We start from the raw sequence: 112,486 nt of genomic DNA on the forward strand, positions 1-112,486 counted from the left end.
TTGTTGTGTGAAGTGATTCACATCTGCCGTGTCGATGGAGGCGCATTATAGGGAGTTCTCGCGCCGCCGCAACCGCTAAATGACAGAAAAATGACTGACTGCTGCATTCCACAGCAAAACCCCGCCTTATACCCATTTACACACAGACTTATCCACAATCGGGCCTGCCCGCGCTGCGCGATCCTACATTTAGCGAGACAAAATCGACTATACTGGCGAAAAATACTCCCCGGCAGGTCACCCCATGACAACACAACCTCTCACCCGAGACTGGCGTATCCCCACAGCAGGAATAATGCTGCTGGTACTCCTCTTCGCAGGATTCACCCTGCATGCCCACTGGAATGCCTTTATCCAGTGGTGTCTGGCAACGCAGATTACCCTGCATCGCTATCTGGTGATGTACCTGCTTCAACTGAACAATCACCAGTACAGCGGTGGATTATGGCTAATAACGGGTGCTTTCCTTTATGGCGTACTCCACGCCATAGGTCCGGGCCATGGCAAATTCATTGTCACCACCTATCTCAGCACCAATAAAGAGAGCGAACTCGCCGCACGCGTTGTCCCCTTTCTTGGTAGCCTGATGCAGGGCGCAAGCGCCGTTCTCTTTGTCTTTATCCTGGCCGTGGGTTTTAACCTCGCCTCGGGGGATATCAGTACCAGCCGCTGGTATGTTGAGAAGATAAGCGCGGTGCTGATTGGCGCATTCGGCGCGTTTGTCATTTACCAGGCACTGAAAAGCCTGCGCCCGCGCAGAATGACCATTCGGGCCATCAGACCTCACCAGCACGATGAAAACTGCGGTTGCGGGCACCACGGCGTGGGCGCGGACCTGACAAAAGGTGACTGGAAAACGCGCCTGGGCGTGATTCTGGCAATCGGCGCGCGGCCATGCAGCGGCGCAATAATGATCCTGATGTTCTCGAACGCACTGGGGATTGTGACGTGGGGGATCGCCGCGGTAATGACGATGTCGCTGGGAACAGCGCTTTCTATTATGGGGTTATCGCTGGCAGTACGTTACGCCCGTGAACGTACGGTGGCCTGGTTCGGCGGCAGCTCCTCGTTGAGCTGGCTGGTTCCGGCGGTCAAAATTGCCGGCGGGGTCATTCTGATCCTGTTTGCCACCGTCCTGTTCCTGACGGTGATCCCCATCAGCGCCAACGGCGACTACATCGCTGCAGGATGCTAAAAAAAACCCGCCAGCGGCGGGTTTTTTTATTACTCGTTAATCCGTGGATGTTGATCCACCAGTCGGGTACGTTTTTTCTGAAGCTCTTCAATCTCTGCGTCAATGTCTTCAATCTTCTGCTCTACGTTATCGTAGTGCTCACGCAGGATATCCTTCGCTTCCGCAATATCCGAAGCGGCAGGCGTCGCCCCTTTCAGCGGACGGTTAGCCGTCTCCTTCATGGTGATACCGGTAATCAGACCAATCACCGCAATGACCATCAGATAATAAGCCGGCATCATCAGGTTCTGGGTGCTTTCCACCAGCGAGGCGGCAAGCGTCGGGGTCAGGCCCGCAATCAGAACCGAGATATTAAACGCGGCGGCCAGCGCGCTGTAGCGAATATGCGTCGGGAACATCGCCGGTAGCGTCGACGCCATAACCCCGATAAAGCAGTTAAGGATCACCGCCAGCATCAGCAGCCCGGCAAAAATCAGACCCAGCACGTTACTGTTAATCAGAATAAACGCGGGGATCGCCAGCGCAAACAGCGCAACGCTACCCAGAATAATAAAGGGCTTACGGCCAAAGCGGTCGCTCATTAACCCCATAATCGGCTGCACGAACAGCATACCGACCATGATGGCGATAATAATCAGCACGCCGTGGTCTTCAGAGTAATGCAGGTTATGCGACAGGTAGCTCGGCATATAGGTGAGCAACATGTAATAGGTCACGTTGGTCGAAATCACCAGACCGATACAGGTCAACAGGCTACGCCAGTGCTTAGTCGCAATCTCTTTAAACGACACTTTCGGGCCGTCCTGCAGTCCTTCACGGTCGCCCTGCTCCAGCTTCTCAACGTGCTGCTGGAACGCCGGTGTCTCTTCTAATGCATGACGCAGGTAAAGACCAATGATGCCCAGCGGCAATGCTATAAAGAACGGAATACGCCAGCCCCAGTCGAGGAAGTTCTCCTCACCGACAACTGTGGAGATCAGAACGACCACGCCTGCGCCCATGACAAACCCGGCAATCGAGCCAAAGTCCAGCCAGCTTCCCATAAAGCCACGCTTACGGTCCGGGGAATATTCCGCGACGAAGATCGACGCGCCGGTATATTCACCGCCCACCGAGAAGCCTTGCGCCATTTTACAGAGCAGCAGCAGGATCGGAGCCCAAATACCAATAGAGGCGTAAGACGGAATTAGGCCGATACAGAATGTACTTATCGACATAATCACAATAGTAATAGCAAGGATTTTCTGGCGACCGTATTTGTCACCTAGCATCCCGAAGAACAGGCCGCCCAGCGGGCGAATCAGGAAGGGAACAGAGAACGTACCCAGTGCTGCAATCATCTGCAGGCTGGGATCGGCACCGGGGAAGAATACTTTACCTAACGCGTAGGCCACAAAGCCGTAGACACCAAAATCAAACCACTCCATCGCATTACCGAGCGAGGCAGCGGTGATCGCTTTACGCAATTTCGCGTCATCAATGATAGTGACATCGCGAAGCGTGATGGGTTTTACCTTTTTCCTTCTAAGCATAGCTTTCCTCGTAGACTCAGCCCTGTCCGTTCCACAGTCTTTATGGCGATCTGTGAACCTGAGATCCGCTCCATGCGAATCTCCTAATTCAAGCGTAGCAGGTTTACTTACATTGACGTTTCATGTCGATACAACCGAACCTGTTGACGCCTGCATGGGCAGTTAATGACCTCTTTACCCTACCAGCGTTTATATTTGTGATCAACTTCACATATATATTTATCCCTCGTCAGCTTTCGTCAATTCATGCCAACGGCGTCCTTTTTTCACGCTTCGGGTTTAACCCTCCTCGCCGTTTTTGCACACCGGCAACAAGAAATAAACCACATTTCTTCACATCAACTTTACATAAAGTTTAATTATCAAAAAGTGCGTCTGATGTTTACATTAAATATGTGACAAAGATAACTAAAACACTGTTTTATTTTCATTGAATCATCATTCCAATGATCGCATGATAAATCCGAACTTAGCGCTCCCGGCGCGTTCTGCTGAACGTGTTCAGAAAGACCTTAATTAATTTTATTGCATGGATAACGCATTAACCGATTCCTGAGTCGATTAATCAATTGAATTTATTGCACTATTTTTTAAATTTTCCGCCAACCACGCGGGACGAGATGTGAGGGTTAAACATGAAGATTAAAGCCACGATAGAACGCATTCCCGGTGGGATGATGCTGGTTCCGCTGGTACTTGGTGCAATCTTAAATACGCTGGCGCCGGATACCGGGGCATATTTTGGCGGATTCACAAAAGGAATGATAACCGGCACGGTGCCAATTCTTGCGGTATGGTTTTTTTGTATTGGTGCATCAATAAACTTACGCGCGACGGGCACCGTATTACGCAAGTCCGGTACGCTGGTCCTCACTAAAATTGCCGTCGCCTGGATAGTGGCAATGGTCTGCGCGCTGTTTATTCCCGAAAACGGTATTCAGACCGGATTCTTTGCAGGGTTATCCGTTCTGGCCATCGTCTCCGCAATGGATATGACCAATGGTGGTTTATATGCCAGCCTGATGAACCAGTACGGCACAAAAGAAGAATCCGGGGCATTCGTATTGATGTCGCTGGAATCCGGTCCGCTGATGACAATGCTGATCCTCGGTTCTGCCGGTCTGGCGTCATTCGAACCGCATCATTTTGTCGGCGCGATCCTGCCGTTCCTGATCGGTTTTGCGTTAGGCAACCTCGACCACGATCTGCGTGATTTCTTCAGTAAAGCCACGCCGGTGCTGATTCCGTTCTTCGGTTTCGCGCTGGGTAACACTATTAACCTGAATGTGATCCTCGATACTGGCCTGCTGGGCATCGTCCTGGGTGTGGCGGTCATCGTCATCACCGGTATTCCGCTGATCATCGCCGACCGCGTGATAGGGGGAGGAAACGGCACGGCAGGGGTTGCCGCCTCTTCAGCTGCGGGTGCCGCGGTAGCAAACCCGATGATCATCGCCCAGATTAACCCTGCGTTCGAACCGGTTGCCGCCTCCGCCACCGCCCTGGTTGCCGCCAGCGTGATTGTCACCGCGATTCTGGTACCTATCATTACCGCGCTGTACGCCAAACGCTTCGGGAATGTTGCACCAGAACAACCGAAGCCTGAGCCTGTCGAAATGCATCATTAACACCATCGAGCCATCCCCTCACCCTGTGGGTGAGGGGAAAACGTTAACTGAAAATCTCTTCAACCATCCCGTCCGCCAGCCGTCTGGCAGAGCACAGCCTCGGCATACCCAGCGCCACCGTTTGCCAGTTTTGCGTCACAGACCAGCTCACCGGATGACTGTCCGCCTGACACCAGTCGCCCAACCAGCCGAGCATGTCTTTATGATCCATCAGCCCGGGAGCCGCGGGCGTCGTTAGCCATTGATGATAAAAATGGCGGGTCGCGGGAGAAGCATTAATTTCCTGCGCAAGGTAGCTGGCCGCCATGCTGCGCAGATCATCCTTAAGCATTACGGCGACGTCTTCATTTGCCAGGCGACAGGCATCGCCAAACGCCCCCCAGCGCAACTCCTCCAGGGCAATATAGCACCGCCCGGCAAGCGACCAGCCGTCATAATGCCCGGCGCGCCAGCGGGTAAAAATCTGTTCGCTGTGCTCCCCTGCCTGCACGGTAAGCCCGCGCTGGGTAAGCGCCTTCTCTTTATAAGTGGCACGTTGCTGAAAATGCGAAGAGAGTTCGCTGTACTGCTGAAGAAGGCCGGGAGACTGCGAAGCGCGCGGGCCTGCCTGCTGGCGCAGGGTCTGCAGTTTTTCCGTCATCCGGGTCAGCGCCAGATGGCCCGGGTCGAGCATACCGGCTAATTTTTCCGCCAGCCCCAGTCGCAACGCTGCATTTTCGTTGAGCATTCCCGCCATCGCCCACGGCCGCAGCCGGGTATGCGTCATTATCTCCTGCGTCAAACGCTCACGAAACTGCACCTGCTGCGGCCCGAGGTGGGCATGACGCGTCGCGTCCACCCCCTGAACAAGATCGACCATAAATTTTGGATGAATACACTCCAGCGTCCGCCCGGGACCGTCCAGTAGCTGTGTTGTCATGGTTGCTCTGCCGCGAATAAGGTTTGAATATCATCGCGTAACAGTCGGGTATCTTCCTGAATCCACGTCGCAGTCGTAATACTTTGTTTCAACAGCTGGCTGAGCGCCCGGGTGGCGTGCTCATTTTGCTGACGAACTGCGAGGCTATCACGCAAGCTTTCTTGTAACCCGGTCAGGCATAGCGAAAATTCTGCAAAGAACGTTGCCATACCCGCCCTGACAGAGACATCGACCTGCGCCGACAAAGCTTTACGGATTTGTTCACAAAACTGGTCAATATGCTGCTTAAACTTGTCATGGAGCTGACCAACGTCAATAACATACCGCGTTCGCGTCACCACATAATCTTCCCAGCCCCAGCCCGGATTGTTCAGCCAGCGGGATACCGTATCGCGCACACCCCCCGTCACCGACGGCTGACCGGCCGGGCGGTTATCCAGCACGATAGCGTCGTTGAACAGCCCCCGCGTGTTGAAGTTAAGCTGGTTTGCCTGAAACGCCGGGAAGCTGATCCTCGCCCGGAACCCGGCATGGCTCAGCTGTTCCTTAATGCGCGTCTCAATGGGACGCATCGCCTCATTCAGCGAGCGCGCCAGCGTAGATTCCAGCTGATCGAAGCGGAGCGCCAGCTCCCGGCTGATTTTATTCTGTGCATCCAGCATGATCAGCTCGCAGGAAGAGCGGATCTTGCTCAGCACCACCTGCGCCTGCCCTTCATCTTCCAGCACCAGCTGGAGCAGCGCGTCCGGCTCACTATGGCGCGGGCTATGTGGATCAACCCCCGCGACATTCAATAGCGCCTGGCGGCTAAAGACATCGCCAATCGCCTGTCGAAGCGAGCGATTTTGCTGAGCCATAAACGCATCGGTGGCAGTAAGGGTCTGCTCAACCTCATGCGCCACTTCATCGCTGACCACGTTCTGGCGCGTCTGCAACATCGCCATATCGTCTTCAAGCCGGGCGATATTCAGTTCCAGTTCGCCAAAGGCCACCGTCAGCCCCTGATAGCGGAAATCAAGATACTCCCGGGCGTTTTGCGCATAGTTCAGCAACTTATGCGATGCTGAGCGCAGGGCAAACAGCGACGCATTGGCATAGGCGGCGTAAATGAGCTTACGGATCGGCTGCTCAAACAACGAGTCTTCCCACAGCAGATCGGCGGCATGACGGATATGGTCGATATCATCTAAATCAGCCGTGCGCCAGCGGCGCCCTAGCGCCGCTTCGGCAAAATCCTGCACCCAACGCTGGGCCTGATGATTAGGCAACCGCCCGTGAGTGGTCAGCTCATAGCGCGCGCGGTTTGCCAGATACGCCCACATGGATGAGACCGGGTAAATCTGCCCTGGAGAGATATTTCCCTTCATCAGCGTGCCGGAGATCATCGCCCGCACCTGCTCTTCGTCATCGCTGTTGCGATCTTTCTGATCGAATTTATTCACCAGGGCGTACAGCGGCACCGATTTCCCTGCGGCGGAAATCGCCTGGCGCACCTCGTGGTCGGAAATCGACTTAAGCTGGGTATAATCCATTACTGCCAGCACCGCCGAGGCGCGCGCCAGCTGTTCGGCGAGCATTTTTTGCAAATGCGGCTGCCCGGCCTCGTTTGGCCCCGGCGTGTCGAGCAGCGTCAGCTGGCCCAGATGCGCGTCCAGACCCGCCAGGTGAACAAACTCCACCTCGATCACCGGGATGTGCTCAATGGCCGCATATTCAGAGAACGGAAAATCCACGCCCAGCGCCAGCGAGAGGCGAACCAGGTCGTTCAGGCTTTTCAGGCAGTGGAATATCGGCTCGGCCCCCAGGTGATGCTTTTCAAACGCCTCACCTTTTTCGATCCGCTCCAGCAGGGTGTTCATGTCTTTATCAACTTCCAGCCGCTGCGCCAGCTTGCCGCGATCGTAATCGCAGAGCTTTTGCTGCAACTGCTGGATCAACGCATCAATAGGCGAGACATGAGAGAAGTGCAGGATCGGCTCCTTCTGCCCTGGCGTATGGCGGATGAGCGTAGGCAACGCGGTCATGGGCCGGTTACGGTTCGGCAGCACTTCCGTTCCGACAATCGCATTAATGGTGGTGGACTTACCGGCCTTCATGGTCCCGACAATGGCCAATACCATTTCAAGACGGGTTATTTTGCGTAATTCATTATTCAGCATGGCCTGCTGCGCGTCGACGCCGCGCGTGCTGAAATGCAAAGGCAAAACATTATTCTTTTCACCGCTCATGGCGGATGTTGTGCTGTTCAACATCGCCATCGGCATTGATTTCAACGTATCGAGATTCTGCAGGGAAAGCTGTAACAAGCGTTCAGCTTCCTGGCTTAATTCAAAAATAGTCTGTGTGTGCATGATAAAAGCCTTCCCCTAACGCAAATTTATTACTTTTATTAAGCTACGTTGTTTTAATTATTGTTTTACGGCTTATATGATCACGTATGGAAAACACGTTCGCTAAATATAACTATTTGATGGCAATCAAAAATTAATTACTTTCCGTGCCAGATATGTAAAGCATCACCCTTGACCAGAAAGCCAAAAGATTAAAAGCTAAGCCTGTTTTCAGGAAACTTCAGGATATATCATCATTATTTACCCACCTAAAATGAGGGGTATCCTCTCATCGTCACGGAATGCGTAACCTGAGCGTTCGCGGGAAAATAACAGCGTGTTGCTTAACCTTATCCGAAATGGCAGGGCGTAGCAATTTGATGCAATAAAATATTCGATATATTTAGCGCAATTGCTTTCCGGCGAGGTCGTGCCATCAGAATGGCTAAAACGACTGACAGGAAATGTCATTCCTGGCGCGTATTTCACCCGTTTTTATTTCTGAATGTCACCGACAACAGTGTGGATTTGCGCTATACTTGCCGCCTTTTTCGGCACTCTGCCGTCATTTAGCTGGCATTTTCCAGCGTGTTAACCACTTTTTGAGGATACCAACATGTCACTTCCACACTGCCCAAAATGCAACTCTGAATACACCTATGAAGATAGCGGAATGTTTATCTGCCCGGAATGCGCTCACGAATGGAATGACGCAGAGCCTTCGCAGGATAACGATGCGCTGGTAGTGAAAGATGCTAACGGTAACCTGCTGGCAGACGGCGACAGCGTAACCGTAGTGAAAGACCTGAAGGTAAAAGGCAGCTCCTCCATGCTGAAAATCGGCACTAAAGTGAAGAATATCCGTCTGGTGGAAGGCGACCATAATATTGATTGCAAAATCGACGGCTTTGGCCCGATGAAGCTGAAATCCGAGTTCGTGAAAAAGAACTGATTTCCCTGCCCGGTGGCGCTTCGCTTACCGGGCTGTCTGGCACTACACTTAATGGGCTTTTCTTACCTGAGGTAATGATTATGCCATTAAGTCCCTACATCTCATTCTCCGGCAATTGTGCAGAAGCGTCCGCCTTCTATCAGCACGCGCTCGGTGCAGACATTCTCTATTCAATGACCTACGGCGACATGCCGAAAGACGACAGCAGCGAAGAAGGCTGCCCCTCCGGCATGCAGTTCCCTGATACGGCCATCGCCCACTCCAACGTTCGCATCGCGGGCAGCGATATCATGATGAGCGACGGCCTGCCGCCCGGTAGCAGCGCGCAATACGCCGGTTTCACGCTGGTACTGGACACGCAGGACGTGGCAGAAGGTAAACGCTGGTTCGATAACCTGGCCGAAGGCGGCAACGTTGACATGGCCTGGCAGGAGACCTTCTGGGCGCACGGGTTCGGGAAAGTCACCGACAAATACGGCGTGCCGTGGATGATTAACGTGGTTAAACAGCAACAAACGTCGTAGGCGGGATAAGCGCAGCGTAGCCGGCAACAACGCCCGGTGACGTTGCGCTGACCGGTCCTGCATGGACTGTCATCGCTTTCACCTCAACTCTTCAACTTCCCGCAACCGGAACTTAACCCAAATGTCATATTGATGCGCCAGCATGAGGCCACATTTTCAATGAGGCCCCGCACATGCAAACCGTCATCCGCGTCGAGAAACTCAGCAAGACCTTTCATCACAACAAGGCTCTGCACGCCGTTGATCTGACCGTCCAGCAGGGCGAAATGGTGGCGCTGCTGGGGCCATCCGGTTCAGGAAAATCCACCCTGCTGCGCCATTTAAGCGGCCTCATTACCTGCGATAAAACGCCGGAAAGCCACGTCGAGTTGCTGGGTAACACCGTCCAGCGCGCCGGCCGTCTTGCGAGCGATATCCGTAAAAGCCGCGCCCAGACGGGCTATATCTTCCAGCAGTTCAACCTGGTGAACCGCCTGACGGTGCTGGAGAACGTGCTCATCGGCGCGCTCGGCAGCACCCCGTTCTGGCGCACCTGCCTGCGCTGGTTCTCTCCCCAACAGAAGCAAGAGGCGCTGCAGGCGCTGACCCGCGTCGGCATGGCCCATTTCGCCCACCAGCGCGTGTCTAGCCTGTCCGGTGGACAACAGCAGCGCGTCGCGATTGCCCGCGCCCTGATGCAGAAAGCGAAAATCATTCTGGCCGATGAACCCATCGCCTCGCTGGATCCGGAATCGGCGCGCATCGTGATGGAGACCCTGCGCGACATCAACCAGAACGACGGCATCACCGTGGTGGTCACGCTGCACCAGGTGGACTACGCCCTGCGCTACTGCGAACGCATCGTCGCCCTGCGTCAGGGACATGTGTTCTTTGATGGCGCAAGCCATCAGTTTGATAACGACCGTTTTGACCATCTCTACCGCAGCATAAACCGCGTCGAAGAGAGCGCGCAGGCTGCTTAATTCACCCGATCCGAGGAAAGTACATGAGCTACAAAGCCGTTGCCGCGCTGGCATTTACCAGCATGTTCAGCATCAGCACCCTGTTAAGCCCGGCGTACGCCCAGGAGCAGGAAAAAGCGCTGAACTTTGGCATTATTTCGACGGAGTCACAGCAAAACCTGAAGCCTCAGTGGGAACCGTTCCTGAAAGATATGGAAACTAAACTGGGGATCAAAGTGAACGCCTTCTTCGCCCCGGATTACGCGGGCATCATCCAGGGGATGCGCTTTAACAAAGTGGACATCGCCTGGTACGGCAACCTCTCCGCAATGGAAGCGGTAGACCGCGCCAACGGCCAGGTGTTTGCGCAGACCGTGGCGGCAGATGGCTCCCCGGGCTACTGGAGCGTGCTGATTGTTAACAAAGACAGCCCGATCAATAACCTCAACGATCTGCTCGCCAAACGCAAGGATCTGACCTTTGGCAACGGCGACCCGAACTCCACCTCCGGGTTCCTGGTGCCGGGCTATTACGTCTTCGCCAAAAACAACGCCTCCGCCAGCGACTTCAAGCGCACCGTCAACGCCAGCCACGAAACCAACGCCCTGGCCGTCGCGAACAAGCAGGTGGACGTTGCAACCAACAACACCGAAAACCTCGACAAGCTGAAGACCTCCGCGCCGGACAAGCTGAAAGAACTGAAGGTGATCTGGAAATCACCGCTGATCCCGGGCGACCCGATCGTGTGGCGTAAAAACCTCTCCGAAAGCACCAAGGACAAGGTGTACGACTTCTTTATGACCTACGGCAAAACGCCGGAAGAAAAAGCCGTTCTGGAGAAGCTGGGCTGGGCGCCGTTCCGCGCCTCAAGTGACCTGCAGCTGGTCCCGATTCGCCAGCTGGCGCTGTTCAAACAGATGCAGGGCGTGAAGGACAACAAGGGGCTGAAGGAAGAGGAGAAGACCAGCAAAGTGTCTGAAATTCAGGCGCAGCTGGACGATCTCGACCGCCTGACCGCCGCGCTCGGCGCGATGACCAGCGTGAATAAAGCGGTGCAGTAACTCTTTTCTCCCTCTCCCTGTGGGAGAGGGCCGGGGTGAGGGCATCAGCGCGCACATTTCCCCCTCACCCTTACCCTCTCCCTCAAGGGAGAGGGGACTAAACCCAAAGGAGTCACCATGCAAACCATCACACTCCCACCGCCAAAGCGCAGCTGGTTCTCGCTGATCAGCTGGGCCATTCTGCTGGCGGTGCTCGTTATCTCCTGGAAGGGCGCGGAAATGGACCCGCTGCTGCTGGTCAAAGACGCGGGCAACATGGCGACCTTCGCCGCCGATTTCTTCCCGCCGGACTTCAGCCAGTGGCAGGATTACCTTGGCGAAATGGCCATTACCCTGCAAATCGCCGTCTGGGGCACCGCCCTCGCCGTCATCCTCTCCATCCCGTTTGGCCTGATGAGCGCCGAAAACATCGTGCCATGGTGGGTTTATCAGCCGATGCGCCGCCTGATGGACGCCTGCCGCGCCATCAATGAAATGGTCTTCGCCATGTTGTTTGTGGTCGCCGTCGGTCTCGGCCCGTTTGCGGGCGTAATGGCGCTGTTTATACACACCACCGGCGTGCTCTCCAAGCTGCTCTCCGAAGCGGTGGAAGCCATTGAACCTGGCCCGGTCGAGGGCATACGCGCCACCGGGGCCAACAAAATTGAAGAGATCCTCTACGGCGTACTGCCGCAGGTCATGCCGCTGCTGATCTCCTATTCGCTCTACCGCTTTGAATCTAACGTTCGCTCGGCAACCGTCGTCGGCATGGTCGGCGCGGGCGGGATTGGCGTCACCCTGTGGGAAGCGATTCGCGGCTTCCAGTTCCAGCAAACCTGCGCCCTGATGGTGCTCATCATCATCACCGTCAGCCTGCTGGATTTCCTCTCTCAACGTTTGCGTAAGCACTTCATCTGAGAAGCGAGGCTTTGTTATCTATGCACTTATCCAGACATCCGACCAGTTACCCCACCCGCTGGCAGGAGATCGCGGCGAAGCTCGAAGTGGAGTTGCGCACGCACTACCGCTGCGGGGACTATCTGCCCGCCGAGCAGCAGCTTGCTGACCGCTACGAGGTCAACCGCCACACCCTGCGCCGGGCTATCGATCAGCTGGTCGAGCGCGGCTGGGTGCAGCGCCGTCAGGGCGTCGGCGTACTGGTGCTGATGCGCCCGTTCGACTACCCGCTGAATGCGCAGGCGCGCTTTAGCCAGAACCTGCTCGATCAGGGCAGCCACCCGACCAGCGAAAAGCTGCTGTCGGTGTTGCGCCCGGCCTCCAGCCACGTGGCGGACGCGCTGGGCATTGCCGAAGGTGAAAACGTCGTACACCTGCGCACCCTGCGCCGGGTCAACGGCGTGGCGGTGTGCCAGATCGACCACTACTTTGCCGACCTCAGCCTCTGGCCGGTGCTGCAACACTTCGCCAGCGGTTCGCTGCATGAATTTCTGCAGGATGCCACGGGCATCGCGCTCAAACGCACCCAGACGCGCATCAGCGCTCGCCGCGCGCAGGCAAAAGAGAGCAAGGTGCTGGAGATCCCCAACATGGCCCCGCTGCTCTGCGTGCGCACCCTCAACCACCGTGACGGCGAAATCAACGCAACGGAGTACTCCGTCAGCCTGACCCGCGCCGACATGATTGAATTCACCATGGAGCACTGAATGCACTTCGATACCGCCACCCGTCAGCGCTGGATGCGCGTCCTGGCCCACAGCCAGCCCGCTGCGCTGCAGGCGCGCATGAACGCGCTCAATCTGGCCCCCGATTACGAGACCCTCCGCGCCCCGGAAATTGGCCTGGTACAAATCCAGGCGCGCATGGGCGGCACGGGCGATCGCTTTTTTGCCGGCGATGCCACCCTCACCCGCGCCGTTATTCGTCTGAACAGCGGCACGCTGGGTTACGGCTACGTTCTCGGACGCGATAAACAGCACGCCGAACGCTGCGCGGTAATCGACGCGCTGCTGCAGGAACACCCGCATTTCCAGTCGCTTATGGAAACCCTGATTGCCCCGCTGGAAGCCGACCGCGCCGCGCGCCTTGCCGCCCGTCAGGCCGAGGTCAACACCAGCCGGGTCGACTTCTTTACGCTCGTTCGCGGAGATAACGCATGACGCTTCAACCCGCTTTTACCCTGGCCGTCCAGGATGCCCAACAAAGTTTTCGTCGCCTGCTGAAAGCCATGAGCGAGCCGGGCGTCATCGTCTCGCTGCATCAGCTTTCGCAGGGCTGGCTGCCGCTGAACCTCGCCACCACCAGCGTGCTGCTGACGCTGGCCGACAACGACACGCCGGTGTGGCTTTCCGGCGCGATGGCGAACGATATTGCCTGTCAGAACCTGCGTTTTCACACCAGCGCCCCGCTGGTTGATCAGCCCCAGCAGGCGGTGTTTGCCGTGGCCGACGAGCAGATCAGCCACGAGCAACTCAACGCCCTGAGCGAAGGCAGCGCCGTGGCCCCGGAAACCAGCGCCACGCTGATCCTGCAGGTCGCCAGCCTAAGCGGTGGCCGCATGCTGCGCCTGACCGGCGCGGGCATTGCCGATGAACGCATGGTCGCCCCGCAGCTGCCGGAGTGCATCATCCATGAGCTGACCGAGCGTCCGCATCCGTTCCCGCTCGGCATCGACCTGATCCTCACCTGCGGCGAACGCCTGCTGGCGATCCCGCGGACCACCCACGTGGAGGTGTGCTGATGTACGTAGCCGTTAAAGGGGGCGAGAAGGCGATTGCCGCCGCCCATGCGCTGCAGGCGCACCGGCGTCGGGGCGATGCCCAGCTTCCCGAGCTGAGCGTTGCCCAGGTTGAGCAGCAGTTAAACCTGGCCGTCGACCGCGTAATGACCGAAGGCGGCGTTGCCGACCGCGAGCTGGCGGCGCTGGCGCTGAAGCAGGCCAGCGGCGATAACGTCGAAGCGATTTTCCTGCTGCGTGCGTACCGCACCACGCTGGCAAAGCTGGCGGTGAGCGAGCCGTTGAACACCGCCGACATGCGCCTGGAGCGCCGTATCTCGGCCGTCTACAAGGACATTCCCGGTGGTCAGCTGCTTGGCCCGACCTACGATTACACCCACCGCCTGCTGGATTTCACCCTGCTGGCAAACGGCGACGCGCCGTCGCTTGCCACCTCCGATGCCGCGCAGGAAGCCTCTCCGCACGTCTTTAGCCTGCTGGCGAAGCAGGGCCTGGCAAAAGCGGAAGAAGATTCTGGCACGGTGCCTGACGACATTACCCGCACGCCGTCGGTCTATCCGTGCTCACGCTCGTCGCGCCTGCAGCAACTGATGCGCGGCGACGAGGGGTATCTTCTGGCGCTGGCCTACTCCACCCAGCGCGGCTACGGGCGCAACCACCCGTTTGCGGCGGAGATCCGCAGCGGCTATATCGACGTCAATATCGTGCCGGAAGAGCTCGGTTTTGCAGTAAACGTCGGCGAACTGCTGGTCACCGAATGCGAAATGGTTAACGGCTTTGTCGCGCCGGAGAACGATGACCCGCACTTTACCCGCGGATACGGACTGGTGTTCGGCCTGGGCGAGCGCAAGGCGATGGCGATGGCGCTGGTTGACCGTGCGCTCCAGGCGCCGGACTACGGCGAGCACGTCGCAGGCCCGGCGCAGGACGAAGAGTTCGTGCTGGCCCACGCCGACAACGTCGAGGCCGCAGGTTTTGTGTCGCACCTCAAGCTGCCCCACTACGTCGATTTCCAGGCCGAACTGGAACTGCTGAAACGCCTGCAACGGGAGCGCAAACATGGCTAACTTAAGCGGCTACAACTTTGCCTATCTGGACGAGCAAACCAAACGCATGATCCGCCGCGCCATCCTGAAAGCCGTCGCCATTCCGGGCTATCAGGTGCCGTTCGGCGGACGCGAAATGCCGATGCCCTACGGCTGGGGCACCGGCGGCATTCAGCTCACCGCCAGCGTCATCGGCGAAGCGGACGTGCTGAAGGTTATCGACCAGGGCGCGGACGACACCACCAACGCGGTGTCAATTCGCAACTTCTTCAAACGCGTCACGGGCGTGAACACCACCGAAAAAACCGAAGACGCGACGCTGATCCAGACCCGTCACCGCATCCCTGAAACGCCGCTCGCGGAAGATCAGATTTTGATTTTCCAGGTGCCCATCCCGGAGCCGCTGCGCTTTATCGAGCCGCGCGAAACCGAGACCCGCACCATGCATGCTCTGGAAGAGTACGGCGTGATGCAGGTGAAGCTGTACGAGGATATCGCCCGCTTCGGCCATATCGCCACCACTTACGCCTACCCGGTAAAGGTAAACGGGCGCTACGTGATGGACCCGTCCCCGATCCCGAAATTCGATAACCCGAAGATGGACATGATGCCCGCCCTCCAGCTGTTTGGTGCCGGGCGCGAAAAACGCATTTATGCCGTTCCGCCCTATACCCGCGTGGAGAGTCTCGATTTTGACGACCATCCGTTTACGGTGCAGGCCTGGGACGAGCCGTGCGCCATCTGCGGCTCAACGCACAGCTATCTGGACGAAGTGGTGCTGGATGATACGGGCAAACGGATGTTTGTCTGCTCCGACACCGACTACTGCCGCCAACAGAGCGAGGCCAACAGCCAATGAAACCGCTGCTTTCGGTTAACAACCTGACCCACCTTTACGCGCCGGGCAAAGGCTTTAGCGACGTGTCGTTCGAGCTGTGGCCAGGGGAAGTACTGGGGATCGTCGGCGAGTCCGGCTCCGGCAAAACCACCCTGCTGAAATCGATCTCCGCGCGTCTGACGCCACAAAACGGCGACATTCTCTATGAGGGGGCGTCGCTGTACGGCATGAGCGAGGCCGAGCGCCGCCGCCTGCTGCGCACCGAGTGGGGCGTAGTGCATCAGCACCCGATGGACGGCCTGCGCCGTCAGGTTTCGGCGGGGGGCAATATCGGCGAACGGCTGATGGCGACCGGCGCGCGCCACTACGGCAACATCCGCGCCACGGCGCAGCACTGGCTGGAGGAGGTTGAGATCCCCGCCTCGCGCATCGACGACCTGCCAACCACCTTTTCCGGCGGTATGCAGCAGCGCTTACAGATTGCCCGCAATCTGGTGACCCATCCGAAGCTGGTGTTTATGGATGAGCCAACGGGCGGCCTCGACGTCTCCGTGCAGGCGCGACTGCTCGACCTGCTGCGCGGTCTGGTGGTGGAGCTGAACCTGGCGGTGGTGATTGTCACCCACGATTTGGGCGTTGCGCGCCTGCTGGCCGACCGTCTGCTGGTGATGAAGCAGGGTCAGGTGGTGGAAAGTGGGTTAACCGACCGCGTGCTCGACGATCCGCATCATCCGTACACCCAGCTGCTGGTGTCGTCGGTGTTGCAGAACTGAGGCCGCTGTCGCCGGGTGGCGCTGCGCTTACCCGGCCTACGAACAGCCAAACAACACCACACCTGTAGGCCGGGTAAGGCGAAGCCGCCACCCGGCAAATGACCACCGCACCAGTATTACCTGTAGGCCGGGTAAGCAAAGCGCCACCCGGCAAAAATCCCGCGAGGCCAACATGATCCACGTTGAAAATGTCAGTAAAACCTTTGTGCTCCACCAGCAAAACGGCGTGCGCCTGCCGGTCCTGCAAAACGCCTCGCTTGAGGTCACCCGCGGCGAATGCGTGGTGCTGCACGGTCACTCCGGCAGCGGCAAATCCACCCTGCTGCGCTCCCTGTACGCTAACTACCTGCCGGACGAAGGCCATATTCGCATCCGTCATCACGACGAGTGGGTCGATCTGGTGCAAGCCCCGGCGCGCAAGGTTCTCGAAGTGCGTCGCTCGACGATCGGCTGGGTCAGCCAGTTCCTGCGGGTGATCCCCCGCGTCTCGGCCCTGGACGTGGTCATGCAGCCCCTGCTCGACCTCGGCATGCCGCGCGAGACCTGCGCCGCCAAAGCTGCCGACCTGCTGACGCGCCTGAACGTGCCGGAACGCCTGTGGCACCTCGCCCCGTCGACCTTTTCCGGCGGCGAGCAGCAGCGCGTTAACATCGCGCGCGGCTTTATCATCGACTACCCGATTCTCCTTCTCGACGAACCCACCGCTTCGCTGGACGAAAAAAACAGCGCGGCCGTGGTGGCGTTGATCGAACAGGCCAAAGCGCGCGGCGCGGCGATCGTCGGGATCTTCCACGACGAAGCCGTGCGCGCCCGCGTGGCGGACAGACTGCACCCGATGGGGACCCCTGCATGATTATCAATAACGTAAAGCTGGTGCTGGAAAATGAGGTGGTTGACGGCTCAATCGAGATCCAGGACGGCGTCATCCGCGCGTTCGCTGAAACCCAGAGCCGTGCGCCCGAGGCGATGGACGGCGACGGCGGCTGGCTGCTGCCGGGGCTGATCGAACTGCATACCGATAACCTGGACAAATTCTTCACCCCACGTCCGAAGGTCGACTGGCCCGCCCATTCAGCGATGAGCAGCCACGACGCGCTGATGGTCGCCAGCGGCATCACCACCGTGCTGGACGCGGTAGCCATCGGCGACGTGCGCGACGGCGGCGACCGCCTTGAGAATCTGGAGAAGATGATTAACGCCGTGGAAGAGACGCAGAAACGCGGCCTGAACCGCGCCGAGCATCGCCTGCATCTGCGCTGCGAACTGCCGCACCACACCACCCTGCCGCTGTTTGAAAAGCTGGTGGAGCGCGAGCCGGTTTCACTGGTCTCCCTGATGGATCACTCGCCTGGCCAGCGCCAGTTCGCCAACATTGAAAAATATCGCGAGTACTACCAGGGCAAATACTCCCTGAACAACGAGGAGATGGCCCGTTATGAAGAGGAGCAGCTGGCGCTGGCCGCGCAGTGGTCGCAGCCCAACCGCCTCGCCATTGCCGCGATGTGCCGGGCGCGCAGCATCGCCCTCGCGAGCCACGATGACGCCACGCACGATCATGTCTTCGAATCCCACCAGCTTGGCAGCGTTATCGCCGAATTTCCTACCACGTTCGAAGCAGCAGACGCCTCACGCAGGCACGGCATGAACGTGCTGATGGGCGCACCCAACATCGTGCGCGGCGGTTCCCACTCCGGCAACGTGGCGGCAAGCAAGCTCGCCTCGCTCGGCCTGCTGGATATTCTCTCCTCTGACTATTACCCGGCAAGCCTGCTGGACGCTGCCTTCCGCGTGGCGGATGACGATGACAACCGTTTCACCCTGCCACAGGCGATCCGTCTGGTGACCAAAAACCCGGCATCGGCGCTGAATCTTCACGATCGCGGCGAGATTGCCGAAGGCAAACGGGCAGACCTGGTGCTGGCACACCGCAAGGGCGAGCACGTTCATATCGACCACGTCTGGCGTCAGGGAAAACGGGTGTTCTGATGGGAAAATTGATCTGGTTGATGGGGCCATCCGGCTCCGGTAAGGACAGCCTGCTGTCGGCCCTGCGCGAGCGCGAGCATGCGCAGCTGCTGGTCGCGCATCGCTATATTACCCGCCCGGCCCATGCCGGGAGTGAGAACCACATTGCGCTAAGCGAGCAGGAGTTTTTCACCCGCGCCGGGCAAAACCTGCTGGCGCTGAGCTGGCACGCCAACGGCCTGTACTACGGCGTCGGTATTGAGATCGACCTGTGGCTGCATGTCGGTTTCGACGTGCTGGTTAACGGCTCGCGCGCCCATCTGCCGCAGGCGCGCGCCCGCTATGCGGCGGCGCTGCTGCCGGTCTGCCTGGAGGTGTCGCCCGAGGTGTTGCGCCATCGCCTGCACGCCCGGGGCCGCGAATCGGCCCGCGAAATCGATCAGCGGCTCGAACGGGCGGCGCGTTATACCCCGTCGGCGTGTCATATCCTCAATAACGATGGAAGTTTGCTACAGTCAGTCGAGACCTTTTTATCACTTATCCGCCAGAAGGAGAATCAGCATGCCTGACTGCCCGCTTCGCCCCGCCACCCCCGACGACGCGCAAATCGTCTATTCCCTGATCTGCGAGCTTAAGCAGGCAGAATTCGACCATCAGGCGTTTCACGCAGGCTATCTTGCCAACCTGCAGGACCACAATATGCGCTACCAGCTTGCCGAACTGGACGGGCAGGTTATCGGCATGATCGGCCTGCATATGCAGTTTCACCTGCATCACGCCAGATGGATCGGCGAGATCCAGGAGCTGGTGGTGATGCCGCAGGCGCGTGGGTTAAAAGTGGGCAGCCAACTGCTGGCGTGGGCGGAGGAGGTCGCGCGCCAGGCAGGTGCCGAGCTGACGGAGCTGTCCACCAGCGTGAAGCGCGTGGATGCGCACCGCTTTTATCTTCGCGAAGGCTACACGCAAAGCCATTTCAGGTTCACCAAACCGCTGTAAAGGTACGTTATGAGTCTGACGATTACGTTAACGGGCACGGGCGGCGCTCAGCTGGTGCCGGTATTTGGCTGCGACTGCCCGGCCTGCCGCCGGGCGCGGTTGCAGGAAAATCATCGCCGTCGTCCCTGCAGCGCGGCGGTCAAATTCAATGACGCGGTGACCCTGCTGGATGCGGGCATTCCACACCTGATGGACGACTGGCCGGCTGGCAGCTTCCAGCAGTTTTTACTGACGCATTACCATATGGATCATGTTCAGGGATTGTTTCCCCTGCGCTGGGGCGTGGGCGCGACAATCCCGGTGTACGGTCCGCCTGACGAGGCGGGCTGCGATGATCTGTTCAAACACCCCGGCATTCTCGATTTCAGCCATAGGGTCGAGCCCTTTGTCGTCTTCGAACTTCAGGGTATGCGTGTCACGCCGCTGCCGCTTAACCACTCAAAGCTGACCTTTGGCTACCTGCTGGAAAGCGCTCACAGCCGCGTGGCCTGGCTGTCCGACACCGCCGGTCTGCCGGAGAAAACGGTCAAGTTCCTGCTCAACAACCGGCCACAGGCGATGATCATCGACTGTAGTCATGAACCACGCGCCGAAACGCCGCGCAACCATTGCGATCTCAACACGGTCATCGCCCTGAACAAGGTGATTAGATGCCCGCAGGTGATCCTGACGCATATCAGCCATCAGTTTGACGTCTGGATGATGGATAACCCGCTACCGGAAGGGTTTGAAGCGGGCTATGACGGGATGGTGCTGGCGCTGGACTAGCCGGTTTTCTCCCTCTCCCTGTGGGAGAGGGCCGGGGTGAGGGCATCAGGCCGCACGGTATCACCTATCGTAATCATCCTCTAACCGCCGCTCATCTTCCTCTAACTGCCGTCGATCGTCGTCGAGCTGGCGCTGACGTTCATCCAGGCGACGGCGTCTGTCCTCAAGCTGCCTGCGGCGATCGTCATACTGGCGGCTGTCCGTACGGCGACGATCGTCATACCGATCATCATCATCGCTACGGCTGCTGCCGGGGTTATAGGCGTCGTTAATCGCCTGCTGGATGTTGCCAATGGCATCATCAATCACATCAGCATGAACCTGGCCGGTCAGCGTCAGCAGGCCAAATAACAGAGCGGTAGAGTAACGTTTCATAAAGCCAGTCTCGCAGCGGTTGAGCTGGCTTTACGGTAATGAACGTCCCGGGAGCGAGGTAGCGGAGAAATCTCAAATTATCCTCGCCTGCTTTGTCACATCCACGGCCCGTTCGACACGTCAATTTTGACGATTGGCCGCTTTTCGTCAGGGTTCTGACGACACATCGCCCGTAGCGTCAGGCAATACCCACATCAAAAACATGGCATAGAAGCTGCATAGTCACTGCGAAAGAATTGACTAACGGGAGCAGACTGATGAAAAAAGTCGTCACGGTGTGTCCTTATTGTGCCTCAGGTTGCAAGATCCACCTGGTGGTCGATAACGGCAAAATCGTCCGGGCGGAGGCAGCACAGGGGAAAACCAACCAGGGGACGCTGTGCCTGAAAGGCTACTATGGCTGGGATTTTATTAACGATACCCAGATCCTTACCCCGCGCCTGAAAACCCCCATGATCCGCCGCGAGCGCGGTGGCAGGCTGGAATCCGTCTCCTGGGACGAGGCGCTGGACTACGTCGCCACGCGCCTGAGCGCCATCAAAGCCAAGTACGGTCCGGATGCCATTCAGACCACCGGCTCGTCGCGCGGGACAGGGAATGAAACCAACTATGTGATGCAAAAATTCGCACGCGCCGTTATTGGTACCAATAACGTCGACTGCTGCGCGCGCGTTTGACACGGCCCATCGGTTGCAGGTCTGCACCAGTCGGTCGGTAACGGCGCAATGAGTAATGCGATTAACGAAATAGATAACACCGATCTGGTGTTTATCTTTGGCTATAACCCGGCGGATTCTCACCCTATCGTCGCCAATCACGTGATTAACGCGAAGCGCAACGGGGCAAAAATCATCGTCTGCGATCCGCGTAAAATCGAAACTGCACGCATCGCGGATATGCACATCGCGCTGAAAAACGGCTCGAATATCGCGCTGCTGAATGCGATGGGGCACGTCATCATTGAGGAAAATCTCTACGACCAGGCGTTTGTCGCCAGCCGTACAGAGGGCTTTGAAGAGTACCGGAAAATTGTCGAAGGCTATACGCCAGAGTCGGTTGAAGCGATAACCGGCGTCAGCGCGCAGGAAATTCGCCAGGCCGCGCGGATGTACGCGGGGGCAAAAACCGCAGCTATCCTGTGGGGCATGGGCGTTACCCAGTTCTATCAGGGCGTGGAAACCGTGCGTTCGCTGACCAGCCTCGCGATGCTGACCGGCAACCTCGGCAAAGCGCACGTCGGCGTAAACCCGGTGCGTGGGCAGAACAACGTGCAGGGCGCGTGTGATATGGGAGCGCTGCCGGATACCTATCCGGGCTATCAGTACGTGAAAGACCCGGAAAACCGCGCGAAGTTTGCGAAGGCCTGGGGCGTGAAGAGCCTGCCTGAGCACACCGGCTATCGCATCAGCGAGCTGCCGCACCGCGCGGCGCACGGCGAAGTGCGCGCGGCCTATATTATGGGCGAAGATCCGCTCCAGACCGACGCCGAGCTGTCCGCAGTGCGCAAAGGGTTTGAGGATCTTGAGCTGGTGATTGTGCAGGACATCTTTATGACCAAAACGGCGGCCGCGGCGGATGTGATTTTACCGTCGACCTCCTGGGGCGAGCATGAAGGTGTCTACACCGCAGCGGATCGCGGCTTCCAGCGCTTCTTCAAAGCGGTAGAGCCAAAGTGGGACCTGAAAACGGACTGGCAGATCATCAGCGAAATTGCCACCCGCATGGGTTATCCAATGCACTACAACAACACGCAGGAGATCTGGGACGAGCTGCGAAATCTGTGTCCGGACTTCACCGGTGCCACCTATGAAAAAATGGGTGAGCTGGGGTATATCCAGTGGCCGTGCCGCGATGAGTCAGACGCCGATCAGGGCACGTCGTATCTCTTTGAAGAGAAGTTCGACACCCCGAACGGGCTGGCGCAGTTCTTCACCTGCGACTGGGTCGCGCCTGTCGATAAACTCACCGACGAGTATCCGATGGTGCTCTCCACGGTGCGTGAGGTGGGCCACTACTCCTGCCGTTCAATGACCGGCAACTGTGCTGCGCTCGCCGCGCTGGCAGATGAGCCCGGCTATGCGCAGATCAACACTGCCGACGCCGAGCGTCTGGGCATTGAAGATGAAGCGCTGGTGTGGGTAAGCTCGCGTAAGGGGCGGATTATTACTCGTGCGCAGGTCAGCGACAGGCCGAACAAAGGGGCGGTCTATATGACCTACCAGTGGTGGATCGGCGCCTGTAACGAGCTGGTGACGGAGAACCTCAGCCCGATAACCAAAACACCGGAGTATAAATACTGCGCCGTACGCGTAGATCCCATTGCCGATCAGCACGCCGCTGAACGCTATGTGATTGACGAATATACGAAGCTGAAAGCCCGGCTGCGCGAAAGCGCGATGGGGTGAAGCCGTTAATTAAACGGTGAATAAAGGGGATGATATATTCATCCCCTTTTTATATTTAAATATACTCATTATATTTAAATATATTTATCCCGGAAGGCGTCTCGCAAAATAATGTAATTTGCGCCAAAAAGAATTACATCTTTGCATTTTAATTCATAGGGATAAGATAGGCGGCGGGTGCTTAAGACTTTCTGTCTTGAGCATTGTTGAGGGACAGAAAGTGGAGAGCCCCGGGAAATTTGCATTTACCCGAGGCTACCCTCCCCAACTACCAACAAGTTGAGGGTAGCCTCTTATTCTTTTTTTGACAAGGAGTAAAAGGCATGACGCCATTAAAAGCTGCGTTAGGCATTGTTTCAATTATTTGCCTGACTATAGTGATATTCGCCTTTATTAATCGCGGCAAGTTATGCGAACTCACAATAAAGAGTGAACATCAGGAGGTGGCGGCGAAATTAGCCTGTATTTCAGGCTAACCTCATCGGGCGGAACAGCCGTTCCGCCCGGCTTGTAGGATGCTGAGGTCTTAATGCACCCGTTTTTTTCTTTTGTGACCGCGATTATACTGCGCGCTATGTACCTTACTGATAAGAATCCATGAAACCCATTTTACTGTTGTTGCTTGTATTTACCTCGCTTGCCCATGCCGATGAGATTGGCAGTCAGTACAGGCAGCAGGCCGACGCGGGCGACGCGCGCGCCCAGTATTATCTGGCCGACACCTGGTTCAGTTCCGGCGACAGCAAACAGGCGGCGCTGTGGGCTGAAAAAGCGGCAAAAGGTGGCGACGTCGACGCCATGGGGCTGCTGTCACAGATCCATTTTTCCCAGGGGGACTACGCTCAGGCCAAAGCCCTGGCGCAGCAGGCCACCATCGCGGGCAGTAAACGCGGTGCGATTATGCTGGCGCGTCTGCTGGTGAACACCCAGGCGGGTAAACCCGATTATCCGCAGGCGATTCAGCTTCTGGAGGGTGCTACCGGAGATATAGAAAGCGATTCGGCCGTTGATGCGCAAATGCTGCTGGGGCTGATTTATGCCAACGGCGTTGAGGTGGCGCAGGATGACGTAAAAGCGGCCTCCTGGTTTAAGCGCAGCTCCTCGCTGTCGCGGACGGGTTACGCTGAGTACTGGGCGGGAATGCTGTTCCAGCAGGGCGAAAAAGGCTTTATCACGCCAAACAAACAGAAGGCGCTGTACTGGTTAAACCTGAGCTGTACTGAAGGGTTTGATACGGGATGCGAGGAGTTTGATGCATTGAGCGGGGAGTAAGTGCCGGGGGGCGGCTTCGCCTTACCCGGCCAACAAATCCGTAGGCCCGGTAGCGCAGCGCCACCGGGCTTAGGATGTTACTGATCTGCCGTCTTATCAAATCGACCCAGCACATCGCGTTCATACGCCAGCGCTTTCTTACGGTCAAACTTGTGTTCCCACTTGGCGATCACCAGCACCGCCAGCGCATTACCCACCACGTTCAGCGCGGTACGCGCCATGTCGAGGATACGGTCGACGCCGGCAATAAACGCCAGGCCTTCCAGCGGAATACCGACGCTGCCCAGCGTCGCCAGCAGCACCACAAACGACACGCCCGGCACACCGGCGATACCTTTTGAGGTGACCATTAAGGTCAGCACCAGCACGATTTCCTGCCACAGGGAGAGGTCAATCCCGTACAGCTGCGCGATAAAGATTGCCGCAATACTTTGATAGAGCGTTGAGCCGTCGAGGTTAAAGGAGTAACCGGTCGGCACCACAAAGCTGGTAATAGACGCCGGGGCACCGTAGGCCTCCATCTTCTCAATAATACGCGGCAGCACGCTTTCAGAGCTGGCCGTAGAGTACGCCAGAATCAGCTCGTCTTTCAGGATACGGATCAGGATCCAGATGCTCAGCCCGCACAGGCGCGCCACGAGGCCCAGCACCACCAGCGCGAAGAACAGGATCGCGAAGTGCACCAGAATCACCAGCTTCGCCAGCGGCCACAGTGAGGCGAAGCCGAAGTTCGCCACGGTCACGGCGATCAGCGCAAATACCCCGACCGGCGCATAGCGCATCACCATGTGGGTCACTTTGAACATGGTTTCAGAGATAGAGCGGAAGACGGTCACCAGCGGTTCACGATGGGTCGCAGGCAGGGAAGAAAGCCCCAGACCAAACAATACCGAGAAGAAGATAATCGGCAACATCTCGCCCTTCGCCATAGACGCCACGATGTTGGTTGGCACCAGCGACAGAATAGTGCCCATCAGCCCATGGGCATGGCTCTGCACATCAGCGGTTGTACTTTGGTATTTCGAAATATCCACCGTCGCCAGTTGCGACATATCAATCCCGGAGCCGGGCTGAAACACGTTCGCCAGGGTGATACCCAGAATAATGGCGACCGTCGTGATCACTTCGAAATAGATGATGGTTTTAGCGCCGATACGACCCAGCTGCTTCGCATCACCCACGCCTGCAATACCGACCACCAGCGTCGAGATCACAATCGGGACGACAATCATCTTGATCAGATGAATAAATATATCGCCTGCCGGAGAGAGCAGGTTCGCAATCAGCCACTCGCGGCTGTCGCTATGATAATGGAGGTAACTGCCCAGTAAGATGCCCAGCACAAGGGCCAGCAGGATCTGCCAGGCCAGGCTGACTTTCAAATTTTTCATAAAAACAGACTTCCTCAATGAAATCTCCACTCCATCAGAACTGCATGAAAATGGGGACATACTGAAAGGGTATGAATTGTGTTGCGTTGGTTTATGGGATTTTTTAACGCGCCGTATGAGTATCATTTGCACGGCATGCTGCGCAAGCCTTAAAGAACGAGGCTTTTCACTACAAAAAGAGTCTGTGACGCGAATTTGTAATAATTCTTATAAATAACCTTTTGTTATAAAAACGCTTTTTTCCAACTAAATGTGAATAATCTTTCGCGTAAATTATTTCCCTTCAAAGTGTCATTCGCTCATTTTTCAACCGGGTCAGACAATGCGTGATCTGCCGCCCAAATCCTAAACAAAGCTTGTAAAGCCCCTACTCTTAACGTTTTTGCGACATATTATTAACATCTTACAAGGAGAAAAAAAGCCATGAGCCAAGTACACAAACACGACATTCCCGCAAACATTGCGGACCGTTGCCTGATAAGCCCCGAGCAGTACCACGAGAAGTATCAGCAATCCATCACCAGCCCGGATGCGTTCTGGGGTGAGCAGGGTCATATTCTTGACTGGATCACGCCCTATCAGAAGGTGAAAAACACCTCCTTCGCGCCGGATAACGTCTCCATTAAATGGTATGAAGACGGCACGCTAAACCTGGCGGCAAACTGCCTGGATCGCCACCTTGCCGAGCGCGGCAATGAAACGGCCATCATCTGGGAAGGCGACGACGCTTCTCAGAGTAAACACATTACCTATAAAGAACTGCACCGCGACGTGTGCCGCTTTGCCAACGTGCTGCTGGATCAGGGCATCAAAAAAGGCGACGTTGTGGCGATTTATATGCCTATGGTCCCGGAAGCGGCCGTGGCGATGCTGGCCTGCGCGCGTATCGGCGCGATCCACTCCGTTATCTTCGGCGGCTTTTCGCCTGAAGCGGTGGCCGGGCGCATCATCGACTCCAGCTCTAAGCTTGTGATCACCGCCGATGAAGGCGTACGCGCCGGGCGCGGCATTCCGCTGAAGAAAAACGTCGATGAGGCGCTGAAAAACCCGAACGTAAAAACCATCAGCAACGTTATCGTATTTAAACGTACCGGCGGCAACATCGACTGGCACGAAGGACGCGACCTGTGGTGGAGCGACCTGATGGCGAACGCCAGCGACCAGCATCAGCCAGAAGAGATGAACGCCGAAGATCCGCTGTTTATCCTTTATACCTCCGGGTCGACCGGCAAGCCGAAGGGCGTGCTGCACACCACCGGGGGCTATCTGGTTTACGCGGCAACCACCTTCAAATATGTGTTCGATTACCATCCGGGCGACATTTACTGGTGTACCGCCGACGTAGGCTGGGTCACCGGCCACAGCTACCTGCTGTACGGCCCACTGGCCTGCGGGGCCACCACCCTGATGTTCGAGGGCGTGCCAAACTGGCCGACCCCGGCGCGCATGTGCCAGGTGGTCGACAAACATCAGGTTAACATTCTCTATACCGCCCCTACGGCGATCCGCGCCCTGATGGCGGAAGGGGATAAGGCGATTGAAGGCACCGACCGCTCTTCGCTGCGCATTCTGGGTTCTGTGGGCGAGCCGATTAACCCGGAAGCCTGGGAGTGGTACTGGAAGAAGATCGGCAACGAGAAATGCCCGGTGATGGATACCTGGTGGCAGACCGAAACCGGCGGCTTCATGATCACTCCGCTGCCGGGAGCCACGCCGCTGAAAGCGGGGTCGGCAACGCGTCCGTTCTTCGGCGTGCAGCCGGCGCTGGTGGATAACGAAGGTAACCCGCTTGAGGGCGCCACCGAGGGCAACCTGGTGATCACCGATTCCTGGCCTGGCCAGGCCCGCACCCTGTTTGGCGATCATGAGCGCTTCGAGCAGACCTACTTCTCCACCTTTAAAAACATGTATTTCAGCGGCGACGGCGCACGGCGTGACGAAGACGGTTACTACTGGATCACCGGGCGCGTGGATGACGTGCTGAACGTCTCCGGCCACCGTCTGGGCACGGCGGAAATAGAATCCGCGCTGGTATCCCATCCGAAAATTGCTGAAGCCGCAGTTGTCGGGATCCCGCACAACATTAAGGGCCAGGCGATTTATGCCTACGTCACGCTGAACCACGGCGAAGAACCGTCGCCAGAGCTGTATGCCGAGGTGCGCAACTGGGTGCGTAAAGAGATTGGCCCGCTTGCCACGCCGGATGTTCTGCACTGGACCGACTCGCTGCCGAAAACCCGCTCCGGCAAGATCATGCGCCGTATTCTGCGCAAAATCGCGGCGGGCGATACCAGCAACCTCGGCGATACCTCAACGCTTGCCGATCCTGGCGTGGTGGACAAACTGCTCGAAGAGAAGCAGGCCATCGCAATGCCTTCGTAGCCCCTCACCCTACCCCTCTCCCCATAGGGGAGAGGGAATAAAAACAACCCTCCCCAAAGGATTTCGCGTTGCAGGAAGGCGGCAAGCGAGAACATCCCCAGGAGCATAGTTCACTATGTGACTGGGGTGGTCGAGTGCGGCCAACGCACCTGCGGCGCGAAAGACGAAGGGGGACCTTTGGAGACTCTGTGATGAATAACGATATTTGTCAGCAGATAGAGAACAGTGCGCACTACAGGGAGCTCGTCGAAAAACGGCAACGGTTTGCCTTCTTACTTTCCATCATCATGCTGATTATCTACGTCGGCTTTATCTTACTGATCGCCTTTGCCCCGCACTGGCTCGGCACGCCGCTGCACGCGGGCACCAGCGTCACGCGCGGCATTCCGATTGGTATCGGCGTGATTGTCATTTCGTTTGTCCTGACCGGCGTGTACGTCTGGCGCGCGAACGGGGAATTCGATCGTCTTAACAAGGCCGTTCTGCGCGAGGTAAAAGCATCATGAAGCGAGTCCTGACAGCGCTTGCCGCCACACTTCCCTTTGCAGCCCAGGCTGCGGATGCCCTGACCGGCGACGTGCAGCGCCAGCCGACCAACTGGCAGGCGATCATCATGTTCCTGATTTTCGTGCTACTGACCCTGTACATCACCTACTGGGCGTCGAAGCGCGTGCGCTCGCGTAACGATTACTACACCGCGGGCGGCAACATTACCGGTTTTCAGAACGGGCTGGCGATTGCGGGTGACTTTATGTCTGCCGCGTCGTTCCTTGGCATTTCTGCCCTGGTTTACACCTCCGGCTATGACGGCCTGATTTACTCCCTCGGCTTCCTCGTCGGCTGGCCGATCATTCTGTTCCTGATTGCCGAGCGTTTGCGTAACCTCGGGCGCTACACCTTCGCCGACGTGGCATCCTATCGCCTGAAACAGGGGCCAATTCGCACCCTCTCCGCCTGCGGCTCGCTGGTGGTCGTGGCGCTGTACCTGATTGCGCAGATGGTTGGCGCAGGCAAACTGATTGAACTGCTGTTCGGCCTGAACTACCACGTTGCGGTGGTGCTGGTCGGCGTGCTGATGGTGATGTACGTCCTGTTTGGCGGCATGCTCGCCACGACATGGGTGCAGATCATCAAAGCGGTGCTGCTGCTGTTCGGCGCGAGCTTTATGGCCTTTATGGTGATGAAGCACGTCGGTTTCAGCTTCAATAACCTGTTCACCGAAGCGATGGCGGTGCACCCGAAAGGGGAAGCGATCATGAGCCCGGGCGGCCTGGTGAAAGACCCTATCTCTGCCCTTTCGCTCGGCCTCGGGTTGATGTTCGGTACGGCGGGCCTGCCGCACATCCTGATGCGCTTCTTCACGGTGGCAGACGCGCGTGAAGCGCGTAAGAGCGTCTTCTACGCCACCGGGTTTATGGGCTACTTCTATATCCTGACCTTTATCATCGGCTTTGGCGCCATCATGCTGGTGGGGGCGAATCCGGCGTTCAAGGACGCGGCGGGCGCGCTGATTGGCGGTAACAACATGGCGGCAGTGCATCTGGCCGACGCGGTGGGCGGTAACCTGTTCCTCGGCTTTATCTCCGCCGTGGCCTTTGCCACCATCCTGGCGGTGGTCGCCGGGCTGACGCTGGCCGGGGCATCGGCGGTTTCGCACGATCTCTATGCCAACGTGATCCGCAAAGGGGCAAGCGAACGCGACGAGCTGAAAGTGTCCAAAATCACCGTGCTGGTACTGGGCGTGGTGGCGATCCTGCTGGGGATTTTGTTCGAGAAACAGAACATCGCCTTTATGGTGGGGCTGGCCTTCTCAATTGCGGCAAGCTGTAACTTCCCAATCATTCTGCTCTCCATGTACTGGTCGAAGCTGACCACCCGTGGGGCAATGATTGGCGGCTGGCTGGGGCTGCTGACGGCGGTGATTTTGATGATCCTCGGCCCGACGATTTGGGTGCAGATCCTTGGTCACGAAAGCGCCATCTTCCCGTATGAATATCCGGCGCTGTTCTCTATCGCCGTGGCGTTTATCGGTATCTGGTTCTTCTCGGCGACGGACAACTCACCGGAGGGCAACCTGGAACGCGAGAAATTCCGCGCCCAGTTTATCCGCTCACAAACCGGCCTGGGTGTAGAACAGGGCCGCGCGCACTAAGCCTCCCTCCCCGGCCGCAGGGCCGGGGAGTTAAAACATCACCCACGCCACAAGCGGCGCGATCAGCACCATCACCACGCCCGAAAGCATCATCACCAGGCTTGCCACAACGCCCTCCTGCTGACCCAGCTCATACGACCGCGCCGTGCCCGCACCGTGCGACGCCGCACCAAACCCTGCCCCTTTGGCCATCCCTTCCCGGATGGAAAGACGCAAAAACAGCATATCGCCAACCGCCATGCCAAACACGCCCGTGACGACCACAAACAGCGCCACCAGATCCGGCTGGCCGCCGAGCGGTTTCGCCGCCGCCAGCGCAAACGGCGTGGTGACCGAGCGCACGGCCAGGCTGCGCTGGATCTCATCGGAGAGGGTAAACAGCCGCGCCAGCCAGACGGAGCTGCACACTGCCACCACCGTGGCGGTCATCACCCCCGCGCTCAGCGACATCCAGTGGCGTTTGATGATCGCGAGGTTGTCGTACACCGGCACCGCAAAGGCGATGGTCGCCGGGCCGAGCAGCCACAGCAGCCAGTGGGATTCGCCGATGTAGTTCTGCCAGGAGATATGCCCGAACACCAGCATCAGCACCAGCAGGATCGGCGTGAACACCAGCGGCATCAGCGGCAGCGCGTGAAAACGACGATACAGCCGCTTGTTGGCAAAATAGATAACCAGGGTAGCCACCAGGCACAAAACGCTGATCTGAAAATTAGTCATGCTTCTGCCTGCTGATTTCAAAGCGGTACACTTTATCCACCACCCACGCGGTAGCACCCAGCACCATCAGCGTGCTCAGGGCGATGACCGCAAAAATACGCCAGCCGTCGACCATCAGCAGCTGCGCGTAGTTCACCACCGCCACCACTGCCGGCACAAAGAACAGCAGCATTTCCGCCAGCAGCCAGCGCGCTCCGGCGCGCACCCAGCTCAGGGGAAGTATGCGGCAGAGAATGAGCGTCAGCATCAGCACCATCCCTACCAGATTGGCGGGCAGCGGCAGATGCAGCCAGCCGACAAGATATTCAGCAAAAACAAAGAGTCCGGCATAAAGCAGTACCTGAACCGGTACCTGGAGTCGTTGTACAACGGCAGGCGTAACACGGCTTAACGCCACGGCCATGGGTGATTTCCTCAAAAATGAGACGGAGCGCCAGTATAGTGAGCGCACGCCCCGGGCAGAAATGAATTAAAATCATCGAAGGTATAGTTCCGAGGAATAATCATGGACATAAGAACGCTGCGCTATTTTGTCGAAGTGGTTCGCCAGCAAAGTTTTACCCGCGCAGCGGAGAAGTTATTTGTCACCCAGCCCACCATCAGCAAGATGCTAAAAAACCTTGAAGATGAACTGAACTGTACCCTGCTTATCCGCGACGGGCGCAAGCTTCTGCTGACCGACACCGGGCGCGTGGTGTTTGAGCGCGGGCTGGCGATCCTCGCGGAGTTCCGCCAGCTGGAAGCGGAGCTGGGAGATATCAATCACCTGACGAAGGGGCTGCTGCGCCTGGGCATTCCGCCGATGGTCGGCATGATGATGGCCGGGCCCATCAGCCTGTTTCGCCAACGCTACCCCGGCGTGGAGCTTAAAATTTCCGAGTTTGGCGGCCTGACGGTGCAGCAGGCCGTGACCAACGGCGAACTGGACGTGGCGATGACGGCGCTGCCGGTTGAGGAGGAGAGCGGTCTGGCGACGCTGCCCCTGTTCAGCCATCCGCTGTGCGTGCTGGTGCCGCGTTCCGGTGAATGGCTGCACATCGACTCGGTGAAACCCGAGCAGCTCGGCGAGCATCCGCTTTTGATCTACAACGAAGATTTCGCGCTCAGCCGCCAACTGATGGCGCTGTTTCAGCAGCATAACGTCAAGCCGCGCATCGCGGTGCGCAGCGGCCAGTGGGACTTTCTGGCAGCGATGGTGCAGGCGGGCGTGGGGATTGCGATCCTGCCACAGCCCATTTGCGAACGGCTGGATAAAAACACCCTGCGCTGGATCCCGCTGGAGAGCGAGCTGCACTGGCAGCTGGGCATGATTTGGCGCGAAGGGGTCTATTTGTCGCACAGCGCGCAGGCGTGGCTGAAATGCTGCGAGGGGTTTTGGATGCCGCCTGAATAGCCGGGTGGCGGCTTCGCCTTACCCGGCCTACAGGACTTGTAGGCCCGGTAAGCGCAGCGCCACCGGGCAAAACGCTACTGATTCTCTATCAACAGCGCTTCCAGCAGGTCCAGATCGTGCAGCAGCTTTTGCAGCGTCTCGTTGCTGATCTGGCGCGTGGCGCGCAGGTGATACAGCTCGGCGCGCTCGGAGCGCAGCGCCGCCAGGCGGAACCGGCGCTCCAGGTTCTCTTCCTGCAGCGAGCTTTCCACGTCGTTACGTCCGTCCGCACGGCGGCGCAAATTACCGATCACGCGGGAACTCACCTCGGTCAGCAGCTGGTTATCAATGTTCTCTTCGCTGTCTGCGGCAAGGCGCTCCTCCATCTTCTGGATCGCCACAATCGCCACTTCGGCGGTGGCCGCCCGGGCAATCCGCTCCTCTTTGTGCTGCTGGCCAGAGTCACCGACATCAATATGCTGGAGCAGCATCGGCAGCATGATCACCCCGACAAACAGCGAGAACAGGATCACGCCCGCCGCCAGGAAGACCAGCTCGTAACGCGCCGGGAAGACGTCGCCCGTGGGCAGCAGCAGCGGAATGGAGAGCACACCGGCGAGGGTAATCGCCCCGCGCACGCCCGCAAAGGAGGCGATCAGCAGCTCGCGGGTGGACCATGAACCGAACTCCATCGGCTTTTTCTTCAGGAAGCGCATGCTGAAGTTCTTCATCGTCCACAGCCAGCCGAAACGCACCAGCATCAGCGCCAGATAGATCAGCACGATATCGGTGAACAGCATCCAGGTTTCGACGTTAGGGTCAGCTTCTGCCGCCACCAGCGACGACTCCAGAATGCCCGGCAGCTGCAGGCCCAACAGCAGAAACACCATGCCGTTAAAGACAAATTCCAGCATCGCCCAGGTGCTGTTGGCGCGCAGACGCATCGCCAGCGGCGCGCGGCGCATCACGCCGGAGCGGGTGATGGTCATCCCCGCCGCAACCGCCGCCAGAATGCCCGACACGCCAATGTGTTCGGCAATCAGGTAAGAGGCAAACGGCAGCAGGAACAGCAGCACGATCTGGGTGGCCGGCTCATCGCCGCCCCAGCGGCTGAGGAAGCGCAGCGAACGACCATACAGCCAGCTCACCACGAAGCCCGCCAGAATACCGCCGATCGCCACCTTAAAGAATTCCATGGTCGCGCCGCCCACGGTGAAGACCATCGTCCCCATCGCGACCGCCACGGCAAACTTCAGAGCGACCAGGCCAGAGGCGTCGTTCATCAGCGCCTCGCCTTGCAAAATGCCCATGATTTTCTTCGGAATACGGCCTTCGCCGACAATGCCGGACAGCGCCACGGCATCGGTTGGTGAGAGCACGGCCGCCAGCGCAAAGGCCGGAATAAGCGGAATGCCCGGCACGGTCCAGTAGATCAGGTAGCCAATCCCGACCACGGTGACCACCACCAGCGCCAGCGCCAGGCCGAAGATCTCTCGCCCATGCTCAAGGAATTCGCGGGTCGGCGTTTTCCAGCCATCGGCGAACAGCAGCGGCGGAATAAACAGCACGAGGAACAGCTCGGGGTCGAACTCGACGTGCAGGCCAAACGTCGGCCACGCCAGCAGCGCGCCGATAGCAATTTGCATAAGTGGAAGCGGTAGCTGGAAGGGCAGTACGCGTGTGACCACCCCCGATAACGAAACCACCAGGATCATGATGAGTATTGTGAAGAAGATTTCCATGCGTTCCCTGTTTGCTGTGTTGCTTATGTACTTCAAAAGGCGTCGTGCCTTTCAGTCTATCCTCTCCAGAGTAACGCAAAAGGCAACGAGATGAGTTCTGAAAATAAAAACGGGCGGCCTGAGCCACCCGTTTTCGCAGGAAAAGACAAATCAGATGGCCCAGCCGCCCGCGTAGAACGCCACCAGCGCGATGGCGATCACCACGGTGCCGATGTTCAGCTTGCGCCACTCGCCGGAAACCAGGCGACCAATGACCAGCGACGCGAAGCCGATCATGATGCCGGTCACGATGTTGCAGGTCAGCACGATGAACACCGCGGTAATAAGGCCTGACATGGCATCCACGAAATCGGCAAAGTCGATTTTCGCCACGTTGCTCAGCATCAGCAGACCGACGTACATCAGCGCCGGTGCGGTTGCGTAAGCAGGCACCAGGTAGGAGAGCGGAGAGAGGAACAGGATCAGCAGGAACAGCACGCCCACGGTGATCGCCGTCAGGCCGGTTTTACCGCCTGCCGCCGTGCCCGCTGCGGACTCAATGTACACCGCTGCCGGGGCCGCCCCTACCAGGCCGGAGAAGACGCTGCTCAAAGAGTCAGTCGTCAGCGCTTTGCCGCCATCAATAATCTGGCCGTCTTTATCCAGCAGGTTCGCCTGACCGGCGACCGCGCGGATGGTCCCGGTGGCATCAAACACCGCCGTCATCACCAGCGCCAGCACGCTTGGCAGGATCACCGGGTTCAGTGCGCCCACGATATCCAGGCTGCCAATCAGGGAGTTGCCGTTGTCATCGCTCAGCGACGGCATGGCAAAAATGCCGGAGAAGTGCACGGTCGGGTCGAAGATCAGGCCAACAATGGACACACCGATAATGGTCAGCAGAATGCCGCCAGGCACTTTCAGTTTTTCCAGACCAATAATCACCGCCAGCCCCACCAGGGACATGATCACCGGGAAGCTGGCGAAGTTGCCCAGCGCAACCGGCAGGCCGTCCAGCGGGTTCTTGATCACCAGGCCAACGCCGTTTGCGGCAATCAGCAGCAGGAACAGGCCGATACCGATACCGGTGCCGTGCGCCACGCCCTGCGGCAGGTTGCGCAAAATCCAGCTACGAATACCGGTTGCGGAGATAATGGTAAACAGCACGCCCATCAGGAACACGGCGCCGAGGGCGACCGGTACGCTAATGTGTTGACCCAGCACCAGGCTGAACGCGGTAAAGGCGGTCAGCGAGATGGCGCAGCCGATAGCCAGCGGCAGGTTCGCCCACAGGCCCATGACGATAGAACCAACGCCCGCCACGAGGCAGGTGGCAACAAAGACAGCCGCAGGCGGGAAGCCCGCCTTGCCCAGCATGCCCGGCACAACGATGACGGAGTAAACCATCGCCAGAAACGTGGTCAGACCGGCAACGACTTCCTGACGCACGGTGCTGCCGCGCGCAGAAATTTTAAACATGGCGTCAAGCGAACCGCCGGTACGCGCAGATGGCGTAGACATAGAAAACATCCCCTGAGAATTTTTTTAGATCGCCTGCAAACGTGGTGGAGACTCCACTGCCAGCTAAACGTCAAATCCTTGTGCTACGTTTGCGACGAAAGGGGCGTCACAAAAAAAGCAAACGTTTAGCTCCGCGCTTACAAAACGGGTGGTCAATTTAAGGCAAACGATTATCTAGCCTAATCCCCGCCCTTTTCAACTGAACTTTCTCGTTTTGGACTAATTTTCGCGTATGTCGCCGAAGAAATAAGCAGAGGATGCGCAAACGTTACCGTGGATGCGCATTTTCGTAACAGTTACGCGTCACCGGGAAGGGTCAGCGGCCCGCCTTTTTCGAGGGTTCTCTGCCAGGCCGGGAGGTTCTCAACTTTTGCTTTCCATGCGCGGGTGTGCGGCAGGTTTTCAATGCCGCCTCGCGACAGCAGGGCGAAAATCGGGAAGCTCATCTGAATATCGGCCATGCTCAGCGTCTCCCCGGCAAACCAACTGTGTTGCGCAAGATGGGATTCGATAAAGCGCGCGTGGGTTTCCAGCTGGCGGTTGAGATAGGCTTTTTGTACCCCCTGCCCCAGCGCTTTACCCAGCGTTCGCAGGCCAAACGGTACCGGCGGTTTGCCGAGGCTGTTGAAAACCAGCTTCATCAGGAGCAGCGGCATCAGCGAGCCTTCGGCATAATGCAGCCAGAAGCGGTACTGCACCTTGTCGGCGGCATCCTGCGGCTTGAGCCGGGCATCGGCATCGTAGGTTTCCTGCAGGTATTCGAGGATCGCGCCGGATTCCGCCAGGATCAGGCCGTTATCTTCCAGCACCGGCGATTTCCCCAGCGGGTGCACTTTTTTGAGCGACTCGGGTGCCAGCATCGTCTTTTCACGCTGGTAGTGAACAATCTCATAGGGCAGAGAAAGTTCTTCAAGCGCCCAGATGACCCGATGTGAACGCGACTGGTTAAGATGGTGGACCTTTAGCATCGTCTTCTCCTGTGAATGATCACTTTTAACTATAGAAAATCGAACAACATCGCGAAAAAAATTCGGCTAAAAAGCGTTCAGCTGCGCTGGCGAAATAGCCGGGCCTGGGTAGAATTAAAGTGTCAGCACAAACCGGAACCTCACCCAACTTGCTCGACACGAGGGGTGCTGATGTCGGGGGAAACCCTCCTGTGAACCAGCGGGATAGAGAGAAAGACAAAGACCGGGAATAAACTAAAGCGCCCTCCTGTGGCGCTTTAGTTTTTTTATGCGTGCGGGAATTTGCCGGGTGGTGGTTGCGGGATTAAGGATTGCGGGCAAAACGCAGGCCGGGTAAGCGAAGCGCCACCCGGCGAACGCACGCATTCACTCCTCCTCCAGCAATCGCGCCCCTGTGCCCTGCTCGCCCAGCCTGTCGCCAGGGTTACGCAACGGGCAATCGCTGCGCGACAGACACCCGCAGCCAATGCACCCGTCCAGTTCATCGCGCAGGGCCACCAGGGTGTGGATGCGCCGGTCAAGCTCCTCCCGCCACTGGGATGACAGCTCCTTCCACTCTTTTGGGCTAAGGGAGTGGCCTTCCGGCAACACGCCAAAGGCATCGCCGATGGTCGCCAGGGGGATGCCGATGCGTTGCGCTATTTTGATAATCGCCACATAGCGCAGCACGTCGCGAGTGTAGCGCCGCTGGTTACCCGCATTGCGGATGCTTTTAATTAACCCTTTGCTTTCATAGAAGTGCAGCGCCGATACCGCCACGCCGCTTCGCTTAGCCACTTCTCCGGGGGTTAACAACGCTTTTATTCGCGGCAATCTCTTTTCCATAAAACCTCTTTACCTCAAGTTAACTTGAGGAATTATACTCCCCCGCAGAGAAAACGACGAATTAACCGAGATAGATGTATCTACAGAGGGGCAACCTTATGTCGCATCAGCAAATTATTCAGACACTTATTGAATGGATTGATGAACATATCGACCAACCGTTGAACATTGATGTGGTCGCCAAGAAGTCGGGCTATTCAAAATGGTACTTACAGAGAATGTTCCGCACCGTCATGCACCAGACGCTGGGTGAGTACATCCGCCAGCGCAGATTACTGCTGGCGGCGCAGGCGCTACGCTCTACGCAGCGGCCCATTTTTGATATCGCGATGGATCTGGGATACGTGTCGCAGCAGACCTTTTCCCGCGTCTTCCGCCGCGAATTTGACCGCACGCCGAGCGATTATCGCCACCAGCTGAACTAAGGCGTGTTAGCCCAGAGGTTGCTGCTGCCAGGAGATAAACTCCTGCGGCGGCATCGCTTTCGCGAAGTGCCATCCCTGACAGTACTGCACGCCGCGCTTTAACAGCCAGCTCACCTGCTCGGCCGTCTCCACCCCTTCCGCAATGGTTTTCAGACGCAGGCTCTGCGCCATTTCGATGATGTGCTCGGCAATCAGGTGGCTGGTGCTGTTGGTGGCTAAGGTATCGATAAAGGATTTATCAATTTTCAGAATATCGACGTTCAGGGAATAGAGGTTGTGCAGGTTGGAATAGCCGGTGCCGAAATCATCGATCGCCACCTCATAGCCCGCCTGGCGGAAGGCCTGGATCACCGGCGTGGTTTTCGGCACATCGATAAACCCGCGTTCTGTCACCTCGATTTTGATCTGCTGCGCGCGCACGGCGAAGTATCTGGCCTTGTCAGAGATCATGGCGATCAGCCGCGAGGAGTGGAAGTCCGATGCCGAAAGGTTAATCGAGATATACAGCTGCGGATGGTTGGCCAGGTAGTGTCCGAGATCGCTAAAGACCTCTTCCACGACGTAGTCCGTGATGCGTTCGATCATCCCCTCTTTTTCAGCCAGCGGGATAAACTCTGCCGGGCTCATCACCTGCCCGTTAAATCCCGGCCAGCGCAGCAGCGCCTCTGCACCGACGCACTGATTATTTTTAATATCGATAATCGGCTGGTAGTGCACGCAAAGCTGGCGTTTATTCAGCGCCCGATGGAGTAACCGCCCCGGAGAGTTGAATTCACGGTGGGTACGCGACCAGACCAGTAGAATAATCAGGCTGCAGATCATGCCCAGCGGCAGCGTCAGGGTTGCCTGGTGATAAAGCGTTTCATAAAAGCGGGCAGTGGATGTTGACACAATCGCCGCAATAGGTCGTTTTTCAGATTTGACGATCGTATAGAAGCGGTCATCTTTTTGAAATGCCGATTCCTTATCGCCAATCACCGAGTTTAATAATGAAATATCCGCTTTTGCGCTGACGGAAAATAATGCATTGGTGACCGTGTCATACATCCCCCACAACAATGAATGGTCAGACGACATCACTTCGCTGTAAAAAAGCGGATTGACCACCACCACATAATTTCCCCGCTGCATATACGTCATTTTATAGCCCGGAAAAAAGGGCGTATCGCGATAATAATAGATAGCGACGTCGGGTTTACGGATGAAATTGGCGGTGGGGATAGCGTAAGGCTGGTCTGGGGTTAATACGGTCGAACAGAGAAAATTTTGCCCCTCGGCATAAATTAAATCGGCGACGAACAGGCGGGCGCGAACAACATTCAACATATATTGACGATGCGCAGGGGTACACCGCTCTCCCTGATATTTTTCGGCATCGTCCCGGGTTAAATCCACCTGTTGAATCACCAGCTCGGTTTTATCCAGCGCCAGTTCGGCAAAGGTGCGCAGCTGGCTGGTGGTCTCCGACACGGCTCTGAGCTGGGCAAACCATAGCGCAAGCATCACCGGCAGCATAACTACCATGATGATCCCTACCACCCTGAGCATCTTGCGCCGCGCGCTACGATTCATTTCCCGCCCTATATCCCTGCATGTTGTACGCCTGTAGTACTGAAGGCCGGATGCTTTGACAAACAGGTGATTACGTTGCATGAATCATGCGAAGTTAGCAACTGACTTTTCGTATTAAAAATCTTAAAAATCGTTATGACGATAATATTTTCCCGTAAGCCAAACTGAAGGAATTCGTTCCGTTTCAATTAAGGAAAATAATTATCCACCAAAAGCGGGACGTTTAAGATAACACAGCCGGGGATCGTTGATTAAAACAACTGACGTCAGCATGAAAAAAGTACAGCCTGAACATAAATGTCGCGTTATTTGCGCACACGGCGTTAATGCGTTGCGTTATAAATAATCTGACGCCACCACAGTTTTTCCTCTTCCCGTACGTTTGGCATCATATAATGCTTTATCGGCTCGCGTGAGTAACGCCGATGAGTCGCGTTGTCCCAGACACACCTCGACCACGCCCGCGCTAAAGGAGAGCACCAGGCTTTTATTGCCCACCTGCAGAGGTTTGCTGCTAAGCATCGTCCGTAACCGGGCAGACAACAGCGTGGCCGCCTCCCCGTTGCCCCTTGCCAGCAGAAGCAAAAACTCTTCACCGCCCACGCGCCCCAGCAGCGAATCCGCCGGGCTGAGCGCGCGAATGCAGTCGCAGAAATGGCGCAGCGCCGCATCGCCCACTTGATGACCCCACTCATCGTTAATCTGCTTAAAGTAATCCAGGTCGAACATCAGCACGCAGAAATGGCTGCGGGGATCGTGACGGGAGTTCACCGCCAGCGCCATTTTCAGCTGGTGCAAAATGGCGGAACGGTTAAGGCAGCCGGTGAGATCGTCAGTGGTCGCCTTCACGGCCAGCCGCTGCTCGGCTTTTTTACGTTCGGTGATGTCGAGGCCAATATTGAGAATGGAGTTGTCCGGCAGCAGGATATTCGACCAGAGGATGGTGAGCGGCGTACCGTCCTTGCGTACCGGATGCCATTCATACATGTCTTTTAGCGGCGAGTGATGAACCGACTCTCTGACCCGCCGTCGCTCGTCCGGATCGGGATAAAACAACGTTAGCGGGTCCGCATGGGCCGCAATTTCTGCCCTGCTCCAGCCGAACACCTTTTCACACTCTGCGTTCCATAAGACGCAGCGGTTATGCCTGTCGAACGCGTTCATTAACACCGGGGCACGTTCAAACAGGGTTTTATATTGCGTGACGACCCGCTGCATTTCCTGCGCCGTTTTTTCACGGGCAAGCATCTCTTCAAAGTAGTCTTTTAATTTTTCGACCAGCAGCGCCACAATATTTTTCAGGATCGGCAAAGCAGACAGTTTTTCATCGAACGCCAGAAAGAAATACCCGCTGCACTGCCCGTGCCGGGTTGAGAGTTTGCAGAGCACTCCGCTCTGCAATTGCGCACAGCCTGGATGCTGCGGGGCAAAGTGCGCCCGACCAATGTTTTCTTTCCAGTAGATCACGCGCCAGGCGCGGTGATGGCGTTGCAGCAATGTGCTGGCAAGAAAATCCGCCACTTCAAAGGGGTGGCAGGTGACCTCACCCGCGCTCACCACCCGCTGCACCCCTTCCCCGTCAACGCTGACCCAGGCGAGCGTCGAGCCCAGCGCGCCGTTGATGGTTTTCAGCATCTCCGCCAGGGAACATTGTGCGTTAAGTTGAGGGATCAGTTTTGCCAGAGCGTGCAGCGCCTGCATGCTGTCATTAACAATCTTGTTTCTTTTTTCTTTCATCTTTTTTTCGCAGGTCATTAATGAAATAGCAACCACAGCAAATCAGATAAGAAAAAGAATAAACCGAATGGTCAAATAAGGGCTGAGTGTAAATGAAAAGGTACGAAATAATAAAAAAACCAAATAAATCATCAATCTGACGTATTTGCCGCTGGTACATTTATTTATCCACTCAAGCATAATCCATAGGTCAACTACTGTAAACGTTATACACCTTACGGGTTATTGCCGCACTTTGGCTATCCTGATGAATTTATTATAAAGAGAAGGAGAAATGGCCTGCTGCACCTGCGAAGATATATTTTCACTGGTTATAAATACCCGCTTTTTACCCACCCGAGGCTGGCGAATAAATCTACAAACGTGATATAGTTCACACATATTATGTAACGCAAGACACTGTTTCAGTGTAGTTCATCTGTTTTGAGGATGGGTTTTATGGCAACCATTACAACCAGCATGGTTCTCCTGCGCTGGCCTTTGTGCAGTGCGGTATTGATGTTTTTAGCCAGCACGCTGAATATTCAGTTTCGTAAATCTGACTACGCCGGTCTCGCGGTGATCAGCACCCTGCTGGGCGTCGGTGCGGCCTGCTGGTTCGCCACGGGGCTGCTTGGCATTACCCTGCTGGATATCGCCGCCATCTGGGAAAACGTCAAAGTGGTGATGGTAGAAGCCATGAGCCATACCCCACCCGACTGGCCGGTCGTCATTACCTGATCCGCGTTTCCCTTTGTCCCCATCACTGACGATGTTCAGACAAAGGGACCTCGCCTCAGAAGATCCCTTTCTGGCGGATCTTCTGCATTTTCTCTACCGGTGCGTCAACCTTGCTCACTTCAACGTTATCGCGTTCGGGCGCTGGCGCGCTGGCGGTCTTTGCCGCCATGCGTAGCTGCTGCAGTGCGAGTTTGTGCTGTTCCATCAGAGGCTTAAGCGCGGCGACCTCTTCACGAATTTTTTGCAGTTCCATCAGCTGTGCGGATGGCTCCTCCTGCTTTTCCGGCGCGGGCTGAAGCTCACCCAGCAACGCACTGAGCGTGAGATTTTCGCGCCCCAGCGACTCCGCCACATGGTGGCAGAGCGCCGGATCTAACAGAAACAGCTGCAAACCGGCCAGGTAGACGTCACGATGAAAACCACGAATAGCCATGTTGGCATCGTCAACGCTATCTGCCTGGTTTACCGACTGATGCCATTTTTGCAGCTGCTGCATCGCACGCCGATCCGCGTGCGACTGTTCCGGCGTCAGGTGAAGGGAGAGGTTAACGCGGCGGATCTGCCCCTTATGCATCCTCGCCCACCTCGGCTATTAACGGTTCATCGATAGTCTGCGCGCCCGCGTCCGAGTGATAGAGGCAAATTTCGCGCGACAGCGCGCTTTGCGGGTTGTCGATAGTGACCACGCGGTCGCCAAGCGTGGCGTACGCTTCCCGAATCGCGCCTTCAATCAGATGTGCACCGCCACCCACCAGGTAAACGCGGTTCGGGTTTTTGGCAAATTTCTTCGCCTCATACGCCACCTGATCGCCCAGTTCCTGAATCTTGATGTCGATTTTTTCGAGGATCTCGTCGATACGCGATTCGTCGTTAATGACGCTTTTCACGAAGTCGAGGTCGTGACGGCGTTTGATCAGCTCATTCGCCACCAGGTAACTTGAGTCGCTGTCGGCGGCGGCGAGCAGCTTGCGCGTCGCGTCCGTGACCATCGCCACGCCAATTTCATTGTTACCGTAAATGGCGGAAACATCATCAAATTCCCCCACGACGATGCCCATATCCAGGGTGGTGCCACCGCAGTCCACCACCAGCGATTTTGTGAATTCGTTAACGCTGGAATTCAGCAGATGCGACAGCGCGGCTGGCAGGCTTTCCGGCATTACCTGAACGTCGACGATACGGAACAACTCGCCCTTGTTGAGCGTAATATCGCGCATCAGGTTCTGACGTTTCGCCTCAATGCGATCTTCATTGCGCTGGCAGTCGTCCGGGTTATAGAACTGGGTGATCGGCAGCGTCACAATCACTTCAACGTCACACGGGGTCACGCCGGTTTGCAGCAGCGCGTGGTGTACCGCCAGCAGGTTCAAATCGTCGTACTGATAGTCGATATGGGTGGTCGACAGCGCCTTGTCCGAGGTGGCGTCGTAGGTGTATTTGGTGGTGCCGATGGTGTAGTTATGCACCGCCTGGCCGCGCAGCAGCGCCGCGCTCTTCCAGTCTTTACGGAAGGAGTTGGGCGAGACCACGGTTTTCAGCGTGCCATTCTCAATCCAGCTGATTTTGACGTTGGTGGAGCCATCATCAATGGCAAATTTTTTACGCGTCTGGTTCATACAAGTCTCTCAGTCAATCTTTATACAGGAGGGCCATCCCTGGCGGCGCATACCTTGAGGGGGTATTCAGCGTCAGGCCGTTACAGGACGGCCTCTTCAGTTAATATCCGGCGGGCACCGAGGTAGTGGTCCTGCCAGAAGCTGTCGGAAAGCTGGCTCACGCGGATATTCAGACCGGTGCGCGGCGCTTCGATAAATTGTCCGTCGCCCAGGTAAACGCCGACGTGGTCGGCCCCCGGGCGCTGGCTAATGTTGAAAAAGACCAGGTCGCCGCGCCGCAGTTTCTCCTGTTTGATCGGGCGCAGCGTGCGGTCCTGGAACATCCCGTTGGCCGTGCGCGGCAAGGTGCGGCTCAGTACCGGGTTAAAGGCGTAGAACACCAGGCCGCTACAGTCGAACCCCTGCTCCGGCGTCTCGCCGCCCCAGACATAGGGTTTGCCAAGCTGCTGCTGCAACAGGTGAATCACCTGTTTAAGCGAGGCCTGCAGGCGCGGGCTGATTTTCTCGCCCGGCAGCGGTTCCCAGATCATGTCAGTGGACAGCTTTCCGGGCTGCCAGCGCTTGTGCATCGCCAGCAGCTCGCGGTTTTCTACGCGCTCAAGGCGACGCTTTTCGCTTTCACGCCGCTTCTGTTCCGGCGTGACAGGCACCACCGCCAGGCGCACGCGGCTCTTTTTCAGCAGCGCTTCGCGGTTGCGCATCCTGGCCTTGGCCGCCTTTTCCTTCTCGGTGGCCGCCATTTTTTCACTGCGTGGCGCAGCCTGAACGGAAGGGCTGCACGTCATCATCAGCGCGGCGGCGAGGGCCAGGCCGGCCGCTTTTTGAAGGGGGGTCAGAGTAAACATCGTAAAATCGTTAGTTCTGCTGCGTGAGTTTATCGACGATCGGCTTGATGACCTTTTCACCGTGCTGGCCAAAGAACTGGTACAGCGAGTCGCTGGCCGAGTGGGTCAGGACCATGATCTCAATACGCCTGTTCGACGAGCTGAGCGGATTCGCCGGATCGAGAAGCATCTGATCCGCCATACCGCTCACCTGCAGCACCTTGTCCTGATCCAGCCCGGCATGGGTCAGCACTTTGCGCGCCTGCATTGCGCGTTCGCCGGACAGGTTGTAGTTGTTATAAAGATCCTGGTCGCGAAAACGCGTGGCATCCGTATGCCCGGTAATGATGATCTTGTTGTCGATCTTGTTCAGCGCCGGGGCAAACTCGGTTAACAGGCGTTTGAAGAACGGCGTTAAGATCGCGCTGCTGCGCTGGAACATTTCGCGTTTTTGATCGTCGGTGATCAGAATGCGCAACCCTTGCGGCACAATCTCAATTTTGAGGTTTGACTGTGCATCATAGGCTGACGTGATTTTCATGATAATGCGGGCGAGATCTTCAATCTCGTTCTGCGAACGCGACTTCACGTCGTCGAGGCTGGCGCTTTTGGCCATCGCCGCTGGCGTCGGTGTCTCTTTCTGCGGGTGCTTATGATCGCCGCGATCGCGTTTTTCCGTCACCGCGATTTTGCCGCCCACGCCGTTAGGCTGGGTGATGGGCGACAGCGTCTGTCCGTCAAAAATGGATTCGCCGTTAAGCTGAGAAACGATCTCTTTACGCTCCTCCTCCGTTACCGACCCCATGATCCACAGCACCATAAACAGCGCCATCATGGCGAGGGTGAAATCGGCAAAGGCCACCTTCCACGCGCCGCCATGAAAAGTATCATGGCTTTTGCGCGAGGAGCGTTTGATGATCGTGGTATGTTCTTTACCGCGAGTGCCACGCATCAGGATTCACCCGTCATTTGGTTCACCCAGCTGTCCAGCGTCGCGAAGGTCGGTTTTGAATCCAGCGGCAGCATTTTGCGACCCGCATCCACCGCCAGCAGCGTGGGTTTACCGGCCACGTGGTTGACCAGCACGGTACGCACGCACTCGATAACCGCCATCTGCTTCTTGGTCCGCTGCTCCATGGCGTTCGCCACGGGATCCATCAGGCAGTAGCAGAAGAACACGCCGAGGAAGGTACCGACCAGCGCCGCCGCCACTTTGACGCCGATCACCGCAATCGAACCATCGATCGACTGCATGGTGATGATGATCCCCAGTACTGCCGCGCAGATCCCGAAGCCCGGCATCGCTTCCGCAGTACGCTGCAGCGAGCGGGACGGCTGCAGCAGGTTCTCTTCCATCGCCACCAGCTCCTGCTCCAGGATCCCTTCCAGCTCGTGTTCGTTAATTTTGCCCATCGCCATCAGGCGGAAGTTATCCGCAATAAAGGTGATGATGGCTTTGTTTTGCAAAATCAGCGGGTACTTCTGGAACAGCGGGCTGCTTTCTGGCACTTCGATGTGCTCATCCAGCACCTTCAGACCGCCGTCCTGCACCAGCTCCAGCAGTTCAAACAGCAGCATCAGAAGCTGACGCTGATACTCATCGGTGTATTCGTTTTTACGCATAATGCCGCGAAACTGGCGATACATTTCCGCCAGCACCGGCTTGGGGTTAGCCAGTACCATGGCGCCCAGACCGGCACCGAGAATGATGATGATCTCACCGGGCTGCCAGAACGAGGCCAGCCGCCCACCGGACATAAGAAAACCGCCGACGACGCAGGCGAAAATGATGAAAATACCGAGAAACTTTTGCATATACCTTTCACTTCTGGAAAAAACACTGGATCTTTTGAGCGATCTTTTTATTGAGCTGACAAACGCGCGCCTCGGTTAAGTCGAGCACTAACGCGATCTCCTTCAAACTCATCTCATGCTGGTAATAGAGCGAGAGAATTAACTGCTCGCGCTCATCAAGGCTTGCCAGCGCAGCCCTTAACGTCCCGCTGGTGACCATTTCGTCCTCCAGCGAACGGGTATTTAGCGTGCCGTTCAGGGCATCCCCGCCCAGTAACTCATCGAGACTTTCCAGCGTCTTGGCACAGTCCAGCAGCAAGTATTCGTGGTACTCCTCGGCGGTGATGGAAAGATGCGTACTCAGATCCTCAAAGCTCGGCGTTCGGCCCAGCCTGCGGGTCACTTCGCGGATCGCGTCGTTTAGCTTATGGCTCTTCTGTCGCAGCCGACGTGGACGCCAGTCCAGCTCGCGCAACTCATCCAGCACCGCTCCGCGAATACGCTGGGCGGCGTAGGCTCCAAACTGCTCGTCCGGGTGACCATAGCGGCGCAGAGCGGTCAGCAGCCCCATCAGGGCGATCTGTTCCATATCCTCTCTGTCCATGACGCTGCTGGTCTGCCAGGCGAGCTGTTTCACCACGCGATGTACCAGGGGCAACCAGGCGCTCACGTATTTCGCTTCATCCGCCGGGGTCAGCGAGTCGTCCGCAATAAAATCATTCATTTCCATCAACGGCCGTTACTTACTGGAAAACCATTTTGCTGATGATTACGTCCTTAAACGGCATCCGCGTATTCAGGCTCTTGAAGCGTTCTGAATAGGCGTTCATCAGCTTGTCGCGCAGCACTTCCACGCTCATCGCGCGCACGGCGTCGTAATCCATTGCCGACAGCAGATTGACGGTCGCCCCGCGAATGGCGGGTGAAAGCTCTTCGGCACGGCGGGTATCGGCCGCGCTTCCCGTGGTCAGCGCCAGCTCAAGCAGCAGGTAGCGCTCGGAATCGCCGCGGCTTTTTAAGGTGACGACCACGTTTTTGATTTCTACGAACTCCACCACGCTCTCGTCATCGGAAGAGGTAAAGAGGCTGGTGATGGCCGAGCGTTTATGCTCGTCCTGGCTCAGAAGGTGTGTACCCACAACGGTGAGTACAGCGGCGAACGTTGCGGCGATAAGGGCAATAACCAGCCCTAAAGAAAAAGTCTTCAATGTCATAATGGGTATGCTTAAACCGTAAGTAGTACTGAATCGTCGTGGTCAGCCGTCGTAAAGCCGTCGTCTGCGTCTATCACCGCGCCCGCCATCGGGTTTGCTTCCTGAGCGCTGCCCGACTGCTGCTGTCGCTGCTGATGCTGTCCCGACTGGGAAGAGACCTGCACGTTGACCTGAACAAAGTTTTGCTCGGTCAGGCTCTGGCGCAGCTCATTGCTGATCTGCTGGAGCGAGCGGTAGGTCTCGCCGTTGCTGGCGCTGATATGCACCTGCATGCGCCCGTTTTCGATCTGCAGGGAGATATCCACTTTGCCCATCTCCGGCGGATCCAGACGGATTGTGGCGTGCTGAACCTGGTTCCGGACCTGGATCTGCAGACGATCGTTAAGCGCGCTGTGCAGCTGCTGCGCCCACTTTGCTTCGTCGGCGTCCATCTTGATCGGCGGCAGGTTAACCGGCTGTTTGTCCGTCACGGTGGACGGGGTCTGCACGGCAGTCGGTTGCCCGGCCACGGGCAGCACCGTTGCCAGCGTTTTGGTGAATTCCGTCATCGCCGGTTTGGTCGCCGCATCCGTTGCAGGCTCGGGCGTGAGGGATAAGGTCATCGGCTGCGGCACGGCTTTCAGCGGTGTGGCAATGGGCGGATTGCCTACGGCGAAACTCTGCATCTTCAGCCTGTCGCCGGGCAGCGGTACGCTCTCCGGCGTCGCGTTAAGCGTTTTCGTCGGCATCCGGCTGGCCATCAGCAGCGCATCCAGCAGCTGCTGCGGCGAACCGATCAGGTTTTGCGCCAGCGTTTGTGCATCAGGGGTCTGCGTGTCCTGGTCGTCATCGCTGTCGTCTTTCGCTTTCACGTCGGCCAGAACCATGGCGTTGTCGCGCGGCTGCTCGCCGCCCAGCAGCGAATTAACGATATTCAGCAGCGCGTCGTTAAAGGCAGGTGTGGCCTGGCTGGCCGCATCCTGATTTTCGGGCGCAGCGGCAGCCCCGGCGTCGGCGGGCTGCACCGGCGCGACGTCGGTCGGGTCGGCGGCAACGGGAAGCTGCGTCAGCTGTGAAAGCATCAGGTTCATTGGCCCCTATCCTCAGCATCGGCAAACAGCGCATAGGCGGTCGCCCCTTCCCGATTACGGCGCGCGCTCGCCATCTTCTGCTCCAGGTCGTCGCTTTGCGCCTGGCAGAACTGACTGACGTTGGCGTGCGTTTGCTGAAGGTCAGCCAGCGCCTCGCGTTTTTCCGCACTCAGGGCCTGGCCTTTCAGCGAGGCCAGCAGCGCAGCGATCTGGGCGTCAACGTCCTGCATTGCCGGCCAGTCGTGCTGACTGGCCGCATGAGTCAGGGAACGCGCCAGATAACGCATGACCTGTACGTCATCCATTCTGCTGCGTCCCCATTCTTTCCCATCCGTCCTGCAGGTTAGCGAGGATCACCTCGACCTCTTCGATGTGGCTCACAGAAAGTTTGTGACTCGCATCGTAAAGCCGATACACGCAGTAGTCGTAAAGGTTGGCCAGGCTTAACGCCAGCTCGCCGCCCTTCTCAAAATCCAGCGAGCTGGTGAGGGCATTGAGAATATCGATGCACTTATTAATGCTCTGCACTTTGCGGTCGAAGCGGCGTGCGGCGATATGGCTTTTGGCCCGCACCAGTTCGTCCATCAGGCCGTTAAACAGCATCAACACCAGCTGATGCGGATTGGCGGCGGCGGCCTGAATAGCCAGATCGGATTGTTGATAATGGCCGAAGCCCTGCTGCTCGTTCCCGTACATAAAAGCGGTCATTCCTTACGCTAAACCAAACATACTCATGGTGTTGTTCATCTGTGACATCGCCTTCTGCAGCTGCGTGAACTGCTTCAGATAGCGGTTGTAAGAGCTTTCGTAGCGCGCGTTCATGGCGTCCGTTTTGGTGTCGATGTCGCTTTGCTGGCGATCAAGCACGTCCTGACGGCCTTTCAGCAACCCGTTGGTGGCGTTGAGGTAGCGGTCAAGCGACTTGTCCATTTTGCTCAGCATCCCCTCTTTGCCGTTGAACAGATCGTTGAGGGTCTGCGGGTCAGCCTTGATGGCGGCGTCCAGCTTTTTGCTGTCGATCTCCAGCTTGCCGTCTTTGTCCGCCGTAATACCGAAATCGGACATGCGTTTGCCGCCAAAGACCTGACGCATCACGTCATTCAGCTCGCGATCGAGGGAGGACATGGTGGCGTCACCGGCAAACGCGCCACGCGTTTCATCATCGCCGTTGCCGCTTTTTGTGAGCTTGGTGAGCGTGTCCTGCAGCGTGTTGTAAGCGTCAACAAAGGTCTGAAGCTGCTCTTTGGTGCCCGCATTGTCAGTATTCACAGAGACCGTCAGCGGTTTGCCCGTTTCTGTCAGGGAGGTGAGCTCAATCGTGACGCCGTCAATCAGCTTATCCAGGGTGTTGGAGCTGTTGGTGAAGGTCATATCACCCATTTTGATTTCAGAGTCAGACGCCGGAGAAATCACCTGGGCGTCCGCCATGTTGAAACCGCCCGTTCCGCCGACGGAGATGGTATTTTTCGCGCCGCTCTCATCGCTGCTCAGCATCAGCGTGACGCTGCCGTCGGTGCGGATCAGAGACGCCGTTACACCAGGGTTATCTTTATCGCCGTTAATCGCCTTCGTCAGATCGCTCAGGCTTTCCATGTCATCGAGATTGACGGAGATAGTTTTGCCGCCCAGCTCAATGTCCATGGTGCCGGTGGCATTTTTGATGCTCTCATCGGTCATGCCGTCAAAGCCGATCTGGTGGGCAGAGGCAAGTTGCGTCACCTCAATGTTGTAGGTGCCCTTCAGCGCGTTCGAGTTGGCCGTAATATTGGCAATCCCCTCGCGGTTCATGGTGACGCTGTTTTTCAACATACCCGCGCTGTCCCCGTTCAGCCCGGACATTGCGGTGCGAAAATCACCCAGCGCCGTTTTCAGGGCATCCAGGGCTTTTTTCTGGGAATTCATGGTGCTGGTTTTGGTCTTCAGCTGGTTTTGCAAAGACATGATGTCGTATGTCGCCAGCTGCTGAGCCAGAGTCTGGGGATCAATGCTGCTAAAATCTGCCATGTTTATGTTCTCCGTTCGCACCTGTTGCTAAACCATGCCTGCTTTATGCAACTGTCGTGCCAATTTTTATATTATTACTATTCAGTACGTTACGATTTAGAGGGAAGGCAACTTTCCCCGAATGGGAAATAACAGGAAGGGAAGTGCCGCAAACAAAAACACCGCCTTACAGCGGTGTTTATTGAAACGGTGTGGATGATTAGCCCAGCAGGGACATCACCATACCGGACATGCTGTTGGACTGTTTCAGCATGGACATACTGGTTTGCGCCAGCATCTGGTTACGCGTCATGCTGGACGCTTCAGACGCGAAATCAGCGTCGCGGATGTTACCCAGCGCCAGGTCGGTGTTGTCTTTCATATTCGCCAGGTTGGCCGCGGTGTGACCCAGACGGTTGATGTTCGCACCCAGTTTAGAACGCAGGGTACCCACGGAAGCGACGGCGCTTTCAATTTTGCCCATCATCGCCTGCGCGCCAGAAACGGTAGTAATGGTGTTACCGGAGCCGGTCAGACCCTGCATGCCGCCAGAACCCGTCACTGCTGTCAGCTCTTTGCTGATATCCACAGACAGGCTTTCATCTTTAGATGCACCGATCTGGAAGTTCATCGCGCTGGTAAATTTACCGCTGGCAGCAAACAGGCTCTCACCCGCGTATTTGGTGTTGCCCATAATGTTGGTCAGTTCAGCGTTCAGCTCGTCCATTTCGGACTGCAGCGCTGCACGATCTTCTTTGCCGTTGGTGTCGTTCGCGGCCTGGGAAGCGAGGTCTTTCATGCGGTACATGATGTTGCTCACTTCATCAAACGCGCCTTCAGCGGTCTGCAGCAGTGCGGTTGCATCAGAGATGTTGCGCTGTGCAACGGCCATACCGTTGGACTGCCCCTGAAGGCGGGTAGCGATCTGCAGGCCTGCTGCGTCATCCGCTGCGGAGTTGATGCGTTTACCGGTACCCAGACGCTCCATTGCAGTAGACAGCATGCTGTTGGATTTATTCAGCGCGTTAACAGAAGCCATGGAAGAGGCGTTAGTAAAAATAGAAAGTGCCATGTTTGAATTCTCCTTATGAACCTGTCTGTCAGGTTCTTCTCTCTGGTACTCAGGTAAAACGACACAGCGTGATGGCGAATTAAATCGAAAATGAAAAAAAATTATTTATCTGTTTATCGCACCCGGTACGCGCGCTTCATCGGGAAGCGAATAAGAAAGAACTGAAAAAACAATTAAAAAAGAAATAAAAGCGGCACAGAGAGTCCGAAACTTAAATTAATATTACAATTGCTTACGTTTTTTATTTACAGAAAGGAAAGAATCTCATTCGCAAAAGATCTGCACAGATCAATTTAATTACAACGCGGCAAAAATTGTTAACAACAATATCAACACTTGATATTTTTTAACTTTTAATGAAAGGTATTAATACGCCATCAAATTATTCGTTTAATAATTTGTTGCACATCACACTTTTATAGCGTAAAAATGTGTCCCGGAAGCGAATCTTCCTAATCACGCCTACGAAAAGGCCTAAATCGCCAGGTTAATTTTCCCCCTGCAAACCGGGAATTGTAGCTTTTCACACCAGGCAGTGCCTTTTCTTTGCACTATTTCCGCAGGCAAGCGGCAATTCCCAGCGAATTTTAAACGGATTTAATGATTAATTTACATTAAGCATTGCGCTTAACTTATGCGCAATGTCTGGCGAATTAAATTCTTCAGGAGTGGGTAACCACCATCACTTGCCATGAATAAAACATATTATTCAATCAACAACTGGTTAGTCGATTTACCCTCAGGCGCGATTATTAGCCTTGTTACAGGTGAAAGAAAACGTCTGGGCGAGTATCAATTAAAACTTCTTGATGTCCTTGTAAACAATGCCGGAAAAATACTGACCCGGGAAGAACTTACCACCCTTGTCTGGGAGCGGCGGGTTATTGGGAATAATAGTCTCCCAAACGCCATTCACGCATTACGCACCGCCCTGGAAGACGACGGGAAAGCACAAAAAATTATTAAAACCATTCCCAAAAAGGGGTATTTGCTGGAGCAGGCCTGGTGCCGCGCCGTTGAGCATGACAGTGAAGACATCGAGCCGCCCGCCACCCAGGTTGAGGAGGTTGTGACCGAGGAGCCAGACGTACTGCCGCCCGCGCCGGGTCTCCTCGTTCAGCCGGAGCCGGAAGCCACTCTGCCCCAGGCGATGACCTTTCAGGACGCACCGCGGCCACGGCGTCATCACCTGTTCATCGCTTTACTGGTGTTCATCGTGGTGGCTATCAGCGGGACGGCAGGCTGGGAATATGCCACGTCGCAGGGTTCACGCCTGATCGCAACCGAACAGGAGACGGGCGTTTACAGCAATATCCGCATCTACGAGATCTCAGAAGCCAACCGCCTGGCGATGAATAAAGAGGATTTTTACAGCAAGATTAAAGATTCGCTTTACGCCATTAATCAGCAACTCAAGCCGCAGTCGGTGGTGATGACCGTCTATTACCAGAGCATCAACCAGACGCTGAACTACACCTTCGCGTTAAAAAGCCGCTGCGACAGCAAACAGCTGGTGATGGCGATCTACCACTGGCGCATCGACCCGACGCAACTGAACAATCTCATACTTCGCGAAACGAGGAGGAAAATCAGTGAGATGGAAACCTGTTCTTAACTGGAAGTGGCTGCTGAGCTACGTTCTGATTGCCGCTGCGGTCTTTACCGGCGTGCGGGTATGGCACGCCCCCGTTTCGCCTCAGGCCAACATTGAAGGGTTTTTGCAGCTGGGCTTTTACGATCTCATGTCGAAACGTAAAGAGATTTACGACTCGCATATGCAAACCGTCAACCATGCCATTTTGACGACCATCACCAGCCCGAATGACAACCGGTTCGTGCTGAAGGGCAAATTCACCGAAATCAACGAGCAAAACGGTAAGCGGTTCTATTCCTATACGCCGATCTACTACAGCACCGCCCAGAAGGGGCTGATGATTGATGGCCTGGTGGATATGCTGATGCACGTTGATTTTTGGATGCAGCCGGTCGATGGCAGTGCCGAACAACTGGTGGCAGGGCAAAGCGGGGCGATATTTTTGTATCCCCTGCGCAAGTAAACGCAGAAGCGGTTTACGCAAGACGTCGGGGCGGCAACCGCCAGCCGCCCCGGCCGGAAGAAAAGCTTAACCCAATAAATTCTTCACCGTGGTCAGCGAAACGTTCCCCTGCGCCGACAGCGCCTGAGAAAGCAATCCGAACTGCTTACCGCTTTTCGCCAGCGCATCGCCCAGCGCCCGCGCCGTGTCGAGCGCTTCGCGCGGCGTATAGGCCGTCGACATATCCTGAATACGCGATGAAACGCGCTCCTGATGCTGATGCAGCTTGCTCCGCTCGCGGGTGATTTTTTCCAGCGTCTGCTGAAGCTTGCCGCTGGCCCCCCGCTCCCACTGGCGCGTAAGCTGCCCGACTTCATCCTCCTGGCTGACTTCCGCCTGCGGCGCAAGTAGCGTAAAGGCCTCCGCCGGGAACTGCTGCCCTTCACCGCGCACGCTCAAATGCTGGCTTACCCGCGGCCAGCGCGCCTCATCTACCTGAAACACCGCCTGCCCGTCGCTTTTTAACGCGGCGTGAATGCCCAGCCGACCCAGCCCGACGTTGAGCTGTACCAGCGCCTGACGCGGCGTGGCGTTTGCCGGTATCGACACGCCCGTCAGCTCACGCTTGCTGCCACCGAGCGCAAACACCAGCGTCTCGCCCGGGGTTTGTTCGAGTATTTTTTCCAGCCCCGGCAGGGTAAACGTCACCTGGCTTTTTTGCTGCAGGGTGACGTTAAAGTTGCGGTCGACCGTTCCGCCCGACAGCGTGCTGCGCTGCTGCAACAGCGCGTTAACGGAGGCCGACGGCTCGCTGGCGTTGCCGCGCGTCGCCTGATGGCGCAGCATCAGCAGCTGCGTCTCGGTTTCTGAGAGATAATTTTCCGCCTTTTGCACCGCGGTGAGCTGCTGATTAAGCTGAACGTTGTAGCGCAGCGGGCGTCGTGAAAGCAGCGCAGATTCGGGAAACGGCGGCGCGTTGTGACGTACGTTTTCCGCCTGCCCGGTACGCGCAATAGAGGGTGCCGCGCCCGGCGTCGTTCTGACGGCGCCGGGCGTGGTGGTTAACGAGGTTGTTTTTAAGCCGACTTGCATAACCATTACAACATACTGAAGAGCGAGAGCTGGCTAATCATGCTGTACGCTTTATTGGTGATCTGCACCGAGTTGGTATAGAGCTGCAGGTTAATCGAGGTCGTCGCCGGGTCGGCGTCGGAGAGATCGCGTACCACCTGGTCGTTCGCCATGCTGACATCCGTATGCGCATCGGCCAGCATCGTCAGGCGGTTCTGACGGCCACCCAGGTCCGTAAACAGCGCCGCCACCTTGTCACGAGTCTGACCGGAAAGCGAAATCATCTCGTTGATATCGTCCTGATAGTCCGTGACCGGCACATCCGGGTCCTGCATCTTATCGCTCAACGCCTTAAGCTTGTTCAGCATCTCCAGATCGTCGCCGCTGCCGGAGAACGCCGCCGTGACGTTGGTGTTTTCCGTCACGTTTACGCCATTCGCCACCGTGGTTTCACGCGTGCCGTTATTGCCCTGATAAACGTATTTGCCCTGGGTTTCATCCCACACCACCGGTTTGGTATCGGTTTTGGTGCCGGAGAAGAGGTATCCGCCGCTTTCGTTTTGGGCGTTGATCGACGCCACCAGCGAATCGAGCATGGACGACAGCTCCGCGCCAAACCCTTTCATATCTTCACTGCTGTGCGTGCCGTTGGCGGCAGCCAGCAGCTTATCGTTCATCGACAGCAGCTGGTTGCTCATGGCGGTCACGTGCGCCTCCTGGCCTGAGAGTGAACCGCTCAGGCCGGTGATGTTGCTCTGGTACTGCTTAATGGCCGACTGTTCGCGGTTAAGCTGCACCAGGCGCGTGGCGGCAACCGGATCGTCTGACGGGACGTTGATCCGCTTCTGCGTGGCCATCTGTTCCATCAGCTTGCTCATGCGGGTGCCGTTAACACCAAGCTGCGCCATCATGGCGTCGGAGTTATAAAGACTACTGATTCGCATAGTTGGGTTCCTTAACGCCGGTTAGAACAGGCCTAACAGGTCGTTGAAAATCTGGTTGCCGGTGGCGATCACCTTGACGTTGGACTGATACGCCTGCATGTAAACCTGGAGGTTAATCGCCTCTTCATCATTGTTTACCGCACTGAGGTTATTGCGCTGCAGCTGCGCCTGGTCCAGTACGCCCTGTGCCGCTTCAAGCTCGCTTTTGGATTTTTTACTGGCGATACCGATATTGGAGATGATCGCCGCGGCCCCTTCGTTGAGGCTCATATTGCCCATGCCGCCGATGTCGACCTTCTGGTTTTTAATCTTGATCAGCTCCTGCAGGTTGCCATCGTTACCCTGTTCGTCCGGGTTGTCGGAGAGGGCCAGCTCGTCCTGCTTGAGATCGTTAACCTGCAAAATCCCGGCCGGGTTTTTCAGGTCAAAGGTGAACAGCGGTTTACCGGGGTTGCCGTTCTTATCGAAGCCTTTCGCCAGCTGGTCGTTGAAGAGCGTTGCCACGGCTTCTGCCATGCCCTGCACCGACGACTGCATATTCGCCAGCTCGCCGGTTTCATAGTCGTACAGCGCCCCGAGCTGCCCGCCCGTCGACGGATTTAACGAGAAGCTGGTATTGGAGAAGTTCAGGCTTAACACCGGATTACCGTTGCCGTCGAGGCTGCTGCTCAGCTCGCCCGCCACTTTGCCGCTGACCAGCGGCTGACCGTTTTTCATCGCCACGGCGTAGCTGCCGTTGCTGTCCTCGGTGACTTTCACATCGGCATAGGTGCTGAGCTGTTTGACCAGCTCATCGCGCTGGTCGCGCAGCACGTTGCTGTTGCCGCCGGTGGAGTCCATCTCCATGATTTTTTTATTGTAATCCGCGATCCCCGCCGTCAGGCTGTTGATCTGCCCTACCATGGTGTTGCGCTGGTTAGTGACCGACGTCTTCTGGCTGTTAATGAAGTCGTTCATGTTGTTAAAGCGGGTCGCCAGCGAGCCGGCCTGGTTCAGCAATTGCTGACGGCTTGCTTCGCTTTCCGGCTCTTTGGTCAACGCGCTTAATGCGGAAAAGAAGTCGTCCAGACCGGTGCCCAGGCTGGTGGAATCGGTGCCGATCACTTTCTCAAGCGAACTGAGATACTGGTTGTTGATGCCGTAATAGTTGGCCTTGCTGTTGCTCTGCCACACTTGATTGGTCAGGTACTGATCGGAGACGCGGCGAATGCTATCGACCTGCACCCCGGCCCCGGCGGACATGCCGCCCTGGCCCATGGTCACCACCGAGCTCTGGATAATACCCTGACGGCTGTAGCCCGGCGTCAGCGCGTTGGAGATGTTCATGGAGGTCACGCTCATCCCAAACTGCGCCGCCTGCAAACCGCTCCAGGCAATATTGAACATATTCATGGTTTACTCCTGCCCGCGACGCATTACCGGCACAACGGGGGTTTTTAATTCCTGTGGATGTTCCTCTAAAGCGACCGGTTGTGGCCCATTCTTAAGCGACGCGCTCTCCTGCGGCCCCAACTGCGCAATAATCATCTGCGCCATGCCGGTGCTGCGCTGTGACGCCAGCTGAGAGGTGAGCTTGTCGTCGTAGAACTCCTGCATCATGCGCTGCTGTTTGCTGTCGAACGGGTTATCGTCCACCAGCGCCTGCGACGCTTTTCGCATCTGTTTCATCATTGAGCGTAAAAACATGGCTTCGAACTGCTCCGCCGCCTGCTCAAGGTTCTGCGGTTTCACCTGCCCGGTGATATCACCGGGCAGTACGCTGGTCTGAGAGTGAATCGCCTGTAGCATGCTGTCTCCTTAAATGACGACCAGTTCCGCATCCAGCGCGCCCGCTTCATGCAGCGCCTGCAGGATCGCCATCGTGTCGTCCGGCGCGGCACCCAGGCTGTTCAGCGTGTTCACAATGCTGCGCAGGCTGGTTCCCGCCGAGATCTCAACCATCTGCCCACGGCCACGATCGACGTTGACGTCGCTGTCCGGGGTGACCACGGTCCGGCCCTGGCTAAAGGCACCCGGCTGGCTAACGTTGGACGATTCGCGAATGGTCACGGTCAGATTGCCGTGCGACACCGCCGCCGCGCGCACCACCACGCCGTCGCCAATCACCACCGTTCCGGTGCGGGCGTTAAACACCACGCGCGGCGGCTGCTTGCCGGCGTTGATCTGCACATCTTCCAGCATCGACATAAAGGCCACGCGCTCACCGGCGGCCAGCGGCGCGTTAACCGCCACGTTCGTCGCGCTCTGCGCCGTCGCCGTGCCCGAGCCGAACGCATTGTTCAGCGCAACCGCCACGCTGTTGGCGGTTTTGAAGCTTGGGCGTTTCAGGTTGAGGATCACCTGCTGGTTTTGCTGAAAATCGGACGCGATTTCGCGCTCCACCGAGCCGCCGTTCGGCACGCGGCCCACGGTGGGGGTATTGATGGTCACGCTGGAGCCGCTGTTGCCTTCGGCCTTAACGCCGCCGACTACCACGTTCCCCTGTGCCAGGGCGTAGACTTCACCGTCTGCACCGCGCAGCTGGGTGAGGAGCAGCGTTCCGCCGCGCAGGCTTTTGGCATCGCCGATGGAGGAGACGGTCACGTCAATCGCCTGACCCCGTGCGTAGCCCGGCGGCAGCGTGGCGCTGATCGCCACGGCGGCGACGTTCTTCACCTTCGGGTCAATTTTGGTCGGCAGCTGAACGCCAAACTGGCGCAGCATGTTGGTCACCGACTGGCTGGTAAACTTCACTTGATTTTTATCGCCGGTCCCATCCAGGCCAACCACCAGGCTGTAGCCCACCAGCTGGTTGCCGCGCACGCCCTGAATATCCACGACGTTGCCCAGACGCTCCGCCGCCGCGCCTGTCGACCACAGCAGCATCAGAAATAGCATTGCTTTACGCATGGCAGACTCCATTAAATCGGGAACAGAGGATGGTTGAAGAAGCGGGTCAGCCAGCCTGCCGAGTTGGCGTCGCTGAGCGCGCCGCGTCCGGCGTAGGAGATCCGCGCGTTAGCAATGCGCTGAGACGAGACCGAGTTATCGCGCTCGATATCCTCCGCACGCACCAGCCCGGTGACACGCATGTACTCATCCCCCTGGTTGAGGGTGAGCCATTTTTCCCCGCGGATCGCCAGCACGCCGTTCGGTAGCACCTTGTAGACCGCAACGGTGATGGCACCGCGCAGGCTGTTCTGCTGCTGCGAGGTGGCATTACCATTGAAGTTACGGTTGCCGTCTATCGAGCCAGAGAGCTTATCCACCGAGTGGCCGAAGGCCTCCGGCACGCCGATAGAGACGTCGTTTTTCTTACCAAAGTTGGTGCGCGCCTGCTTGCTGGCCTGGGTGGATTCATCCAGCTTTACCGTCAGGATGTCGCCCACGCGGTAGGCGCGGCGATCCTGGGTTAACGACCAGTTGTAATTGGCGTTGTAGAGACCGCCCCCCTGTACCTGAACAGGTGGCAGACTAAAATCTTCCGGCGGCGCGAAGGCCGCGTCGTCTTTATGCACCAGCAGGGCCGGGCTTTCACACCCGGCCAGCAGCAGCGCAAAAAAGCCGATAACTAACTGCTTTTTCATTTTTCGTTCACTTCGCTTCACGCGTTACATCGACTGCGTGACAAACTTCAGCATGTCATCCGCCGCCGAGACCATTTTGGCGTTCATCTCATAGGCGCGCTGGACGGTGATCATATCGACCATCTCTTCCACCACCTGGACGTTCGAGCCTTCCAGCGATCCCTGCTCGAGTTGACCGAACGCCTCTTCTCCCGCCACGCCCTCTACCGCTTCACCGCTTGCTGCCGTTTCGCGATACAGATTGCCGCCGATGGCTTCCAGTCCGGCCGGATTGACGAAATTGACCAGCGTAATCTGGCCCAGTTCCACCGGATCGGTTTCGCCCGCCACCGTGGCGGTGACGGTGCCGTCTTTGCCAATCTGGATATCTTTCACGTTGTCCGGCAGCTCAATCTGCGGCACCAGCGGCAGCCCCTGCGCGTTGGTCAGCATGCCGTCCGGGTTTTTCTGGAAGTTACCGGCGCGGGTATAGGCAATATCCCCGTCGCTGGTTTCAACCTGGAAAAAGCCCTGACCGGTGATCGCTACGTCCAGCTTCTGTCCGGTGTTCTGAATGTTGCCGGTCGAGAACTCTTTCTGGGTGCCGAGGATTTTTACGCCGGTCCCAAACTGAATACCGGTTGGCGAGGTGTTGTTTTGATCAAGCTGGCCGCCCGGCGTGCGCTGATTCTGGTAAAACAGATCGGCGAACATCACGCGGTCGCGCTTGAACCCGGTGGTATTGACGTTCGCCAGGTTATTGGAGATTGCGCTCATCTTGGCGTCTTGCGCGGCAAGACCGGTTTTACTGATCCATAAAGCAGGATTCATCGTTATTCCTTACTACATCAGGTGTTACGCAGCAGGCGGTTGCCTGCCGTCGCCAGATCTTCCGCCGCCTTCATCATCTTGATTTGCGCTTCGAACTGGCGGTTAAGGGCAATGCTGGCGACCATCTCAGAAATCGCCGACACGTTAGAGCTTTCGAGATGGCCCGAGACCAGCTCCACCTCCTCCGTGCGCGGATTGACGTTGGCGTTAGTGATCATAAATCCGGCCGCATCTTTGCTGAGCTGCGACGCGGGGATGTCCACCAGCTTGATGCGGTCGACGTCCATCGGCGCGGCCACGTTGCCGTCGTCCGGTACGATGGAGATCACGCCGTCGTCAGCGATGTTGATGGACGAGAACGGCGGCAGCACGATCGGGCCGTTGTCGCCAGCCACGGGCAGGCCGTCGATGGTCAGATCCCCTTCCGGGCCGACCTGGATCTGGCCGTTGCGGGTATAGACCTCGCGGTTGCCGCTCACCAGCGCAATCAGGCCGCTGCCTTTGATGGCAACGTCGAGATCGCGCCCGGTGTCGCGCGTGGCGCCCGGCGTCAGGTCAACGCCGCCCTGCTGCTGCTGCACCAGAAAGCGCGAGGCATACCCCTCGCCCTGGATCTGCTGCGACAGGGCGTTATCCAGATCGTGACGGAACCCCTGCGTGTTGACGTTCGCCAGGTTGTTGGCGTGGATCTGCTGCTGCGCGAGGCTACGGGAGGCCCCGCTCACGGCGGTATAGATTAAGTGGTCCATTACACCGCCTGGAACAGCGCCGTCATCATGCTGTCGTTGGTGCTGATCACTTTGGTGTTGGCCTGATAGTTACGCTGGGCGGTCATCAGCCCGACCAGTTCCGCCGTCAGATCCACGTTAGAGCCTTCCAGGGTGTTGGAGGTCAACGCACCCAGCAATCCGGTACCCGGTGTGCCGAGCAACGGCGCGCCGGAGCTGGCGGTCTGCGTCCAGGTGGTGCCGTTTTGTGAGGACAGGCCGTTCGGATTAGAGAAGTTCGCCAGGACCACCTGCCCCTGCAGCAGACGCTCGCCGTTAGAGAAGGTCGCGTACACGCTGCCGTCTTTATCGATGGTCTGGCCGGTACGCTCGCCGGAGGCATAGCCGTTACCGTTGTTTTTGCTGACGGAGAAATCAGAACCGAACTGGGTCGTGCCGTTGTAGTTCAGGTCCAGGGAAATGCTGTCCGCACCGGGGATGTCGGCAGTGAGATTGACCGCACCGTTAGGCTTCAACAGAATGCCCTGCTCGCTAAAGGTCATGTCCTTCGCGTCGCCCATGGACTTATCGTCCATGTAGTAGTGCACCTGCCAGGTATTATCGTCGGTTTTCACGAAGTACTGCTTCAGGGTGTGTTCGCGGCCTAACGAGTCATACACCTGGGTGGCGTAGGTGTGGTTGTAGGAGGTTTCGTCGGTCGGATCGAACGTTGTCGTCTTCGGTTTCTCCTCGTTGGCGTTGAGGTTAGCCGTGAAATCCAGCGAGCTGGTTGCTTTTGCCGGAAGTGAGCCGCTGCTGATGGTCAGGTTACCGACGGTACCGGTCTGGATCACGCCGTTGGCATCGACCGGATAACCCTGCAGGTACATGCCCTGGTTATTGATCAAATTACCGTTGCTGTCGGTCTGCATGTAGCCCGCGCGGGTATAGGCCGTGGAGCCGGAGCTGTCGCGCATGACGAAAAAGCCCTGACCGTTGATCGCCAGATCGAGGCTGCTGGCAGAGGAAAAAACGGTTCCGTTTTTGGAAATACTCTGCGCAACGTTGGTCACGCCCACGCCCAGCGGCTGACCTTCGGCATACAGAGACGCAAACTCCGCACGGCCAGACTTAAAGCCCACGGTCCCTGAGTTAGCAATGTTGTTAGAGATCGCGCCCAGCTGCTCGTTGATGGCGTTCAAGCCAGAAATTGCAATATCAAAGCTCATAAAGGTTCCTGATTAACTCATCAATTTTTTGGAGGTGTTGTTATTCGACTGCGTCTGGCCAAACTGCGTAATCTGGTGATAAGGCACATCGCCAATGCCCGGAATATTGAGCACAATCGCGCTGCCATCGACGGGGATACGCACGTTGTTCACCACGCCGCTCACTTCGATCGGCACCTTCTGCTCATCGGTGTCGGTAACGACCGTCATGGTGTATTTACCCTCTTTCAGCCCCAGTTCTTTCGGGTCGACGGTAAAGTTCACCTCTCCGGCTTCCTGCTTGCCCAGCTCAACTTTGGTTTCTTTGCCGCTCTCGTCTTTCAGAATGACGGTCACGGTATTGGCGGCATGATCCAGCGTCAGGCGGCCATCCACGCTGGTGCTGCCGTCGGTCTGGAGCGTGTCGGTTTGCACCATGACTTTTTGCCCGACGAGGTTGCCCGTCGACAGGGTTTGCAGGTTGTCCATCAGCACGCCGATGTTCTGCATCCCCACCGTCATGTTTTCCATCGACTGCACCTGCGTCAGCTGCGCCAGCTGGCCGACGTACTCGGTCCCGTCCGTCGGGTTAAGCGGATCCTGGTTCTGGATCTGCGCCACCAGCAGCTTCATAAAGAGATTGGTCATCCCTGCTGCACTGTTGTCGTTGGGGGCGATGCCGCTGTCCGTTGTGGTTGCGGTATCGCTCGCTTGAGTCGAAACGCCGTTTACGCTCATGTATTACGCCTCACCAAGACGCAGCAGGCTCTGCTGCATGCTTTTCACATTGTTAAGAACATCGACGTTGGTTTCGAAGTTACGCGACGCCGACATCATGTCGGCCATCTCTTCCACCACGTTGATGTCCGGGTACCAGACGTAGCCGTCCGGGTTAGCCATCGGGTGATGCGGCTCGTAGCGCTGTACCGCATTTCCTGACTCCACCACGTCCAGAACCTGAACGCGGGCACCAGACAGGGCCTTGTCGCTCATCAGCTCATCGTTCTGGTAAACCGCGGCAAATACCGGACGACGCGCCTTGTACACATTCCCCTCATCCACCGCCGGGGTTTCGGCGTTGGCGAGGTTACTGGCGATGGTATTCAGGCGAACGGTTTGCGCCGTCATTGCTGAACCCGAAACGCGGTAGATATCGCTAAAAGCCATTTTCTGTCACCTGATTCAATTACTTACCTTCAATTGCCTTCTTCAGGCCGGTGAATTTCATGTTTAAAAACGCCAGGCTCATCTGGTAGTCCTGCACGTTTTTAGAAAACTCCGCCTGTTCCACATCCAGCGCGACGGTGTTGCCGTCCGAGGAGGGCTGATAGGGCACGCGATACATCTCCTGCGGCGCTGAGCCGGGAAAGAAATCCCGCTGCGAACGTTGCATCTCAGCGGCAAAATCAATATCTTTAGCCTGGAAATTGGGGGTATCGACGTTAGCCAGATTTGCTGAAAGCAGTTCCGCCCTGGAAAGTCGAAGTGCTACAGCCTGCGGATGAACACCCAATGCCTTATCAAACGTAATACTCACAACTCACTCCTTCGTGATGATGGACGCTGCGATAGTCCTGTTGCTTCAGCCTTTTAAAGCAACTATCGTGCCAGGTTTACAACATCATGATTTATAAAGATTTACCTACAACCGCGACCGCAAACGGGAAGCGCCGTTTCCGCCGGGCCATGCCGGCCGCGCTGCTCTGCTTTCTCGCGTTTTCCGCCGTGGCACAGCCGCAACCCTCCACCGCGCGCAAGCAGGTTTATGCCCGCGTTCAGCAGCAGGCCGCCGACCTCATTCGTCATGAGGCGGAACGTCAGCGCTGGGAGGATTACCAGGCGAAGCTCAACCTGTTTATTCCCGCCGAGATATCGAACTACGCCCCGTGCCCCGTGCCGCTGAGCATCAGCTCACCGGGCGGCGAGCGCATGGACTTGCGCCGCCTGCGCTTTGACGTGCGCTGCGACGCCGCAAGCGGGTGGGACATCGCCGTCACGGTCAAACCGGACATCTACCTGCAGGTGCTGATGGCCAAAAACACCCTGGAGCGCGGGCATGTGATGACCGCGTCCGACATCACGCGCAGAAAATTCAATATCAGCAATTTGCGCAGCGGCTACATCACCCGCCCGGACGACGTGGTGGGCCTGACGCTGAAACGCCGTATCCGCGAGCTGCAGCCGCTGAGCCTGAGCCAGCTGGATTCACCGGTCATGGTCGAGCGCGGCCAGCGGGTGTTAATGATTGCCGACCAGGACGGCGTGGAAGCACGCACCATGGGGATTGCGTCGAAAAAGGGCCGTAAAGGGGAGATGATCAAGGTGAAAAACGAGAGCAGCGAACGCGAAGTGACGGCAATGGTCATTGATATGGGCGTTGTCAGAACCGGCTATAGCGCGGCGAAATAAAATCCTCGCCGCGTTTAAGTTTTGCCGTTCATGCGCCGCTTTACCCTGGTAAGGCGCCCGGAAAGCCACTTTCCGCCCCGGCGAAAACGACCAATAAAAATCCGATGATGGAGTAATGCGATGAAAGTGACATCCAGCCAGTATGCAATGACGAGCGCGATCAACCAGGCCAGCTCTGCGGCCCCGGTGCGCAAGACCGGTGCTGAAGAGATGAAAACGACAAAAACCGCAGCCATCGACCCCGTTCTTGGCGATGCGCAGACCCAGATGGCAGCTCTGCCAGAGGTCGACATGGCGCGTGTAGCCAGTATGAAAGAAGCGATTGCCAGCGGGAAAATCAGCGTCGATCTCGACTCGCTGACCAGCGCAATCGAGAAATATTATCAGAGGTAAAAATGAGTAACGCCGCACAGTGCGTCAAAACGCTGGTCCAGGGTATGGTCGAAGACCGCGACACCTATGGCAAACTGAAAACCCTGCTCGCCGACCAGCGCCAGTGGCTTATCGCACGCGATACGGCAAAGCTGGACCAGCTTAACCCGCAGCTTATCGCCTGCTACGAGCAGCTGTCGCACAACAGCAAACAGCGCTACCAGCTGCTCACCCAACTGGGTATTCCCGTCGGCACGCCCGGCCTGCGCACGCTCTTTTCTCGCCTTCCTGCTGCCCATCAAAAACAGTTAACCACCCTCTGGGGTTCCCTTGAACAGGTCGCCGCCGAGTGCAAAGCGCTGAATGATCGCAATATTACGGTGCTGACCATGCAGCAGGACATTCTGCAAAACCTGTTAAATATCAGCGAGCCGGAAAACTGGCTGTATGAGCAGGGTTAACGCAGCCCCGAGGCTCAGGCCAGACATCAAATGAAAAAAATTTACGTGTATCTGGACGCGGCAATGGGGAATAACCTCTACCTTTACGCCGCCTGCCAGGCTAAAGCTCTGACGCCGCACACCGTTTAAATGCCTGAAACCCCGCCACACTCTTTTCAAAAATGGCCGAATTTATGCTGAGGGAGGAATGACATAAACTCCCCCTCCCCTCCAGGTCGTTTTTATGAAAATAGTCATGAATCCGGCAGTTAATGTTAACCATCTGCAGACACAGGGGTTCCCCTGATAAGTTTTAAGGGCAGATCGTGACTTCCGATTGATTCATCGAGTTACGAAATAGAAATTGCAAGCAATTCTCGTTTGTTGACGATTGCCCGGCGTAACCTCTCCATAGTTTCTTTTACGACACTGTCGTCAGTCAGTTCCGTATCACTGGCGATTTTATCTACAAGCGCCAGCATAAGAAAAAGACCATTCTCCGTTGCATTGTTTAAATAGTGCTCGTGCAGGCTAGCGGTCAGAAAACGAATCATTTTATGTGCTGAAAAGACCTGAGTGACGCCGTGAAGTTGGTGTGTAAAAGCATCCAGGTAAAGCATGTCTGCATACATCATCAGACACTGGAAGGTTTTTTTATCCGTTATTTCACCTGCCAGCGGCAGTAAAAGACGGAAAGTATCCAGTATCGCCAGCGTACGTTTAACGTGACCTGCGGTTGTGGTGATCGACCCTTCACGCAAAAGATGATGATATAGCCTGTCTGCCAGACATTTCACCTTCGCCTGAGGACGACCTAACAATAACGCAGTAGTAAAGTATTCATCTTCAAAAAAGCGGGTCTGGAAACGAAGATCGGCGTAATGCTCACGACGCCATGCATATCCCCAAACGACCACGGAATAGCCATAGCCAACCCTGGCACGCTCAGTAATACAGCCATTAAAAAAGGTTTGTGCCTCTACAATCTTATCAATCATTTTTCTCGGGCGTTGATAATAAACGGCAGCGGCGGGATGAATATCATTAGCAAGATGATCTTCCAGATGCGTTGAAAAGAATAAAACATCAAGTTCATTCTGCTCCATTTCATTGAGGATCGTTTCAACACATTTCGGTGAAAGATAATCATCGGAATCAACGCAGTAGATATATTTCCCGGTCGCCAGGTCTAACGCTGCGTTTCTTGCGCTCGCGAGCCCCTTATTTTCCTGGCTGACAATGCGTAACGCAGGAAAACGAGAGGCATATTTTTGCAAAATCGCCAGAGAATTGTCGGTCGACCCATCGTTAATAGCGATAATCTCCATCCTCTGGCAACGCTGCGCTACTAGCGAATCCAGACAACGTTCAAGATAACGTTCAACGTTATAGACCGGCAGAATGATGGAAAGAAAATCCTGAGGCATCTTTATGCTTCCTGCTATGGCGGCGCAGGCCGCCCTTTTTAAATCAGAGACAACCCGCAGAGCAGAGTATAATCGGCGGTGTGCATTGCGTTATCGATCAGGGGATGTTGAACCTGCCAGTGATACCAGGCGCAGAAAAGAACAATAAAATCGTCTTCGCTCAGCGTAACGTTGTCTTCAATCCATAGCGCGCACAGCATTCTCAACTGGAAGAATTGACGGGTTAATGCGAGTAAAGCAACCCCGTAATTACTGGAATTCACGCCGGGAAGGTAACCATCGTACAAACGGTAAAGCAGCAGGTTATGCAAAATATGCGGCTGCTCTTGCAGCAGAGGTATGGCGGTTAATTCCAGCTCACGCAGGCGCTCCTGCATACGTGATGGCTCAATAACGGAAAACTCGCTCAGCTTGAGCATCATTTTCATTTTCTGCATACCCGGCACATTCAGGTTCAGGCGCATTGCGCCCATCTCGCCCAGCGCCTCGACGCGGTTCACCTCAATCGGCGGCAGCAGAGACAGTTGCTCGTTTAAAATGCCCGCCTCAGCCAGCTGCGCAAGCTGTTCGCCCATGGCGATCAGATCCTGCGGGTCGCACTGGTTCTCATCACGATAGCGCTGCGCCTTGCTGAGGAGCACGCCGATGGCGTAGAGGCGGCTTTCCAGCGTCAGCCCCGGATGGACCGCCATGTTGATACACTGCTGGTTTAAGGCTTCATCCCAGAGGCTATGCTCCGCAATGCCGTCAGTCTCGGTTTCGCCGGTATGCAGCATAAAGGCTTCCGGGTTTAGCAGGATCTCCCGCGCCGCGCTTTCGCAGGCCGCGTTGAGGCTCTCTCGCTGCTGGTTTCCCACCGTCAGACGCGTTTTTGGCCAGTCGCCAGCGGCGTCCTGACAGGCCGGGCATTCGCACGCCGCGTCGCGTGCGTTAAACCTGATCACGTATTCAGGTTGGTACTGTTCTATCAATTCCATACATGCTGCTCCAGCCGCTACAGTGGCGGCGATACTCATTGAAAGTTTTTGCGAAAAAACCAGTGGGTACAGTCGATAACGTCACCGCTGGCGGGATCGGGGATCTCAGGTAAAAAGGCAAAGCTGGGCTGTAACCCCAGCCAGCAGTGAGACTGCATCTGCATGGGCCAGCAGGCGTCGAGGCTGACGCCATGCTCGTGCGCCTGTTGGTAAAAATCACGCAGCGTCGGGATATAGCTGCCGTTAACGGCATAGGCACAGCCGCAACCGGCGCTCAGCACACGCGCTACGCCGGGCAACGCTTTCAGGAGCGAGATGTCGTTATATCGCGCCCCCAGCAACACCACCTGCCAGTCGATATGCGGCAAACGGCTCAGCAGCTGATTAACCGTTTTCAGCGAGTTCTCTTTGCGCACATACTTCAGGCGAGCATCAAGCAGCACCACGCTGCGCCACTGCTCACGTTGCGCCACGTCCAGCACCTGGATGTGCGCCTCCAGCTCGCTATGGCCGGGGTCGCGGGCAAACGGCACCAGAGGGTGGTTATCAAGCCCCAGCGAGGAGAGCGCCTGCAGCTGCGCGGCAAGAACCTCGGGCTGCGCCGGGTCATACATCACCGCCACCTTGTCAAACGCGGCCCAGTCCACCGAGGTGCTCAGCGGTGCCTGGCTCAGACGCCGGTAGTGGCTCAGCAGGTTGCGATCGGTGACAAAATCCTCCAGCGTCAGGTCCACCGGCGTGGAGGAGCCAAGCACAAAATCTTTGTCGTAGGTGTTGGCGCTGTGGGAGATACACAAAATTGCGTCGCGCGGATCGATCTGCTGTATCGGCGCGGTGAAATTGTTCAGAAACGCCTGCTCTTCCGCGAGGGTGGCCGTGTCTTCATAACGGTGATTTTTCAGGAAGTTGCGATGATAGCCGAACGTGCCATTGAGCGCATGGCGCTCACCAAAAGCGTGCGTGCGGTAAATTTTATCGAGATGGCTGTACCAGATATAGATGGTGTCGCTACCGGAAAACAGCGCGTTGTTATGCTGCATCGCCGCCACCTGCGTGCTGATTTTGGTGGGCGGATAATAGTCATCATCGTCAAAACAGAGGATGTACTCGCCGCTCGCCATCTCGTTCAGCATGTTGCGCTTCTTACCGAGATCGAGCCGCTCCGGGCTGTGCACGTAGCGCACGTTACCCACCGCAGGGTCGACCATCATGGCGATCAGGTCTTCGTTACTCTGTTCCGAATCATCAAGAATAATCAGCTCGCGCTTGTCGGCCGGGTAGTCCTGATACTGGAAGATATAGAGCAGATAGGGCAAAAACGCCCGGCGATTCCAGGTCGGACAGACGACGCTCACAAACGGGGTCGCGTAGGTCTTTTTCTGCTGCTGGCGTTTCAGCAGCGTCTGCATGAGGTTGCTCATTTATCGGTGTCGCTGTGCCTGTTGTTGACGCAGCCAGCACTGGGCGGAGACCGCGTCCGTGGTTTTCTGATCGCGGCGCTCCTGCGCCAGACGATGCTCTTTCCGACGCGATTCCAGCACCACTTCGAGGCTTTTTTCGCGGCGAGACTCCGCCAGCAGGTTGCCCTGAAGTTTTTGCGCCTCGACGTGCGCCAGCGCCTGCTCCTGCTTCTGCCAGTCGATCACGCGCTGAATATGGCGCTTATAGCCGGACTGATTGCACAGCAGCGTTGCGCTGCCCTGCATCTCCTGCACGCTGTTGTTCGCCAGGTGGGTCAGGGCGTCAATATTCTTCTCCAGCCGCTGGCACAGCTGCTGCTGGGAGGCCAGACGAGCGCTGAGATCGTTCACCGCGCGGTTGCGCAGCAGATGTAGCTGTTCAAGGGTAGTAATCAGTTTGCTCATCGCGAATTATCCTGCCTGGGCCAGCGCGTTAAGGTCGGCAATGGTGTTGCCGAGCGGGGCCGCGTTCTGCACTTCCTGCTGCAGGAAACGGGTTATCGCCGGCGAGAGGTTGACCGCTCTGTCGGCCACGGGATCGGCTCCCGCCACGTAGCCACCCAACGGGATCAGCGGCTTAATGCTCTGGTATTCGGCGTAAAGCTGCTTGAGGGTGCGGGCGGCGCGTTGATGTTCCTGTTCCGTCACCTGGCTCATACAGCGGCTGATGGACTGACCGATATCAATCGCCGGATAGTGCCCGGCCTCTGCCAGATGACGCGAGAGGACGATATGGCCGTCGAGCACGGCGCGCGCGCAGTCGACAATCGGGTCCTGCTGATCGTCACCTTCTGCCAGCACGGTGTAGATGGCGGTCATGGAGCCCAGGCTTTCACTGTTGCCCGCGCTTTCAACCAGCTTCGGGATCAGGCCAAACGCCGACGGCGGATAGCCTTTAGTGGCAGGCGGTTCGCCCAGCGAGAGCGCGATCTCACGCTGCGCCATGGCATAGCGGGTAAGGGAATCGACCAGCAGCAGTACGTCCTTGCCTTTGTCGCGGTAGTAGCTGGCGATGGTATGGCACAGCTCGGTGGCTTTAATGCGCATCAGCGGCGACTCATCCGCCGGGGCGGCGACAATCACCGATTTACGGCGTCCCGCCTCGCCCAGCGAGTGGTCGATAAACTCTTTGACCTCGCGTCCACGCTCGCCGATAAGCCCAACCACCACCACTTCGGCCTGGGTGTAGCGGGTGATCATCCCGAGCAGCACGCTTTTCCCCACACCGCTGCCCGCCATCAGCCCCACGCGCTGGCCTTTGCCAATGGTCAGCAGGCCGTTGATCGCCCGCACGCCAACGTCGAGCGGCTCCGCAACCGGCTGGCGTTTTAGCGGATGAACCTGCGGGAGCTGCTGCGGCAGCACGGTATCGCCGGTCAGCTTGCCTTTGTCGTCGATCGGTTCGCCAAGGCCGTTGACCACGCGCCCGAGCCACTGGTCGCCAATCAGCACGCCGTGCTGTTTGTCCATCGGAAAGACGCGCGCGCCCGCCATCAGTCCGGCAGGCTGTTTGAAGGGCATCAGAAAGGTGACGTCGCGGTCAAACCCGACCACCTGGGCGTCAATCAGCTCGCCCTCGCCCCCTTCCACCTGGCACAGCTGGCCCACGGCCAGACGGCAGCCGACGCACTCCAGCAGAATGCCCGCCACGCGCACCAGCCTTCCGGCCACGCGGGCGAGGTTAATGTTTTCAAGCGAGCGCAGGACCTGCTCGAAATCGTGATCACTCATCGTGCGATTCCGGCAGCAGGTTAGCTTTCAGAGCGTCCATACACTGATCGAGGCGGTGCTGGCAGCCCACGTCCATCTCGGTGGTATTAGTGATCACCCGGCACTCGCCGGGCGGCAGGTCGGGGTCTGCGGTCAGCCCCCAGTGCGCCGCTTTGTCCGGCTCCGCTTCGCTGATGCGGCGATGCTCGTCGCTGTTGAGCAACACTTTGACCTGCTCCGGCTGCTGCGGCAGCGCGGCAAGCGCCTCCTCCACGAGGGTGAGGATTTGCGTCGGATGCAGGGTCAGCTCGCAGCGGATCACCTGGCGGGTCACTTTTTCCACCAGCTGCAATAATTCTTCCCGGCGACGCTGTTCGTAATTCGCCATGAAGGTTTCCATCGAGGCGATAATACTGTCCAGCGGGTGCGCGGCTTCGAGGAACTGCTGGCGCGCCTGCGTTTTGCCTTCGGAGCGGCCCTTGCGCACGCCCTCGTCAAAACCGAGGCGTAATCCTTCCTGATACCCTTCCTCTTTGCCCTCTTCCAGCCCCTGCGCGAAACCGCTGTTCAGCCCTTCCTGAAAGCCTTGTTGCAGTTGGGATTGCAGGGCGGCATCGTCCGGGACGTGGCGCATCTCGTCGGGGAGACTCTGGGCCATGCGACGTTTGCGCAGCGGCGGAAACTTGTGCAGACGCGGTTTAATCACCGCCTGTCGGCTGTTGGTCAGAGCGCTCAGCGGTAAGCTTTGTTTTTTGTACATGGGTTACTCCATGGTCTGCTCGGTGAACAGCTGAACCTGAATTTCGCCCTCTTCCGCCAGCTGGCGCACCGTCGCCATGATCTCTTTACGCACGTGTTCGATACGGCTTACCGGCACCGGCCCCAGACGGGTGGTGGTGGATTGCAGCAGCGTCACCTGGCGTTTCGGCATCACGTTGAAGATGGCCTGACGCAGCACCGGCTCGGTGCCTTTAAGCGCAATCGCCCACTCTTCAATGGCAATTTCTTCCATCAGGCGTTGCAGCGTCGCCGGGGTTTGACGGCTGAGAATGAAGAACTCGTACATCTCCTCTTCCAGCTCATCCACCACGTCGGCATCGCGCTCGCGCAGCTGATCGAGCAGTTGCTGCTGGTTGCCGGAAATGCGGTTGACGATGTTGGCCGCGTGTTTGATGCCAACCACTTTTGAACCGTGCTCGGAAAGCACCGCCACGCCGCGCTCGATGAGCCGGTCCAGCTCGTCAATCACGTCGCGGTTAACGTCGTCCAGGCGCGCCACGCGCCAGACAATCTCATCCTGACGCTCCGGGGACAGCGCGCTCAGCACGCCCGCCGCCACGTCCGGGGGCAGAAACGCGAGAAACACGGCCTGGAGCTGGAGGTGTTCCTGCTCGATCAGCGCCGCCAGCTGCGGGACATCCACCCACTGCAGGCGCGCCATACGGTGGCGGATTTCATCGCCGTAAATGCCGTTGATCACGCTGCTGGCAATCTCGCCGCCCAGCGCTTTTTCGAGGATCCCGCGCAGGTAGCTGCGCGACGCGCCGTTGATGCCGCTCTGCTCGCGGTAGTCATCAAAGAAGTTGTTCATCGCGTGGCGGGCGTGATCGACCTTTACGCCGTGCAGACGCGCCATGGTGTCGCTCAGCAGAATGACCTCATCGCGGTTCATCTTCTGCATCACTTTCGCCGCCGCTTCTTCGCCCACGCTGAGCAACAAAATGGCGGCCTGTTCCAGTCGGCTGCGTCCTGTTTTGACGCTGCCCTTACTGCTGTTACGTATTGTCAGTTCGCTCATTGCTGTTGATCCATTGTTTCAGTACTTCAGCCATACGTTCCGTTTCGTTTTCCGCCAGCATTTGCAGGTACTCCACCTTGGTTTCAAGGCCAGAGCTTTGCGGCGGCAGTTCGGTGTCCTGATTGAATGCCGGGCCAGGCAGGCCGGTCAGACCGGATTCGGTGGTTACCATGTCGTTCTCAATCGCCTCGGCCTGGGCGCTTCCTTCAATCGCCGCCAGCTCGACAGGTTCACGTCGACCGTAGCGCTGCGCCAGCGGACGCAGGCCGAACAGCAACGCGAGCAGGATCAGCATGCCGATGCCGCCGTTTTGCCCCCAGTACTGAATGTTCGGGTCCTGCCACCACTTCGGCTCCGGGAAGCCGTCTGGCGTTCTGTCGATAAAGGCCAGCCGGTCCAGCGTCAGGGAATCACCGCGGTCTTTTTCAATGCCCGCCGCGTCTTCCACCAGCCGGGTTAAGGCGGTGAGTTGTTCCGGCGTCATGCTGGCGAGCGGCTTAGCCGCCTGGTTTAACGCCACCGCCACGCGCAGTTTCTCCAGCTTGTAGCCGGGATGGCGGATATGACGAATGTCGCGGTCGAAGGCATATTTACGCTGCTCCTGCGAACGGCTGGAGAGCGAGCTGGGCGTGCGGTTTTGCGTCTCGGTTTGTGCCGTCTGCGCGTTAGCCGCCATCGGCGGGGTAGCGGGCGCAGGCTGGTTAACCGGGCGGTTGCTGAGCGAACCGGGGATACCCATCGCCAGCTCGTTAGTGGTGTTCTCGCGCGAGATATTTTCATCGCTGACCTGGGGTTCTTTACCCAGGCGCTCCTGCGTCTCTTCGACGCTGCTCATGTCAACGGTCGGCGTCACGCTGATGCGGAAATTCTCGTTGCCAAACAGCGGGGACAACAGCGCGGCAATATTGTTGGTGGTTTCATTTTTGATGCGCTCAATGACGTCACGCCCCTGACGAATGCTCGCCATGCTGGTGCCGCCCTGCTGGCCGTTTTCCGAGAGTAAATTGCCCGCCTGATCCACCACGCGCACGCTGCCCGGCTGCATACCCGGCACGCTCCCCGCCACCAGCTGGACAATGGCCGCCACCTGCTGTTCATCAAGATGCTTGCCGTAGCGCAGCTGGAGCATCACCGAGGCGCTGCTCTGGGGTTTGTTGGTCATCACAAACGAGCTGGACTCGCTCAGCCCCAGGTGGACGCGCGCATTCTCGACCGGATCCAGCGCCATAATGCTGCGGGCCAGTTCTCCCTCCAGGCTGCGCTTGTAGCGAACGTTTTGCACAAACTGGCTGCTGCCGAGCATCTCGTCTTTGTCCATCAGCTCGTAGCCGTCCGGCATCACGGCGGTAATGCCTTTTGCCGCCAGCGCCATACGCGCGCGCGGGAGTTTATCTTCCGGAACGAGGATCTGGCCGTTGTCAGGGTTGATACGATACGCAATGGACTCTGCGCCCAGCACCTCAACCACCTGTGCCACCGGGAGTTTTTCATCGCTGCCGTACAGTGCGACATAGCCCTGATTGCTGCGCCAGAGAGAGAAAACGATCGCCGCCACCAGCAGCACACCACCCGCCGCCATAAGCCATTGCGGTTTGATGCGCCCGGTCGGCAGCGGGAGGGCAGAAAATGTATCTTTTAACTTTGTCAGCACGAGGGAAACCTTACAGCGGAGTATTCATCACTTCGTCGAGCGCAGTGGTGAGCTTGTTACGAACCTGCATCATGGCGGAGAAGGCCACGCTGGCTTTTTGCGATTCAATCATCGCCCCGGCCAGATCGTCACTCTGACCCAGCTCAATGGCTTTTTGCTTTGCCCCTGCGGCGTGCTGCATGGCATCAACGTTGTCGATAGCGTTATTCAGAACCTGCGAAAAAGAGAGATCGCGTGCGCTGTTCACGCCTGGGAAATCGGCACCTGGCGCAATAAACGTCGACGCGCCGATCCCCCCCGAGGAGGCTACGGCGGCGGTGTTGTGCAGCCTGTCCAGCATCGCCTGCTGGCTGGCCTGCATACCGAGAGCGGTAATTTTGTCCATGGTGTTAGTCTCTTGCACACATCAGGAATAGCACTCGATATTGATACCTTCTTCGCGCATTGAGGCGAGTCGGTAGCGCAGTGCGCGCGGGGTGATGCCTAAAAACGCGGCGGTTTTCGACTTATTGCCGTTGTGGCGTTTCAGCAGTTCGATGATGTACTGGTACTCCGCCATACGCCCGTGCAGCTTAACGTTGCCGATGGCCGACGGTGCAGCCTGCGCTTCGCGGTAGGCGGGCATCAAATCGACGCCTGACGTGGCCGTCATCGTGGCCGGAACGGGCAGGCCAAAATCATTGGCGGTGATCACTTCACCGTTACTCAGGATCATGCCGCGCTGAATCACGTTCTCCAGCTCGCGCACGTTGCCCGGCCAGTCATAGGTCAGCAGCGCCTGACGGGCCTCTTCGCTCAGGCGAATATTGCCTTTATGAAAGGCTTTATATTTAGCGATAAAACGCATCGCCATTGGAATAATATCCAGACGGCGCTCGCGCAGCGGCGTGATATGAATCGGCACCACGGAAATACGGTAGAACAGATCCTGACGGAAACGTCCTTCAGCAATTTCCTGCTGCAAATCTTTATTGGTAGACGCCACCAGACGAATATCCAGAGGGATTTTTTTATGGCTTCCCAGACGTTCGACTTCCTGCTCCTGCAATACGCGTAATAATTTCGCCTGCAGGGCTAATGGCATATCACCAATTTCATCCAGCAGCAGCGTTCCGCCGTTGGCCTGTTCAAATTTACCCGCCACGCTGGTTACCGCACCGGTAAATGCACCTTTTTCGTAACCGAATAAAATGGCTTCGAGCATACTTTCCGGAATCGCCGCGCAATTGACGCCAACGTAAGGCGCATCTGCCCCTAAGGCATTTTCATGAATGTAGCGGGAAACGCACTCTTTGCCTGTACCCGTCTCGCCTGTAATGAGTACCGACACATTATATTTAGCAACACGACGGGCTAATGAAAATACATTTATGCTTTCTGGCGCACGGGCAACAAATCCATTTTCATTATGGGCTTCATGTTCAATAACAATACTCATAACAACTCACCAACATTTAAGCTAATTGTTAACCTGGAGCGAATACGGGCCCGCTGCACCTTTTCAGGTACATTATAGAAAGACGCCTATTCAATATGGATAACAGCGAATTAACCGGGTATTTTTCAATACGGGAACTCATGACTGGAGCGCATTATAACTCACCGTTAGGAATTGTCTTGTTTTTAATGGGTATTAAAATCTTAATCCTTAAAAATCATTAAGTTACAGGAGTTATTAATGCACATTAATCGAGCTAAAATAACGAATTAATAATCCATGGCATCTTGATTATGACAGACGAACAGCGTCTAATTCATATCCCTAATAAAGCCACCCGACAATATGGCTTTATAGTGACGCAGACCGACTCACTCACAAAGCGACACGGTTAAACAAAACTTAAATATTTTTATGCCGCTAAGCAATGTGTAAAGACATCTGCTTTATGCTTACGGCGATCGTTATCCGGAAGATCTATGCAAGCAGCTCCTCAGCGAATCAGAATCTACCAACGTCAGGCGCTCCCCGATATGGTAAAGCTCGACGTGAGCAAGCTTGGACGTCCGTGGCATAAATTGCCCAAGATGATGAACGACAGTTTTGATATCTTCGATGCGCGTTTAAGCATTTATTTTCTGAAAAAATTGCGTGTCAACGTCGCGCTGCAGTCGATGACCTTTGCCATCGACCAGACATATAAAAATACGCAGCTCTTTTCAACGCCGTTTGGATCAATGGCCTTTAGTATTGAACGCACGCTGCTGTTGCAAATACTTCACGATTATTACGGACTGGGAAAAGAGAGCCGTAATAAATCGCTGGACGTTCATCAGCCGGTGACAAAAACTGAAGATCGCCTGAAAAATAAAATTGGGCTGGATCTCACGCGGTTATTAATCGACAAAGAGACGTTCGGCCAGGACGTTGAGATTAAAAGTGATAACACCACCGTCATTAATCAGTGGTCCTGGTGCGTCACCTTTACCCTCGAAGGCTATGAGCAGGGCAGCTTTACCCTGCTGTTTGATAACGCGCATGTCGATCACCTGCTGGCAAAACTGCGCTCGCCTGACGCCGATCAGGCCACCAGCCGACAAGCGCCGCCGACGCCCGCCCAAATCGAAAGGATCTTTTACGGTCTGCCGCTGAAGCTTCACGGCCATGTGACCAGCCTCAACCTCACCGTGGCCCAGCTGGCGCGGATAAAGCCGGGGGATATTATCCCGGTCAATATTAACGAAAACATTCCTGTGTATATCGGCAAAGAACAGATTTTTGACGCCAAAATCGCTGAAGATCGCGGCAAGTTATTACTCTGTGAATTTAACGACAGAACCATTGAGAAGCATTATGAGTGATCTGCAACAAGACCTGAGCCAGTCCCTGGATTTTGGCGACCTGAATCTCGGCGAGATGCCGCGTGAAGAGACCGTTGAGGGCAATATCCGCATGGACATCCAGGCGGAACCGGAATCGCCGGCAGGCATTGACGATCTGCGCAAAATGGCGCTGTTCAGCCGTATTCCCGTCACGCTGACGCTGGAAGTGGCCTCCGTTGAGGTGTCGCTGGCAGAGCTGATGACCGTCGGTCACGACTCGGTGATTGAGCTGGATAAAATGGCGGGCGAGCCGCTGGATATTAAAGTCAACGGCATCCTGTTTGGTAAAGCGGAAGCGGTGGTGCTGAACGATAAGTACGGCCTGCGCATTCTCGAATTCAACAGCAAAGAGCTGGGCGAGTTAACAAGATGACGTTGCACCTGCGCACCGCCCTGCCGTGGCTGCTGTTGGGCGGTTTACTGGTCTCTCCGCAACTGCTGGCGGCGAACGGCGATATCACCCTTTTCAGTTCGTCCACTACCGCTGGCGGCCAGGATTACAACGTCAAAATTGAAATCCTGATCCTGATGACATTGCTGGGTCTGCTCCCGGTGATGCTGATGATGATGACCTGCTTTACGCGCTTTATCATCGTGCTGGCGATCCTGCGCCAGGCGCTCGGCCTGCAGCAAAGTCCACCCAATAAAATCCTGACCGGGATTGCGCTGGCGCTCACGCTGCTGGTGATGCGCCCGGTGTGGACCACCATTTATCAGGACGCCATCGTGCCGTTTCAGAATGACGAGATCACCATGAAGCAGGCGTTCGGCAAGGCGGAAACGCCGCTGAAAAACTTTATGCTGGCGCAAACCAGCAATAAAGCCATGTCGCAGATGATGACGATTGCGGGCGTGACGGGCGATCCGAAAGAGCAGGATTTAACGGTGGTGACCCCGGCGTATCTGTTGAGCGAGCTGAAAACCGCGTTCCAGATAGGCTTTATGATCTACATTCCTTTCCTGGTCATTGACCTGATTGTCGCCAGTATCCTGATGGCAATGGGGATGATGATGCTTTCGCCGCTGATTGTTTCGCTGCCGTTCAAGCTGATGCTGTTTGTCCTGTGCGACGGCTGGACGCTGATTGTCGGTACGCTTACCTCCAGCGTGCAGGGGCTTTAGCAATGGTCACGATGGACATTGCCGGGGACATCATGGCAACCGGCATTAAGCTGGTGCTGATTATCTCCGCCGTGGCGATTATTCCCAGCCTGATTGTCGGCCTGTGCGTCAGTATCTTTCAGGCGACCACGCAAATTAACGAACAAACGCTGAGCTTCCTGCCGCGCCTTCTGGTCACGCTGGCGGTGCTGATTATTGGCGGTAAATGGATGCTTACCCAACTGGTGGATTTCACCGTCAATATTTTTCAGCAGGCGGCGGCGCTGGTGGGATAGCGGGCAATGGGCATTGATATCTCTACGCTGATCAACCCGCTGCTGGCGCTGGTTTTTCCGTTTTTCCGCATTCTGGCGTTTCTGCACTTCTGCCCGGTGCTGGACAACCGCGCCTTCAGCCGACGTATCAAAACCGTGCTGGCACTGGCGCTGGCGGCAATCATCACTCCGATGCTGCCGGATAAAGTGCTGATCACCGAGCTGATGTCGATGCGCACTGTCCTGCTCATCGGTGAACAGCTGCTTTGGGGCATGCTGTTTGGCATGGCGATGCAGCTGGTCTTCGTTGCGCTGCAAACGGCGGGACATATTCTTTCAATGAATATGGGTCTCGGCATGGCGATGATGAACGACCCGGTGAACGGCAGCTCAACCACGGTGATTTCGCAGATGATCTACACCTTCTGCGGCCTGCTGTTTTTCGTGATGGACGGGCACCTGCTGGTGGTCACTATTCTCTACAAAGGCTTTGTCTGGTGGCCCATCGGCCAGGCCATCAATAAACCCACCCTGCTGCTGATTGTGCAGAGCCTGGGCTGGATTATGTCGTCGGCCACGCTTATCGCGATCCCGACCACCTTTGTAATGCTGATTGTGCAGGGCGGCTTCGGGCTGCTTAACCGCGTCTCGCCTACGCTCAACCTGTTCTCGCTGGGCTTTCCAATCAGCATGCTGTTTGGCCTGCTCTGTATTTCGATGATGATGACCAATATTCCCGACCACTATCTCAACCTGACCACCGAAATCCTGGCCAGGCTCGAAGCCGTGAGGACGCACTGATGGCGGCCGGTGGCGATAAAAGCGAAAAACCCACAGCGCAAAAGCTGCGCAAAGCGCGCGAAAAGGGTGACCTCCCGCGTTCCAAAGATCTCACCATGGCCGTGGGCCTGCTGGCGTCGTTCATCACCATGGGCACCTTTTTTCCCTATTACAAAACGCTGGTCGAGGAGTCTTTTACCTCGGTCGGCATGATGGCGGGACGGCTGGATGACCAGGGGGCGTTGAGCCAGTTTTTGATGTTGAACGTGTGGGTGATTATCCGCTTTATCATCACCCTGGCACCGATCCCCCTCGCCTGCATCGTGGCAAGCCTGGTCCCGGGCGGCTGGGTGTTCACCGTTTCAAAGCTCAAGCCCGACTTTAAAAAACTCAGCCCCATCAGCGGCGTGAAGCGCATGTTCTCCAGCAGCCACTACGTTGACGTCGGCAAGATGATGCTCAAGTGCGGCATTATTCTGGCGGTGCTTTACACCATGGTGCACAGCTCGCTCAACCCGCTGCTGCACCTGCAGCGGCTGAGCCTGAATCAGGCGATTCATCAGGGGTTTGGCATTCTGCATCACGTGCTGGTCTATTTCATTGCGGTGATTGTGATCTTCGCCCTGCTCGACGTGCCGCTGGCGAAGTTTATGTTCACCAAAAAAATGCGCATGACCAAGCAAGAGGTGAAAGAAGAGTACAAAAACAACGACGGTAACCCGCAGATCAAAGGCCGTATACGCCAGCTTCAGCGCCAGATGGCGATGGGGCAGATCAACCGTACCGTGCCGGAGGCCGACGTGATTATCACGAACCCGACGCACTACGCCGTTGCGCTCAAATACGACCCGAAAAAAGCCGAAGCGCCCTACATCGTGGCAAAAGGCATGGACGATATTGCGCTCCATATCCGTGACGTGGCCCGTCATCACCAGATTGAAGTGGTCGAATTCCCACCGCTGGCGCGTGCGGTTTACCACACCACCCGCGTAAACCAGCAAATTCCGGCCCAGCTTTTTCGCGCGATTGCGCATGTGCTGACCTACGTCATGCAGATTAAATCCTGGCGTACCGGCCAGCTTGAACAAAAACCCCGCCTGAACAGGCAGATCAACATTCCAAAAGAGGTCTTAAAAGCCGATGGCGAACAGTAAGTTACAGCAGGCGCTTGCCATACTCAGTAAAGGGCGAATAGGCGTTCCGGTACTGCTTCTGTGCGTGCTGGCAATGGTCATGCTGCCATTGTCCCCGCTGATGCTGGATATCTTATTTACCTTCAACATTGTGCTGGCGGTAGTGGTGCTGCTGGTGGCGGTCAATATGCAGCGCCCGCTGGATTTTGCCGTCTTCCCGACGCTGCTGCTGATCACCACGCTGATGCGACTTACCCTGAACGTCGCCTCTACCCGCGTGGTGTTGCTGCATGGTCATGAGGGCGAAGGCGCGGCCGGTAAGGTTATCGAAGCCTTTGGTCAGGTGGTGATTGGCGGCGACTTCGTGGTCGGGTTCGTGGTCTTTATCATCCTGATGATCATCAACTTTGTGGTGGTCACCAAAGGGGCGGAACGTATTTCTGAAGTGTCGGCCCGCTTTACGCTGGATGCCCTGCCGGGTAAACAGATGGCGATCGACGCCGACCTTAACGCCGGGCTGATTAACCAAAACCAGGCGCGAGACCGCCGTAAAGAGGTGTCGAAAGAGGCCGACTTCTACGGTGCGATGGACGGTGCCTCGAAGTTTGTGCGTGGTGACGCCATCGCCGGGATCATGGTGCTGGTCATCAACGTCATCGGTGGGATTTGCATCGGTATCTTCAAATACAATCTCGATGCCAGCCACGCCTTCCAGCAGTACGTTCTGCTGACCATCGGTGACGGCCTGGCCGCGCAGATCCCGTCCCTGCTGCTCGCCACCGCCGCCGCGATTATCGTGACCCGCGTCAGCGACGGCGACGACGTCAGCGATGAGATTAAAACGCAGCTGCTGGCGAAACCGCAGGTGCTGTATACCGCCGCCTTCGTCATGTTCATCCTGGCGATTGTCCCCGGCATGCCGCACATCGCGTTCCTGTGCTTCACCGCCCTTTTGCTGTTTGCCGCCTGGCGACAGAGCAAGGTCGTGAAGCCCGCCGCCGAAGAGACTGACTACGACGCCATTAGCGACGCGCTGGCAACGGACGCGACGCCTGCAATTAACTGGGAAAGTATTCCGCTCGTCGAGCCGATTGGGCTGAATCTGGGCTATAAGCTGGTGACGCTGATCGATGCGGCGAAAGGAAGCCCGCTATCGCAGCGTATTCGCGGCGTGCGTCAGGTGGTGTCTGAACAGTGCGGCGTGCTGCTGCCGGAGATCCGCATCCGGGAGAACTTCCGCCTGAAGCCCGCCCAGTACGCGATCTACATCAATGGCATCCGCACGGCGCTCGGCGAAGTGTATGCCGAGAAGCTGATGGCCATTCCAGGCGCAGAGCTGTACGGCGAAATTGACGGCGTGCTGGATACCGATCCGGCCTACGGCATGGCGATCGTCTGGATCGATCCTGACCAGAAGGCCAAAGCGCTGAACCTGGGCTATCAGGTAGTGGATTGCGCCAGCGTGGTGGCAACGCACGTCAACAAGGTGGCGCGCGAGCATCTGCCGGAGCTGTTTAATTATGACGATATCACCCACCTGCACGCGCGTCTGGCGCTGCAGGCGCCGAAGCTGGCGGAAGATCTCTCGAATGCGCTCAACTTTAGCCTGCTGCTGCGCATTTACCGGCAGCTACTGCTGGAGCAGGTGTCCCTGAAGGATATTGTCACCATTGCCTCTACGCTGCTGGAAAGCTCAGCCGTGACCAAGGATCCGATTCTGCTTACCGCTGACGTGCGTTACGCGCTGCGCCGCGCCATCCTCCACGCCATTAACGGCGATCGGCAAAAGCTGGCGGCTTATACCATTGATAACGCGCTGGAGAATATTTTGCTGGCAGCGCTGAACCAGTCTCAGCAAACCGGCAAGGTGGCGCTGGACAGTTTTGCCGTTGATCCAAACATCCTGACGCAGCTGCAAAACACGATGCCTGTGATTCAGGAGCAGATGAAAGCGAAGGGTCTGCCGCCGCTGCTGCTGGTGACGCCTCAGCTGCGGCCGCTGATTTCACGTTACGGGCGTCTGTTTGCCAGCAACCTGCACGTGCTGTCATACAACGAAGTGCCGGACGACAGCGATCTCACCATCGTCGGCACGCTGGCGTAACTATTCGTCGAGAAAACGCACCTTCCAGGCGGCCAGCGTACGCGGCATTTTACGCTGGTCGCTGCCGTCGGTGCTGTAATAGCGCAGCTCCAGCCCGCCACCTTTCACCGGAGAGATCCGGCCTGCCCAAATCTCGCCTTTTGGCGTGTACATGATGATAGCCGTGCGGCTGTTCGCAGCACCCTGAACCCACATTGAGAGCACGCGCGCGCCGATATTATCGATATCGTTCTGGTAGATATAGACGTTGGCACTGTCGACGAAGTTTTGATAATCCTCCCCCACCAGGGCGCGGAATTTCTCATCCAACGCGCTATCCGGGAAGATACCGAGAGAGAGCAAGGTGGGTTTTGGCCGGGGGTCGGTTTCGGAAAGCTTATATGCGCCGTCCAGGAACACCCCGGTGGGCATGGATAAACGGCATCCCCAGTCGGAATTACTGTATACCTGCAACGAGCCGTCCTTTCTGGGGATCAGCAAGAGCTTGCAGTTGCTGGTGTCCACCACGCGTTCAACGGCCAGCATGCCGTACAGCCGTCTCGCTTCGGCGGTAAACTGATCTTCATTGATGCCTGCCCAGGCGCGAATATCCAGGGTGACGCTCCACTGAGCATTTCGGCTGAACTGGATCACGCCGCCGCTCATATTGGGCGCCAGCATATTCCACCATTTACCTTCCCATTTGAAATTACGGTCGGTGTCGGAGATCGCACTGATGCCAGCATAGTAAGCACGTTCTATGCAGGTGTCAGAGGTACATTTCTCCAGCAGCTTTTCCCACTCGTCATATTTTTTATCGATGTCTGCAACCCCTTCCTCCAGAACCGCCTGGTTATAGATCAGGGAGAGGGTGTTATCCAGCCAGTGGAGGTTGTCATTATTGCAAATGGTATTCTCCAGCGGCGTGACCGCGCGCTGGCAGTTTATCGCCATCGCGCCGCCGCTAAAAAATAATGTCATTAAAAACAGTAGGCTAAAGCAGCGATGTATCATTTTTGTTCAACTTTCATTCAAAAGGGCGGCTATTGTGGCGAAGGAGAGGCTTTATTGCAATATAAACCATTCACCATAGTTATATGAATGGACGATGCAGCAAATCTGTTAAGTTATGTACAAATCTTGTCGCATTTTTAATACGGAATGTATTAACTCTGGACAAATAGCGATGAAAATAGACAGCAGTAATCTGACCATGGCGACGGTTGCCGCCTATGGCTCACAAACGGATTCCACCCGGCGTCCCCTGGGGATTAAACGCTCAAGCGGGAATATTTGCCCACAAAGTGGTTTCTGGCAAATTGATCATCCTGCCGTAACGAATGTTGTAAATGTTAAAAAAGGAGAAACATTACCCTGGCAAAATGGTTATCCCGTTAACTGGACGCTCATTGAATACGATTTAAGAAACGAATAATTAACATCTCTTATTCTGCAGGAAATAGATTTTCCTTATTGCAGGAAAGGGTATTTCCTGCCCTTTCGGCATCAAATCCACATTAATTTCATAACGAGCGCATTGCATTCGCTTTAGCCTCTCCCTCGCCACACAAAATCATGCAACATACTGATTATATTAATACTAAGCAAAAACTTACGACCATAAAGATCGTTTTAACCAATCAATGTGAATATATCGATCGATAATAGTTATGTACTTTTTCTAAAAAAATCATGATTGATTTCATCGATCAATATTTATTATTCGATCGACTTTGACAATCAAAAAGTGAGCAGGTACCCTTTGTCTTGAGCGTTATTTTTACTCGTTGTTAACTGTTTGTAGTTCAGAACCATTATCCCAACGCATTTAAACATTTCCTCAACGAGTTGCCATTATCCCGCTAAGTACATACCTCATATTTGGTATAACGAGAGTGATCCGGAGTTATCAGTGATCGACAGTTTGAATTTCAGAAGGCCGTTAAATATTTGTTTCGCCGTACTTGCCGTGACCTTTATTGTGGTTGGTACGCTGGTTGCCCTTACGCAATGGTCCGCCACGCAGGAAGCGAATAAAAGACATAACCGTCTATATATCAGCAATGTCGCATCGTTCCTTGATAAATATCTGGATGGTTACGAGCGTATCGTGCGGGAAATGACGCGCATCGCCGCCGATCAGCATAAATTCGACAAAATAAACGAAAACGACAGGACGTTGCGTAACTGGATGATCGAGCGCCTGCGCATTATGCCGGACGCCCTCTCAATCATTCACGTGGACAATAATGGCAGCTATATCCGCCTTCCTTATGTGCCGCTTAGCGACGATCAAGAGCAGAAATGGGACCCGCGCAAAGAGTCATGGTTTTCGATTTCCATCGAAGACTCGGACGAGGCGCACTACAGCGTCAGCCGGGACCCTTTCGCTCACAGAGAGCGCGTAATTACCATTTCGTTGCCCATCATTAACGGCTCGGACGGATCGAATACGGGCGTTCTGGCGCTGAATCTGGACATGGAAAAAAGCACCGAGATCCTCAGCACCGCGCTGCCCCCCATGAAGAGCCGGACCTTTGTGATGAACCGTCAGGGCGAGCTGGTGATCAATCCGGGCTACCAGTTCGACCCGCAGAGGCTTAAAGCTATCGCGCTGAACGCCCGGGAGCATCGCGGCGACTTCGTGATGGACGACCGCTACTACACCTACCGCACGGTCGGCTCCCAGTCCTGGCTGCTGGTGCACGAAGTGGAGCAGAGCGAGCTAAACAACCTTGCCTTTCAACAGTGCCTGAGCACGCTCTGGGGAACGCTGTGCGCGCTTATTGCCCTGCTCTTCTGCTGGTGGTCGACCCGAGCCGCGCTTAACGCCATCTTTATGCGCATTGCGGCGAGCATCCGCGGCGGCACGATCAAGCCCGCCAGCGTGGAGGAGCTGATTTTCGAAGAGATCCACAGCTCGCAGCAGCGGCAGGAGAAAACGGCGCACGAGGCGCTCACCGACGGGCTTACCGGGCTGAAAAACCGTCGCGCCTTTGATGCCGATGCGGCGCGCTGTAACAGTGAGCCGAACACCCATCTGGCGATGGTGGATATCGATAACTTCAAGATGATTAACGATACCTGGGGGCATACGGTAGGCGATCTGGTGCTGAAAACCGTGGCTGAACTGGGTTCGCGGCTGCGCGGTCTGGAAAATATCACCCTCTACCGCTACGGCGGAGAAGAATTTGCGGTTCTGTTCCAGGGGATTAGCGCCGAAAAAGCATTAAGCTACCTCGAAAAGTGGCGCATTACGGTGAATACACGGTCTTTCAGAGAACACGATCTTAACGTCTCGTTTAGCGCGGGGCTGTGCAAGATGGGAGGCACCTCGTTGCCGGACACCCTGGGCCGTGCCGATAAGCTGCTCTATCAGGCCAAGAAAAGCGGTAAAAATAAAATCATCGCCAGCTGATCGCCCGGTTAAGTTGGGCGGCGTTTGTGTCGTTTAAGGCTGTATTGTTGTGGCTACGAGGCTGGCATGGAAAAGAGTACGCATTTTGTCGTGCAGTGTGTCGAAAAAAATAAACTCGACTCGGGTATCGATTTCGTTATCCAGCCGATTTTCGATCTCTCACGGTTTGTCTGCATCGGCGGCGAAGTGCTGGTGCGAGGCACGCACAGGCGCAATATTGTGCCGCCTCATCTGTTCATCAGCGAGCTGGAAAAAACCGGCGGTATTCTGCCGATGGGTGATTACATCCTGGCGCAGGCGTTTAAATTTCTTGCCGGCCAGCCGCGCGAGCATCTTGATAACCGGCTTTTTACGTTCAATATCTCCTGGGTGCAGCTTCAGGACAGCCACTTTGCTGCCCGCGTGCTTGCGCTGATTGCTGCGCACCCGCTCGCGCCACGCAATCTGGTGTTTGAGATCACCGATGGCGCTGACCAGCTTGATGAGACGGTGAAGCAGAACCTCGATACGCTGCACGGTGCGGGGATCAACCTGGCCTGGGACGGGATTGATTGTCTGGAAAAGCTCCGGTCGCGGCTGGCGCTCTATTTGCCCGACTACATCAAGCTCGACAGAAGCTGTCTGGCCGCCAACCGCCTCGACAATACCTTCGCCATGCTGGCGTACGTGGAGGATATCGACGTGGACGTGGTCATTGAAGGCATCGAAAACTACACCCATGTCTCCAGCATGCTGCGTCACGGCGTGAAATACGGCCAGGGTTTCCTGTTCTCTCGCCCGGTGAGCAAAGAGGCCTTCCATCAGCAGTATATGCAGCCGGAACGCGCGTAAGGCGCACCACCATGTATCAGCAAAATTTTCTGCGTAAGACCAAAAACCGCATGCTGGCCGCCGGTATCGCGTTTTTGCTTACGCTGGTGGTCACCACCACGCTGGCGATGATTAACGGGCTGGATAACCATCAAAAGCGCATGGCGGAGCAGGCGCGCTACGTGCAGTCGATTCTGGACAGCATGCTGCGAGATGCGCATGAAGCCTCCCGCCAGGCGTCTGCGCTGCTGGGCAAAGTCTGCACTTTTAACGTCGAGAAAGCACTGAATATGCTGCCGGGCCGCTATATGCATATTTACTCGATAAACTTCGTTCACAATCAGCATATTAGCTGTTCTTCTCTGTTAGCGAATAAACACGCCAGCGTCACTTCCCGGCTTCCGCTGGATAAAACGGTGTGGATGTCGAACGCCCTTAGTGCCCCCGACATTAGCGTTATTTCACTGATAAGCCATTTTCCTCAGGGAACGCTTTACGTCGCGTCCGACCTGCGCTTCCTGCTGGAGGTGATGGGCAACGATCTGATTATTCAGGTATCAGGTAAAACGCTCAACGCCGCCGGGCTGCAAAAAGGGCCGCTCGCGGCGGCACAATTTGCCGACTATGAACCGTTTCCGGCCCACTCCACCTTGTACTCGCTGGCATGGAGAAGGCCGGAGATGGGCGAAATTATTGGGTTCGTGACCGACTCATGGCTCTCCCTCGCCTTTATTTTGTCGATGTCGACCATCATGGCGACCCTGACCTGGCTGCTGGCGCTCCGCCGCCATTCTCTGTACGCGCAGCTGGCCAGCGCCATCAGACAGCATCAAATTCATCCGCACTATCAGCCGCTGATATGCGCCAGAACCAACACGGTGGCGGGAGCAGAGGTACTGGCAAGGTGGCATCACGCCGAGCTGGGCTTTATTCCTCCAGACGTTTTCATCCCGGTGGCGGAAAGCACCGGGCTGATTATCGACCTGACGGAAAGTTTGCTGGAACAGGTGGTTCACGACCTGCGGCAGGGTGCTGCCACCTTTCAGCCGGGCTTTAAGCTCAACCTGAACATCAGCCATGCGCACGTGGTGGACAATTCCTTCGATCGGTTTATCGACGACTGGGCAGCCACGTTTGCGGAGCTTGGCATCACCCTGGTGTTTGAGATTACCGAGCGCGAAAACATTGATATCAGCGATGCGCTTGTGGCGAAGATTGCCCATATTAAGCGCAGCGGCATTAAGATCGCGCTGGATGATTTTGGCACGGGGTTTTCCAACCTGGCGTTTATCACCAACCTTAATCCTGACAGCATTAAGATTGACCGCATGTTTACCCGGCAGATTTCGCAGGACACCGCGACGCCGCTGATTGACTGCGTGATTGATATGGCAAAGCGGATGAATATCCTGACGACGGCGGAAGGCGTTGAGTATGACTATCAGGTAGCCTATCTCAAGGCGAATGAGATTGACTGTTTGCAGGGCTACTTTTTCTCGAAACCGCTCAGCTTCAGCGACTTCACCCGGTTTTTACAACGCTACGCGAGCCAGAAATAAAAAAGCCCCTTTCGGGGCTTTTTTTACGGCTAAGCGCGGAAGGCTTAGAACGGGATGTCGTCGTCAAAGTCCATTGGCGGTTCGTTAGACGGTGCCGGTGCGGACTGCTGCTGCGGACGAGACTGCGCGCCGCCGCTGAACTGGTTGCCGCCCTGTGGCTGCTGAGGCTGACCCCAACCGCCCTGCTGCTGGTTCTGGCCGCCACCTGCCGGTGCACCACCGCCCTGACGGCCACCCAGCATCTGCATGGTGCCACCAACGTTTACCACCACTTCAGTGGTGTACTTCTCAGCGCCGGACTGATCGGTCCATTTGCGGGTACGCAGCTGGCCTTCGATATAGACCTGAGACCCCTTACGCAGATATTCGCCGGCCACTTCAGCCAGTTTGCCAAACAGCACAACGCGGTGCCATTCAGTCTGCTCTTTCATCTCACCGGTCGCTTTATCACGCCAGGATTCGGACGTAGCCAGCGTAATGTTGGCAACTGCGCCACCACTCGGCATGTAGCGTACTTCCGGGTCCTGGCCCAGATTACCGACGAGAATCACCTTGTTTACGCCTCTGCTGGCCATGTTCGTGTCTCCTGAATACGTTTCTTAATAGTGTAAACGCGCGAGTGTACCATTTCCATGCGCTACTTTGATAGTTGCGTAGCACGTTCCAGAGTTCTCCCGCGAACTCGACATTGTTACACAGTGAATCAGAAATTGCATTCCAATACTGTATATCCAGACAGGTTAAATTGTGTCATAATTAGCCGTTTCTGCCGGTTGTCCTTCAAACATACCAGGCATCCGAGTTTCTACCGGGAAAGGTGAATGGATAAGATCGAAGTACGGGGCGCTCGCACCCACAATCTCAAAAATATCAACCTCGTCATCCCTCGCGACAAACTCATCGTCGTGACCGGGCTTTCGGGTTCTGGCAAATCCTCACTGGCTTTCGACACCCTGTATGCCGAAGGGCAGCGTCGCTACGTTGAATCACTCTCCGCGTATGCGCGCCAGTTTCTGTCGCTGATGGAAAAACCGGACGTTGACCATATTGAAGGGTTATCACCGGCTATCTCCATCGAGCAAAAATCGACCTCGCATAACCCGCGTTCAACGGTCGGTACCATTACTGAAATTCATGACTACCTGCGTCTGCTGTATGCCCGCGTAGGTGAGCCGCGCTGTCCGGATCACGACGTGCCGCTGGCGGCGCAAACCGTCAGCCAGATGGTCGATAACGTGCTGTCTCAGCCGGAAGGCAAACGCCTGATGCTGCTTGCGCCCATCATCAAAGAGCGTAAGGGCGAGCACACCAAAACGCTGGAGAACCTGGCAAGCCAGGGCTATATCCGCGCCCGTATCGACGGCGAAGTGTGCGACCTGTCCGATCCACCGAAGCTGGAACTGCAGAAGAAACACACCATCGAAGTGGTGATTGACCGCTTTAAAGTGCGTGAAGATCTGGCAACACGTCTGGCGGAGTCGTTTGAAACCGCGCTGGAGCTTTCCGGCGGTACGGCGGTGGTCTCCGATATGGACGACACCAAAGCGGAAGAGCTGCTCTTCTCCGCCAACTTTGCCTGCCCGATCTGCGGCTACAGCATGCGCGAACTGGAACCGCGCCTGTTCTCCTTCAACAACCCGGCGGGCGCGTGTCCGACGTGTGACGGCCTGGGCGTGCAGCAGTATTTCGACCCGGACCGCGTGATCCAGAACCCGGAGCTGTCCCTGGCGGGCGGTGCGATTCGCGGCTGGGATAAGCGTAACTTTTACTACTTCCAGATGCTGAAATCGCTGGCAGAGCACTATAAGTTCGACGTTGAAGCCCCCTGGGCCAGCCTGAGCGCAAACGTGCACAAAGTGATCCTGTTCGGTTCCGCTAAAGAGAACATCGAGTTCAAGTACATGAACGATCGCGGTGATACCTCCGTGCGTCGCCACCCGTTCGAAGGGGTGCTGCACAACATGGAGCGCCGCTACAAAGAGACCGAATCCAGCGCGGTACGCGAGGAGCTGGCGAAGTTCATCAGCAACCGCTCCTGTGCAACCTGTGAAGGCACTCGTCTGCGTCGTGAGGCGCGCCACGTGTTTGTCGAAAACACGGCGCTGCCGACCATCTCAGACATGAGCATCGGTCACGCGATGGACTTCTTCACCAATCTCAAGCTTTCCGGCCAGCGGGCGAAAATCGCTGAAAAAGTGCTGAAAGAGATTGGCGATCGTCTGAAATTCCTGGTGAACGTCGGCCTGAACTACCTGACGCTTTCCCGCTCTGCGGAAACGCTCTCCGGTGGTGAAGCGCAGCGTATCCGTCTGGCAAGCCAGATTGGCGCGGGCCTGGTGGGCGTAATGTACGTGCTGGATGAGCCGTCCATCGGCCTGCACCAGCGCGACAACGAGCGACTGCTTGGCACGCTGGTTCACCTGCGCGACCTCGGCAACACGGTGATTGTGGTGGAGCACGACGAAGATGCTATCCGCGCCGCTGACCACGTTATCGATATTGGCCCGGGCGCGGGTGTGCACGGCGGCCAGGTCGTGGCTGAAGGGACGCTGAAAGACATCATGGCGGTACCGGACTCACTGACCGGCCAGTACATGAGCGGCAAGCGCAAAATTGAAGTGCCGAAACAGCGCGTGCCAGCCAACCCGGAAAAAGTGCTGAAACTGACTGGCGCGCGCGGGAACAACCTGAAAGACGTGACCCTGACGCTGCCGGTCGGCCTGTTTACCTGTATTACCGGCGTGTCCGGTTCCGGGAAATCGACGCTTATCAACGATACGCTGTTCCCGATTGCGCAGACGCAGCTCAACGGCGCGACGCTCGCTGAGCCTGCACCGTATCGCGAGATTCACGGGCTGGAGCATTTCGACAAGGTTATCGACATTGACCAGAGCCCGATTGGACGCACACCGCGTTCCAACCCGGCAACCTATACCGGCGTGTTCACGCCCGTACGTGAGCTGTTTGCCGGCGTGCCGGAATCACGCTCGCGCGGGTATACGCCAGGACGTTTCAGCTTTAACGTTCGCGGTGGTCGCTGCGAAGCCTGTCAGGGCGACGGCGTGATCAAGGTCGAGATGCACTTCCTGCCGGATATCTACGTGCCGTGCGACCAGTGCAAAGGCAAGCGCTATAACCGCGAAACGCTGGAGATTAAGTACAAGGGCAAAACCATCCATGAAGTGCTGGATATGACCATCGAAGAGGCGCGCGAGTTCTTTGACGCCGTCCCTGCGCTGGCGCGTAAGCTGCAAACGTTGATGGACGTGGGTCTGACCTATATTCGCCTTGGGCAGTCTGCCACCACGCTCTCCGGCGGCGAGGCGCAGCGCGTGAAGCTGGCGCGCGAGCTGTCCAAGCGCGGCACCGGCCAGACGCTGTACATTCTCGATGAGCCAACCACCGGCCTGCATTTTGCGGACATTCAGCAGTTGCTCGACGTTCTGCATCAGCTTCGCGATCAGGGCAACACCATCGTGGTGATTGAGCACAACCTGGACGTGATTAAGACAGCAGACTGGATCGTCGATCTGGGTCCGGAAGGCGGCAGCGGCGGCGGTGAAATCCTCGTCTCCGGCACGCCAGAGACCGTTGCTGAGTGCGAAGCCTCGCACACCGCGCGCTTCCTCAAGCCGTTGTTGAAGTAATCATACCGACAGCTGCTGTCTGACCTGTTCAGGCAGCAGCTCTATTGCCTGCTGATAAGAGGCATCCACCAGGTAGTAAATCTGTGAATCGGGAATCGAACCGTCGAGATACACGGTGCTCCAGTGCGCCTTATTGAGATGCTGGCTCGGCCTCACATCATGATGCTGCTGACGCAGCAGATCGGCCAGTTCCGGGCTGGTTTTCAGCGCTGCCGCCGGGCGGCCTTCAACCTCTTTGACCATCGCAAAAAGCACGTCGCCGACCTTTATCTGCGTGGCTTTCCAGTCGTTGTGGACGCTTTGCTCCGCGCCTGATTTGTTCATGCAATACTGAAGTATCTCCGAAATTGTCATCTTTATTCCCCTTGTAGCGTAGCGATAATTTTACGCGGACCACCGTGAATGCGATGCTCTCCCAGCCAGATCCCTTGCCACGTGCCCAGCATCAGCCGCCCCTGGTGTACCGGCAGCATCAGCGATACCCCCAGCAAAGAGGATTTGATATGCGAAGGCATGTCATCCGCCCCCTCATAGTCATGCTCATAGGCGGCGTTGTCGGGCACGGTTTTGAGAAAATGCCGTTCCATATCAGACCGGACGGTGGGATCGCAGTTTTCGTTTAACGTGAGAGAGGCGGACGTGTGCTGAAGCAGCAGGTACAGCAAACCCGTTTTGACGCGCGATAAATCGCGGATTTGCCCGACGACTTCGTCCGTCACCAGGTGAAATCCGCGCGATTTTGCGCTCAGGGTCAGGGTCTGTTGATACCACATTGGCTGCTCCGTTAAGAAAGATGAATCTTTCTAAGTGTGCAGCAAGAAGGCGAAAGGTAAAACCCGCGGCGGCAAGATTTGATTAAAAAAGGATCCGGCCCGCCGCGCGGCCATTAATACTCTGAGTTAACAATCACCTCTTCGCCAAACTTTCCGGCCATCGGCAGCGGGCGATAGGTTGAGTTCGAGGCGCGTAACACCCGAATCCCTCTGGCCCCCACGTCGTGCGCGGCGGTAATGTCGTTGTCAGAATCCCCGTAGAACACTTTGATATTTTTCTGCTCAAGCCACTGGGTTTTAGTGTTTTGCCCCTCTTTATCACCCGCAAAAATCACCGGGTTCATGCTGGCCGCCGGGATCAAAAAATCGTCCTGCAGGGTTTTAGAGACGGTCTCGGTTTTGGTCTGGCTACGACCGGTGACGAAGTAGATGCTGTCGCCGCGCTTAACGTGCATGGCGATCAGCACCCGGGCAACCTCTTTCGGAATGCTGAACTCGTCCCAGCCGTTATTCATTTTTTCCCAGAACTCCGGGTTTTGCAGATAGGCTTCGCTGTCCGGCGAGAAGGTTTTCTTGCCGCGCCAGAAGCCGGGGCTGGAGAACAGCACGGTGTCGTCGATGTCGAAGCCGACGGCCATTGGTGCCCGGCCCATCAGGCTGTTTTCAATTTGTGCCACGGAGACCCAGTGAATGGGGGCTTGCTCGGCCAGGATGGCGGCGGTGGTGCCGGTGTAAAGCGGCGTCGGCGCAGATGCGCGTGCAACTACGGCACTGTTAAGCGAGAACAATAAGCAGGCGGCGCTGAGCGCCAGTGTGATCTTGCGCATATTTTCCCCTGAATATTCAGTTTGTTATCGTTTTATTTTGTGTGAGTGGTCAAAAAACTATCCGACCATAACCCCAGCGGCAGGGGAAGAAAAGGAGTTTTTGCTTATCAATCTGAAGAAAAAGAAGACGATCACAAAGCGAGACATCGACCTGAGCAGCCTGATGCCCTCACCCCGGCCCTCTCACACAGGGAGAGGGAGAACACCCAGCCCGTAGGCCCGGTAAGCGGAGCGCCACCGGGCGATTAGACTGTACGGCGGCCTGATGTCCTCCCCCACAGGGAGAGGGAGAACACCCAGCCCGTAGGCCCGGTAAGCGAAGCGCCACCGGGCGATTAGGCTGCTCGGCGACCTGATGCCCTCTCCCTCGGGGAGAGGGCGAAACGGTAGTGAGTGCTTACATTACAGCAGCAAACGCCTGCGCCACGCGCTGGACGTTATTGGCGTTCAGGCCCGCCACGCACATGCGGCCGCTGGCGATCAGGTAGACACCGAACTCCTCGCGCAGACGATCGACCTGTGCGGCGCTCAGGCCGGTATAACTGAACATGCCGCGCTGTTTCAGCAGGTAGTCGAAATTATGCCCCGGCACCGCCTCTTTCAGCACGTTCACCAGCTCCTGGCGCATCGACAGGATACGCTTGCGCATCGCTTCCACTTCCGCAAGCCAGTTGGCTTTCAGCTGTTCGTCACCGAGCACCGTTGCGACGACCTGCGCCCCAAAGTTCGGCGGGCTGGAGTAGATGCGGCGCACCGTGGCTTTTAGCTGCCCAAGCACGCGCCCGGCCGCTTCGGCATCTTCACACACGACCGACAGGCCGCCCACGCGCTCGCCGTACAGGGAGAAAATTTTAGAGAAGGAGTTGCTGATAAGCGCAGGCAGCCCGGCGTGGGCCACGGCGCGAATGGCGTACGCATCGTCTTCCATCCCTGCGCCAAAGCCCTGATAGGCGATGTCGAGGAACGGGATGAGATCGCGCGCCTTCAGCACCTCAATGACCGCATCCCACTCAGAATGGGTCAGGTCCGCCCCCGTTGGGTTGTGGCAGCACGGATGCAGCAGAACAATACTGCGCGCCGGCAGGGTGCTCAGTTTTTCAAGTAGGGCATTCACGCGCACGCCGTTGGTTTCGCTGTCGAACCACGGATAGGTCTCGACCTTAAAGCCTGCGCCTTCGAAAATGGCCACGTGGTTTTCCCACGTCGGGTCGCTGACCCATACGCCGGAATCCGGGAAATATTTTTTCAGGAAGTCCGCCCCGACCTTCAGCGCGCCCGAGCCGCCCAGCGTCTGGATCGTCGCCACGCGCTTTTGCGCCAGCACCGGATGATCGTCGCCAAACAGCAGCGGAGCGACGGTGTTACGGTAGCTGTTCAGCCCTTCCATCGGCAGGTAAAGCGAGGCGCCATGCGGTGTCGCGTTAAGACGCGCTTCGGCGTCGGCTACCGCCTGCAGCTGAGGAATAATGCCCTCCTCGTTGTAATAAAGGCCAATGCTGAGGTTCACTTTATCGCTGCGGGGATCTTCTTTGAAACGCTCCATCAAGGAGAGAATGGGGTCGCCAGCGTAGGCGTCTACTTTCTGAAACACGCGATGGTTCTCCGGATTATTATCAGGCAGGGAATTCAACAATAAACCGGAAGCAGAATAAGATCGAGGGGATGTTATCGTTGCGGGGGAGGCGCGCCGGGTCTCCCCCCTGAGGGCGTCAGTCTATGTACTTCATCGCGACGCGTGACGTCAGGCGCGTAATAAGTTCGTAAGCACTTACTCCCGTCATTTCCGCGATGCGCTCGACGGGCAGACCCTCGCCCCACATCACCACGTCGTCGCCCGCTTTGTCCTGGGCATCTGGCCCAAGGTCAACGCAGATCATGTCCATCGCCACGCGGCCTACCAGCTTCACTTCGCGGCCATTAACCAGTACAGGCGTGCCGGACGGCGCGGCGCGCGGGTAGCCATCGCCGTAGCCCATCGCCACCACACCCAGACGGGTATCGCGCTCGCTGGTCCAGGTGCCGCCGTAGCCCACCGGCTCCCCGGCTTTGTGCTCGCGCACGGCGATCAGGTTAGAGACCAGCGACATCACCGGCTGGAAGCCAAAATCAGGCCCCCACGGCTTATGCTCCAGCGGCGATACGCCGTAAAGAATAATCCCCGGACGCGCCCAGTCGAAATGGGACTGCGGCCACAGCAGAATGCCGCCGGAAGCCGCAATAGAGCGCGCGCCGGGCTTGCCTTCGCAGAAGGTGTTGAAGATATCAAGCTGCTGCTCGGTTGCGCCGCATTCAGGTTCGTCGGCGCGGGCAAAGTGGCTGACGATGTTCACCGGCTGGCGGACGTTTTTGCACTGGCACAGGCGCTGGTAGAACGTTTCTGCATCTTCCGGGCGCACGCCGAGGCGGTGCATACCGGTATCAAGCTTCATCCACACGGTGACCGGCTCGCTCAGCTTGGCCGTTTCAAGCGCCACCAGCTGTTCTTCGTTATGAACCGAAGTATGCAGATGCTGTTCGGCAATGGTCGGCAGATCGGCGGCTTCAAAAAAGCCTTCGAGCAGTAAAATCGGCTGGGTAATCCCGCCCGCGCGCAGGCGGAGTGCTTCTTCGAGACGGGCAACGCCAAAAGCGTCGGCATCGGGGAGCGTTCGCGCGGTCTCCAGAAGACCGTGTCCGTAAGCGTTCGCTTTCACGACTGCAACGAGCTTGCTGGCAGGTGCCAGTTCACGCAGACGTTGCAGGTTGTGTCGCAGAGCGCGGCGGTTAATAACAACAGTTGCCGCTTGCATTTGAATTCCTTATTCGTCGTCGTACTGCGGTCCCGCATAGTTATCAAAGCGTGACCATTGTCCATTAAAGGTCAGACGTACCGTACCGATTGGGCCGTTACGTTGCTTACCAATAATAATTTCAGCGATCCCCTTCAGGTCGCTGTTCTCGTGATACACCTCATCACGATAGATAAACATGATTAAGTCGGCATCCTGCTCGATGGAGCCGGATTCACGCAGGTCGGAGTTGACCGGGCGCTTGTCAGCACGCTGCTCCAGAGAGCGGTTAAGCTGGGAAAGCGCCACCACCGGCACCTGCAACTCTTTGGCTAACGCCTTAAGCGATCGGGAAATTTCAGCGATCTCCAGCGTACGGTTGTCGGAGAGCGACGGCACGCGCATCAGCTGGAGGTAGTCGATCATGATGAGGCCGATCCCGCCATGTTCACGCGCGATACGGCGCGCGCGGGAGCGCACTTCCGTTGGCGTCAGCCCGGAGGAGTCATCGATATAGATGTTACGTTTTTCCAGCAGTATGCCCATGGTGCCGGAGATACGCGCCCAGTCCTCGTCGTCAAGCTGGCCGGTACGGATGCGGGTCTGGTCCACGCGGGACAGCGATGCCAGGGAACGCATCATGATCTGTTCCGAGGGCATCTCAAGACTAAAGATAAGCACCGGTTTATCCTGCAACATCGCCGCGTTTTCGACGAGGTTCATCGCAAATGTCGTTTTACCCATCGACGGACGCGCGGCAACGATAATCAAATCCGACGGCTGCAGGCCAGCGGTTTTCTTATTGAGATCGTCATAGCCCGTGTTGACGCCGGTTACGCCATCGTGCGGCTGCTGGAAAAGCTGTTCAATACGCGCGACGGTGGCATCGAGCACCTCGGCGATGTTCTTCGGGCCTTCGTCTTTATTGGCGCGGCTTTCGGCGATTTTAAAAACGCGAGACTCGGCGAGATCGAGCAGGTCTTCGCTGGTGCGCCCCTGCGGATCGAAACCGGCCTCGGCGATTTCATTCGCCACCGAGATCATCTCGCGCACGACCGCACGTTCGCGCACAATGTCTGCATATGCGCTGATGTTGGCCGCACTTGGCGTGTTTTTCGAGAGTTCTGCCAGATAAGCAAAGCCGCCGACGCTGTCCAGCTGCCCCAGGCGCTCCAGCGATTCCGCGAGCGTGATCAGGTCAATCGGGCTGCCGGACTCCTGCAGGCGCGCCATTTCAGTGAAGATATGGCGGTGCGGGCGGGTATAGAAATCCTCTGCGACGACGCGCTCGGCGACATCGTCCCAGCGCTCGTTATCCAGCATTAAACCGCCCAACACCGACTGTTCCGCTTCAATCGAGTGCGGCGGGACTTTTAACCCGGCTACCTGAAAATCACGGTCGCGGGGTTCAGTCTGTTTGTTGAAGGGTTTGTTTCCTGCCATAGTGAATGGAGTTACCGAGATAAAGAGTGGGTCGAAAGATTACCATATTTTTCTGACGGAGGGAGCATGGCAACGCGCATTGAATTCCAGAAACATGGCGGACCAGAGGTGCTTAAAGCGGTGGAGTTTACCCCCGGCGCGCCTGGCGAAAATGAAGTCCAGGTTGAAAACAAAGCTATCGGTATTAACTACATCGATACCTACATTCGCGGCGGTCTCTATCCGCCACCGTCCATGCCGAGCGGGCTGGGAACCGAAGCGGCGGGCGTGGTCATCGGCGTCGGCAGCGCGGTTAAGCATCTTAAAGAGGGCGATCGCGTGGTGTACGCCCAGTCGGCGCTCGGCGCGTACAGCTCTGTCCACAACGTTCCGGCGGATAAAGCCGCCCTGCTGCCGAATGCGATCTCCTTTGAACAGGCCGCGGCCTCATTCCTGAAAGGGCTGACGGTCTATTACCTGCTGCGCAAAACCTACGAAATCAAACCGGACGAGCAGTTCCTGTTCCACGCCGCCGCCGGGGGCGTAGGGTTAATCGCCTGTCAGTGGGCGAAGGCGTTAGGTGCGAAGCTGATTGGCACCGTAGGCAGCGCGCAAAAAGCCCAGCGCGCAAAAGAGGCGGGCGCGTGGCAGATCATTAACTACCGTGAAGAGAGCCTCGTCGAGCGTTTAAAAGAGATCACCGGCGGCAAAAAAGTGCGCGTGGTGTATGACTCGGTAGGCAAAGACACCTGGGAATCGTCGCTGGACTGCCTGCAGCGCCGCGGCCTGATGGTCAGCTTCGGTAACGCCTCCGGGGCCGTGACCGGCGTTAACCTTGGGATTTTGAACCAGAAAGGGTCGCTGTACGTGACGCGTCCTTCCCTGCAGGGCTACATCACCAACCGGGAGGAGCTGGAGGAAGCCAGCAACGAATTGTTCTCGTTGATCGCCAGCGGCGTGATTAAGGTGGATGTGGCAGAAGCGCAGAAATATCCGCTGGCCGATGCGCAGCGTGCGCACGAGGTGCTGGAGAGTCGGGCGACACAGGGGTCAAGTCTGCTTATTCCCTGATCCCTGAAAAGAAATTGGGCTTCCCGTGGGAAGCCCTTTCTTTTTTTAGTTCGGCTGTATGTAGGGTACAGCTCGATGAATTCTGTAGCGGCAGCCATAGTGACAGATTCGATAAGTAAATCCTATTCTGTTCTAAGCCCCGTCGCCGGAAAAGTTGCAGGTATGTGACGAACCCCTCAATACCTTAGTAACGGAACCGGTTATTACGCTGATAAGTGGGGAGTTTTGGCGATTTAATGGCCCGTATAGCCCACACGACGGCAACCGCCAGCAGCAGCCACGGCAGCAGCTTGATCGTCAGGGCAAACAACCCGCCGATAAACATCACCACCGTTGCGACGACCAGCGCCGCGAGAATGCCGAGTAACGAGACGCCCGTCACCATCAGCATGACAAAAAAGCCAATCACAAAAAGTAGTTCCAGCATGGTGCTCTCCCACGAGTTCCCGAATAATGCGTTAACCATTACAAGAAACGTGCCAAAACTAACCCGTTGTTCTGAAAGCAAAACGCCCCGCAGGATTTTGCGAGGCGTAGTGAATTTGACTATCTTTTAGCGAAATTTATCGCTTATCGGCAACCAGACGCAGGGCGTGCTCAAGCACGTCAATATCGGCCCCCGCTTTGTGCGCATTTTCACTGAGATAGCGTCGCCACTGGCGCGCCCCCGGAATCCCCTGGAACAGGCCGAGCATGTGACGCGTAATGTGGCCGAGCCAGGTTCCGTTGCTCAGCTCGCGTTCAATGTAAGGGTACATTGCGCGTACGACGGATACGGGGTCAGTATCAGCACCCTCGACGCCAAAGATTTCGCGATCGACCGTCGCCAGGATGCCAGGGTTTTGATACGCCTCGCGACCAACCATCACGCCGTCCATATGCGCCAGATGCGTTTTGGCCTCTTCAAGCGATTTTATGCCGCCGTTAATCGACATCGTCAGATGCGGGAAGTCACGCTTCAGCTGGTATACGCGCGGGTAGTCCAGCGGGGGGATTTCACGGTTCTCTTTCGGGCTAAGGCCGGAGAGCCAGGCTTTACGCGCGTGGATGATGAACATCTCGCACTCCCCTTTGCCTGAGACCGTGTCGATGAAATCGCACAGGAATTCGTAGCTGTCCTGGTCGTCAATGCCGATACGCGTTTTCACCGTGACCGGAATCGAAACCACGTCACGCATGGCTTTGATACTGTCGGCAACCAGCTGCGCGTTCCCCATCAGGCATGCGCCAAACATACCGTTTTGCACGCGATCGGACGGGCAGCCTACGTTGAGGTTGATCTCGTCGTAACCGCGCGCTTCGGCAAGCTTCGCGCACTGCGCCAGCGCCGCCGGATCGCTCCCGCCCAGCTGCAGCGCAACCGGATGCTCTTCGTCGCTGTAGGCCAGATAGTCCCCTTTTCCGTGGATAATCGCCCCGGTGGTCACCATTTCGGTGTACAGCAGCGTATGGCGGGAGAGCTGGCGCAGGAAGTAGCGGCAGTGTCTGTCCGTCCAGTCAAGCATCGGCGCTATGGAGAAACGGTGAGCGGGGAAAGCAGTCTGTAATTCTGACGACATGGCGAAGTTTTAAGCATCTGGTGGAAAAGGGGCGCTACTATAGCACAAAGAAACACCGGAGGCGGAGTGCCTCCGGTGCACTTTAGAAGGTCATGCTGAGCTGCGCGCCTGCGCCCCAGGTTTCATCTTCCCCATACAGTCCCATCAGGTCTACGTGGACCGTGTTGAACGGCGCAAAGCCCAGACCGCCGGTAAAGACATTGCTGTCGTTACCCTTCACGTCGGCACGGTAACCCGCACGCACCGCCAGCCAACTCAGCGGCGTGACTTCAGCACCTACGCCGACGTACTGAGAGGTATCTTCACTCTTAAAGCCTTTGGTTTCGGTCAAGTCACCGTCGGCGGTCAGCGTCACCAGATCGTTATGCCAGGCGGCACCGGCGGTGACCAGCGGGCGGATCTGATAGGTATCTTTGTAGCTCACCACTTCACCCGTGCGGCCATTGCGGATGCGAACATCTTTGGTGTCGATATCGCGCGACATCAGGTTCTGCCCGCTCACGCCCACCGTCCAGTGTTCACCGAAATCGGCGGCAATACCCGCATCAACGTTAAAACCGGTGTCGTCCGTACGGTAGCGGCTATCATTCCACTTGTTGCTGTCGTAATCGTAAATCGATGTGGTGTAGTTATAGACCCAGGTTTTCTGCAATTTTGGCGTCACGCCCACGGAGACCGGTACGCCGCCCAGGTCGAACTGACGGGCAACGGCGATACCGTAGTCGGAGACAATCGCCGCGCGGCCAGAGGCCGTGGAGTTGAGGTTTTTGGTGATTTGGTCAGTACCGTTCAGCGCAGCATCCAGCGCCACGCCTGCGGCCACCGCATCACTTCGTTGGATCCCGCGCAGGTAATCAATATCCTGCTGATCGATAGAGGAGCTGACGCGCCCGTGGGCATAACCTTTAGCCATAAACGCCACGGAGAGCACGTCGTTAGGAATGCTGACGGCAATCCCTGCACCGGCTGAAGCACGGGCGGTTTTGCCTTTAAGGTAATCCAGCTCGTCAGCGAGATCTTTCGCCGCGCCCTGGAACTGATTAATTGAGCCTAACGGATTGGTAATGATGTCGATGGGGGTGAGATTATCAATAACATCCTGATAGCGATTGATCTTATCGTTGATGTTATCAATTTCGTCCTGAAGGTTGTCTTTATCCGTAATTTGCGCGCCAACGGACGGTAATATTACCGTAACATCGTCCTCGGGTTTTGCCTTTGCTAATAACGCCGGGTTGATTAACGCCCCGCTGCCATAGCTCCCCGCCGCGACGCCCGTTCCACCCATTGCGTCGCTTCTCGCCTCCGCCCAGGTATTGGCTGCTCCCGCCTGATTTGCCATAAACAGGGAGACAGCGATGCTAACCACCGAAAATTTAAAATGTTTTTTCACAGTATGCTCGTCTTATAGTCTGTTATGAAATAACTCCCGTCTGTTATCACCCAAACAGGAACGAACTATTGCTGTGAATAAGAACGAAAAGACCCGCTATTTCTTTCCCTAAATAAAATTCCGTGAGGGCCTGTTGTTATGTGTGACGGCCCTCAATATTTATAGAAGAGGAAATTATTTTCGCCCAACTTTTCCATCGTGCGGGCCAAAAAACTGCGGAGGATGGTCAACCCAGCGGTCTTCACGCGTGGCGGCATACACCGGGTTGAGCGGATAGTAGATGCGGTTGTGCTTTTTATTGGCCTCTCCCACCACCAGTAACCGTACCTCCTCCTCGGTATTGTTGATAAAGGTATGGCAAACGCCGGTTCCGGCAGGAAAACCCACGCTGTCGCCCGGTTCCAGCTTCCACAGATAACCGTTGATCCAGGCTTCCGGGTAGCCTTCCAGCACGTAAACAAACTCCTCTTCATCGCTTTCCGCATGCGGATAAGAGGTGCGTCGGCCCGGCGGTAAACGCTCATGATGAATACCCATGCGGCTCAGCCCAAGCCTGCGGGCCAGCGGTGCGCCGATGGAAAACAGTTCGTTGCTATCGGGATAGGTTGCGTCGTCCGGGCCTTCAACGTCGCGCCAGTGTCGAATGCAGTCAGGTCTTTTCATGGTTAATGTCCGCTGTTGCAATGCGACAGGTATAGCACAGCCTGGGGAAACTCGGTGTTTTTAACAGAACATGATAAAGTGAGGGTTTTCCGCCCTATTACACCCGAGGTGCTTCATGGATAAGTCCACAACAGAGCTGTTAGTGCAGGCTGAAAAGCTGTGCGCGCAACGCAATGTGCGCCTGACTCCGCAGCGCCTTGAGGTACTGCGTCTGATGAGCCTGCAACAAGGTGCCATCAGCGCGTACGATCTGCTTGACCTGCTGCGTGAAAGCGAACCGCAGGCAAAACCGCCCACCGTCTATCGCGCGCTGGATTTTCTGCTTGAGCAGGGCTTTGTGCATAAGGTGGAATCGACCAACAGCTACGTGCTGTGTCACCTGTTCGATCAGCCCACCCACACGTCCGCAATGTTTATCTGCGATCGCTGTGGCGCGGTGAAAGAAGAAGGTGCGGAAGGGGTTGAAGACATCATGCATACGCTGGCGGCCAAAATGGGCTTCGCGCTGCGCCATAACGTCATTGAAGCACACGGGTTATGCTCCGCCTGCGTGGAAGTGGAATCCTGCAGCCATCAGGACGCATGTCAGCATGACCACTCCATCCTGGTGAAGAAAAAACCCCGCTAGCGGCAAAAGAAAAGGCGGCTCATGGCCGCCCTCAGGAGTACTTCCGTGTTCGCACGGGTGGTAATCAATTACCAGCGATAGTCGTTACGGGTTTCCCAGTCTTTGACTTCGGTTTCCGCCTGATCTTTCTCGTAACCGTAACGCTCCTGGATTTTACCTACCAGCTGGTCACGTTTACCTTCGATGACGGTCATGTCGTCATCGGTGAGTTTACCCCACTGTTCTTTCGCTTTACCTTTGAATTGCTTCCAGTTGCCGCCGATTTCGTCTTTATTCATAATCGTGTCCTCGTATTAAGCGTAAATTCGTATCGTCCGGTACGTGCATTTCTGCTGGACGTGATAATTATTATAGTCAGGGATTCGGCAGCCCGATTTATATTCAGAATCTTTAACCGTCACGATATATCAGAACGGGCAGGAAACCAGGTGTTGTTTCGCCAGTGACGGTGCCAGATAAAGGCCAGCGAGAGGCCCCGCAGGGAGAGGAATACCGCGAGCGCCAGCCACAAACCATGGTTACCCAGGTACGGCAGCGTAAAGAGCGTCAGACCAAAACCGGCCGCCGCAACTGCCATGCTGTTGCGCATTTCCGCGCCTCGCGTTGCACCAATAAACATACCGTCCAGCAGATAACACCAGACCCCCACCACCGGCAGGATCACCTGCCAGATGAGGTAATGGCTGGCCAGTTCACGCAGCGCCGGGAGTGAGGTGAGCTGCGCGATGATGTGCCCACCGAAACAGGCGTAGATCAGTGCAAATGCCAGTGCGACCAAACCCGACTGACGACACGCCGCCCGCCATACTTCGCGAAGCTGGCCGCTTTCACGCGCACCGTATGCCTGCCCGGAATGGGCTTCAACCGCATAGGCAAAACCATCCAGCGCGTAGGCGGTAAAGGTCAGGAGCGTCATTAACACCGCATTGACGGCAACAATTTCTGGCCCAAGGCGCGCCCCGAAGACCGTCAGCGCACCGAAGCAGAGCTGTAACAGCAGCGAGCGCAGCATGATGTCCCGATTGAGCGCCAGCAGCTTACGCATATTGCCCCGCCAGGCGGTTTTGAGCAGCGCAACCGAGATCCCGCGCATCGCCAGAACGCGCCAGACCATCCACAAGCCGATCAAAAATGTCCCGTACTCGGCGATTGCGGTTGCCAGCGCCGCCCCCCGCACGTTCATGTGCAGGCCCATGACCAGCCAGAGATCGAGCACAATGTTAAGCAGGTTACCGACCACCAGCAGGATCACCGGCGCGCGGGCGTACTGCACGCCCAGCAGCCAGCCAAGCAGAACCAGGTTTGCCAGCGAAGCGGGCGCACTCAGCCAGCGGATTTCGAGGAAACGCCGCGCCTGCTCCAGCACTGCTTCGCTGCCGCCCACGATATGCAGCGCCAGGTCTATCAGCGGCGTGCGCAGCAAAACGATCAGCGCGCCTGCACCGAGCGCCAGGAATAAAGATTGAACCAGCGCACGCGCCAGCCGCAGCGGATCTTTCGCGCCGTAGGCCTGGGCCGTCAGCCCTGTGGTGCTCATACGTAAAAAGAGCAGCAGCATAAAGAGGAAGCTGGTTGCCGTGGCGCCAATCGCCACGCCGCCCAGATAGACGGGGGAATCCAGATGACCAATAACCGCCGTGTCCACCAGGCCGAGCAGAGGAACGGTAATATTGGAAAAAATCATCGGCAGGGCGAGACGCCAGAGTGCCTTATCGGAAGCAGTCAGCAGTGACATGGGAAAATACCGGGGACGATAAAACGAGACGGGCCGCGGAGAAACCGCAGCCCGTCAGGAAGAGATTACAGCCATTCGCCGTTGCGGATAACGCCGACGGCCAGCCCTTCAATGGAGAAGTTGTGTTCGCGCAGGTCTACCACAATAGGCGTAAATTCGTTGTTTTCCGGCAGCAACTGCACGGTATTGCCTTGTTTTTTCAGGCGCTTAACGGTCACTTCATCATCGATGCGCGCAACCACAACCTGGCCGTTGCGTACGTCCTGCGTTTTGTGAACCGCCAGCAGATCGCCATCGAGAATACCGATGTCTTTCATCGACATCCCGCTAACGCGCAGCAGGAAATCAGCGCTCGGCTTAAACATACCGGGGTCCACCTGATAGTGGCTTTCGATATGCTGCTGTGCCAGCAGCGGTTCACCCGCCGCAACACGGCCAATCAGCGGAATACCCGTCTCTTCTTCAACAAGCAGACGAATACCACGTGATGCGCCAGAAACAATCTCAATGACGCCTTTACGCGCCAGCGCTTTGAGGTGTTCCTCAGCCGCGTTTGGAGAGCGGAAACCCAGACGCTGCGCGATTTCTGCACGCGTGGGTGGCATACCCGTCTGGCCGATATGATCCCGAATGAGATCAAACACCTCTTGCTGCCTGGTCGTTAACGCTTTCATTCCGCCCCCTGGGTGTATATACAGTTATGCTGTGAGTATATACAGTCAAAGGCGATTTTGGAACCAAAAACTGCACAAAAAACCAGGGACTTAATTATTCCTCGAGGCTCATCGGAAATGTGACCAAAGCAGCGTGACCCAGGTGATGGCCGCGATGATAATCGCCAGCAGCACGGCAGCCGATCCCATATCTTTAGCGCGACCCGAAAGCTCATGAAATTCTGAACCAATTCGGTCTACCACTGCCTCAATAGCGCTATTGATAATTTCCACTATCATCACCAGAAGTACGGAACCAATGAGGAGTACGCGGGTTATGGCATCAACATCAAGGAAACACGCGATGATAACCGCGACAATCGCGGCAACCGCTTCCTGGCGGAAAGCAGCTTCATTGATCCATGCGGCGCGGAAACCTTTCCATGAATAGCCTGCAGCTTTGATGATTCGGGTTAACCCAGTGGTATTATTGGCCATTAAAAGAACCTTATAGTGGAAATAGCGTCAGTAACTATACACAAAATCATTCATGCTGCCTCAGGCGAGCCTGAAGGATGCAGTGTATATAGCCGCAGCGCGTTTTGCTGCAGCCTGAAGTATGACGGGTAACAACAGAAATCTTGCGCGCTTTCTGTTATCCTTGCGCCGCAATTGCATTATTAACCAGAGGCTTTACATCGTTTATGTCCGGCTGGCCACGAATTTACTACAAGTTACTTAATTTACCATTAAGCGTCCTGGTAAAAAGTAAGTCTATCCCAGCAGAACCCGCGCTGGAATTAGGGCTCGATACGTCGCGCCCTATTATGTACGTTTTGCCTTATAACTCGAAGGCTGACCTACTGACGCTTCGCGCCCAGTGTCTGGCGCATGACCTTCCCGACCCGCTAGAACCGCTGGAAGTTGATGGCACATTGCTGCCACGCTATGTGTTTATCCACGGCGGGCCGCGCGTGTTCACCTATTACACGCCGAAAGAAGAGTCCATCAAGCTGTTCCATGACTATCTCGACCTGCACCGCAGCAATCCTGGCCTGGATGTGCAGATGGTACCGGTCTCCGTGATGTTTGGTCGTCGTCCGGGCCGCGAAAAAGGCGAGGAGAACCCGCCGCTGCGCATGCTCAACGGCATCCAGAAATTCTTCGCCGTCTCCTGGCTGGGGCGCGACAGCTTTGTCCGTTTCTCCCCTTCCGTTTCGTTGCGCCGCATGGCAGACGAACACGGCACCGACAAAATCATTGCGCAAAAACTGGCGCGCGTGGCGCGTATGCACTTTGCGCGTCAGCGTCTGGCCGCGGTTGGCCCGCGTCTCCCGGCGCGTCAGGATCTGTTCAACAAGCTTCTGGCGTCAAAAGCCATTGCTCGCGCCGTCGAAGACGAAGCGCGCAGCAAGAAAATCTCGCATGAGAAAGCCCAGCAAAACGCCATTGCGCTGATGGAAGAGATCGCCGCGAACTTCTCTTACGAAATGATCCGGCTTTCTGACCGTATTCTCAGCTTCACGTGGAACCGCCTCTATCAGGGGATTAACGTCCACAACGCCGAGCGCGTGCGCCAGCTGGCACACGACGGCCACGAGATTGTTTATGTGCCCTGCCACCGCAGCCACATGGACTACCTGCTGCTTTCCTACGTGCTTTATCATCAGGGCCTGGTGCCGCCGCACATCGCGGCCGGTATTAACCTGAACTTCTGGCCAGCAGGGCCGATCTTCCGCCGTCTGGGTGCGTTCTTTATTCGCCGTACCTTTAAGGGCAACAAGCTTTACTCCACCGTGTTCCGTGAATATCTGGGCGAGCTGTTCAGCCGCGGTTATTCCGTTGAGTACTTTGTCGAAGGCGGACGCTCCCGAACCGGTCGCCTGCTCGATCCGAAGACCGGCACGCTGTCGATGACCATTCAGGCGATGCTGCGTGGCGGCACGCGTCCGATTACGCTGGTGCCTATCTACATCGGCTATGAGCACGTCATGGAAGTGGGCACCTACGCAAAAGAGCTGCGCGGTGCGACCAAAGAGAAAGAGAGCCTGCCGCAGATGCTGCGTGGGCTGAGCAAGCTGCGCAACCTCGGTCAGGGCTACGTGAACTTCGGCGAGCCAATGCCGTTGATGACCTACCTTAACCACCACGTTCCGGAGTGGCGCGAATCTATCGACCCCATCGAAGCGGTACGCCCGGCCTGGCTGACGCCAACGGTAAACGGCATCGCCTCGGAGCTGATGGTGCGCATTAACAACGCAGGTGCGGCGAACGCCATGAACCTGTGCTGTACGGCGCTTCTGGCCTCGCGCCAGCGTTCACTGACCCGTGAACAGCTGACCGAGCAGCTCGATTGCTACCTCGACATTATGCGTAATGTTCCGTACTCCACCGACTCTACCGTGCCTTCTGCCACCGCCAGCGAGCTTATCGACCATGCGCTGCAGATGAACAAGTTTGAAGTCGAAAAAGATACGATCGGCGATATCATCATTCTGCCGCGCGAGCAGGCCGTGCTGATGACCTACTATCGCAACAACATCACGCATATGCTGATGCTGCCGTCGCTGATGGCCGCCATCATTACCCAGCATCGTCGTATTTCTCGCCAGGAGCTGCTGCGCCATATTGCGGCCATCTACCCGATGCTGAAAGCGGAGCTGTTCCTGCGCTGGAGCAAAGATGAGCTGGCGGCAGAGCTGGATAAATTGACGGAAGAGATGCGTCGTCAGGGGCTGGTGACCGTCACCGAAGACGAGCTGAACATCAACCCATCACGTTCCCGGACGCTGCAACTGCTGGCGGCAGGCGCGCGTGAGACGCTGCAGCGCTACGCTATTACCTTCTGGCTGCTGAGCGCGAACCCGTCCATCAACCGCGGTACGCTGGAAAAAGAGAGCCGGACGCTGGCCCAGCGCCTGTCCGTTCTGCACGGCATTAACGCGCCGGAATTCTTCGACAAGGCCGTGTTCAGCTCTCTGGTGCTGACGCTGCGTGATGAAGGGTTTATCAGCGACACGGGCGATGCCGAGCCGGAAGAGACGATGAAGATCTACCAGATGCTGGCAGACCTGATTACCTCGGACGTGCGTTTAACGATCGAGAGTGCGACGCAGGGCGAATGATGTTAAAGCCGGGTGGCGCTAACGCTTACCCGGCCTACATGTTCCGCTAAATCGTAGGCCGGGTAAGGCGAAGCCATCACCCGGCTTTTTTATGACCAGTAACTCATCGCCAGCCCGATAAACAGCACCAGGCCAACGTAGTTATTGTTTAAAAACGCCTTAAAGCAGGCTTCACGCTCACGCTTCGCAATCAGCTTTTGCTGATACGCAAACAGCAGTCCGGCCACCAGCACGGACCAGTAAAACTCCCAGTTCAGCCCGTTCAGGCGACCAATGGCGACCATCAGGGCCACAACCGCGACCTGCATAATGCCGATGATCAGCTTGTCATGACGGCCAAACAGGATCGCCGTTGATTTGATGCCAATCTTGAGGTCATCGTCACGGTCGACCATCGCATATTGCGTATCGTACGCCACGGCCCAGAGAATATTGGCCAGGAACATGAGCCAGCAGCTGAGTGGTACGGATTCGCTCACCGCCGCAAACGCCATCGGGATCGACCAGCCAAACGCCGCGCCCAGCACCACCTGCGGAAGATGGGTATAGCGCTTCATAAACGGGTAGATCCACGCCAGTGCCAGCGCGGCCACGGAGAGCAGGATCGTCATGGTGTTCAGGGTTAACACCAGCAGGAAGGAGAGCGCAATCAGCACCACGAACAGCGTGCGGGCCTCTTTCTCGGTAACCTGACCACTCGGCAGCGGGCGGTTGGCCGTACGCTTAACGTGACCGTCAAATTTCCTGTCGGCATAATCGTTGACCACGCAGCCTGCGGCGCGCATCAGCCAGACACCTGCCACAAACACCGCCAGGATCCACAGCGGCGGTAAGCCCGGGGTGGCTACCCACAGCGCCCATAACGTTGGCCACAGCAGCAGCAACGCGCCAATGGGCTTATCGGTACGCATCAAGCGGTGATAGGCCAGCAGCTTGTCCTGCGTCAGACTCCACTCCATTTTTTTCTTCCTCTTAGTACAACGGCGATGCGGGTAGAAACAGCTCCGTCAGTATTAACGGTTTACCACTCAGGCGAAGACGGGAACGGCGTCCCCACAGATCGGCATCGCGACCAATCTCAATAAAATCTCGGGTTAACTCGGACGAAGTAAAAAGATAGCGCCCCAGCGGCGTTTTTCCCAGTCGTTGCAGTGCAAGCTCAGGCCCGGAAAGCGTTGATTCAGGCACAACCGTCCGCCCGGCAAGCCACGGCTCGCCATCGGCACACAGTAAAATTTCACGTAACCAGTAGCGTTCTTCACGCGGCAGCAGCGGCAGTTCATCGGCAATCGCATCAGTTGAGACAAACCCTTCCTGAATCAGCGTCACCGTGACCGTTTTTCCCTGTTGTTCAAAACGTTTTGTCATGGAATCTTCCAGCAGCAGCCAGTCGAGCTGCGCCGGGTCAAGCGCGGGTATGTGGTCTAAATAGCGCAGCGCACGCAGGTGCATAAGCGCAGGGTGTGACATGCCAGACTCTCCGATACATAACGTTATCGCATTGTATCGCAGAAAAGCAGATTGAGGGCGGCCAAACGATATTTAGCGATCACTATCGCAACAATGGCGCAACAGCACGGGCGGCACGAAAAAGAGTGCGCCCACTCAGGCGCACTAAAACGAACAAATCAGCACTGTGGGGAGACGGTCACCCCTTGCCTTTTACACTGCTGATAAAGGTGGAACGGGCAGTGGTCGACCCTAAACGCTCGGCTTCATCAAGCAGTTTCAGCGCTTTGTCGACGTCGCCGTTTTTCACCGCCTGCTTAATGGCGTTGTTGAAATAGGTTTCGGTATCGTTCAGTACTGGCTCAGCTTTTTTCGCCGGTGCCGGCGCTGGCGCAGCGGCCGCTGGTGCTGCCGCGGCAGGCGCTGCGTATACCGGCGCCGCGGTGTTACCCACCGTCACCGGACCTGGTCCAGACGAGCCGAACAATGGGCCAACGAGCACGCTGGACGCACTGTTTGTAGACACTTTCAGTTTGATCAGACCATCGGTGGTGTGGCGGGCAAGCGGGTCCGGAATATCAGGAACCGCGTTTCCGGCTCCTTTTGCATAGGCTTTTGCCGGGTCAACCAGCTTCGTGGTTTGCTGAAGATCGTTGTCGGTGGTAAAGACCAGCACGTAAATTTTTTGCTGCCCCAGCGCTGGCGTCAGGCGCATCACCCCTTCCAGGCGGTCCGCGCTCATTACACCCGGTTCCTGATAGTTAAAGTAATTGCCTGGGAAGAACGCTGACGGCGTCATGTTTTGGTCGAGGATCAGCACGTTAGGGGCAAAAACGCTGGTCTGCTTGTTCACTTCGCTGGTCAGCGTAAGGGTTAATTCACCGATGTTGGCCGGCACGCTAAACGCGGCAACCGGGCCGCTGATGCCCGGCACGTTCAGTGACTGACCGCCAGCGGAAAGCTGTGTGGTTTGTACTTTCGATTGATCAACCGGCGTCCACACCAGCTGCTGAAGTGCCGCCGCCGGGATCGCTGGCGCAGCACTGGTATTCTGAGGAACGAAATTGACATCTGCAAAGGTGATCGCTGGCGCACTAGCCAGCAGGCCCGCAGAGAGGCACAGCGCGACGAGACTTTTCTTCATTTTCATTGTTATTACCTCTGATAGCGTGAACGCTGCGGTGGCCAGGCAATAGCGCGCAGCGCCCTAAGGAAAGAGGGGCTTGCGCCCCTCTTTTCGGTCATTACGTCAGGTCTTGCGAATTACCACCAGATTTCCATCTGGGCACCGAAGGTCCACTCGTCGTTATCTCCACGACTGAAGGTCTTCGCGGAAGTATCGTTATACGCCACGCCAGAGGTGTAACCAGCGTCGTCGTTGGTTGCATAACCCCACTTCTCATCCCACTTCGCATAGGTTGCGAAGACGCGGATTGCCGGACGAGACCAGATGCTGTCGCCTGCCTGCCACTGCTGGGCAAGGGTGATTTTGTACTGGCTGTTTCGGTCGTCGGTTTTCTGCGATTTAACGTTGTCGTAGCCCACTTCCAGCAAGGTGCTCATGATCGGCGTCCATTTGTACATTGGACGAACACCCACGGTCCACCACTCGGTACCGTTGTTATTGTCACGGTCGATATTCTGATACATACCGACGTACATCAGGTCCCAACGCTCAGCCAGGGTGATTGCACCGTGGTCCAGCACACGCCACATGGAACCATCGTTATCAATGCTTCCGCCTTGCGGGATGCCTTTACCGTTAGAGGTCATGGAGTCCGTACCGTACTGCAGAACGAACTTGTTGAAGCCTTTCATCATGCTCTGGGTATGTTCGGCGGTTAAGAGCCAACCATCTTTAGAAGCGCCAGGCTGCAGGTAGTAGTCATCAGGAATGTTGGTGTGACCGTAGTCAACGCCCAGCTCCAGCGTACCGCCTGGGTTAATTTCCATTCCGGCTAAACGCACGTCGAACACGTCGTTTGGTACAACGTTGTCATAAATACGGTCACCGTTCGCGTCACGATCGGCGAAGGTTGCAGAACCGCCTGCTTCAGAAGAACGGGTGGCTGCCAGAGAGAGTTTACCGAAGCCCAGATCGATGTTTTCGATACCCGCACCAGGACCTGAGATATCCCAGTAGTAGAAGTCGATCATGTGAACGTCATGACGCTGATAGAAGCGCTTACCGGCCCAGATGGTGGAGCCTGGCAGCCATTCAATCAGGTTTTTACCCTGCACGTTTGCTTCACGGAAGGCCGGACTGGTGGATTCCCAGTCGTTCTGCTGAGACACGGAATAGGCAACGTTAGTGTCGAAGTAGAAGCTCTTGTCGCCTTCTTTCCACACTTCCTGACCCAGTTTCAGTTCCGCATAGGTTTCACATTCGTTACCGAGACGGTATTTACTTTGAGCACCGGTTGCCTGGAAACACTGTTGTTCACCGCCACTTCCGGTCCAGCCAATGCCGGAACGAGCATAACCTTTAAAGTCTACGGCACCCGCCTGGGCAGACAGGATGCCTGCCGCAATGGCGACTGCCAGGGGGACTTTGCGCAGAGTAATCATCGTTCTATCTCCTGAGATCATTGCTTTTCTTTGAACACTTCACCTGTCGGTTTCGTGCTTATTATTGGGATTGCTTAGACGCCTGGCTCTTTATGCAGCCGACGACATGCGGTGCCATCTTCACGGAACAGATGACAGCGCTCTGGCGGCAAACCGATAGCGAATGTGGCACCCTCTTCTACCAACACCACGTCGTTCTGGCGGTAAACCAGGTTCTGACGGATGGCGGGGATCTGGATATGAATCTGTGTTTCGTGACCAAGTTGTTCGACGACCTGAACAATCCCTTCCAGCGTCACATCGGCGATGTGGCTTGGCAGCAGATGCTCAGGACGAATGCCGAGGGACATATTTGCCCCGACCTGTA

General features: G+C 56.6%; 115 protein-coding genes and 1 pseudogene (1 of these 116 cut by a window edge). 47 read left to right on the top strand and 69 right to left on the bottom strand.

Annotated features, from left to right (window positions below; translation table 11 throughout):
• Nucleotides 1–244 precede the first annotated feature (244 nt).
• Nucleotides 245–1,195, top strand: a complete 951-nt coding sequence (locus QLG21_RS16270) for a nickel/cobalt transporter (protein ID WP_282484796.1) — start codon at nt 245–247, stop codon at nt 1,193–1,195.
• A gap of 29 nt (nt 1,196–1,224) precedes the next feature.
• On the opposite strand, the gene proP is transcribed toward QLG21_RS16270, so the two are convergent.
• Nucleotides 1,225–2,727 carry a glycine betaine/L-proline transporter ProP gene (gene proP / locus QLG21_RS16275; protein WP_137903610.1) on the bottom strand — a complete coding sequence of 501 codons (1,503 nt, stop codon included), beginning with the start codon at nt 2,725–2,727 and terminating at the stop codon, nt 1,225–1,227.
• 635 nt (nt 2,728–3,362) lie between these two features.
• Here proP and kdgT point away from each other — a divergent pair.
• Nucleotides 3,363–4,355, top strand: coding sequence for a 2-keto-3-deoxygluconate transporter (gene kdgT, locus QLG21_RS16280; protein ID WP_282484797.1), 993 nt, complete (start codon nt 3,363–3,365; stop codon nt 4,353–4,355).
• 43 nt (nt 4,356–4,398) lie between these two features.
• On the opposite strand, the gene QLG21_RS16285 is transcribed toward kdgT, so the two are convergent.
• Both QLG21_RS16285 and crfC read right to left on the bottom strand, forming a co-directional pair.
• The gene (locus QLG21_RS16285; protein WP_282484798.1) at nt 4,399–5,274 is read right to left on the bottom strand and encodes a diguanylate cyclase regulator RdcB family protein; all 876 of its coding nucleotides are present in this window, start codon (nt 5,272–5,274) and stop codon (nt 4,399–4,401) included.
• Entirely contained in the window at nt 5,271–7,625 is a 2,355-nt protein-coding gene (crfC, locus tag QLG21_RS16290; protein WP_282484799.1) for a clamp-binding protein CrfC, read from the bottom strand. The genes QLG21_RS16285 and crfC overlap by 4 nt, the downstream gene beginning before the upstream one ends.
• Before the next feature lie 595 nt (nt 7,626–8,220).
• On the opposite strand from crfC, the gene QLG21_RS16295 reads away from it, so the two are divergent.
• The 16 genes from QLG21_RS16295 (at nt 8,221) to phnP (ending at nt 20,142) form a co-directional block, all read left to right on the top strand.
• The gene (locus QLG21_RS16295) at nt 8,221–8,556 is read left to right on the top strand and encodes a zinc ribbon domain-containing protein YjdM (protein WP_042321114.1); all 336 of its coding nucleotides are present in this window, start codon (nt 8,221–8,223) and stop codon (nt 8,554–8,556) included.
• Between the two features lie 80 nt (nt 8,557–8,636).
• Nucleotides 8,637–9,080 (top strand): VOC family metalloprotein YjdN, encoded by a 444-nt coding sequence (gene yjdN / locus QLG21_RS16300; RefSeq protein ID WP_282484800.1) that lies wholly within the window; start codon nt 8,637–8,639, stop codon nt 9,078–9,080.
• Nucleotides 9,081–9,253: 173 nt separating this feature from the next.
• The gene (phnC, locus tag QLG21_RS16305) at nt 9,254–10,042 is read left to right on the top strand and encodes a phosphonate ABC transporter ATP-binding protein (protein WP_282484801.1); all 789 of its coding nucleotides are present in this window, start codon (nt 9,254–9,256) and stop codon (nt 10,040–10,042) included.
• 23 nt (nt 10,043–10,065) lie between these two features.
• A complete protein-coding gene (gene phnD / locus QLG21_RS16310) occupies nt 10,066–11,082 on the top strand; it encodes a phosphonate ABC transporter substrate-binding protein (RefSeq protein ID WP_102891660.1) in 1,017 nt (338 codons plus the stop codon).
• A gap of 117 nt (nt 11,083–11,199) precedes the next feature.
• Nucleotides 11,200–11,979: a phosphonate ABC transporter, permease protein PhnE gene (gene phnE / locus QLG21_RS16315; RefSeq protein WP_006177347.1), complete on the top strand. Its 780-nt coding sequence runs from the start codon at nt 11,200–11,202 to the stop codon at nt 11,977–11,979.
• 20 nt (nt 11,980–11,999) lie between these two features.
• On the top strand, nt 12,000–12,725 hold the full coding sequence (gene phnF / locus QLG21_RS16320) for a phosphonate metabolism transcriptional regulator PhnF (RefSeq protein WP_282484802.1): 726 nt from the start codon (nt 12,000–12,002) through the stop codon (nt 12,723–12,725).
• Nucleotides 12,726–13,178, top strand: coding sequence for a phosphonate C-P lyase system protein PhnG (gene phnG / locus QLG21_RS16325; RefSeq protein WP_006177350.1), 453 nt, complete (start codon nt 12,726–12,728; stop codon nt 13,176–13,178).
• Nucleotides 13,175–13,759: a phosphonate C-P lyase system protein PhnH gene (gene phnH / locus QLG21_RS16330; RefSeq protein ID WP_006177351.1), complete on the top strand. Its 585-nt coding sequence runs from the start codon at nt 13,175–13,177 to the stop codon at nt 13,757–13,759. Before phnG ends, phnH begins: the two co-directional genes overlap by 4 nt.
• Nucleotides 13,759–14,823 carry a carbon-phosphorus lyase complex subunit PhnI gene (locus QLG21_RS16335; protein ID WP_282484803.1) on the top strand — a complete coding sequence of 355 codons (1,065 nt, stop codon included), beginning with the start codon at nt 13,759–13,761 and terminating at the stop codon, nt 14,821–14,823. Before phnH ends, QLG21_RS16335 begins: the two co-directional genes overlap by 1 nt.
• A complete protein-coding gene (gene phnJ, locus QLG21_RS16340; protein WP_058610476.1) occupies nt 14,816–15,661 on the top strand; it encodes an alpha-D-ribose 1-methylphosphonate 5-phosphate C-P-lyase PhnJ in 846 nt (281 codons plus the stop codon). Before QLG21_RS16335 ends, phnJ begins: the two co-directional genes overlap by 8 nt.
• Nucleotides 15,658–16,413: a phosphonate C-P lyase system protein PhnK gene (phnK, locus tag QLG21_RS16345; RefSeq protein ID WP_006177354.1), complete on the top strand. Its 756-nt coding sequence runs from the start codon at nt 15,658–15,660 to the stop codon at nt 16,411–16,413. Before phnJ ends, phnK begins: the two co-directional genes overlap by 4 nt.
• Nucleotides 16,414–16,585: 172 nt before the next feature.
• Nucleotides 16,586–17,266 carry a phosphonate C-P lyase system protein PhnL gene (gene phnL / locus QLG21_RS16350; RefSeq protein ID WP_282484804.1) on the top strand — a complete coding sequence of 227 codons (681 nt, stop codon included), beginning with the start codon at nt 16,586–16,588 and terminating at the stop codon, nt 17,264–17,266.
• On the top strand, nt 17,263–18,399 hold the full coding sequence (gene phnM, locus QLG21_RS16355) for an alpha-D-ribose 1-methylphosphonate 5-triphosphate diphosphatase (protein WP_282484805.1): 1,137 nt from the start codon (nt 17,263–17,265) through the stop codon (nt 18,397–18,399). The genes phnL and phnM overlap by 4 nt, the downstream gene beginning before the upstream one ends.
• Entirely contained in the window at nt 18,396–18,947 is a 552-nt protein-coding gene (phnN, locus tag QLG21_RS16360; protein ID WP_282484843.1) for a ribose 1,5-bisphosphokinase, read from the top strand. Before phnM ends, phnN begins: the two co-directional genes overlap by 4 nt.
• Nucleotides 18,940–19,374, top strand: coding sequence for an aminoalkylphosphonate N-acetyltransferase (phnO, locus tag QLG21_RS16365; protein WP_006177358.1), 435 nt, complete (start codon nt 18,940–18,942; stop codon nt 19,372–19,374). Before phnN ends, phnO begins: the two co-directional genes overlap by 8 nt.
• A gap of 9 nt (nt 19,375–19,383) precedes the next feature.
• Nucleotides 19,384–20,142, top strand: a complete 759-nt coding sequence (gene phnP / locus QLG21_RS16370) for a phosphonate metabolism protein PhnP (protein ID WP_282484806.1) — start codon at nt 19,384–19,386, stop codon at nt 20,140–20,142.
• A gap of 60 nt (nt 20,143–20,202) precedes the next feature.
• Here the strand turns inward: phnP and yjdP are convergent, their stop codons facing one another.
• Complete coding sequence (gene yjdP, locus QLG21_RS16375) at nt 20,203–20,517, bottom strand: DDRRRQL repeat protein YjdP (RefSeq protein WP_063944864.1); 315 nt, start codon at nt 20,515–20,517, stop codon at nt 20,203–20,205.
• 257 nt (nt 20,518–20,774) lie between these two features.
• Here yjdP and fdhF point away from each other — a divergent pair, with 257 nt between their 5' ends.
• The 3 genes from fdhF (at nt 20,775) to QLG21_RS16390 (ending at nt 24,194) form a co-directional block, all read left to right on the top strand.
• Complete coding sequence (gene fdhF / locus QLG21_RS16380; RefSeq protein ID WP_282484807.1) at nt 20,775–22,922, top strand: formate dehydrogenase subunit alpha; 2,148 nt, start codon at nt 20,775–20,777, stop codon at nt 22,920–22,922.
• Nucleotides 22,923–23,245: 323 nt separating this feature from the next.
• Complete coding sequence (locus QLG21_RS16385) at nt 23,246–23,398, top strand: Hok/Gef family protein (protein ID WP_006177364.1); 153 nt, start codon at nt 23,246–23,248, stop codon at nt 23,396–23,398.
• 121 nt (nt 23,399–23,519) lie between these two features.
• Nucleotides 23,520–24,194, top strand: coding sequence for a tetratricopeptide repeat protein (locus QLG21_RS16390; RefSeq protein WP_137903595.1), 675 nt, complete (start codon nt 23,520–23,522; stop codon nt 24,192–24,194).
• Between the two features lie 77 nt (nt 24,195–24,271).
• Here the strand turns inward: QLG21_RS16390 and gltP are convergent, their stop codons facing one another.
• Complete coding sequence (gene gltP / locus QLG21_RS16395; RefSeq protein WP_006177367.1) at nt 24,272–25,585, bottom strand: glutamate/aspartate:proton symporter GltP; 1,314 nt, start codon at nt 25,583–25,585, stop codon at nt 24,272–24,274.
• A gap of 423 nt (nt 25,586–26,008) precedes the next feature.
• On the opposite strand from gltP, the gene acs reads away from it, so the two are divergent.
• The 3 genes from acs (at nt 26,009) to actP (ending at nt 30,119) form a co-directional block, all read left to right on the top strand.
• A complete protein-coding gene (gene acs / locus QLG21_RS16400) occupies nt 26,009–27,967 on the top strand; it encodes an acetate--CoA ligase (protein ID WP_101736858.1) in 1,959 nt (652 codons plus the stop codon).
• A gap of 191 nt (nt 27,968–28,158) precedes the next feature.
• Entirely contained in the window at nt 28,159–28,473 is a 315-nt protein-coding gene (locus QLG21_RS16405) for a DUF485 domain-containing protein (protein WP_006177369.1), read from the top strand.
• Complete coding sequence (gene actP / locus QLG21_RS16410) at nt 28,470–30,119, top strand: cation/acetate symporter ActP (RefSeq protein ID WP_137903594.1); 1,650 nt, start codon at nt 28,470–28,472, stop codon at nt 30,117–30,119. The genes QLG21_RS16405 and actP overlap by 4 nt, the downstream gene beginning before the upstream one ends.
• A 30-nt stretch (nt 30,120–30,149) precedes the next feature.
• Here actP and QLG21_RS16415 read toward each other — a convergent pair whose 3' ends face one another.
• Together QLG21_RS16415 and QLG21_RS16420 are read right to left on the bottom strand one after the other, a co-directional pair.
• Complete coding sequence (locus QLG21_RS16415; RefSeq protein WP_006177372.1) at nt 30,150–30,839, bottom strand: LrgB family protein; 690 nt, start codon at nt 30,837–30,839, stop codon at nt 30,150–30,152.
• Nucleotides 30,832–31,242, bottom strand: coding sequence for a CidA/LrgA family protein (locus tag QLG21_RS16420; protein WP_282484808.1), 411 nt, complete (start codon nt 31,240–31,242; stop codon nt 30,832–30,834). The genes QLG21_RS16415 and QLG21_RS16420 overlap by 8 nt, the downstream gene beginning before the upstream one ends.
• Nucleotides 31,243–31,344: 102 nt before the next feature.
• Between QLG21_RS16420 and QLG21_RS16425 the strand changes: the two genes are divergently transcribed.
• Nucleotides 31,345–32,232 carry a LysR family transcriptional regulator gene (locus QLG21_RS16425; protein ID WP_137903593.1) on the top strand — a complete coding sequence of 296 codons (888 nt, stop codon included), beginning with the start codon at nt 31,345–31,347 and terminating at the stop codon, nt 32,230–32,232.
• 74 nt (nt 32,233–32,306) lie between these two features.
• On the opposite strand, the gene QLG21_RS16430 is transcribed toward QLG21_RS16425, so the two are convergent.
• The 4 genes from QLG21_RS16430 to soxR all read right to left on the bottom strand — a co-directional run bounded on the left by QLG21_RS16430 (nt 32,307) and on the right by soxR (nt 37,246).
• A complete protein-coding gene (locus QLG21_RS16430) occupies nt 32,307–33,953 on the bottom strand; it encodes a Na+/H+ antiporter (protein ID WP_137903592.1) in 1,647 nt (548 codons plus the stop codon).
• A gap of 150 nt (nt 33,954–34,103) precedes the next feature.
• Nucleotides 34,104–35,453 carry a guanine/hypoxanthine transporter GhxP gene (gene ghxP / locus QLG21_RS16435; protein WP_042321127.1) on the bottom strand — a complete coding sequence of 450 codons (1,350 nt, stop codon included), beginning with the start codon at nt 35,451–35,453 and terminating at the stop codon, nt 34,104–34,106.
• Between the two features lie 296 nt (nt 35,454–35,749).
• Nucleotides 35,750–36,421: a glutathione S-transferase gene (locus tag QLG21_RS16440; protein ID WP_202561523.1), complete on the bottom strand. Its 672-nt coding sequence runs from the start codon at nt 36,419–36,421 to the stop codon at nt 35,750–35,752.
• A gap of 366 nt (nt 36,422–36,787) precedes the next feature.
• Nucleotides 36,788–37,246 carry a redox-sensitive transcriptional activator SoxR gene (soxR, locus tag QLG21_RS16445; RefSeq protein WP_006177388.1) on the bottom strand — a complete coding sequence of 153 codons (459 nt, stop codon included), beginning with the start codon at nt 37,244–37,246 and terminating at the stop codon, nt 36,788–36,790.
• A 98-nt stretch (nt 37,247–37,344) separates the two neighbouring features.
• Here soxR and soxS point away from each other — a divergent pair, with 98 nt between their 5' ends.
• On the top strand, nt 37,345–37,671 hold the full coding sequence (gene soxS, locus QLG21_RS16450) for a superoxide response transcriptional regulator SoxS (RefSeq protein ID WP_013095071.1): 327 nt from the start codon (nt 37,345–37,347) through the stop codon (nt 37,669–37,671).
• Between the two features lie 6 nt (nt 37,672–37,677).
• On the opposite strand, the gene QLG21_RS16455 is transcribed toward soxS, so the two are convergent.
• Together QLG21_RS16455 and QLG21_RS16460 are read right to left on the bottom strand one after the other, a co-directional pair.
• Nucleotides 37,678–39,243: an EAL domain-containing protein gene (locus QLG21_RS16455; RefSeq protein ID WP_137903590.1), complete on the bottom strand. Its 1,566-nt coding sequence runs from the start codon at nt 39,241–39,243 to the stop codon at nt 37,678–37,680.
• A gap of 336 nt (nt 39,244–39,579) precedes the next feature.
• The gene (locus QLG21_RS16460; RefSeq protein WP_137903589.1) at nt 39,580–40,980 is read right to left on the bottom strand and encodes a sensor domain-containing diguanylate cyclase; all 1,401 of its coding nucleotides are present in this window, start codon (nt 40,978–40,980) and stop codon (nt 39,580–39,582) included.
• Between the two features lie 438 nt (nt 40,981–41,418).
• On the opposite strand from QLG21_RS16460, the gene QLG21_RS16465 reads away from it, so the two are divergent.
• Nucleotides 41,419–41,700: a YjcB family protein gene (locus QLG21_RS16465; RefSeq protein WP_042321134.1), complete on the top strand. Its 282-nt coding sequence runs from the start codon at nt 41,419–41,421 to the stop codon at nt 41,698–41,700.
• A gap of 55 nt (nt 41,701–41,755) precedes the next feature.
• Here the strand turns inward: QLG21_RS16465 and QLG21_RS16470 are convergent, their stop codons facing one another.
• The 12 genes from QLG21_RS16470 to QLG21_RS16525 all read right to left on the bottom strand — a co-directional run bounded on the left by QLG21_RS16470 (nt 41,756) and on the right by QLG21_RS16525 (nt 51,273).
• A complete protein-coding gene (locus tag QLG21_RS16470; protein ID WP_058610876.1) occupies nt 41,756–42,274 on the bottom strand; it encodes a hypothetical protein in 519 nt (172 codons plus the stop codon).
• Entirely contained in the window at nt 42,267–43,316 is a 1,050-nt protein-coding gene (gene parM, locus QLG21_RS16475; protein ID WP_282484809.1) for a plasmid segregation protein ParM domain-containing protein, read from the bottom strand. Before parM ends, QLG21_RS16470 begins: the two co-directional genes overlap by 8 nt.
• Nucleotides 43,317–43,396: 80 nt before the next feature.
• The gene (locus QLG21_RS16480) at nt 43,397–44,161 is read right to left on the bottom strand and encodes a C40 family peptidase (RefSeq protein ID WP_282484810.1); all 765 of its coding nucleotides are present in this window, start codon (nt 44,159–44,161) and stop codon (nt 43,397–43,399) included.
• A 10-nt stretch (nt 44,162–44,171) separates the two neighbouring features.
• Nucleotides 44,172–45,092 carry a putative lateral flagellar export/assembly protein LafU gene (gene lafU, locus QLG21_RS16485; RefSeq protein ID WP_006177404.1) on the bottom strand — a complete coding sequence of 307 codons (921 nt, stop codon included), beginning with the start codon at nt 45,090–45,092 and terminating at the stop codon, nt 44,172–44,174.
• The gene (gene motA / locus QLG21_RS16490; RefSeq protein ID WP_006177405.1) at nt 45,092–45,955 is read right to left on the bottom strand and encodes a flagellar motor stator protein MotA; all 864 of its coding nucleotides are present in this window, start codon (nt 45,953–45,955) and stop codon (nt 45,092–45,094) included. The genes lafU and motA overlap by 1 nt, the downstream gene beginning before the upstream one ends.
• 7 nt (nt 45,956–45,962) lie before the next feature.
• The gene (locus QLG21_RS16495; RefSeq protein ID WP_236348125.1) at nt 45,963–46,664 is read right to left on the bottom strand and encodes a FliA/WhiG family RNA polymerase sigma factor; all 702 of its coding nucleotides are present in this window, start codon (nt 46,662–46,664) and stop codon (nt 45,963–45,965) included.
• A gap of 13 nt (nt 46,665–46,677) precedes the next feature.
• Nucleotides 46,678–47,148 carry a flagellar basal body-associated FliL family protein gene (locus QLG21_RS16500; RefSeq protein ID WP_102891671.1) on the bottom strand — a complete coding sequence of 157 codons (471 nt, stop codon included), beginning with the start codon at nt 47,146–47,148 and terminating at the stop codon, nt 46,678–46,680.
• An 11-nt stretch (nt 47,149–47,159) separates the two neighbouring features.
• Nucleotides 47,160–48,218: a flagellar hook-length control protein FliK gene (locus QLG21_RS16505; protein ID WP_282484811.1), complete on the bottom strand. Its 1,059-nt coding sequence runs from the start codon at nt 48,216–48,218 to the stop codon at nt 47,160–47,162.
• Nucleotides 48,215–48,523 (bottom strand): flagellar protein FliT, encoded by a 309-nt coding sequence (fliT, locus tag QLG21_RS16510; protein ID WP_282484812.1) that lies wholly within the window; start codon nt 48,521–48,523, stop codon nt 48,215–48,217. The genes QLG21_RS16505 and fliT overlap by 4 nt, the downstream gene beginning before the upstream one ends.
• Nucleotides 48,516–48,914: a flagellar export chaperone FliS gene (fliS, locus tag QLG21_RS16515; protein ID WP_282484813.1), complete on the bottom strand. Its 399-nt coding sequence runs from the start codon at nt 48,912–48,914 to the stop codon at nt 48,516–48,518. The genes fliT and fliS overlap by 8 nt, the downstream gene beginning before the upstream one ends.
• 15 nt (nt 48,915–48,929) lie before the next feature.
• Nucleotides 48,930–50,222 (bottom strand): flagellar filament capping protein FliD, encoded by a 1,293-nt coding sequence (fliD, locus tag QLG21_RS16520; RefSeq protein WP_282484814.1) that lies wholly within the window; start codon nt 50,220–50,222, stop codon nt 48,930–48,932.
• A 199-nt stretch (nt 50,223–50,421) separates the two neighbouring features.
• Nucleotides 50,422–51,273, bottom strand: a complete 852-nt coding sequence (locus QLG21_RS16525) for a flagellin (RefSeq protein WP_282484815.1) — start codon at nt 51,271–51,273, stop codon at nt 50,422–50,424.
• 691 nt (nt 51,274–51,964) lie between these two features.
• Between QLG21_RS16525 and QLG21_RS16530 the strand changes: the two genes are divergently transcribed.
• Nucleotides 51,965–52,888, top strand: a complete 924-nt coding sequence (locus tag QLG21_RS16530; RefSeq protein ID WP_282484816.1) for a transcriptional regulator — start codon at nt 51,965–51,967, stop codon at nt 52,886–52,888.
• A complete protein-coding gene (locus QLG21_RS16535) occupies nt 52,866–53,330 on the top strand; it encodes a hypothetical protein (RefSeq protein WP_141114040.1) in 465 nt (154 codons plus the stop codon). Before QLG21_RS16530 ends, QLG21_RS16535 begins: the two co-directional genes overlap by 23 nt.
• Nucleotides 53,331–53,396: 66 nt before the next feature.
• Here QLG21_RS16535 and QLG21_RS16540 read toward each other — a convergent pair whose 3' ends face one another.
• The 12 genes from QLG21_RS16540 to flgB are packed head-to-tail and all read right to left on the bottom strand — an operon-like array spanning nt 53,397 to nt 63,152.
• Nucleotides 53,397–54,407, bottom strand: coding sequence for a hypothetical protein (locus QLG21_RS16540; RefSeq protein WP_282484817.1), 1,011 nt, complete (start codon nt 54,405–54,407; stop codon nt 53,397–53,399).
• Nucleotides 54,407–55,324, bottom strand: coding sequence for a flagellar hook-associated protein FlgL (flgL, locus tag QLG21_RS16545; protein WP_153682030.1), 918 nt, complete (start codon nt 55,322–55,324; stop codon nt 54,407–54,409). Before flgL ends, QLG21_RS16540 begins: the two co-directional genes overlap by 1 nt.
• 21 nt (nt 55,325–55,345) lie before the next feature.
• Nucleotides 55,346–56,716 carry a flagellar hook-associated protein FlgK gene (flgK, locus tag QLG21_RS16550; RefSeq protein WP_282484818.1) on the bottom strand — a complete coding sequence of 457 codons (1,371 nt, stop codon included), beginning with the start codon at nt 56,714–56,716 and terminating at the stop codon, nt 55,346–55,348.
• Between the two features lie 3 nt (nt 56,717–56,719).
• On the bottom strand, nt 56,720–57,112 hold the full coding sequence (locus QLG21_RS16555) for a rod-binding protein (protein ID WP_282484819.1): 393 nt from the start codon (nt 57,110–57,112) through the stop codon (nt 56,720–56,722).
• A 9-nt stretch (nt 57,113–57,121) separates the two neighbouring features.
• The gene (locus QLG21_RS16560; RefSeq protein WP_042321141.1) at nt 57,122–58,213 is read right to left on the bottom strand and encodes a flagellar basal body P-ring protein FlgI; all 1,092 of its coding nucleotides are present in this window, start codon (nt 58,211–58,213) and stop codon (nt 57,122–57,124) included.
• 11 nt (nt 58,214–58,224) lie between these two features.
• Entirely contained in the window at nt 58,225–58,890 is a 666-nt protein-coding gene (gene flgH, locus QLG21_RS16565) for a flagellar basal body L-ring protein FlgH (protein WP_282484820.1), read from the bottom strand.
• Between the two features lie 24 nt (nt 58,891–58,914).
• Nucleotides 58,915–59,700, bottom strand: a complete 786-nt coding sequence (gene flgG / locus QLG21_RS16570; protein ID WP_006177426.1) for a flagellar basal-body rod protein FlgG — start codon at nt 59,698–59,700, stop codon at nt 58,915–58,917.
• Between the two features lie 17 nt (nt 59,701–59,717).
• Nucleotides 59,718–60,449: a flagellar basal body rod protein FlgF gene (locus QLG21_RS16575; RefSeq protein WP_006177428.1), complete on the bottom strand. Its 732-nt coding sequence runs from the start codon at nt 60,447–60,449 to the stop codon at nt 59,718–59,720.
• The gene (gene flgE, locus QLG21_RS16580) at nt 60,449–61,636 is read right to left on the bottom strand and encodes a flagellar hook protein FlgE (protein WP_282484821.1); all 1,188 of its coding nucleotides are present in this window, start codon (nt 61,634–61,636) and stop codon (nt 60,449–60,451) included. The genes QLG21_RS16575 and flgE overlap by 1 nt, the downstream gene beginning before the upstream one ends.
• Before the next feature lie 12 nt (nt 61,637–61,648).
• A complete protein-coding gene (gene flgD / locus QLG21_RS16585; protein ID WP_282484822.1) occupies nt 61,649–62,353 on the bottom strand; it encodes a flagellar hook assembly protein FlgD in 705 nt (234 codons plus the stop codon).
• Between the two features lie 3 nt (nt 62,354–62,356).
• Nucleotides 62,357–62,782 carry a flagellar basal body rod protein FlgC gene (flgC, locus tag QLG21_RS16590; RefSeq protein ID WP_006177431.1) on the bottom strand — a complete coding sequence of 142 codons (426 nt, stop codon included), beginning with the start codon at nt 62,780–62,782 and terminating at the stop codon, nt 62,357–62,359.
• 19 nt (nt 62,783–62,801) lie between these two features.
• Complete coding sequence (flgB, locus tag QLG21_RS16595; RefSeq protein WP_006177433.1) at nt 62,802–63,152, bottom strand: hypothetical protein; 351 nt, start codon at nt 63,150–63,152, stop codon at nt 62,802–62,804.
• 86 nt (nt 63,153–63,238) lie between these two features.
• On the opposite strand from flgB, the gene flgA reads away from it, so the two are divergent.
• The 3 genes from flgA (at nt 63,239) to QLG21_RS16610 (ending at nt 64,857) form a co-directional block, all read left to right on the top strand.
• Nucleotides 63,239–64,024: a flagellar basal body P-ring formation chaperone FlgA gene (gene flgA, locus QLG21_RS16600; RefSeq protein ID WP_282484823.1), complete on the top strand. Its 786-nt coding sequence runs from the start codon at nt 63,239–63,241 to the stop codon at nt 64,022–64,024.
• A 120-nt stretch (nt 64,025–64,144) separates the two neighbouring features.
• Nucleotides 64,145–64,417 carry a flagellar biosynthesis anti-sigma factor FlgM gene (gene flgM, locus QLG21_RS16605; protein ID WP_006177437.1) on the top strand — a complete coding sequence of 91 codons (273 nt, stop codon included), beginning with the start codon at nt 64,145–64,147 and terminating at the stop codon, nt 64,415–64,417.
• A 2-nt stretch (nt 64,418–64,419) separates the two neighbouring features.
• Complete coding sequence (locus QLG21_RS16610) at nt 64,420–64,857, top strand: flagellar protein FlgN (protein ID WP_058610800.1); 438 nt, start codon at nt 64,420–64,422, stop codon at nt 64,855–64,857.
• Nucleotides 64,858–65,186: 329 nt separating this feature from the next.
• On the opposite strand, the gene QLG21_RS16615 is transcribed toward QLG21_RS16610, so the two are convergent.
• Genes QLG21_RS16615 through QLG21_RS16660 form a run of 10 tightly spaced genes read right to left on the bottom strand, consistent with a single transcriptional unit; the run spans nt 65,187 to nt 75,297 of the window.
• Nucleotides 65,187–66,263: a glycosyltransferase gene (locus QLG21_RS16615; protein WP_282484824.1), complete on the bottom strand. Its 1,077-nt coding sequence runs from the start codon at nt 66,261–66,263 to the stop codon at nt 65,187–65,189.
• A 38-nt stretch (nt 66,264–66,301) separates the two neighbouring features.
• Nucleotides 66,302–67,240 (bottom strand): hypothetical protein, encoded by a 939-nt coding sequence (locus QLG21_RS16620; protein ID WP_199559833.1) that lies wholly within the window; start codon nt 67,238–67,240, stop codon nt 66,302–66,304.
• A gap of 35 nt (nt 67,241–67,275) precedes the next feature.
• Nucleotides 67,276–68,649, bottom strand: coding sequence for a glycosyltransferase family 2 protein (locus QLG21_RS16625; protein WP_282484825.1), 1,374 nt, complete (start codon nt 68,647–68,649; stop codon nt 67,276–67,278).
• A 12-nt stretch (nt 68,650–68,661) separates the two neighbouring features.
• A complete protein-coding gene (gene fliJ, locus QLG21_RS16630) occupies nt 68,662–69,105 on the bottom strand; it encodes a flagellar export protein FliJ (RefSeq protein WP_006177446.1) in 444 nt (147 codons plus the stop codon).
• A gap of 6 nt (nt 69,106–69,111) precedes the next feature.
• Complete coding sequence (gene fliI, locus QLG21_RS16635; RefSeq protein WP_141114033.1) at nt 69,112–70,431, bottom strand: flagellar protein export ATPase FliI; 1,320 nt, start codon at nt 70,429–70,431, stop codon at nt 69,112–69,114.
• A complete protein-coding gene (gene fliH / locus QLG21_RS16640) occupies nt 70,424–71,170 on the bottom strand; it encodes a flagellar assembly protein FliH (RefSeq protein WP_282484826.1) in 747 nt (248 codons plus the stop codon). Before fliH ends, fliI begins: the two co-directional genes overlap by 8 nt.
• Before the next feature lie 3 nt (nt 71,171–71,173).
• Nucleotides 71,174–72,208, bottom strand: coding sequence for a flagellar motor switch protein FliG (locus QLG21_RS16645; RefSeq protein ID WP_006177449.1), 1,035 nt, complete (start codon nt 72,206–72,208; stop codon nt 71,174–71,176).
• Nucleotides 72,186–73,859 carry a flagellar basal-body MS-ring/collar protein FliF gene (fliF, locus tag QLG21_RS16650; protein ID WP_137903570.1) on the bottom strand — a complete coding sequence of 558 codons (1,674 nt, stop codon included), beginning with the start codon at nt 73,857–73,859 and terminating at the stop codon, nt 72,186–72,188. The genes QLG21_RS16645 and fliF overlap by 23 nt, the downstream gene beginning before the upstream one ends.
• Nucleotides 73,860–73,869: 10 nt before the next feature.
• Complete coding sequence (gene fliE / locus QLG21_RS16655) at nt 73,870–74,244, bottom strand: flagellar hook-basal body complex protein FliE (protein WP_102891680.1); 375 nt, start codon at nt 74,242–74,244, stop codon at nt 73,870–73,872.
• A gap of 21 nt (nt 74,245–74,265) precedes the next feature.
• Nucleotides 74,266–75,297, bottom strand: coding sequence for a sigma-54 dependent transcriptional regulator (locus QLG21_RS16660; RefSeq protein WP_006177452.1), 1,032 nt, complete (start codon nt 75,295–75,297; stop codon nt 74,266–74,268).
• A gap of 479 nt (nt 75,298–75,776) precedes the next feature.
• On the opposite strand from QLG21_RS16660, the gene QLG21_RS16665 reads away from it, so the two are divergent.
• From QLG21_RS16665 to QLG21_RS16695, 7 genes are read left to right on the top strand one after another with little or no spacing between them, the layout of a single operon-like run.
• Nucleotides 75,777–76,658, top strand: a complete 882-nt coding sequence (locus tag QLG21_RS16665) for a FliM/FliN family flagellar motor switch protein (protein WP_088209312.1) — start codon at nt 75,777–75,779, stop codon at nt 76,656–76,658.
• On the top strand, nt 76,651–77,052 hold the full coding sequence (locus QLG21_RS16670) for a FliM/FliN family flagellar motor switch protein (protein ID WP_006177455.1): 402 nt from the start codon (nt 76,651–76,653) through the stop codon (nt 77,050–77,052). Before QLG21_RS16665 ends, QLG21_RS16670 begins: the two co-directional genes overlap by 8 nt.
• Nucleotides 77,049–77,801, top strand: a complete 753-nt coding sequence (gene fliP / locus QLG21_RS16675) for a flagellar type III secretion system pore protein FliP (RefSeq protein ID WP_137903567.1) — start codon at nt 77,049–77,051, stop codon at nt 77,799–77,801. Before QLG21_RS16670 ends, fliP begins: the two co-directional genes overlap by 4 nt.
• Before the next feature lie 2 nt (nt 77,802–77,803).
• Nucleotides 77,804–78,076, top strand: coding sequence for a flagellar biosynthesis protein FliQ (gene fliQ / locus QLG21_RS16680; RefSeq protein ID WP_006177457.1), 273 nt, complete (start codon nt 77,804–77,806; stop codon nt 78,074–78,076).
• Nucleotides 78,077–78,082: 6 nt separating this feature from the next.
• The gene (gene fliR / locus QLG21_RS16685; RefSeq protein WP_137903566.1) at nt 78,083–78,856 is read left to right on the top strand and encodes a flagellar biosynthetic protein FliR; all 774 of its coding nucleotides are present in this window, start codon (nt 78,083–78,085) and stop codon (nt 78,854–78,856) included.
• A complete protein-coding gene (gene flhB / locus QLG21_RS16690; RefSeq protein WP_282484844.1) occupies nt 78,853–79,989 on the top strand; it encodes a flagellar biosynthesis protein FlhB in 1,137 nt (378 codons plus the stop codon). Before fliR ends, flhB begins: the two co-directional genes overlap by 4 nt.
• Nucleotides 79,976–82,072: a flagellar biosynthesis protein FlhA gene (locus QLG21_RS16695; protein ID WP_282484827.1), complete on the top strand. Its 2,097-nt coding sequence runs from the start codon at nt 79,976–79,978 to the stop codon at nt 82,070–82,072. The genes flhB and QLG21_RS16695 overlap by 14 nt, the downstream gene beginning before the upstream one ends.
• On the opposite strand, the gene QLG21_RS16700 is transcribed toward QLG21_RS16695, so the two are convergent.
• Nucleotides 82,073–83,065: a hypothetical protein gene (locus QLG21_RS16700; protein ID WP_282484828.1), complete on the bottom strand. Its 993-nt coding sequence runs from the start codon at nt 83,063–83,065 to the stop codon at nt 82,073–82,075.
• 172 nt (nt 83,066–83,237) lie between these two features.
• On the opposite strand from QLG21_RS16700, the gene QLG21_RS16705 reads away from it, so the two are divergent.
• The 4 genes from QLG21_RS16705 (at nt 83,238) to QLG21_RS16720 (ending at nt 87,838) form a co-directional block, all read left to right on the top strand.
• On the top strand, nt 83,238–83,486 hold the full coding sequence (locus QLG21_RS16705; protein WP_137903563.1) for a hypothetical protein: 249 nt from the start codon (nt 83,238–83,240) through the stop codon (nt 83,484–83,486).
• A 477-nt stretch (nt 83,487–83,963) separates the two neighbouring features.
• Nucleotides 83,964–85,469, top strand: coding sequence for a sensor domain-containing diguanylate cyclase (locus tag QLG21_RS16710; RefSeq protein WP_282484829.1), 1,506 nt, complete (start codon nt 83,964–83,966; stop codon nt 85,467–85,469).
• 66 nt (nt 85,470–85,535) lie between these two features.
• Complete coding sequence (locus QLG21_RS16715) at nt 85,536–86,300, top strand: EAL domain-containing protein (protein WP_282484830.1); 765 nt, start codon at nt 85,536–85,538, stop codon at nt 86,298–86,300.
• An 11-nt stretch (nt 86,301–86,311) separates the two neighbouring features.
• Nucleotides 86,312–87,838 carry an EAL domain-containing protein gene (locus tag QLG21_RS16720; protein ID WP_282484831.1) on the top strand — a complete coding sequence of 509 codons (1,527 nt, stop codon included), beginning with the start codon at nt 86,312–86,314 and terminating at the stop codon, nt 87,836–87,838.
• 44 nt (nt 87,839–87,882) lie between these two features.
• Here QLG21_RS16720 and ssb1 read toward each other — a convergent pair whose 3' ends face one another.
• Nucleotides 87,883–88,413, bottom strand: a complete 531-nt coding sequence (gene ssb1, locus QLG21_RS16725; protein WP_006177466.1) for a single-stranded DNA-binding protein SSB1 — start codon at nt 88,411–88,413, stop codon at nt 87,883–87,885.
• A gap of 246 nt (nt 88,414–88,659) precedes the next feature.
• On the opposite strand from ssb1, the gene uvrA reads away from it, so the two are divergent.
• Complete coding sequence (uvrA, locus tag QLG21_RS16730) at nt 88,660–91,485, top strand: excinuclease ABC subunit UvrA (RefSeq protein ID WP_006177467.1); 2,826 nt, start codon at nt 88,660–88,662, stop codon at nt 91,483–91,485.
• On the opposite strand, the gene QLG21_RS16735 is transcribed toward uvrA, so the two are convergent.
• The 6 genes from QLG21_RS16735 to dnaB all read right to left on the bottom strand — a co-directional run bounded on the left by QLG21_RS16735 (nt 91,486) and on the right by dnaB (nt 97,296).
• The gene (locus tag QLG21_RS16735) at nt 91,486–91,839 is read right to left on the bottom strand and encodes an MmcQ/YjbR family DNA-binding protein (protein ID WP_006177468.1); all 354 of its coding nucleotides are present in this window, start codon (nt 91,837–91,839) and stop codon (nt 91,486–91,488) included. It abuts the gene before it with no gap.
• A gap of 2 nt (nt 91,840–91,841) precedes the next feature.
• Nucleotides 91,842–92,258 (bottom strand): secondary thiamine-phosphate synthase enzyme YjbQ, encoded by a 417-nt coding sequence (locus tag QLG21_RS16740; protein ID WP_137903559.1) that lies wholly within the window; start codon nt 92,256–92,258, stop codon nt 91,842–91,844.
• A 113-nt stretch (nt 92,259–92,371) separates the two neighbouring features.
• Nucleotides 92,372–93,085, bottom strand: a complete 714-nt coding sequence (gene aphA, locus QLG21_RS16745) for an acid phosphatase AphA (protein WP_282484832.1) — start codon at nt 93,083–93,085, stop codon at nt 92,372–92,374.
• Nucleotides 93,086–93,482: 397 nt separating this feature from the next.
• The gene (gene tyrB, locus QLG21_RS16750) at nt 93,483–94,676 is read right to left on the bottom strand and encodes an aromatic amino acid transaminase (protein WP_282484833.1); all 1,194 of its coding nucleotides are present in this window, start codon (nt 94,674–94,676) and stop codon (nt 93,483–93,485) included.
• A gap of 118 nt (nt 94,677–94,794) precedes the next feature.
• A complete protein-coding gene (alr, locus tag QLG21_RS16755) occupies nt 94,795–95,874 on the bottom strand; it encodes an alanine racemase (RefSeq protein WP_282484834.1) in 1,080 nt (359 codons plus the stop codon).
• Between the two features lie 9 nt (nt 95,875–95,883).
• A complete protein-coding gene (gene dnaB, locus QLG21_RS16760) occupies nt 95,884–97,296 on the bottom strand; it encodes a replicative DNA helicase (protein WP_006177474.1) in 1,413 nt (470 codons plus the stop codon).
• A 66-nt stretch (nt 97,297–97,362) separates the two neighbouring features.
• Between dnaB and QLG21_RS16765 the strand changes: the two genes are divergently transcribed.
• The gene (locus tag QLG21_RS16765; RefSeq protein WP_102891686.1) at nt 97,363–98,346 is read left to right on the top strand and encodes a quinone oxidoreductase; all 984 of its coding nucleotides are present in this window, start codon (nt 97,363–97,365) and stop codon (nt 98,344–98,346) included.
• Nucleotides 98,347–98,530: 184 nt separating this feature from the next.
• On the opposite strand, the gene pspG is transcribed toward QLG21_RS16765, so the two are convergent.
• The 4 genes from pspG to QLG21_RS16785 all read right to left on the bottom strand — a co-directional run bounded on the left by pspG (nt 98,531) and on the right by QLG21_RS16785 (nt 101,961).
• A complete protein-coding gene (gene pspG, locus QLG21_RS16770) occupies nt 98,531–98,773 on the bottom strand; it encodes an envelope stress response protein PspG (protein ID WP_042321165.1) in 243 nt (80 codons plus the stop codon).
• Between the two features lie 136 nt (nt 98,774–98,909).
• A complete protein-coding gene (dusA, locus tag QLG21_RS16775; protein ID WP_042321168.1) occupies nt 98,910–99,905 on the bottom strand; it encodes a tRNA dihydrouridine(20/20a) synthase DusA in 996 nt (331 codons plus the stop codon).
• 82 nt (nt 99,906–99,987) lie between these two features.
• Nucleotides 99,988–101,298, bottom strand: a complete 1,311-nt coding sequence (traF, locus tag QLG21_RS16780; RefSeq protein WP_058610090.1) for a conjugal transfer protein TraF — start codon at nt 101,296–101,298, stop codon at nt 99,988–99,990.
• Nucleotides 101,299–101,472: 174 nt separating this feature from the next.
• Entirely contained in the window at nt 101,473–101,961 is a 489-nt protein-coding gene (locus QLG21_RS16785) for a cupin domain-containing protein (protein WP_006177479.1), read from the bottom strand.
• Between the two features lie 115 nt (nt 101,962–102,076).
• On the opposite strand from QLG21_RS16785, the gene zur reads away from it, so the two are divergent.
• Nucleotides 102,077–102,589: a zinc uptake transcriptional repressor Zur gene (zur, locus tag QLG21_RS16790; protein WP_088209299.1), complete on the top strand. Its 513-nt coding sequence runs from the start codon at nt 102,077–102,079 to the stop codon at nt 102,587–102,589.
• Between the two features lie 68 nt (nt 102,590–102,657).
• On the opposite strand, the gene QLG21_RS16795 is transcribed toward zur, so the two are convergent.
• The 5 genes and pseudogenes from QLG21_RS16795 to QLG21_RS16815 all read right to left on the bottom strand — a co-directional run bounded on the left by QLG21_RS16795 (nt 102,658) and on the right by QLG21_RS16815 (nt 105,475).
• Nucleotides 102,658–102,867, bottom strand: coding sequence for a CsbD family protein (locus QLG21_RS16795; RefSeq protein WP_042321172.1), 210 nt, complete (start codon nt 102,865–102,867; stop codon nt 102,658–102,660).
• Nucleotides 102,868–102,915: 48 nt separating this feature from the next.
• Nucleotides 102,916–102,990, bottom strand: a pseudogene (locus QLG21_RS16800) (hypothetical protein); the annotation flags it as partial.
• Nucleotides 102,987–104,324 (bottom strand): MATE family efflux transporter DinF, encoded by a 1,338-nt coding sequence (dinF, locus tag QLG21_RS16805; protein WP_282484835.1) that lies wholly within the window; start codon nt 104,322–104,324, stop codon nt 102,987–102,989. The pseudogene QLG21_RS16800 and the gene dinF, both read right to left, overlap by 4 nt.
• Nucleotides 104,325–104,389: 65 nt before the next feature.
• Complete coding sequence (gene lexA, locus QLG21_RS16810; RefSeq protein WP_006177483.1) at nt 104,390–104,998, bottom strand: transcriptional repressor LexA; 609 nt, start codon at nt 104,996–104,998, stop codon at nt 104,390–104,392.
• A 108-nt stretch (nt 104,999–105,106) separates the two neighbouring features.
• Nucleotides 105,107–105,475, bottom strand: coding sequence for a diacylglycerol kinase (locus QLG21_RS16815; RefSeq protein WP_006177484.1), 369 nt, complete (start codon nt 105,473–105,475; stop codon nt 105,107–105,109).
• A gap of 206 nt (nt 105,476–105,681) precedes the next feature.
• Between QLG21_RS16815 and plsB the strand changes: the two genes are divergently transcribed.
• A complete protein-coding gene (gene plsB / locus QLG21_RS16820) occupies nt 105,682–108,102 on the top strand; it encodes a glycerol-3-phosphate 1-O-acyltransferase PlsB (protein ID WP_042321176.1) in 2,421 nt (806 codons plus the stop codon).
• A gap of 89 nt (nt 108,103–108,191) precedes the next feature.
• On the opposite strand, the gene ubiA is transcribed toward plsB, so the two are convergent.
• The 5 genes from ubiA to malK form a co-directional block, all read right to left on the bottom strand.
• A complete protein-coding gene (gene ubiA / locus QLG21_RS16825) occupies nt 108,192–109,061 on the bottom strand; it encodes a 4-hydroxybenzoate octaprenyltransferase (protein ID WP_282484836.1) in 870 nt (289 codons plus the stop codon).
• Nucleotides 109,062–109,074: 13 nt separating this feature from the next.
• The gene (gene ubiC, locus QLG21_RS16830) at nt 109,075–109,572 is read right to left on the bottom strand and encodes a chorismate lyase (protein WP_042321179.1); all 498 of its coding nucleotides are present in this window, start codon (nt 109,570–109,572) and stop codon (nt 109,075–109,077) included.
• Nucleotides 109,573–109,750: 178 nt separating this feature from the next.
• Nucleotides 109,751–110,701 carry a maltose operon protein MalM gene (gene malM, locus QLG21_RS16835; protein ID WP_282484837.1) on the bottom strand — a complete coding sequence of 317 codons (951 nt, stop codon included), beginning with the start codon at nt 110,699–110,701 and terminating at the stop codon, nt 109,751–109,753.
• Between the two features lie 113 nt (nt 110,702–110,814).
• Nucleotides 110,815–112,140 carry a maltoporin gene (locus QLG21_RS16840; protein WP_088209294.1) on the bottom strand — a complete coding sequence of 442 codons (1,326 nt, stop codon included), beginning with the start codon at nt 112,138–112,140 and terminating at the stop codon, nt 110,815–110,817.
• Between the two features lie 53 nt (nt 112,141–112,193).
• A protein-coding gene (gene malK / locus QLG21_RS16845; RefSeq protein ID WP_088209293.1) for a maltose/maltodextrin ABC transporter ATP-binding protein MalK crosses the window boundary here: on the bottom strand, nt 112,194–112,486 show its end. It continues 817 nt past the right edge of the window; the window shows 293 of its 1,110 coding nt (coding positions 818–1,110); the start codon falls outside the window, past its right edge — the gene reads right to left on this strand; its stop codon occupies nt 112,194–112,196.

The sequence above is a fragment of the Enterobacter sp. V87_3 genome (assembly GCF_029967835.1).
Taxonomy (GTDB): domain Bacteria; phylum Pseudomonadota; class Gammaproteobacteria; order Enterobacterales; family Enterobacteriaceae; genus Enterobacter; species Enterobacter cancerogenus.

Bases quoted from the DNA above. Each gene is read 5' to 3' on its own strand.
- phnM (WP_282484805.1), top strand. From the start codon at position 17,263: ATGATTATCAATAACGTAAAGCTGGTGCTGGAAAATGAGGTGGTTGAC.
- QLG21_RS16495 (WP_236348125.1), bottom strand. From the start codon at position 46,664: ATGGAAATGAATGATTTTATTGCGGACGACTCGCTGACCCCGGCGGAT.
- QLG21_RS16465 (WP_042321134.1), top strand. From the start codon at position 41,419: ATGGCAACCATTACAACCAGCATGGTTCTCCTGCGCTGGCCTTTGTGC.
- QLG21_RS16815 (WP_006177484.1), bottom strand. From the start codon at position 105,475: ATGGCCAATAATACCACTGGGTTAACCCGAATCATCAAAGCTGCAGGC.
- fliJ (WP_006177446.1), bottom strand. From the start codon at position 69,105: ATGAGCAAACTGATTACTACCCTTGAACAGCTACATCTGCTGCGCAAC.
- QLG21_RS16425 (WP_137903593.1), top strand. From the start codon at position 31,345: ATGGACATAAGAACGCTGCGCTATTTTGTCGAAGTGGTTCGCCAGCAA.
- phnL (WP_282484804.1), top strand. From the start codon at position 16,586: ATGATCCACGTTGAAAATGTCAGTAAAACCTTTGTGCTCCACCAGCAA.
- ubiA (WP_282484836.1), bottom strand. From the start codon at position 109,061: ATGGAGTGGAGTCTGACGCAGGACAAGCTGCTGGCCTATCACCGCTTG.
- aphA (WP_282484832.1), bottom strand. From the start codon at position 93,085: ATGCGCAAGATCACACTGGCGCTCAGCGCCGCCTGCTTATTGTTCTCG.
- phnC (WP_282484801.1), top strand. From the start codon at position 9,254: ATGCAAACCGTCATCCGCGTCGAGAAACTCAGCAAGACCTTTCATCAC.
- QLG21_RS16540 (WP_282484817.1), bottom strand. From the start codon at position 54,407: ATGGTTATGCAAGTCGGCTTAAAAACAACCTCGTTAACCACCACGCCC.
- motA (WP_006177405.1), bottom strand. From the start codon at position 45,955: ATGCAAAAGTTTCTCGGTATTTTCATCATTTTCGCCTGCGTCGTCGGC.
- uvrA (WP_006177467.1), top strand. From the start codon at position 88,660: ATGGATAAGATCGAAGTACGGGGCGCTCGCACCCACAATCTCAAAAAT.
- fliI (WP_141114033.1), bottom strand. From the start codon at position 70,431: ATGAGTGATCACGATTTCGAGCAGGTCCTGCGCTCGCTTGAAAACATT.
- flgA (WP_282484823.1), top strand. From the start codon at position 63,239: ATGATTTATAAAGATTTACCTACAACCGCGACCGCAAACGGGAAGCGC.
- QLG21_RS16455 (WP_137903590.1), bottom strand. From the start codon at position 39,243: ATGAATCGTAGCGCGCGGCGCAAGATGCTCAGGGTGGTAGGGATCATC.
- QLG21_RS16335 (WP_282484803.1), top strand. From the start codon at position 13,759: ATGTACGTAGCCGTTAAAGGGGGCGAGAAGGCGATTGCCGCCGCCCAT.
- QLG21_RS16420 (WP_282484808.1), bottom strand. From the start codon at position 31,242: ATGGCCGTGGCGTTAAGCCGTGTTACGCCTGCCGTTGTACAACGACTC.
- QLG21_RS16270 (WP_282484796.1), top strand. From the start codon at position 245: ATGACAACACAACCTCTCACCCGAGACTGGCGTATCCCCACAGCAGGA.
- QLG21_RS16645 (WP_006177449.1), bottom strand. From the start codon at position 72,208: ATGAGCGAACTGACAATACGTAACAGCAGTAAGGGCAGCGTCAAAACA.
- ubiC (WP_042321179.1), bottom strand. From the start codon at position 109,572: ATGTCACACCCTGCGCTTATGCACCTGCGTGCGCTGCGCTATTTAGAC.
- yjdP (WP_063944864.1), bottom strand. From the start codon at position 20,517: ATGAAACGTTACTCTACCGCTCTGTTATTTGGCCTGCTGACGCTGACC.
- QLG21_RS16620 (WP_199559833.1), bottom strand. From the start codon at position 67,240: ATGGAATTGATAGAACAGTACCAACCTGAATACGTGATCAGGTTTAAC.
- parM (WP_282484809.1), bottom strand. From the start codon at position 43,316: ATGAACCAGACGCGTAAAAAATTTGCCATTGATGATGGCTCCACCAAC.
- QLG21_RS16705 (WP_137903563.1), top strand. From the start codon at position 83,238: ATGAAAATAGACAGCAGTAATCTGACCATGGCGACGGTTGCCGCCTAT.
- fliD (WP_282484814.1), bottom strand. From the start codon at position 50,222: ATGGCAGATTTTAGCAGCATTGATCCCCAGACTCTGGCTCAGCAGCTG.
- acs (WP_101736858.1), top strand. From the start codon at position 26,009: ATGAGCCAAGTACACAAACACGACATTCCCGCAAACATTGCGGACCGT.
- QLG21_RS16560 (WP_042321141.1), bottom strand. From the start codon at position 58,213: ATGCGTAAAGCAATGCTATTTCTGATGCTGCTGTGGTCGACAGGCGCG.
- QLG21_RS16440 (WP_202561523.1), bottom strand. From the start codon at position 36,421: ATGCTAAAGGTCCACCATCTTAACCAGTCGCGTTCACATCGGGTCATC.
- QLG21_RS16660 (WP_006177452.1), bottom strand. From the start codon at position 75,297: ATGAGTATTGTTATTGAACATGAAGCCCATAATGAAAATGGATTTGTT.
- QLG21_RS16575 (WP_006177428.1), bottom strand. From the start codon at position 60,449: ATGGACCACTTAATCTATACCGCCGTGAGCGGGGCCTCCCGTAGCCTC.
- actP (WP_137903594.1), top strand. From the start codon at position 28,470: ATGAAGCGAGTCCTGACAGCGCTTGCCGCCACACTTCCCTTTGCAGCC.
- QLG21_RS16735 (WP_006177468.1), bottom strand. From the start codon at position 91,839: ATGACAATTTCGGAGATACTTCAGTATTGCATGAACAAATCAGGCGCG.
- ssb1 (WP_006177466.1), bottom strand. From the start codon at position 88,413: ATGGCCAGCAGAGGCGTAAACAAGGTGATTCTCGTCGGTAATCTGGGC.
- crfC (WP_282484799.1), bottom strand. From the start codon at position 7,625: ATGCACACACAGACTATTTTTGAATTAAGCCAGGAAGCTGAACGCTTG.
- flgE (WP_282484821.1), bottom strand. From the start codon at position 61,636: ATGAGCTTTGATATTGCAATTTCTGGCTTGAACGCCATCAACGAGCAG.
- QLG21_RS16530 (WP_282484816.1), top strand. From the start codon at position 51,965: ATGAATAAAACATATTATTCAATCAACAACTGGTTAGTCGATTTACCC.
- QLG21_RS16470 (WP_058610876.1), bottom strand. From the start codon at position 42,274: ATGCATAAGGGGCAGATCCGCCGCGTTAACCTCTCCCTTCACCTGACG.
- fliP (WP_137903567.1), top strand. From the start codon at position 77,049: ATGACGTTGCACCTGCGCACCGCCCTGCCGTGGCTGCTGTTGGGCGGT.
- QLG21_RS16505 (WP_282484811.1), bottom strand. From the start codon at position 48,218: ATGAACCTGATGCTTTCACAGCTGACGCAGCTTCCCGTTGCCGCCGAC.
- fliQ (WP_006177457.1), top strand. From the start codon at position 77,804: ATGGTCACGATGGACATTGCCGGGGACATCATGGCAACCGGCATTAAG.
- flgC (WP_006177431.1), bottom strand. From the start codon at position 62,782: ATGGCTTTTAGCGATATCTACCGCGTTTCGGGTTCAGCAATGACGGCG.
- QLG21_RS16500 (WP_102891671.1), bottom strand. From the start codon at position 47,148: ATGACATTGAAGACTTTTTCTTTAGGGCTGGTTATTGCCCTTATCGCC.
- QLG21_RS16610 (WP_058610800.1), top strand. From the start codon at position 64,420: ATGAGTAACGCCGCACAGTGCGTCAAAACGCTGGTCCAGGGTATGGTC.
- pspG (WP_042321165.1), bottom strand. From the start codon at position 98,773: ATGCTGGAACTACTTTTTGTGATTGGCTTTTTTGTCATGCTGATGGTG.
- dusA (WP_042321168.1), bottom strand. From the start codon at position 99,905: ATGTCGTCAGAATTACAGACTGCTTTCCCCGCTCACCGTTTCTCCATA.
- phnE (WP_006177347.1), top strand. From the start codon at position 11,200: ATGCAAACCATCACACTCCCACCGCCAAAGCGCAGCTGGTTCTCGCTG.
- QLG21_RS16295 (WP_042321114.1), top strand. From the start codon at position 8,221: ATGTCACTTCCACACTGCCCAAAATGCAACTCTGAATACACCTATGAA.
- soxS (WP_013095071.1), top strand. From the start codon at position 37,345: ATGTCGCATCAGCAAATTATTCAGACACTTATTGAATGGATTGATGAA.
- proP (WP_137903610.1), bottom strand. From the start codon at position 2,727: ATGCTTAGAAGGAAAAAGGTAAAACCCATCACGCTTCGCGATGTCACT.
- phnO (WP_006177358.1), top strand. From the start codon at position 18,940: ATGCCTGACTGCCCGCTTCGCCCCGCCACCCCCGACGACGCGCAAATC.
- flgH (WP_282484820.1), bottom strand. From the start codon at position 58,890: ATGAAAAAGCAGTTAGTTATCGGCTTTTTTGCGCTGCTGCTGGCCGGG.
- yjdN (WP_282484800.1), top strand. From the start codon at position 8,637: ATGCCATTAAGTCCCTACATCTCATTCTCCGGCAATTGTGCAGAAGCG.
- QLG21_RS16665 (WP_088209312.1), top strand. From the start codon at position 75,777: ATGCAAGCAGCTCCTCAGCGAATCAGAATCTACCAACGTCAGGCGCTC.
- flgG (WP_006177426.1), bottom strand. From the start codon at position 59,700: ATGAATCCTGCTTTATGGATCAGTAAAACCGGTCTTGCCGCGCAAGAC.
- kdgT (WP_282484797.1), top strand. From the start codon at position 3,363: ATGAAGATTAAAGCCACGATAGAACGCATTCCCGGTGGGATGATGCTG.
- QLG21_RS16385 (WP_006177364.1), top strand. From the start codon at position 23,246: ATGACGCCATTAAAAGCTGCGTTAGGCATTGTTTCAATTATTTGCCTG.
- lafU (WP_006177404.1), bottom strand. From the start codon at position 45,092: ATGCGTGGCACTCGCGGTAAAGAACATACCACGATCATCAAACGCTCC.
- QLG21_RS16700 (WP_282484828.1), bottom strand. From the start codon at position 83,065: ATGATACATCGCTGCTTTAGCCTACTGTTTTTAATGACATTATTTTTT.
- QLG21_RS16615 (WP_282484824.1), bottom strand. From the start codon at position 66,263: ATGCCTCAGGATTTTCTTTCCATCATTCTGCCGGTCTATAACGTTGAA.
- phnF (WP_282484802.1), top strand. From the start codon at position 12,000: ATGCACTTATCCAGACATCCGACCAGTTACCCCACCCGCTGGCAGGAG.
- QLG21_RS16715 (WP_282484830.1), top strand. From the start codon at position 85,536: ATGGAAAAGAGTACGCATTTTGTCGTGCAGTGTGTCGAAAAAAATAAA.
- QLG21_RS16720 (WP_282484831.1), top strand. From the start codon at position 86,312: ATGTATCAGCAAAATTTTCTGCGTAAGACCAAAAACCGCATGCTGGCC.
- fliE (WP_102891680.1), bottom strand. From the start codon at position 74,244: ATGGACAAAATTACCGCTCTCGGTATGCAGGCCAGCCAGCAGGCGATG.
- QLG21_RS16460 (WP_137903589.1), bottom strand. From the start codon at position 40,980: ATGAAAGAAAAAAGAAACAAGATTGTTAATGACAGCATGCAGGCGCTG.
- QLG21_RS16390 (WP_137903595.1), top strand. From the start codon at position 23,520: ATGAAACCCATTTTACTGTTGTTGCTTGTATTTACCTCGCTTGCCCAT.
- fliT (WP_282484812.1), bottom strand. From the start codon at position 48,523: ATGGATGACGTACAGGTCATGCGTTATCTGGCGCGTTCCCTGACTCAT.
- flgK (WP_282484818.1), bottom strand. From the start codon at position 56,716: ATGAATATGTTCAATATTGCCTGGAGCGGTTTGCAGGCGGCGCAGTTT.
- QLG21_RS16765 (WP_102891686.1), top strand. From the start codon at position 97,363: ATGGCAACGCGCATTGAATTCCAGAAACATGGCGGACCAGAGGTGCTT.
- malM (WP_282484837.1), bottom strand. From the start codon at position 110,701: ATGAAAATGAAGAAAAGTCTCGTCGCGCTGTGCCTCTCTGCGGGCCTG.
- QLG21_RS16480 (WP_282484810.1), bottom strand. From the start codon at position 44,161: ATGTTTACTCTGACCCCCCTTCAAAAAGCGGCCGGCCTGGCCCTCGCC.
- plsB (WP_042321176.1), top strand. From the start codon at position 105,682: ATGTCCGGCTGGCCACGAATTTACTACAAGTTACTTAATTTACCATTA.
- QLG21_RS16430 (WP_137903592.1), bottom strand. From the start codon at position 33,953: ATGGAAATCTTCTTCACAATACTCATCATGATCCTGGTGGTTTCGTTA.
- QLG21_RS16405 (WP_006177369.1), top strand. From the start codon at position 28,159: ATGAATAACGATATTTGTCAGCAGATAGAGAACAGTGCGCACTACAGG.
- QLG21_RS16555 (WP_282484819.1), bottom strand. From the start codon at position 57,112: ATGCTACAGGCGATTCACTCTCAGACCAGCGTACTGCCCGGTGATATC.
- flgM (WP_006177437.1), top strand. From the start codon at position 64,145: ATGAAAGTGACATCCAGCCAGTATGCAATGACGAGCGCGATCAACCAG.
- zur (WP_088209299.1), top strand. From the start codon at position 102,077: ATGGATAAGTCCACAACAGAGCTGTTAGTGCAGGCTGAAAAGCTGTGC.
- QLG21_RS16525 (WP_282484815.1), bottom strand. From the start codon at position 51,273: ATGGCACTTTCTATTTTTACTAACGCCTCTTCCATGGCTTCTGTTAAC.
- fliR (WP_137903566.1), top strand. From the start codon at position 78,083: ATGGGCATTGATATCTCTACGCTGATCAACCCGCTGCTGGCGCTGGTT.
- QLG21_RS16795 (WP_042321172.1), bottom strand. From the start codon at position 102,867: ATGAATAAAGACGAAATCGGCGGCAACTGGAAGCAATTCAAAGGTAAA.
- QLG21_RS16695 (WP_282484827.1), top strand. From the start codon at position 79,976: ATGGCGAACAGTAAGTTACAGCAGGCGCTTGCCATACTCAGTAAAGGG.
- flgD (WP_282484822.1), bottom strand. From the start codon at position 62,353: ATGAGCGTAAACGGCGTTTCGACTCAAGCGAGCGATACCGCAACCACA.
- QLG21_RS16415 (WP_006177372.1), bottom strand. From the start codon at position 30,839: ATGACTAATTTTCAGATCAGCGTTTTGTGCCTGGTGGCTACCCTGGTT.
- gltP (WP_006177367.1), bottom strand. From the start codon at position 25,585: ATGAAAAATTTGAAAGTCAGCCTGGCCTGGCAGATCCTGCTGGCCCTT.
- alr (WP_282484834.1), bottom strand. From the start codon at position 95,874: ATGCAAGCGGCAACTGTTGTTATTAACCGCCGCGCTCTGCGACACAAC.
- QLG21_RS16670 (WP_006177455.1), top strand. From the start codon at position 76,651: ATGAGTGATCTGCAACAAGACCTGAGCCAGTCCCTGGATTTTGGCGAC.
- QLG21_RS16740 (WP_137903559.1), bottom strand. From the start codon at position 92,258: ATGTGGTATCAACAGACCCTGACCCTGAGCGCAAAATCGCGCGGATTT.
- phnP (WP_282484806.1), top strand. From the start codon at position 19,384: ATGAGTCTGACGATTACGTTAACGGGCACGGGCGGCGCTCAGCTGGTG.
- QLG21_RS16840 (WP_088209294.1), bottom strand. From the start codon at position 112,140: ATGATCTCAGGAGATAGAACGATGATTACTCTGCGCAAAGTCCCCCTG.
- lexA (WP_006177483.1), bottom strand. From the start codon at position 104,998: ATGAAAGCGTTAACGACCAGGCAGCAAGAGGTGTTTGATCTCATTCGG.
- QLG21_RS16285 (WP_282484798.1), bottom strand. From the start codon at position 5,274: ATGACAACACAGCTACTGGACGGTCCCGGGCGGACGCTGGAGTGTATT.
- fliH (WP_282484826.1), bottom strand. From the start codon at position 71,170: ATGTACAAAAAACAAAGCTTACCGCTGAGCGCTCTGACCAACAGCCGA.
- dinF (WP_282484835.1), bottom strand. From the start codon at position 104,324: ATGTCACTGCTGACTGCTTCCGATAAGGCACTCTGGCGTCTCGCCCTG.
- phnG (WP_006177350.1), top strand. From the start codon at position 12,726: ATGCACTTCGATACCGCCACCCGTCAGCGCTGGATGCGCGTCCTGGCC.
- QLG21_RS16785 (WP_006177479.1), bottom strand. From the start codon at position 101,961: ATGAAAAGACCTGACTGCATTCGACACTGGCGCGACGTTGAAGGCCCG.
- dnaB (WP_006177474.1), bottom strand. From the start codon at position 97,296: ATGGCAGGAAACAAACCCTTCAACAAACAGACTGAACCCCGCGACCGT.
- phnD (WP_102891660.1), top strand. From the start codon at position 10,066: ATGAGCTACAAAGCCGTTGCCGCGCTGGCATTTACCAGCATGTTCAGC.
- QLG21_RS16625 (WP_282484825.1), bottom strand. From the start codon at position 68,649: ATGCAGACGCTGCTGAAACGCCAGCAGCAGAAAAAGACCTACGCGACC.
- phnH (WP_006177351.1), top strand. From the start codon at position 13,175: ATGACGCTTCAACCCGCTTTTACCCTGGCCGTCCAGGATGCCCAACAA.
- ghxP (WP_042321127.1), bottom strand. From the start codon at position 35,453: ATGTCTACGCCATCTGCGCGTACCGGCGGTTCGCTTGACGCCATGTTT.
- phnJ (WP_058610476.1), top strand. From the start codon at position 14,816: ATGGCTAACTTAAGCGGCTACAACTTTGCCTATCTGGACGAGCAAACC.
- phnK (WP_006177354.1), top strand. From the start codon at position 15,658: ATGAAACCGCTGCTTTCGGTTAACAACCTGACCCACCTTTACGCGCCG.
- soxR (WP_006177388.1), bottom strand. From the start codon at position 37,246: ATGGAAAAGAGATTGCCGCGAATAAAAGCGTTGTTAACCCCCGGAGAA.
- flgL (WP_153682030.1), bottom strand. From the start codon at position 55,324: ATGCGAATCAGTAGTCTTTATAACTCCGACGCCATGATGGCGCAGCTT.
- fliS (WP_282484813.1), bottom strand. From the start codon at position 48,914: ATGTACGGGAACGAGCAGCAGGGCTTCGGCCATTATCAACAATCCGAT.